This is a genomic window from Parazoarcus communis (assembly GCF_003111665.1).
Lineage (GTDB): Bacteria > Pseudomonadota > Gammaproteobacteria > Burkholderiales > Rhodocyclaceae > Parazoarcus > Parazoarcus communis_B.
The window spans coordinates 3,024,784-3,140,126 of the sequence record NZ_CP022188.1 but is presented as its reverse complement, the minus strand read 5'-3'; the positions used below and the strand labels follow the sequence as shown (position 1 = coordinate 3,140,126).

Sequence of the window (115,343 nt, the reverse complement as noted above, 5' to 3'; positions counted from 1 at the left end):
ATTGGCGAGGAACGGGATCTTGCCGACCTTGTACGCGACGCCCGCAGCCTTGAGCTGCTGTTCGGTCTTGCCGACCCAGGCAATCTCCGGGCTGGTGTAGATGACCCAGGGCACGGTGTCGAAATTGCAGTGACCGGCCTGACCCGCCATCAGTTCGGCGACCATCACGGCTTCTTCCATTGCCTTGTGTGCCAGCATCGGGCCGCGCACCACATCGCCAACCGCCCATACGCCCGGCAGGTTGGTACGGCAGTGGTCATCGACTTCGATCATGCCGCGCTCGGTGATCTTCAGTTCCACTGCCTCGGCATTGAGGCCGTCGGTATTGGGCACACGACCGACAGACACGATCAGACGATCGGCTTCGAGCTTCTGATCCGCGCCGTCCTTGTCCTTGTAGGAAATGACGACGCCCTTCTTGCCAACCTTGACCTCACCGATCTGGACGCCGAAGTTGAACTTCAGGCCCTGCTTGGTGAAGACCTTGAGCGCTTCCTTGGCCACATCCTGGTCGGCTGCGGCAAGGAACTCGGGCATGGCTTCGAGCACCGTCACTTCGGCACCCACACGACGCCACACCGAACCCATTTCGAGACCGATCACGCCGGCGCCGATGACAGCCAGCTTCTTCGGCACAGCGTCGATATCGAGCGCGCCGACGTTGTCGCAGACGATCTTGTTATCCACCGGAACACCCGGGAGATGGCGCGGCGACGAACCGGTCGCAATGATGACCTGCTTGGCCACGACCAGCTCTTCGCCAACCATGACCTGCCAGCCTGCATCGGACTTGCCGACGAAGGAGCCGTGACCGTTGATCAGGGTGACCTTGTTCTTCTTGAACAGGCCCTTGATGCCGCCGGTGAGCTGATCGACGATGGTGCTCTTGCGGGCGACCATTTTCGTGACGTCGATCTTGGGCGTACCCACGTTGATGCCTTGTGCGGCAAAGCTGTGACCGGCTTCTTCGAACAGGTGCGAGGTGTGGAGCAGTGCCTTCGAGGGGATGCAGCCCACGTTCAGACAGGTACCGCCAAGACGCGGCTCGCCCTTGGGGTCGGCATAGGGGTTCGACTCGCAGCAGGCGGTCTTGAAACCCAGTTGAGCAGCGCGGATGGCCGCTACGTAACCGCCGGGACCACCGCCGATGACGAGTACATCGTATTCATGTGCCATGAAAATCTCCCTTGCAGAATCGAAAAGGGGCACACCCGCGCACGGCGAAAACGGCCGGTTCGAATGTGCCCCTGAAGCGTGTTGTTGTTATACGTCGAGGATCAGGCGGGCCGGATCTTCCATCGCTTCCTTCATCGCCACCAGGCCCAGAACGGCCTCGCGACCATCGATGATACGGTGGTCGTAGGACATGGCCAGGTAGTTGATCGGACGCACCACAACCTGACCGTTCTCGACCACGGCACGATCCTTGGTGGCGTGGATGCCGAGGATGGCGGACTGCGGCGGGTTGATGATCGGGGTCGACATCATCGAACCGAACACACCACCGTTGGAGATCGAGAACGTGCCACCGGTCAGCTCTTCAAGCGACAGCTTGCCGTCCTTGGCCTTCTGGCCGAACTCGGCAATTTTCTTCTCGATGTCGGCAACTGACATCGACTCGACGTTACGCAGGATCGGCACAACCAGGCCACGCGGCGAACCAACAGCGATACCGATGTCGATGTAGCCGTGATAGACGATGTCGTTGCCATCGACCGAAGCGTTCAGGATCGGGTACTTCTTCAGCGCAGCCACCGCGGCCTTGACGAAGAAGCCCATGAAGCCCAGACGCACGCCGTGCGCCTTTTCGAACTTCTCGCCGTACTGCTTGCGCAGGGCCATCACCGGCGCCATGTTCACTTCGTTGAACGTGGTCAGAATGGCATTCTCGTTCTTCGACTGCAGCAGGCGCTCGGCGATACGGGCACGCAGACGCGTCATCGGCACGCGCTCTTCGGCACGGTCGCCAGTCGCCACAACAGCCGGGGCGACTGCAGCCGCAGCGGCAGCCTTGGGCTGAGCACCAACGGCGTCTTCCTTGGTCACACGACCACCACGGCCGGTACCGGACACGTCGGCTGCAGACACACCCTTCTCGTCGAGGATCTTGCGTGCGGCCGGGCTCGCAGCGCCGGCAGCGCTCGAGGTCGCAGCGGCGGGCGGCGGCGTGACGGCCTGAACCGACGCGCTTGCGGCCGGCGCAGCGCCAGCCGATGCCTTGGCTTCAGTGTCGATCTGTGCAATCAGGTCACCAGAGGCAACGGTATCACCGTCACCCTTGATGATCTTGACCAGCACGCCGTCGGCAGGTGCCGGCGTTTCGAGCACGACCTTGTCGGTCTCGATATCGATCAGGTTTTCGTCACGCGAAACCGCTTCGCCTTCCTTCTTGTGCCAGGTCACCAGCGTGGCTTCGGAAACGGACTCGGACAGTTGAGGTACTTTGACTTCGATCAGCATGTGGTTTTCTCCCCTTTGTGCTTATACGTTGGGTGACTGAGGCGTGGCGTCGTGAATCGGGCCAAAGGCGTTCTCAATCACTTCTTTCTGTTGCTGGTTATGTTTGGCGTAGTAACCCACTGCAGGCGATGCGGCAGCCGGACGGCTGACCAGCAGCAGCTTGCGCTTGGTGCCGAGCACGTTGACCAGGTGCTGACGCGAGGCCAGCCAGTACCATGCACCCTGGTTACGCGGCTCTTCCTGAACCCACACCACTTCCTTGGCGTTCGGGAACTGATTGATCGCCTTGCCGAACTCTTCAGCCGGGAAGGGATACAACTGCTCCAGACGCACCAGTGCGGTATCGGTGATGTTGTGTTCGCGACGGTAGGCAAGCAGCTCGTAGTAGATCTTGCCCTGGCAGATCACCACACGCTTCACCTTCTTCGGCTCGAGCTTTTCGACTTCGGGAATCACGGTCTGGAAGTGGCCGGTGGCCAGTTCTTCCATCGAAGAGATCGCTTCCTTGTGACGCAGCAGCGATTTCGGCGTGATGATGATCAGCGGCTTGCGCAGTTTGCGAATCATCTGACGACGCAGCAGATGGAAGATCTGAGCCGGCGTGGTCGGAACGCAGACCTGCCAGTTGTTCTCGGCAGCCATGTTCATGAAGCGCTCGGGGCGTGCAGACGAGTGCTCCGGACCCTGACCTTCGTAACCGTGCGGCAACATCATCACCAGACCGCTCAGGCGGCCCCACTTGGCCTCACCCGAACTGATGAACTGGTCGATCACGACCTGCGCACCGTTCACGAAGTCGCCGAACTGAGCTTCCCAGACCACGAGCTCGTTGGGCTCGGCAGTGGAGTAGCCGTATTCGAAACCCAGCACAGCCTCTTCGGACAGTACGGAGTCGAAACACTGGAAGCCGGCCTGGCCTTCCTGGATATGAGCCAGCGGCGCATAGGTGCCTTCATCCCAGCGCTCGCGCAGCTGGTCGTGGAGCACCGCATGACGGTGGAAGAAGGTGCTGCGGCCGACGTCTTCACCGGAAATACGAACGGCGAAGCCCTGTGCCAGCAGACTGGCGTAAGCGAGGTTCTCGCCCATGCCCCAGTCCAGCGGCAACTCGCCACGGCCCATTGCTGCGCGATCCTGGATGATCTTCTTGACCCGCGATTGCAGGGTGAACTTTTCCGGAATCGCAGTCAGGCGCTCGGACAGGCGCTTGACTTCCTGCACCGGAATCGAGGTATCAGCCTCGTCGGTGTAGGGCTTCTTGAGATAAGGACTCCAATCCACCGAGAACTGACGGTTGTGACCGGACAGCACCGGGTTGTAGAGCAGCTCGCCCTTGTCCAGGTGTTCGCGGTACTCCGCGATCATCTTCTCCGGCTCTTCTGCCGCCAGCGTGCCTTCGGCGATCAGGCGATCAGCGTAGATCTTGCGCGTACCCGGGTGCTGCTGGATCTTGCGATACATCAGCGGCTGAGTGACCATCGGCTCGTCCTGCTCGTTGTGGCCGAGCTTGCGGTAGCACACGATGTCGATGACCACGTCCTTCTTGAACTCCTGACGGAACTCGAGCGCAAGCGCGGTCACGAAGGACACCGCCTCCGGATCATCGCCATTGACGTGGAAAATCGGGGCCTCGACCATCTTGAAGATGTCGGTGCAGTAAAGCGAAGAGCGGTAGTCGCGCGGATCGGACGTAGTGAAGCCGATCTGGTTGTTTACCACCAGGTGAACCGTACCGCCCGTGCCATAGCCGCGGGTCTGGGAGAAGTTCAGCATCTCCTGGTTGACGCCCTGGCCGGCCACGGCCGAGTCGCCATGCACCAGCACGGCCAGCACCTGGTTCTTGTCCTTGTCCTTGCGGCGCACCTGGCGCGCATAGACCGAACCGGCCACCACCGGATTGATGATCTCGAGGTGGGACGGGTTGAAGGCCAGCGTCAGGTGCATCGGGCCGCCCGGCGTCATGACGTCGCTCGAGAAACCCATGTGGTACTTCACGTCACCCGCGGTCAGGTCCGAAGCGGCCTTGCCCTCGAATTCCGAGAACAGCATCGACGGCGACTTGCCCAGGGTGTTGACCAGCACGTTCAGACGACCGCGGTGGGCCATGCCGATCACGGTCTCGGCTACACCAAGGCTGCCGGCAACGCGGATCAGTTCGTCCATTGCGACGATGGTGGATTCACCACCTTCGAGCGAGAAACGCTTCTGGCCGACGTACTTGGTATGCAGATAACGCTCGAGCGTCTCGGCAGCCGTCGTGCGCTCGAGGATACGGCGCTTGGTGTCGGCAGAGAACTTAGGCGTACCGCGCACGCTTTCCAGACGACTCTGGATCCAGCGTTTCTGGGCGATATCCGTGATGTACATGTACTCGGAGCCGATCGATCCGCAGTAGGTCTGGCGCACTGCTTCGAGGATCTCGCGCAGCGTGGCGCGCTCGGTCGAGAAGCCGTGGAAGGAGCCTACGTTGAAGCTGCGCGAAAGATCCGCTTCGGTAAAGCCGTAGAAGGACGGCTCAAGTTCGGCAATCTGCGGACGCTCTGTGCGCTTGAGCGGATCGAGGTTCGCCCAGCGGTTGCCGAGGAAGCGGTAGGCGTTGATCAGCTGCAGCACTGCTACCTGCAGTTTGTCCTCGCCGCCTTCGGACATGACCGTGCGCACGGGGCCACGCTTGGCCATCTGTTCGAACGCGGCGATGATCGGTCCATGCGCAACGTCGCGCACTGCGGCACCGGCCTGCGCCTGGAGCTTGTCGAAATAGTCGCGCCACGTATCCGACACGGATGCCGGATCAGCCAGATAATTCTCGTAGAGTTCTTCAATGAACGGCGCGTTTGAGCCGAACAAATGAGATGTATTTTGAAGCTGCTTCATGATGAAAGCCACCTGTTGTGTTCTGAGACCCTGCTTTCTGAAATTGGGGTGAACCAGACCGAAAGCGCCGCACGATGAAAAAACGGGACGGCCGCATGCGAAGCGACCATCCCGTAGCGGCTAGCGCCGATCCCGTCTCCCTCCCCTCTCCATCGTCTCTTACGGACGCTGACCGATCGGCGTTACGTCGCGGCGTGCCGCGCCAACATACAGCTGGCGAGGACGGCCGATCTTGTACTCCGGGTCGGTGATCATTTCTTCCCACTGGGTGATCCAGCCCACCGTGCGCGCAAGCGCGAAGATGCAGGTGAACATTGAGGTCGGGATGCCCAGTGCCTTCTGCACGATGCCCGAGTAGAAGTCCACGTTCGGGTAGAGCTTCTTCTCGACGAAGTACGGATCTTCCAGTGCGATCTTTTCGAGCTGCATGGCCAGCTTGAACAGGCGGTCGTTCTCGAGGCCGAGTTCCTTCAGCACTTCGTTGCACACCTTGCGCATCAGCGTGGCGCGCGGATCGAAGTTCTTGTACACACGGTGACCGAAGCCCATCAGCTTGAAGCTGTCGTTCTTGTCCTTGGCGCGTGCGATGTACTCATCAACGCGCGAGACGTCGCCGATTTCTTCCAGCATGTTGAGGCAGGCTTCGTTCGCACCGCCGTGTGCCGGGCCCCACAGGCAGGCAATACCTGCCGAGATGCACGCAAACGGGTTGGCACCGGACGAGCCGGCCAGACGCACGGTCGAGGTCGAAGCGTTCTGCTCGTGATCGGCGTGCAGCGTGAAGATCACGTCGAGCGCACGCACCAGCACCGGGTTCGGCTTGTACTCTTCGCACGGGGTACCGAACATCATGTGCATGAAGTTCGCCGTGTAGCTGAGGTCGTTACGCGGGTACATGAACGGCTGCCCGGTGTTGTACTTGTACGCCATGGCGACGATGGTCGGCAGCTTGGCGATCAGGCGGTTGATCGACACGTTGCGGTGCTCGACGTCCGAGAAGTCCATCGCGTCGTGGTAGAACGCAGACAGCGCGCCAACCACGCCGACCATGATGGCCATCGGGTGGGCATCACGGCGGAAGCCGTTGAAGAAGCGGGTCAGCTGATCGTGAACCATGGTGTGGTTCTTGATCGTGGTTTCGAACTCCGTCTTCTGCGCGGCGTTCGGAAGCTCACCATTCTTGAGCAGATAAGCTACCTCAAGAAAGTTGCACTCGTCCGCCAACTGCTCGATCGGGTAGCCGCGGTACAGCAGTTCGCCCTTGTCACCGTCGATGAAGGTGATCTTGGACTTGCAGCTCGCGGTGGAGAGGAAACCGGAGTCGTAGGTAAACAGGCCGGTTTTTGCGCCCAGCGTGCGAATGTCGATAACGTCCTGACCATGGGTCCCGGTCATCACCGAAAAATCGACAGTCTTGCCATCGACGGTTAGGGTTGCAGTGCGTTCAGTGCTCATAGTTCGTCCCTTTTCCTTGCCCGTTTAACTTCCAACTCCCTTATTCATCCCCGACCGGTGTCGTCATCGCTGACTGAGCAACCCGATCATCTCTTTCCAGCGTTCCACTTCGCATGGCTTGCTACCATTGACCATCCCCCAGATATCATAGTCGTCAGCTCGCAACAGATCTTCCAGATCGGCCAGCTGATCATCCGAGAGCTGATCAAAATCCCGCTCCAGGAAGCGCGTGAACACAAGGTCCAGCTCCAGCAGTGCCCTGCGGCACTGCCAGCGCACACGCCCCCTGTTGATCGTCAGCGCATCAGACCGCACGGCGAACCATCATGTCCTTGATCTTGCCGATGGCCTTCGTCGGATTCAGATTCTTGGGACATACGTCGACGCAGTTCATGATGCTGTGGCAACGGAACAACCGGTACGGATCTTCCAGGTTGTCGAGTCGCGCATTGGCGTCTTGGTCCCGCGTGTCTGCCAGGAAGCGGTAGGCAGCCAGCAGGCCGGCCGGACCAACAAACTTGTCCGGGTTCCACCAGAACGACGGGCACGACGTCGAGCAACAGGCACACAGAATGCACTCGTACAGGCCATTGAGCTCTTCGCGCTCTTCCGGCGTCTGCAGGCGTTCGCGCTCCGGCGTCGGCTCGTTGTTCACCAGGTAGGGCTTGATCGAGTGGTACTGCTTGAAGAACTGGGTCATGTCCACGATCAGATCGCGGATGACCGGCAGACCCGGCAGCGGGCGCAGCGTGATCGGCTGCTGCAGGCTGTCGACGTCGGTCAGGCAGGCCAGCCCGTTCTTGCCGTTGATGTTCATCGCGTCGGAACCGCACACGCCTTCGCGGCAGGAACGACGGAAAGACATCGAATCGTCCTTCGCGCGCAGACGCACCAGCGCGTCGAGCAGCTTCTTGTCAGACGGCTCGAGCTCTACGGTGATGTCCTGCATGTAGGGCTTTTCGTCACGATCCGGATCGTACCGATAGATCTTGAATGAAACGCTACGTTTGCTCATATCGAATATTCTCCCGAGCCGTTAGTAGGTACGCTTGGCAAGCTCAATCGCCTTGACGTCGTCCGACATCGGCTTGAGGTTCACCGGCTTGTAGTCGAGACGATTGCCTTCGCTGTACCACAGCGTGTGCTTCAGCCAGTTCTCGTCGTCACGACCGTTGGGGTTCTCTGCCGTATCCGGAGCATCGTCACGGACGTGCGCACCACGCGATTCCTTGCGCGCTTCGGCCGACACGATGGTTGCGCGGGCAACTTCGATCAGGTTGTCGAGTTCCAGTGCTTCCATGCGGGCGATGTTCCACACCTTGGACTTGTCTGCAATTTCGGTCCGCTTGGCGCGCTCGGCCACCTCGGCCATCTTCGCCACACCTTCCTTGAGCAGATTGTCGAAGCGGAACACGCCGGCATGCTTCTGCATGGTACGACGCATTTCCAGGCCAACGTCGAACACGCTCTCGCCACCGGTCTGGTTTTCCAGACGGGCCAGACGGGCAAGCGAAACGTCAGCAGCATCCGCGGGCAGCGGCTTGAGGCTGAGGTTGCCGGACTGGAAGTCCTCGACCACGGTCTCGCCAGCCGACTTGCCGAAGACCAGGAGATCGAGCAGCGAGTTGGTACCCAGACGGTTTGCACCATGCACCGAAGCACAGGCACATTCGCCGGCAGCGTAGAAACCGACGATCGGCGTGTTGGGATTGCCATCCTTCGGCACCACGACCTGCCCCTTGTAGTTGGTCGGAATACCGCCCATCTGATAGTGACAGGTCGGCACAACCGGAATCGGCGCCTTGATCGGGTCGACACCGGCGAACTGGATCGCGATCTCACGAATGCCAGGCAGGCGCTTCATGATGTTCTCGGGTGCCAGGTGGGTGATGTCGAGCAGGACGTGATCCTTGTCAGGACCGCAACCACGACCTTCGTTGATTTCGGTGGTCATTGCGCGCGAAACCACGTCACGCGAAGCCAGATCCTTCAGGTTGGGCGCATAGCGCTCCATGAAGCGCTCGCCGGAAGCATTGCGCAGAATGCCGCCTTCGCCACGCACGCCTTCGGTAATCAGCACGCCCGCGCCGGCCACGCCGGTCGGGTGAAACTGCCAGAATTCCATGTCTTCGAGCGGGACGCCAGCGCGCGCCGCCATGCCGACACCGTCACCGGTGTTGATGAAGGCATTGGTCGAAGAGTGGTAGATACGACCGGCACCACCCGTGGCGAAAATCGTCGCCTTGGAGTGGAAAATCGTGACTTCGCCGGTTTCCATCTCCATCGCCGTCACGCCGAGCACGTCGCCGTTCTCGTTGCGGATCAGGTCGAGCGCCATCCATTCGACGAAGAACTGGGTGTTCGCACGCACGTTGCGCTGATACAGCGCATGCAGCATGGCATGACCGGTACGGTCGGCAGCAGCACAGGAGCGCATCACCGGCGCCTGGCCGTAGTTCATCGAGTGACCACCGAACGGGCGCTGATAGATCTTGCCGTTGTCGGTGCGGTCGAAAGGCATGCCGTAGTGCTCGAGCTCGATGACGACCTCGTTGGCCTTCTTGCACATGAATTCGATGGCATCCTGGTCACCCAGCCAGTCCGACCCCTTGACGGTGTCGTACATGTGCCAGTGCCAGTTGTCTTCGGTCGAATTGCCGAGCGATGCAGCAACACCGCCCTGTGCAGCCACTGTATGGGAGCGGGTCGGAAAAACCTTGCTCAGAACAGCCGTCTTCATGCCGGCTTCGGAAAGTTGCAGGGCTGCCCGCAGACCGGCACCGCCGGCGCCGACAATGACCGCATCAAAGGTACGCTTCGCGACGTTCACGCTTACAGCCTCCAAAGAATCTGGGCTGCCCAGCCGGCATAGCCGACGAGCAGAAAGAGAGTAACCAGGTGCAGAGCAAGACGCACACCGGTCGGCTTGACATAGTCCATCCAGATGTCACGAACGCCGATCCATGCGTGATAGAACACCGAGAGGAAGAACAGGAAGCTCAGGAACTTGAACAGTCCGCCCGAGAACATCCCGGACCAGGCTTCGTAGCTCAACTCGGGCAGCATGAGCGCCGAGAATGCAAAGATGACGGTATAGATCGCCATATAGACGGCGGTACCGCGTTGCGCAATCCAGTCCTTCAGACCGTAGTGCGCGCCTACGACTTGACGCTTCACCATAGTGTCACCCCGATGATCACGGTGAGCACGAGGCTCACAATCAGAACAATCCGTGCAGAACTGCGGGCGGCCTGAAGCTCGACACCCTTGTGCATATCCAGCAGGAGAAAGCGGATGCCTGCACAGAAATGATGCAGGTAGGCCCACAGCAGACCCAGAAGCAACAGTTTGGCAAGCGGATGCGACACCACTGCCGAGAACACTTCAAACGACTCTGCCGAACCCAGGCTGCGATCGAGCAGATAAAGCAGGAAGGGCAACATCAGAAACAAGCCTGCCCCGCTGACCCGATGAAGGATCGATACGAAACCCGGCAACGGCAGCCGGATTTCATTGATGGCCAAATGCTTCGGCCTCTGTTTGCGCACTGTCACTTCTGACATGAAGACTCCCCTCAACATGCGCGGCGAAAATCCGCCGCAGACTCCCAAAAGCTTGAGATTATAGCGATGAAACACCCGTCATTGCGGCGTTTGACCTCATCAATTCAGCTCATTCAGATAGTAATGCTCCGCCGTCGAGTACAAACCACGACGCCATTCCACCGGCTTATCGCCGTACGTGTAGGTCACCCGCTCGACCGACAGCAAAGGGGTACCTTCTGCAACTTTCAATGCTTCGCTGGTGGAGCGATCGGCCGCGACCGCCCTGATACGCTCCTGAGCCCGGATCATGCGAGAGCCAAAACGGCTCTCAAGCAGCGAGTAGAGCGAACCATGCCAATCCTGAAGCGTTTCGAAACTCAAGCCCTGAAACAGTTCGCCCGGCAAATAAATCTCGTCAACCACCACAGGTTTGTTCGCAAACTTGAGCAGTCGGCGCAGAATGATGATTGGCGCACCGAGTTCGATCGCGAGCATGCGGGATGCTTCCTGACCGGCCTTTGCACGCCAGCAATCGAGCGGCACGCTTTTAGGATGGGAAAGATCACCATCGATGGGCACCAGTCGCAAAAACCGGAACAAGGCTCGCGGGTCGTTGTGGGAGGCAACATAGGTACCCTTGCCCTGCTTTCGCACCAGGAGGTTATCGCCGGCAATCTCGTCGATCGCCTTGCGCACCGTACCTTGGGACACACCGAAGCGTGCGGCAAGTTCCTGTTCGCTGGGAATCGCCTGCCCGGGACGCCATTCCCCCGCCTCAAGCGCCTGAAGAATCAGGGTCTTGATCTGGCGGTAAAGAGGGCTGAATGTGGGGGATTCCTGAGCCATCCGTGTATTTCAGCACAAAATTTTTCAGGAGTCTATGGGTCATCATATGTCTTATATAAGATAAAAGACACGATTTGACAGCGCACTCAGATGATCCTAAGATTTCCGCGCCTCGAAATTGCCGCCAGAGCGACGCACATTGATGCGTATTCCCGCCACCGGGGGTTGCGTCGAGAGCACGAACAATTCACCCAGACCGTCTTGTTTTGAGGGAGTACACACATGAGCAAAGCCCCCGTACGCGTTGCAGTCACCGGCGCCGCCGGCCAGATCGGCTACAGCCTGCTGTTCCGCATCGCCAGTGGCGAAATGCTGGGCAAGGACCAACCCGTCATCCTGCAACTGCTCGATCTGCCCCAGGCCCAGAAGGCGGTCAAGGGTGTGATGATGGAACTGGAAGACTGCGCTTTCCCGCTGCTCGCCGGCATGATTGCCACTGACGACCCCAACGTCGCCTTCAAGGACGCCAAGGTTGCCCTGCTCGTGGGTGCCCGCCCCCGCGGCCCCGGCATGGAGCGCAAGGACCTGCTGACCGAAAACGCCAAGATCTTCACCGTTCAAGGCGCAGCGATCGGCCAGTACGCCGACCCCGACTGCAAGGTGCTGGTTGTCGGCAACCCGTGCAACACCAACGCATACATCGCCAAGGAAGTGGCCCAGAAGTTCGGTCGCGTTCCGGCCAAGAACTTCACCGGCATGCTGCGTCTGGACCACAACCGCGCACTGTCGCAACTGGCCTCCAAGTCCGGTCGTGACGTAGCCAGCCTGAAGAGCCTGGTCGTCTGGGGCAACCACTCGCCCACCATGTACGCCGACTATCGCTTTGTCACCTCCAATGGCGACAACGTGAAGGGCATGATCAACGACGAAGCATGGAACCGCGATGTGTTCCTGCCCACCGTCGGCAAGCGCGGCGCTGCCATCATCGAAGCACGTGGCCTGTCCTCCGCTGCTTCGGCCGCCAACGCTGCCATCGACCACATCCACGACTGGGTGCTCGGTTCGAACGGCGAATGGGTCACCATGGGCATTCCGTCCGACGGCTCCTACGGCATCCCGGAAGGCATCATCTACGGCTTCCCGGTCACGACCGAAAACGGCGAGTACAAGATCGTCCAGGGCCTTGAGATCGACGCATTCTCGCGCGAGCGCATGACCCACACGCTGAACGAGCTGCTCGAAGAGCGCGAAGGCGTGAAGGATCTGCTCGGCTGAGCATTTGCGAACAACTGCCGGGCGCGAGTCCCGGCAGATCGCTCAAAGGCGCGCACCTCGGGGTTGCGCGCCTTTTTCGTTTACCACCCTGCTGCTATGCTTGCGCCCGGTTCTCAAGGGAAACGCTCATGACAGCAAGTTGCACCACTCACCCGCGCGACATCCTCTTCGCCGGCGAAAAACCGTTCCCCAACCTGCCTGCTGTTGACCACTACGCCGGATCCGAAAAGATGATCGGCAAGGCAATGGCACTGCAGCATCAGCTCGGCCCGATCTTCGACATTACCGGCGACTGCGAAGACGGTGCTCGCGCCGGCGCTGAAGCCGAGCACGCGGAAATGGTCGCCAACCTGGTGACGAGCAAGGACAATCGCTTCGGACGCGTCGGCGCGCGCATCCACGACATCACCCACGCACACTGGCAGCGCGACCTCGAGATCCTGGTCGGGCGGTCAGGAAAGCAACTTGCGTTCATCACCCTGCCCAAAGTGCGCTCCGCCGCGGATACCGCAGCCCAGATCGCCGAACTGCGGCGCATCGAACAGCGCGCCGGCCTGACACAGGCATTGCCGGTACACGTCCTGATCGAAACCCACGGCGCCTTGCGCGAAGCATGGGAGATTGCAGCGCTCGACGGCGTCGAATCGATTGATTTCGGGCTGATGGATTTCGTTTCCGGTCACCACGGCGCCATTCCAGGGTCGGCAATGAAGAGCCCCGGCCAGTTTGAACACCCTCTGGTCGTGCGTGCAAAGACGGAAATCTCGGCTGCAGCACTGGCAAACGGCGTGGTGCCGTCACACAACGTTACAACAGAGCTCAAGGACCTTGCGGTCATTCGCGCGGACGCGACGCGCGCGCGCAAGGAATTTGGCTATCTGCGCATGTGGAGCATCCACCCCAACCAGATTCAGCCGATTGTCGAAGCCATGCGACCGGACTTTTCCGAGGTGGAAGAAGCTGGTGAAATCCTGACCGGCGCCCAAAATGCATCGTGGGGGCCCATTCAGCACAACGGCCGCCTGCACGACCGCGCATCCTACCGCTACTACTGGGAGTTGCTGCAACGCGCGCGCAGTACCGGCATGCCGCTTTCGGAAGAAATCGCTGAACGCTTTTTCAAGCCCTGAGCAATGCGCCTTGCCGCGCCTGTTCGACGCGACAAGGCCATTTAGCCAGTTACATCAGGCAAACATCACGCCTTGTCTGTCGGCGGAGCGGCCGGTTTGCGCACACGGCGCGGCGCCGGCTTGGCCTTGACTTCGCCAGTCGTCACGCCCGCGGCCACAGGCGCTGGCGCGGGCTTGGCTGAGGCAGTTTTCGCTGCGGTAGTTTTCGCTGCGGTAGTTTTCGCTGCGGTAGTTTTCGCTGCGGTAGTTTTCGCTGCGGTAGTTTTCGCTGCGGTGGTCTTCGCTGCGGTGGTCTTCGCTGCGGTGGTCTTCGCTGCGGTGGTCTTCGCTGCGGTGGTCTTCGCTGCGGTGGTCTTCGCTGCCGTGGTCTTCGCTGCCGTGGTCTTCGCTGCCGTGGTCTTCGCTGCCGTGGTCTTCGCTGCCGTGGTCTTCGCTGCCGTGGTCTTCGCTGCCGTGGTCTCCGCTGCGGCGGTCTTCGCCGCAGCAGCAGGCTTCCTCGCCGCGCCCGGTGCCGCCGGCTTTGCGCGCGTGGAGCGCGATGACGCTGCCTTGGGCGCCTCAACCGGTGCGGCAGGCTTCGGGCTCACCACCTCGGCATCCACAACATTCGATGTACGCGCAACGAGATCCAGCACGCGCGCCGGACCTTTCTCGCGAACCGGCTCGACCTTGACTTCCTCGGCCTCCGTGCTGGTTCCTGCCGCAGCACCGAACAGCGGAAGCGCAGCCCGCATCATCAGGCGCATCGCGGTCTCCGCCCCGTGAACATCCAGCGGCATCACGCTGCTCTCGCCGCGCGGCAACCACGGCAGAAAGAAATCGATCGCTGGCGGCTGGCCTCTGCGCTCGGCTGCCAGTGCAGGCAACCACACGTTCGGCACCGAACCCACCGTTTTCAACCACTGCTGCCATTGACTGCCCATCAACTGGGACCAGCCTTGCCAGGCCGTCCACGGCTGTGAGCAGGCTGAAAGCCATGCAGACGAAAGGGCCGCAAAAGTGGCCGAGGGTGTGGTGTAAGCCGTTTTCATGGCAAGTCTCCGGACGGTAAAAATTGGGGCGTTGACGAAGGATACTCCTGCAACGCGCCGCCGGCTGCGCCTGTCACCTCATCCAGCACATTCAGAAACCCGCGCAGCAATGGGCTCGGCTCACCGTCCTGGTGCGCAACTGCCACCGGAAAAAAGGCGCCGTCACCCGCAATCGGGAGGTAGCGTACGCGTGGAATGCGCACACACTCCAGCGGCGCAGGCAGCAGCGCAAGACCAAGACCCGCCGCAACGAGGCCGATCTGCGTCGTAGCCTCGCGTGCAAGCTGGACCACCCGTGGCTCGAAGCCTGCCGCCCTGCACAAGCCTCGCAAAATCATGGGCAAACCGGTGCCCGCGTCCGTCGGAAAGGTAATGAAATCCTCATCCCGGAGGTCGGCAAAGTGCACTGCAGCCGCCCCCGCCAGTGGATGCGCCGCGTTGATGACAATACGCAGAGGGTCGCGCCCGATCTCCCGCACGGCGATACCGCCCTGCCCGCTCGGTGCACCGGTACGGACCAATCCGATATCGAGGCTGCCGCGGGCAATTGCGTCGAACTGCTCGGCAGAGAACATCTCTCGCAACTGCAGATGAACGCCGGGGTAGCGGCGCCGATAGGCATAGAGCACGTCAGGCAGGGTATTTGTATAGGGCAAGGACGACGTAAACCCGATTCTCAACTCCCCTGCCTCACCGCTTGCCACCCTGCGCATCTCCTCCGACGCCTCGACCGCGGCGGAAAGAATGCTCCTGGCACGCACGAGGAAACGTGCACCGGCCTGGGTCAGCATGACTTTGCGCCGGGTCCGCTCGAACAGAAGAACCCCGAGCTCGGCCTCCAGGTCGCGAATCTGCATCGACAAGGGCGGCTGGCCGATATGCAGACGCTCAGCCGCCCGGGTGAAGCTCAGCTCCTCGGCAACCGCAACGAAGTAACGTAGATGGCGCAGCTCCATTGATATCTTCTGTATATGAATAAGACTGCTCGAATATATTGGACTGGCGAAGTGGGCACAACCTAAGATCGGCCATCGAACAACACCTCAACCGGACAGATCAGACGTGCCACCCCCACCAACCACAGAGAAGCTCGAAGCCGGTTCCGAAGCGTTCAAGCGTGCAAACCAGGCAATGTTCGTCGGCGGCTTTGCGACCTTCGCCATGCTCTATGCCACCCAGCCGCTGCTCCCCCTGCTGACCAGCGAGTTCGGCATCAGCCCGGCAAGCGCCAGTCTCAGCGTTTCTGCTGGCACCGCAGCACTCGCGCTGATGCTGATTCCGGCAAGCGTCCTCGCCGACCGGAGCGGGCGCGAAAAGGTGATGAAGATTTCGCTGGCCCTGGCTGCGCTGATTGCGCTCGCGTGCGCAGCGGTCAATGACTTCAGCCAGCTGCTGATCCTGAGGGCACTGCTCGGCGCCAGCCTTGCAGGATTGCCTGCCGCAGCCATGGCCTACATCGGCGAAGAGGTGTCACCGCGCGCGCAGGGCAAGGCAATGGGTCTGTACATCGCAGGCAATGCGCTAGGCGGCATGAGCGGAAGGGTACTGTCTGCATTGCTGACCGACCTTGGCAGCTGGCGCATCGCGCTGCTCACGCTCGGGCTCCTCGGCATCGTATCCGCCGCCGTGTTCTGGTACCGGCTGCCACCCTCGCGCCATTTCCAGGCGCGCGCAGCCTCGATCTCGCGCATCATCGACGACGCCCGTCACATCAGCCGCGACGCGGGCCTGCCATGGCTGTTTCTCACCGCCCTGCTCGCGATGGGCGTGTTCATTGGCGTGTATAACTATCTCGGCTTCAGGCTGCTCGAAGCACCCTTTAATCTCGGCCAGACCGCAATCGGCGCAATTTTTCTGCTCTACGTTGTCGGATCATGGGCATCGGCCTTTGCCGGACAGCTCACGGATCGCTTCGGACGCCGCAAGGTACAGTGGGTCGTGGTGATGATCATGATCAGCGGACTCCTGCTCACGCTCAGCGACGCACTCGCCCTGCTCATCGCCGGCGTCGCCATTTTCACCTTCGGCTTCTTCGCCACCCATTCGATTTCGAGCGGCTGGGTCGCCCGCCGGGGCCAGGAGCGCCGCGGACTCGCCACCGCCATCTACCTCACTTTCTACTACCTCGGCGCAAGCCTCATCGGCAGCCTGTCCGGCTTCGCCTGGAGTCTCGGGCGCTGGAACGGGATCGCAGCAGTTCTCGGGCTCTGCCTGCTGCTCCTGCTCGCCATCGTTCTGCGCTTGAAGAAACTGCCGGCAGATCCCGCCTGAGCACGCTATCGCGCGACTTCGCACGACACACCGCCATGCAAACAGATCCCCCTTCTAACCAACCAGGACAATCAGCCGCTTAGCCTGTCTAGAACGGAACATGCAGCTTCAGAAGCACGGCATGGGAACTGGAGTTGTCGGAGAACTGCCCGGTGTAGCCCAAACGCAGGCTCGCGCCTTCGCGCTTTATCACGTCCATCCCCATCGACAGATCTACAAAGGTTCTGTCACCCTCAGTTTCGATCGTGAACGGCGCTACGCTGGCGGGAGCTCCCTGCAGTCGGGCCGTCACTCGGCGCTTGTTGTCTGTCAGATAGCGCGTGACGCCGATCCGTGCATAAGGCCGAATCAGGGTGCCGGTGTCGCGCCGGACCTCACTACCAAACTCGATCGCCGGCTGCAGAGTGACCAAGGTCTCGTCGTCACCGTCGACCGTCAGGTTCGCACCGCCCGCCCCTTTCTCTTTGAAGCCCTTGCGGTGCACCTGAGTAACCCCAAGGTCCACGAGCGGACGGACGTAGCGATTCGGCTCCTGCTCAAAATCGTGGCTGATCCGGCCGTGAATCGAAGCGAAGTAGATATCCTGCTTGCTGCTGGCAGAGACCCCTGGCGTCGGCAGGCTTACGTCGCGACGAGTGTCGTACCAGCCGTAGCCAGCGCTGACAGACCCGGACACCATGGTGGCATCGTAGCGCCGCTTGAGAATGAGACCGCCCTCGACCTGTTTGCCACCAATATTGGTCAGGGATGCGTCAAGATCAGATTGCTGAAACGACAGACCGTAGCCAACATGGGTGTCGGCAGCAAGCTCCTGCTGCACTCCACCTGCTATCGAAAAAATATCAAGCCGATACCCGGGGCTCCTGCGGGTATCGTCCCGGCTGCGAGTAGCACCATCCACCCTTAGCCAACGGCACTCCCCTTCCCTCACGAAGCGGTGATCGCCATCCTGTTGCCGACAACTGTGCATGGCATCATTGAACGCCACACTCGCAGCCGCTGTTTCGGTGGTCAGGGTAGCCAAGGATTCCGGAATCAACTGCTGATAAGCGGCATTGAGGCTCAAAGCATCCGGCAGGTCCACCAGTGCCGCCGCGATTGGTGCGAAGCTCTCCGACCCGCCGGCACGCTGAATGGCGCTAACATGCTCCGCCACATGGAGGGCATTGCTACTGAACGCCCCCACTGGCCCCGGGGTGAAATCAACCTCGTAAGGAAGCGTAATGCCGTTGGCCGTAACCCGTGGACTGCCGTAGCTGACGATAGCCGAGGCCGGCGCATCGAACAGCAACCCAGCGTCAGCCAGACCACCGGCCGCACTGATAAATGCACTTTCACGACTCCCGGGAAGTGCTCGGCCACTCTGCATCGGCCGCACTTTCAACTCACCGGCCAACAGCGCCGTGCCGCTAATGTCCAGACGGTCGCCAGCCCCGCCCGACAGATCGATATCGATGACCATCGTACCGTCAGCCGCCTGCCGAAAACTTGACGTCAGTGCGGTCGCCTGAGCCTTGCCGATACCACCAGGTGACAGGGTGCCGGAACTATTCAGCCCTGTCCCTGCACCCAAATCAACGACCTCGCCGGACTCGAATACAGCGCCATGATGGTTGGTGAATCGATTGACACCACCGCCAAGCATGACGCTACCGCTGACGGTACCGTAGTTGTCAACGGCCTCGTTCTGATCGCCGCCAACGATGGCATTGCCACTCAGAGCCGAAATCATTCCGCGGTTCAGCAAGGTGTTGTCCTTGCCGTCAAGGAACTTCACACCAGCGCCTTCACCCGAGCCACCGCGCACGCCACCACTGTCGATCTTGATGGCGACATTTCCTGCGCCGGCTTCACCACGGGACTGGGCGAGAATACCGACTGAATCGACGCCCTGCGTATCGATGTTGCCGCTGAGAGTGACGGTAGTGTCGGCGCTCTTGCCAGCGTAGGTCCCAATAACGAACGTAACGGGTGGTAATCCGGGAATCACTTCAACAAGCTTCGTCAAATCACCCGCCAGGCCAGCAGCACTCTGCGCGAAAATTCCATGCGCATTCTCGCCATGAGTAATAACGTTACCCGAATGCGATACCTCTACCACCCCGGCAGCCCCATACCCGCCGACGCTACCCGCAAACATTCCGTCTACCCCGCCACGGACGCCGCCTCCGCCGCCAACACTCTGAGCAAAGATACCTATGGCGCTGGTGCCGTAGGTCGTGAAATCGCCAGAGCTGAGCACCGTCACCAAACCGCCGTCACCTCCGCTGCCGCCATCGCGACCGAATGCAGCACCAAAACCAATGCTGTCGAGATCCGAAAAGCCGCCGCCAATGCTACCAGCCTGGCCGCCACCGCCGCCGATGCTCTGTGCATAGATACCATAGGCGCCTGCGCCCGAGGTAACGATCCTGCCACCATGAACAATATCCACCTCGCCGCCGTTGCCCGCAGCACCGCCGGCACCGCCGATGGCGATTTCGCCGAGGAGCCCGATTCCAACGTCCGCATCCTCGCCCTGTCCCTTACCTTTGGCATAGGCTTGTGCCTCTCCGCCGCCGCCACCTATGCTTTGCACAAAGATCGCATGTCCTTCAAGGCCTTTTGTGCTGATATCACCCTGGTTATCGACACTTACCTTTTCACCGTCTGCACTGACTCCACCGCTGGCACCAACGGTGACCGACAGGCTATGTGGCACCAGACCGCTCAATTCGCCTTCCTTGTATGCCTCGTGAAGCGTCTTGGCAATCTCCAGCGCACTAAGAACGTCCCCCGCAGCATCCACCCAGTCGCCGACCTTGCCCAAAATGCCATCGACAAGGCTGCCACCGCCACCTCCGACACTCTGTGCCAGTATGCCGCGTGAAAGCTCACCCTCGGTGCTGATCGAGCCGCGATTGACAACGCTTACTTTGCCGCCCTTGTTGCCGTCACCTCCATTACCACCAGCGCTCAATTCGATACCCCAGCTTGTGACCTCGGTATCCTTAAGCGGCAACAGACCTGAGCCAGACAGGCTGATCGCCTCGGCACTGCCACCACTACCGCCACCGCCGCCTATGCTCTGAGCGAAGATACCGTGTGAGATGTCGCCGAACGTCCGGATTGCACTGTCGTTGATGACATCGACGGCTCCACCGATGTTGCCTTTTCCACCTATTCCTCCAAATGCACCCGTGAGCGTCAGAGAGGAGTTTTCATCGCCGAGTGCCAGATCATTGTCAAATTTCAGTACGAGACTGGATCCACCCTGACCACCGCCACCACCGATGCTCTGTGCAACGACGCCGTGCGAACCATTTCCATGAGTCTCGATCTGTCCTGAAAGCGGTAAGGTGACGGTCCCTACGCTTACATTTCCACCCGCGCCTCCCTCGCCGCCATTGCCGCCAACACTGAAAGCGCTGGTGATGCTCCAACTCTTGTCCGAACTCCCGGCGCCGAGCCCCACTGCCGTACTGATGCTTGTCCCGCCAGCGCCGCCCCCACCGCCCACGCTGTTTGCATAGATCCCGTGCGAACCGCTACCCCAGGTTGCAAGCACTCCCTGGCTGGCAACCTCCACCGCACCTGCTGCACCGCCCTTGCCACCGTCACCGCCGACCGACAGCGAGAAACTCTTGGGCACTCCACCGAATGCCCCTGCGCCGGAGAAGGCAAAGCCGCCGTCGCCTCCACCGTCGCTGGTACTCTGCGCCCTGATCCCGTGGGAACTCATGCCGTTTGTAGTGATATCAGCCTGGCTAACGACGGTCACAGTGCCTCCCGACCCGCCATCACCGCCATCTCCACCTACACCAAGCGACACCGAAACGGGGCCACTGATGGAAACTGAGGCCGCGACGGCCAGGCCACCAGACCCACCACCACCTCCGATACTCAGTGCATGAATACCGGATGACCAGTCGCCCGTGGTGGCAATCGCACCCCGTATTGGATCCAGCTTATCGCCGACAGTGACAGTGTCCCCTGCACCACCCTCTGCACCTTTTCCGCCAACGCTCGCTGAAATGCTGTAGCCAGTCGAAGCCGCGACGGAAATACTGTTTCCGCCAGACCCACCTCCTCCGCCAATGCTTTCGGCAGCAATTCCCGGCGCCCCGCTTCCCTGGGTACTGACGGCGCCGTCGGCCAAAACGGCAACCTTTCCGCCCTTGCCGCCCTTCTCACCATCACCACCCCTGGCAAAACTCAAGGCGCCTTTGTCGCCAACAGCAATACTGACTGCAAGGCCACCGTTTCCGCCGCCCCCGCCGATGCTGCTACCCTGGATTCCAGTAGCATTCTCGCCAGCGGTGGAAATCGTGCCGCCCCGGCTGTCGACGGTCACATCACCGCCGTCCCCACCTGCACCACCACTCCCCCCCCAGGCAAAGCTGACGTATGCACCCGCGGAAACCGCAGCGCCGCCATTCCCCCCGCCACCGCCGATACTCTCGGCAAGAACAGCCGTGGAACCGTCTGCGAAGGTGGCGACTCGGCCGCGGTTGTTAACACTAACCGTACCGCCCGCACCACCGCTTCCAGCGCTGCCGCCAAATACGTATAGGCCGAGCGCGCTCCCGCCACCCCCACCACCGGTGCTCTCGTCAAAGCCGCCGACACTTCTCGCAAAAATGCCATAAGAATTATTGCTGTGAGTTTCAATCACGCCAAAATTGTTGACCTGTACAAGGCCTCCATGGCCAGCGTTCTTACCAGCACCACCGCTTCCAACCACCAACCCGCCAATTCCTCCGCCGTCACCTCCCAGCCCGCCCTGGCTCTGCGCCAAGACACCATGAGACGCCTCCCCGCGCGTGGAAACATCGCCGTTGTTGGTGAGGATCACCCAGCCACCGTCACCAGCCGCGCCTCCATCGCCACCTTCTGCCGCGCTCAGGCTGCCGTACCCGCCTCCACCATGACCACCGTCGCCACCTTCACTGAGGCCGTACATGCCGTAGGCATTATTACCAAGCGTGACAATGCTTCCAGCGCTGAGCAACGAGACACCGCCACCAAGCCCCCCACGCCCACCGTTCCCCCCGTTTCCGGTGCCTTCCAAACTGTTCCTGCCGTCGCCTCCATTACCCCCGTTACCGCCCCAACTGTGTCCAAAGATTCCGTTGCCGCTTCCACCAGTACTGGCAATGTCGCCAGCAAAGTCGACCATCACATCTCCACCAGACCCAGCATTTCCCCCTTTTCCACCCTGGCCTGGAAAATACTTAAGCCCAGTTCCTTCTCCACCCTGACCGCCATTTCCGCCGCCGGATTCGATATGAATCCCATGAGCAGCATTCCCTTTGGTTGAGACCTGCCACATCCCGCTACGTACGCGGGTTTCCAAGCCGGCACCAGCCCCGCCCGAATGCCCGCTATCGCCGGTAAACTCAAGAAATCCGGAGTCATCTCCTTTCCGTCCGGTACTCCCCAGACTAAAGAATCTGATGCCAACAACGCCATCAACTGGCGCAACGTCAGCAGTCAGGCTGCGAACCTGCAAGACGGACGGACTGGGAGGCGAGTTGATTGTGATTCCAGCAGAGAGATCGCCATCGCAGATCATTTCTCCTGCCACAGTGCTGCAGTCTGCATGGGCGTTCATTGCTGCCAATGACACCACTGCTCCAGCAGCGCGGGCGGTCGCCCTGAGAAACCGGCTGTCGAACGGAAAACCTGAAAGGCCGATCGTTTTCATATCAACTCCTTCCTGTCCACCGCACGTCTGCCAGTGATTAGCGAACGGAATGCGCCCAGCCAAGCCCACACGGAGAAAACCCACTCGGGCGGCGCGATCACGAACGGCAGCCAGTACATGTAACAGCCATTGCGGCAATTAAAGGAGTGAAGACACGACCGGCGTTACGCGGCGCCACCCATCGGATGCCCTCCCTGTACGGCGCCGTTCTCATTGTTTGTAAGGCACCACGACTCAAGCTGCCACGCAAGTAAGCCTGTTGTTAATACTAGACTCCACCACAGGCGCGAGTAAATTCAAGTTCCCCAGGCCGGGTACCCAGGCGCGATGCTCGACGCGCAGGATTACACGGTCAAAGCGTACGAAGCGGAACTAGTGGGCGTGTGACTGAGGCTATCGGGGAACCCCGTCTCTTTGAGCGACGAGGTGAGCAGCAAGGCTAATCGGTGCCATCCAGACGCAGAAAAGCAAAAAGCCAACCCCGAAGGATTGGCTTTTTGCTTGAATATGTGGCGCGCCCGGAAGGATTCGAACCTCCTACCCCTTGGTTCGTAGCCAAGTACTCTATCCAGATGAGCTACGGGCGCTTTGTACTGCTTTTTACTCACTGCCTTGCAGCAGAGAAGCGACATTTTAGAGCATTTCTAACATTTGTCAACTTCTTTTGCGTTTTTTTGAAAACTTTCGTTTTCACCGGAAGACTTTCGTGCTGTCCGTCCAACGCAGGGCGCGAATTATGCATCTACTGCTACTGGAGTGCAAGCGCCCGAACGAATTTATTTTCATGCCCCATTGCGGCACGGCATTCACCTGCTTGAGATACCCACAGCCTCCCCTCCAGTTGCTATGATCAACGCCCCCTAAGCGGCCCGCCGCAGCAACAGGATAGTGAGAATCTGAATGAGCATTTACGCCTTGGGCGATCGCACGCCCCGCCTGGGTGAAGGCACCTGGATCGCACACAACGCCACGGTAATCGGTTCGGTAGAGACCGGGCAGAATGTGAACATCTGGTACAACGTGGTCATCCGCGGTGACAACGACCCGATCGTGATCGGCGACAACACCAATATTCAGGACGGCTCCGTGCTTCACAATGATGACGGCGTGCCGCTGACAATTGGCGCCAACGTCACGGTTGGACACATGGTGATGCTGCATGGTTGCAGCATCGGCGACGGCAGCCTGATCGGCATCAACGCTGTGGTGCTGAACAACGCAGTCGTCGGCAAGGATTGCATCATCGGCGCCAACGCGCTGATTCCGGAAGGCAAGGTGATTCCGGACCGATCACTGGTCGTGGGTTCGCCCGGCCGCGTGATCCGTGAGCTGAGCGACGCCGATATCGCCGGCCTGCGCGCGAATGCCCGCCACTATGTAGAAAACGCGCAACTCTACAAGGCCGAGCTGCGCCCGCTAGAGCCCTCTGCCGCAGCTTGAGGCGCTTGCGCCGTCGCATCCGCTGCAGGAGATGCTTCGGCGCGCGTCAGCCAGATCACCGCTGAAAGAATGACGGCGCCGCCAAGCAGCTGATTTGCCTGTAACGGCTCCGCCAGAAACACCGCTGCAAGCAGCACGGTAACCACCGGTTCGAGCGTGGACAGGGTCGCTGCGTCCGCAGCGCCCAGGCGACGTATGCCGGCAAAGAGGCTGACCATGGCAACGACGGTCGATACCACGGCGATCGCGCCAACCGCCAGCCAGCCTGAAAGCGTCGCCGGAAAGGGTGTCGGGAACGCCGCGGCAATGCCGCCGAAGACGATTGCGGCGGCAAGCATGACGACCGTTGCGGAAGCGATCGGATCTTCGCGGTCGAGCACCAGACTTCCGATCAGGAAGTAGACGGAATAGATCAGCGCCGCCAGCAAGCCCAGCGCGATACCAAGCGGTTCGCCCGACAAGTGGCCGCCCAGCGTCAACGCGGTCCCGACCAGTGCAAGCAGCACTGCACACATGCGTGCGACGGTCAGGCGCCGCCGCAGCAGCACGGCCCCGAGCACCGTGACAAGAAACGGATACAGATAGAGCAGCAGCGCCACGAGACCGGCTGCAGCGTGATTGAGCGCGGTAAAGAAGCTCAACGACTGCCCCACATAGAACAGCCCGCCCATCGCCGCCAGCACGAGCAGATTGCGCCCCCGTGGCCAGCGCCGGCGAGTAATGAGCATGCTCACAGCCAGGACGCTGCCGGCCAGCAGAAAACGCAGAAACAGCACCGCGACCGGCCCGGCACCGTCTGCGTAGGCATAGCGGGCGAAGACCGCCATGGCGCCAAACGCGGTGGCCGACAGCGCGACAAGCAGGACACCGACGAGACGATCGCGATTCATGGGGGCGGGCACAGAGGAAGGACGCGCAAGCATGCCCACCCCCTCGCCACGGGTCAAGATGGGTGAACAGGAAGCCACGCGCATTTACCGTTGTCATTTACACCTGCATACCCGCTTCGGGGCGACGATGCGGTATACATTGCGCTCCTCCCCTTCTCTTGGAGCCCTCATGCGTACTGCCCGCCCGCTGATTGCAGCCCTCCTCGCCGTGACCGCGCTGACCGCCACGGCTGCCAACAACGACACGCCGCCGCTGCGTACCGTGGATCTATCGGCCGAAGCCAGCCAGGCGGCCACCAACGACCTAGGCATCGCCCAGCTCTATGCCGAGCAGTCCGGCCCCGACGCGGCCGTCGTTGCACGCCAGGTCAATCGCAGTATCGCTGCTGCGCTGGAGACGAGTCGTCGCTACGCTGACATCAAGACCCAGTCGGCAGGCACCTCGACCTGGCCTGTATACGCCAAGGGCGGCGGCAAGATCGAAGCCTGGCGCATGCGCTCGGAGATCCGGCTCGAGAGCCGGAACAGTGCGGCCCTGTCCGAACTGGTCGGCAATCTGCAGCGCGAGCTCGCGGTCTCGCAGATCACGCTGCAGCCGGCGCCGGAAACGCGGCGAAAGGCGGCCGACGAGGCCACCGTCGACGCTTTGCGCAGTTTTGAACAGCGCGCCACGCTGATCGCCAGCACCCTGGGCAAGCGCTACCGGATTCATCGTCTTAATGTGTCGGAGTCTGGATATCGACCGCCTGTTTTCGCCAAGATGCGCGGGGCTGCGATGATGGCCGAAGCCGCCCCGGCGCCGATCGAGGGCGGCGAAAGCGAGGTATCCGTCACGGTAAGCGGCAGTATCGAACTGCTGGACTAGACTGAAGCCCCCAAGGGGGTGGACGCGTCTGCGCTGATCGCCTATCTTTCAACGCATGCCGAATTGCCCCCATACCGCTCACATCAGCGCAGCACGCGGCTCTCAGCCAGCACTTGAAGCCTGCACGTCCGCCCCACCCTCTGTCGGGCGGACGCTTTCGTTCACGCTGGCACTTGTGCTTTCGGTGCTCGCCGGCTGCAGCACCACGCCGACATCCGGGCCGGTCTCATCCCTGCCGCAGTCCGCACCGCAAACGCCCGACCGCGATTACTTCGCACTCGACAACTCGGCGCAGACTCAGGAGCTGGTCCTCTACGCGCTCGGGCTGCTCGACACCGGCTACCGCTTTGGCGGTCGCAATCCCGACGCAGGCCTCGATTGCAGCGGCATGGTGAGCTACATCGTTGAGCAGATCAGTGGCCGCAAGCTCCCGCACAACGCCGCGAGCATTGCCGACCGAACCCGCCCCATCGACCCGGCCGAATTACGGCCCGGTGACCTGGTGTTCTTCAATACGCAGAAGAAGCGCCACTCGCACATGGGCATCTATATCGGCGACGGCAAGTTCGTCCATGCACCGTCGAGTCGTGGCGTGGTGCGGGTCGAGCGGCTCGACAACCGCTACTTTGCCCCGCGCATCGACGGCGCGCGCAGCCTGCTCGAAAGCAGCTGACCGGCAGCAGGGGTTTCCCGTCTTGAATGTCGCTGCACTGAAACCTAAGGTGAATAAGCTGCAGGAACCATAACGGAGGAGACACCAAAATGCCGATGAGAAAGGTGGGAGACGTAATTCGGGGCCAGACCGTCGTGACCGCAGCCAGGACGCTGAGCGTGTTCGAAGCCAGCAAGAAGATGGCGCAGGCACGGGTTGGCGCCATCATGGTCGTGGAGGGCGAACGCCTGACCGGGCTGTTCACCGAGCGCGACGCACTGAACAGAGTGCTGGCGACCGGACTGGACCCGACCCGAACGACGCTGGCCGATGTGATGACCACCACGCTGCAGACCATCGATGCCGAACAGCCACTCGGGCACGCCATGCACCTGATGTTTGAAGGGGGCTTCCGGCACGTCCCGGTGGTAAAGGGCGACCGCCCCATTGGCATGGTTTCGGCGCGTGACGCACTCGGAACCGAAATGATTGCGTTCGAACAGGAGCTTGAGCAGCGGGCATCGATCACCGAACTGCTGTAGCGCCGGCAAGCCCGCGCAAAATTACTGAACCGGCTCCGGCCGGTTCGTTGCTTTCTGGGGGATCTGCACAAAGATCTCACCCTCGCGCGTCAAGCCAAGTTCGTAGCGCGCGCGCTCTTCGATGGCGTCATTGCCCGACTTGAGGTCGCGCACCTCTTCCTCGAGACTGGCATTGCGCTGCTCGAGGCGGTAGTTCTCGTCGCGCTGCGCCTGCAGCTGCCGGTCAACGTCCCACACACGCAGCCACCCACCCTTGCCCAGCCAGAGCGGGTACTGGAGCACGACGACCAATACGGCAAGAATCATTACAGGCCAACGCATGTCGACATCAGGCGCCAAGAAAAACATTCATAGAATAGACAAAAGGCCGGCGGATTATCCGTCGGCCTTTCCTCGGGATCAACGCGGCCGCAGCCGCGTCAGCCGGATCAGCGCAGATTGTAGAACGCGCGCGTACCCGGGTAGCTGGCGGTATCGCCGAGATCTTCCTCGATGCGCAGCAGCTGGTTGTACTTGGAGATGCGGTCCGAACGCGACAGCGAACCGGTCTTGATCTGCATCGCACGCAGGCCGACAGCGATATCGGCGATGGTGGAGTCGTCGGTTTCACCCGAACGGTGCGAGATCACTGCGGTGTAACCCGCCAGCTTTGCCATCTCGACGGCAGCAAAGGTTTCGGTCAGCGTACCGATCTGGTTGATCTTGATCAGGATCGAGTTGGCCACGCCCTGCTCGATACCTTCGGCAAGAATCCGGGTGTTGGTCACGAACAGGTCGTCACCCACGAGCTGGACTTTCTTGCCCAGACGCTCGGTCAGATGCTTCCAGCCAGCCCAGTCACCCTCGGCCATCGCGTCCTCGATCGACACGATCGGGAACTTGTCGCACAGCGTTGCCAGGTAGTCGGTAAAGCCTTCAGCGGTCAGCGACAGGCCTTCGCCCTTGAGCTCGTACTTACCGTCCTTGTAGAACTCCGAGGCAGCGCAGTCGAGCGCGAGCAGCACGTCACGACCCGGCTCGTAGCCGGCGGCGATGATGGCTTCCTGGATCAGGTTGAGCGCTTCTTCGGTGCCGGACACGTTGGGTGCAAAACCACCTTCGTCGCCAACGGTCGTCGGGTAACCCTTCTTGTCGGTGATCTTCTTCAGGTGATGGAAGATCTCGGCGCCACAGCGCAGGGCTTCGCGGAAGCTGGTCATGCTCACCGGCATGATCATGCATTCCTGGATGTCCAGGCTGTTGTTGGCGTGCTCGCCGCCGTTGATGACGTTCATCATCGGCACCGGCATCACCATCGGGCTTGCACCGCCGAAGTAACGGTACAGCGGCAGACCGGCCTCTTCAGCCGCAGCCTTGGCCACCGCCATCGACACTGCCAGCATGGCGTTTGCGCCCAGGCGGCCCTTGTTTTCGGTACCATCGAGCTCGATCAGGGTGCGATCGATGAAGGCCTGCTCTTCGGCGTCGAGGCCGATGATGGCTTCGGCGATCTCGGTATTGACGTTCTCGACCGCGCGCAGCACGCCCTTGCCGAGGTAGCGCGCCTTGTCGCCGTCACGCAGTTCGATGGCCTCACGCGAGCCGGTCGACGCACCGGACGGCACTGCAGCCCGGCCCATGACGCCGGATTCGAGCAGCACGTCGGCTTCGACGGTGGGATTGCCACGGGAGTCCAGAATTTCGCGGGCGATCACATCAACGATTGCACTCATTTTCGTTCCTGTTTCAGTTACGGATTTTGAATCTGTCGTATCCCGACCAGACACATGCGGCGCGAATTAGACACTGCATCCACAAGTCATGTCGACTGCGGCAGCGCGGCATCGCGTCTGCAGACTTCAGAGTGTCTGTTCGAGCAAGGGGCCGGCCTTGACCAGCGCATCGATCTGCTTGAGCGTGGCCAGCAGGGCTTTCATCTTGGGCAGCGGCCATGCATTGGGGCCATCGGACAAGGCTTTTGCCGGATCGGGATGGCTTTCCATGAACAGGCCGGCCACGCCAACCGCAACCGCCGCCCGCGCCAGCACCGGCACGAACTCGCGCTGACCGCCCGACACCGAGCCCTGCCCGCCCGGCAACTGCACCGAGTGAGTAGCATCGAAGACGACCGGGCAACCGGTTTCGCGCATGATCGCCAGCGAACGCATGTCGGAGACGAGATTGTTGTAGCCGAAAGACACACCGCGCTCGCACACCATGATGGTGTCCGCGCCGCCATTGGCTTCGCGCGCCTTGTCGACGACGTTCTTCATGTCGCCCGGCGCCAGAAACTGCCCCTTCTTGATGTTGACCGGCTTACCCGAGGCGGCAACCGCATGGATGAAGTCGGTCTGGCGGCACAGGAAGGCAGGCGTCTGCAGCACATCGACAGCGGCCGCCACGGCGGCGACCTCTTCGATCGCATGCACATCGGTGAGCACCGGCACGCCGAGCTGCTTCTTGACGTCGGCCAGGATCTCCAGCCCCTTGTCCATGCCCATGCCACGATAAGACGTGCCCGAGCTGCGGTTGGCCTTGTCGTAGGAAGACTTGTAGATGAAGGGGATGCCGAGTTCAGCGCAGATCTCCTTCAGCGCCCCGGCGGTCTCGAACGCCATGTCCCGCGATTCGATCACGCACGGCCCGGCGATCAGGAAGAAAGGCTTGTCGATACCGACGTCAAATCCGCAAAGCTGCATGCCGTACTCCTTCAGTTCTTGGAACGCTTGCGCTCGATCGCCGCCTTGACGTAGGCGGTAAACAGCGGGTGTCCCTTGCGCGGGTTGGAGGTGAACTCGGGGTGGAACTGACAGCCCACGAACCACGGATGCACGTCCGCCGGCAGCTCGACCATTTCGCACAGATCGGTGACCGGCGCACGACCGGAAACGATCAGGCCCTTCTCTTCGAGACCGGCGAGCAGCGTGTTATTGACTTCGTAACGGTGACGATGGCGCTCCATGATCTCGCCAGCGCCATAGATCTGGCGTGCCAGGGTACCGTCGCCGAGCTGGCAGACCTGCCCGCCAAGGCGCATCGTGCCGCCGAGGTCTGAATCCGCACTGCGCTTTTCGAGCTTGCCGGTGCGATCCTTCCATTCGGTGATCAGGCCGATCACCGGGAACGCGGTATCGCGCTCGAACTCGGTTGAGTGTGCGCCTTCCATGCCGGCCACGTCACGTGCGAACTCGACCACGGCCAGCTGCATGCCGAGACAGATGCCCAGATACGGCACCTTGTTCTCGCGAGCATAGCGAATGGCTGCAATCTTGCCCTCGGTACCGCGCTTGCCGAAGCCGCCGGGCACCAGGATGGCGTCCATCTTCTCGAGCACAGCGCAACCGTCGCGCTCGATATCCTCGGAGTCGAGGTAGTGGATGTTCACCTTGGACTCGGTGTGCATGCCGGCGTGGTTCAGCGCCTCGATCAGCGACTTGTACGACTCCGTGAGATCGACGTACTTGCCAACGAAGGCCACGTCGACGCTCTGCTTCGGATTCTCGAGCGCGCGGATGAGGTTGTTCCACACGCGCAGATCGGCCGCACGGGCCAGGATGCCGAGCTTGTGGCAGACGATCTCGTCGAGCATCTGCTCGTGCAGCATGCCCGGGATCTTGTAGATCGAATCCGCGTCGAGACACTCGATGACGGCTTCCGGCATCACGTTACAGAACAGCGCGATCTTGCGGCGTTCGTCGGCCGGCACCGGACGGTCGGCACGGCACAGCAGGATGTCGGGCTGGATGCCGATCTCGCGCAGCTCCTTGACCGAGTGCTGCGTCGGCTTGGTCTTGAGCTCGCCCGCCGTCGGGATGTAGGGCAGCAGCGTGAGGTGGATGAAGCAGGCCGCATTGCGCCCTTCCTCGATGCCCATCTGGCGGATGCTCTCGAGGAAAGGCAGCGACTCGATGTCGCCCACGGTGCCGCCCACTTCGACGATCGCCACGTCTGCGCCCTCGGCGCCACGCTTCAGATAGGTCTTGATCTCGTCGGTAATGTGCGGGATGACCTGGACGGTCTTGCCCAGATACTCACCGCGACGCTCCTTCTTGATCACGGACTCGTAGATCTGCCCGGTGGTGAAGTTGTTGCGACGCCCCATCTTGGCGCTGGTAAAGCGCTCGTAGTGGCCGAGATCGAGGTCGGTCTCCGCACCGTCTTCGGTCACGAAGACTTCACCGTGCTGAAACGGGCTCATCGTGCCCGGATCGACGTTGATGTAGGGGTCGAGCTTGAGGTGGGTAACCTTGATGCCGCGGGACTCGAGAATGGCACCAAGTGAAGCCGCTGCGATGCCTTTGCCCAAAGAGGACACGACACCGCCTGTAACGAAGACGTATTTAGTCATGGGAACTGTGCTGCGGGAAAGCGCGATGATAACCGATCACCCTCCCCCGAGTCAGCACCCGGCACTGTGAAAAAACGTTGCGCCATGTCAGCGCACCACCGAAACCGCCACCGCAGTGCGTCAGACGTGTGCTAGCGTGTTGAGTCTGACCCACCCCGAGCCCGCACGGGCCTTGAAAATGCTGCTAAACATCGACCTGGTTTCCGATTTCGTCTGCCCCTGGTGCTATATCGGCAAGGTGCGCCTCTACAAGGCCATTGAAAGCCTGCGCTCCGAGCACCAGACCCTTGATTTTCGTATCAACTGGCTGCCCTACTTTCTGAACCCGAACACGCCCCCCTCGGGCGAGCCTTACCGTGCCTTCCTCGAAGCCAAGTTCGGCAGCGCTGCCGAAGTCGATGCCCTGCATGCACGTGTCGCCGAAGCCGGCGCGCCTGACGGCGTTCAATTCGCCTTCGACCGCATCGCGATCCGCCCGAACACCATGCTTGCCCACCGCCTGACCTACGGGCTGCAGGCACGCGGTGCCCGCCAGGAACGTATCCGTGCGGTGACCGACGGCGTGTTCGAGGCGCACTTCAACCTGGGAAAAAACATCGGTGACGCCGAGGTGCTGGCGGACATCGCCGCCGCCTGCGGCGAGAACCGCGAGAGAACGCTCGCCTATCTCGAGTCGGGCGAGAACCTGACCTCCGTGCGGCGCATGGCCGAGCAGGTACAGAAACAGGGCATCAGCGGGGTTCCCTTCTTCATCATCGACCGCAAGCTGGCACTGTCGGGCGCGCAGTCGTCGACGGCAATCGGCGCAGCCATCCTTCAGGCAATGGGCTGATTCACCCCCCGGACCCGGTACGCGCCCCATAGGCATGCGCCTTGAGCGTATCGAGGTCAACCAGCTCCAGCACCGCCTCGTTGGTCGCCTCAAGCACCACAGGCGGTGCAGCCCCCGCATCCAGCGCCTCGAGCCAGCGCAGAGCACAAAGACACCAGCGATCTCCCGGCTTCAGGCCGGCGAAGCGATACTCGGGCCGTGGCGTCGACAAGTCGTTGCCGGCAGCAGAAGAAAAAGCGAGAAAGTCCGCGGTGACACGAGTGCATACGAGATGCAGGCCACTATCGTCGGGCCCGGTTTCGCAGCAGCCCGTGCGATAAAAGCCCGTCAGCGGCGAGTAACTGCAGGCCAGAAGCGGACCGCCCAGCACGTTGCGTGAAGAAGACATGATCGAGCGTCCTGCACAGATTGCGTAAGCCCCTAATTTCCAACAAACCGGCCCCGCGGGCAAGGCCGATTTGTACCAGACAGGCAAACTGAGTCAAATCACCCCGAATGTGTCGGCCCGCGCGATGTCAATAAGTTGCCATCGGGACAAAATGCACGGCGAAGTGAAATCACCTCACATCGACAAACGGCATTTGCGCAAGAATCACACGAGGCCTGCCACTCGATTTTCGTCCGACGCCCGGCGCTGCAGGCCTGCCCGGAGACGCTGCATGAACGAACCGACTAAAACAAGATTACTGGTCGTTGAAGACGACCCGGTGACCCGCGGTCTGCTGCGCAGCGTGCTGAGCAAACAGGGTTACGACATCGTCGAGGCCGCCGATGGCGCAGCGGGCGTTGCTGCATTCGCCGAGAGCCGGCCGGCGCTGGTGCTGCTCGACGTCATGATGCCGGTCATGGACGGACACGAAGCCTGTCGTCGCATTCGCGAGCTCGACGGTGACGAGGGCACGCCGGTCATCATCCTTACCGCAGCTGAAGATATCGATGCCATCGACACCGCGTTCAACGCCGGTGCCACAGACTTCATCATCAAGCCCATCAGCTGGCCCCTGCTGACCCAGCGCCTGCGCTATGCGCTGCGTGGCGGCCGACTGGCTCGCGAGGTCAGACAGAACCGCCTGCGTCAGTCCTCGGCCACCCGGATTGCGGGCCTGGGCTTCTGGGAATGGGATCCGCGCGACGATGAGCTCGCCTGGTCCGAACGCGCGCCCGAACTGCTCGGCACGAAGGAATGCGCGCCCGAAACCATCGATGCGCTGATCAGGATCATCGCCCCCGAGGACCGCGAGCGCTGCCGCAATGCCTTCGATGCCATCCGCCGCGGCGAAGGCCGCCTCGACATCGAGTTCCGCCTGCAGGCCGACAAGACCGAACGCATCATTCGCGTGATCGGCGAACGCGGCGTCGAGGGCAGTGATTCGAACCGCCTGTTCGGTGCATTCCAGAACATTACCGACAGTCGCCGCGCCGAAGCTCTCGTGGACTATCTTGCGATGCACGACGACCTCACCGGACTCGGGAACCGGCGCCTGTTCAGCCACAAGCTCGAGGCCGAACTCGACGAAGTCCGGGGCAGCCACGACGGCGTGCTGCTGGTGTCGTGGATCGATCTCGCACGCTTCCACCGCCACAACGATGCGCTTGGCGAGGCAGCGGGCAATCGCCTGCTGGTTCAGGTCGCCCAGCGCCTGAAAAAGGTCGAACTTCTGGGCGGCGAAGTGGCACGCGTCGGGGGCGACGAGTTCGCGGTGCTGCTGCGGGGCGCAAGCGAAGACGAGGTGCGCCACCGGCTTGAGCAGATCCTCGAAACGCTTGAGTATCCGATGCATGTGGACGGGCAGGAGGCCTTTCTGTCACTGACCGCCGGCATCGCCCTCTACCCGGTGCACGGCCACGATGTCGAACAGCTGATCAACCTCGCACAGGAGGCCCAGCGCGCGGCCCGTCATCAGGGCAAAACCGTCGAAATGGCCAGCCAGCAGGCTTCGCACAGCGCGCTTGCCGCACTTGATATCGAGCGCGCACTGCGCCGTGCGCTCGAAAAGGATGAGTTTCATCTCGTCTATCAGCCGCAGATGGATCTGCGTGTCGGAAAGATCGTGGGCGCAGAGGCACTGCTGCGCTGGCAACACCCCGAGCGCGGTCTGATGTCGCCGGTGGAATTCATTCCGGTGCTCGAGGAGATCGGCCTGATTTCAGCCGTGGGTCAGTGGGTGCTCAAGGAAGGCTGTCGCCAGGCGCAGCAGTGGGACGAGGCCGGGCTCGGGATTCGAGTCGGCATCAACCTGTCGGCGCGTCAATTTCTCGATCCGGCGCTGTTCGACGTCATCACCGGTGCCTGCGAACATGCGGGCGCCAGCCCCAAACTCATCGAACTCGAAATCACCGAAAGCCTCGCGATGCAGGACCCAGAGCACTCGATCGACCTGTTGCGTCGGCTGCGTGAAACCGGATTCAGGATTGCCATCGACGATTTCGGCATCGGCTACTCCTCGCTCGAGTATCTGCTCCGCTTTCCGCTCGACACCATCAAGATCGACCGCGCCTTCGTCTCCCAGATCACCGACGCGCGTGCCGACCGTGCCATCGTGCGCGCCATCACGGCCATTGCGCAGACGCTCGGGCTGTCCACCATTGCAGAGGGCATCGAGACCCTGCGCCAGTGCGACTTCATCGAAGCGCTCGGCGTCAGCGAGATACAGGGCTACCTGATCGGAAAGCCGATGACGCCCGCCGACTTTGAACACCTCGTACGCACTTTCCAGCGCCCAGCCTGAGCGGCCTGCGAGGGGGCGAGGTCAATCCTCACAGCGTTCTCGAACGAAGGCTTTGAATGCAACAAGGGTTTCCGGCAGCAGCGAGCGGATCTGCTCCATCAGCCGCGCCACAAGCGCGGCGTCGTGCTGAAGCGCGGCCTTCTCAAGCGCTGCGGCAGCCCTTGAAAGGGCCACACCGCCCATGTTGCCCACGCTCCCCTTGATGCTGTGCGCAGCGCTTCGCAACGCAACGAAATCGCCCGCTGCCGACGCCGCGCACACATCATCGAACTGAGCGGGCAATTGCGCGAGCAACTGCGCGGCGATGTCGCAGAGGTCAGCCCCCAGCAATTGATGAAGCTCATCGAGAGCAGGCAGGTCCAGTATCGGCTCAAAACGCGCGTTCTCGTCCATTCCGCCTCCATTGACTTACAGAAGTAAGCACCCCTGCGAACACTCGAAAAAAAAACAGAATCGCGGCAATCACTTGCAGGCTAATGACAGCACGGGATGCAGCCTCGGCCATGCCGAAAAACTCACGCACAATGTCATATTTTCTTGGCGCCAAGCACAAATAACTGCTATTTTTGACGTTGACTCCAGTTATTGGCAATTAACGACTATGGCTTCAGCCGACAATCCTTCAGAGTTCATCAGCACGGCCCAGGCTGCGCGTCAACTCGGCCTGTCGCTGGGGGCTGTCCAACAGATGGTGGAGCACGGCAAACTGGTCGCATGGAAGACCGCCGGAGGTCACCGCCGCATCAGGCAGGACTCGGTCGATGCGCTGCTTTCAAATGCAACGCCCCAGCCTGCAGCGCCAACCCTGGCCGCCCGCCCCCACGGCGAAAACCTGAGCATCATGGTGCTGGAAGACGACCTCCTGCTGCAGACCGTCTACCGCGAAACGATGGCAAAGTGGGGCCTCCCACTCCAGATTCAGATGTTCGGCAACGGGCTCGACGCACTGCTCGAAGTCGGGCGTTGCATGCCGGATCTGCTGATTGCCGACCTGAGGATGAGCGGCCTGGACGGGTTCCAGATGATTCGTCGCCTGCGCGACAATCCGGCGACCCAGGACCTGCCCATTGTGGTCGTTTCGGTGCTGTCACCTGAAGAGATCGCAGCCGAAGGCGGACTGCCAGACGATGTCACCGTGTACGGAAAGCCGGTTCCCTTCCGCGAACTGCACGGCTACGTTCAGGCTCAAATTGCACGCATTCGCCGGCAGCGCAACCTTCGGCCCGGAATCAGCCAGCCGCTCGTCTGATCCCGATGACCGGGATTCCACGCCTGGAACTCACGCACGCATTCGAGCCAATCGCCCATGTCCGCGCGGCCACGAGCCTTGCGCATGAATGAGTGGCTCGCGCGTTTCAGTCTTCGAGCCAAGCTGATCGGCCTCTTCGTCGCGATCAAAGTCATCCCGCTGCTGCTGCTTGCGTGGTTCGCCTGGACCGCCGCACGTGACCTTGGCCAGTCGGTCACCGACGGTGCGGAGAGCATGGCAGACGCGATGCGCGACACCCAGCAGCGCACAGCCCGGACCGCAATCGACGATTCAATCGCAGCCCTGGACGATCGCTCTCGCGAAGCAATCGAAACGCTCACAACCAATACCGCGCGCGTTGTCGCCCGCTTCCTCTACGATCGCGACAAGGATGTCCTGCGCGCAGCCAGCCTGCCGACACAGTCCGACGAATACCGCCGCTTCATCACGACCCATGTGCGCGAATTCGAGGGACACGGACCGTACCGGCCAACGGCGGACGGACGCGCGTGGGAGCCAAGCGAACAGATCACGCGCGCGCCCACGCAAGTCAGAGCGCCGCTCCCCGACAACGCCACGAACTTCCACTATCGTGAACCCGAGATCACCGGGCGCATGCGCACACGCCCCCTGTTCCTGGAGATCACTTTCATCGGCCTCGACGGCAAGGAACAACTGAAGGCCGTCGCAGACACCGCCACCGACCTGCTCACGACCGAACTGCGCGACGTCAGCAGGCGCGAGCACACCTTTCTCCGTGCCGAAACCTACTGGCGTGAACTGCAGGCACTGAAGCCCGGTGAGATCCATGTCTCGGACGTTGTCGGCGAGCAGGTTCGAACAGACTGGATCGGCCCCTACACGCCTGAAGTGGCTGCTCGGAAAGGGCAGGCATTCGCACCGGAGCACTCCGGCTATGCCGGCCTCGAGAACCCGGTCGGAAAACGATTTCGCGGCCTGATCCGGTGGGCGACGCCGGTGGAGCGGGACGGACAGATCATCGGCTATGTCACCCTCGCCCTCGACCATGCGCACCTGATGGCGTTCACCGACTCGCTGCGCCCTACCCCAGAGCGCAGATCAACGATTGCCGACCCGGCATCGGGTAACTACGCCTTCATGTGGGACCACCTGGGCCGCAGCATTTCGCACCCACGTGACTACTTCATCGCCGGCCACGACGCCCTGACCGGCGAGCGGCCCGCGCCATGGCTCGACACCGAGCTCTACGCGCAGTGGGAACAGAGCGGTCTGCCATGGGAAGCATTCGCAGCCGACATTCCCCCCTACCGCGACCAGCGCATCAGCCGCGAACCCCACCCGGAATCCACGGCCACTGGGCTCGTTGCGCTGGACTGCCGCTATCTGAACTTCTCGCCACAGTGTTCGGGCTGGAACGATCTCACTGCGCACGGCGGATCGGGCTCTTTCGTCATCGTTTTCAGCGGCTTGCAGAAGCTCACGACCGCAGCCGCCATCCCCTATTACACGGGGCGTTTCGGCAACTCGCCGCGCGGCTTTGGGTTCATCACCATCGGCGCCAATGTCGAGGACTTCCACCGCGCCGCCACCGCATCCGCCGAACGTATCGGTGCGATGACCGCCGAATCCGACGGCATCATGGCGCTGCAGCGCGACAGCCTGATGAGCGAGATCCGGACCAGTCTGCAGCGCACGGCGGCTGGCCTGTCGCTGTCGACCGCCCTGATGATCGTGGCGGTCGTGCTGATCGCAATCTGGATGGCCAACCTGCTGTCGAGCCGCATCACCCGCGTGGTGGCCGGAATCCGGCGCTTTCGCGAGGGGGATCTTGCACATCGGCTGGACGTTCGAGGACACGACGAGATGGCCCAGCTTGCACAGTCGTTCAACCAGATGGCCGATGCCGTTCAGGCCTCATTCACCCGTCTCGACGAAGCCCGCAAGACTGCAGAGCAGGCAAACAGGATGAAATCCGAATTCATCGCCGGCATGTCGCACGAGCTGCGCACGCCACTCAACGGCATCATCGGATTTGCGGATCTTCTAAGCATCGAACTGCGGGACGACGAGCAGCGCAGCCACGCCGAACTCATCCGCGACAGCGGCCATCAACTGCTCGAGCGCCTTAATGACGTGCTCGACCTGGCGACGATCGAGGCCGGGCGCCTTGAGATGCGGCCCGAACACATCGACTTCTGCGAACTCCTGCGCAGCGTGATCTCGCTGCATGCGATGAGCGCGGCAGCCAAAGGCCTGAGCCTGCATGCCGAACTGCCCCAGCAGTGCTCGATCAAGGCCGACCCGCTGAGGCTGCGTCAGGTGGTGAACAACCTGCTGTCGAACGCCATCAAGTTCACGCCATCTGGCGATGTATGGCTCACCCTCGAAAACACGCCGGACTGGATCACCCTCAGCATCCGCGACAGCGGTATCGGCATCCCTCCTGGCGACCTCGAAAGTATCTTCGAGCCTTTCCAGCGAACGGAAAACTTCCTCACTCGCACACAGTCCGGAACCGGCCTTGGCCTGTCGCTGGCAAAGAAAGTCGTCAGGCTGATGGGCGGACGTATTGAGGCAAGCTCGGAAGAAGGCGTAGGATCATGCTTTCGAACAATCCTTCCAGCGCGCGCAAGCCTGAATACTGACCAGGAAACAGCATGAGCGCCCTCGCCTTCATCGTCGACGACAACACCATCAACAGAAAACTGGCGAGCGCGCTACTCAAGCGCCTTGGGTGGTCGACCGAGGAGTTCGACGGCGCAGAGCCGATGCTGGCGCGCCTCACCACGGTTCGCCCGGTCACCATGCTGCTCGACATTTCCATGCCTGGCGTCAGCGGCCTCAGCGCCTGCGAGCGCATCCGGGGCAATCCAGACTGGTCGGACCTGCATATCGTCGCCTACACCGCGCACGCCATGCCGCACGAACGCGATCGTTTCCTGAATGCGGGCTTCGACGACATCCTGATCAAACCCGTCAACCTCACCACGATGACGCAGGCCGTCGGCAGCGCCGACACCCCGCGTGCCCTTCGAGCCTGAGCGAGCGAACCCACGATGCCCCATCGTTCCAGCAAGTTCAAACACTTCAGCCCCAAGGCCATGCTCGAGGACTTGATGGACAGCCCGGAAGTGGTGCAAAACGTCCTGACCTACTTCATCTCCTGGCAGAACGACGTTGCCAAGGAACTGCGCTCGGCGGCAGACCCGGCTGACACGCATCGCCTGCAGCGGATCGCGCACTCGCTCCGCGGTACGCTGGCGCAGCTTCACGCAGACACCGGCGCGCAACTTGCCAGCGCGCTCGAACTCACCTGCAAGCAGGCCACCTCGGTACCCCCCAGCCTGCCCAACGATCTGCACGACGAACTCGTCGCTGTCGCAAACGAAGCGAGCATCTACCTGCAAGCAAGCAAGCACTAGCCCCGGATCAGAAAGAAGGCAGCGGAGCCTCGGACGAGGCCAGCCTCAGGCAGGCCTCCCGCTCGCGAATAAGCACCGCCAGTACCTCGCCGTCCAGCCGCCCCTCGACCACCATCGAGGTCATGCACAGAATCACCTCGTCCAGCGTAAGTCGCGGACGATACGGCCGATCCTGCAGCAATGCCTGAAAGATGTCGGCGACAGACAGAATTCTGGACTCGAGCTCAATCTGACTGGCGTCACGCTTGAACGGGTAGCCCTCTCCAAGCAGATTTTCGTGGTGTGCACCGGCCCACCGCGGAATAGGCGTCTGCGGAAAAATCTGCATCAGGATGCGGTAAGTGTCGTAGCTGTGACGGGCAATGTAGGCGTGCTCGTCACGGGTCAGCGCACCGGGCTTCTCGATGATGTCCTCAGGCACGCGCAGCTTTCCGACGTCATGCAGCAAACCAGCAATCTCGATCATCACGAGATCGTCACCGCGACGCCCCATGGCCGCTGCGAGGTGGCGGCTGATCGCTGCAACCCGGCGCGAATGATCATCGGTGTAATGGCTCTTGGCGTCGATCACCCGCGCCATCAGCCCCGCCAACTCACGCAGATCCTGCACTGCGACCACGGCCGGCTGCGCCTGTTTGCACCGCGACGACAGCTCTTCGTCGAGATATCCGGGCTCCATCGACAACCAGAACGCCTCAGACGCCGCCGTGCGCGCAAACGCCTCCACCAGCACAGGCGCAAACTGATGCCCCGACAGCGGCTTGAGACGCTCCACGATCTGGTGGCTCTCCCAGATGATGTTGTTGTGCAGGTGGCCGCCGCTCAGATAAGGCGCAAGCAGCACATCCGCGCGATCGACCAGACAGATCAGGTTGGCCTCCAGCGCAGTGTCGGGCGCCAGCCCCTCCACATCGGCCAGCTCGCTCCAGTTGCTGTGGTGGTATCGAACGATGTCCGAAAATCCGGACAGCGCAGGACACGCCTCAAGGTAAGCCGCGCCCCGCACGCAATGCGCCTCGGCGCCGTCCCACTCCAGAGAATCATTGAGACGGCGGTCTTCCCTGACGCGCGACACGCCGTAGTCATGAAGCATGCCGGCATGCAACACGTGCCTGCAGCGCGCCTCTGACCATCCCAGCGTGTGAGCGACGAGAGAAGCCATATGGCCAACACGCTTGCCGTGCTGCATCGCGTCTACACCCACGTAATCAAGTGAGTTTGTCAGGGCCAGAATCGCATCGTGGAGATTCAGCTTAATCATCACGAAGACCTTGTTTTACAGGCATGCCCGGGCAAAGCAGAGCAAAATACCGAGAAATGGGGATTGAGTTACCCTGCATTCTAGCTGCCATTTCACTGAGTGCAGTTCTCATTCTCAACAAAGGGAGTGGACGGACCCGTAGCGACCCCGACGCCTACTGCAGAAAAAGATCCCAGGAACCCTTCCCCTGAGCAACCGAACCCGCTAGAATGCGCGGCTTCCACGGAGAGGTGGATGAGTGGTTTAAGTCGCACGCCTGGAAAGCGTGTTTGGGATAATATCCCAACGCGGGTTCGAATCCCGCCCTCTCCGCCAGTAACACCACTAACCCCATATGGGGCTTGGAGTCTGGGGAAACCGGCCACACCGGTTTCTTCGATGGTGTTACAAGCGGGCGTACATCTATGACGCCAGCAGCATCTTACTTTCAGGAGATGCTGCATGAACTACCTCACGTTTCACCATCAGTCTTACTATTTCCAGCTTCGCGTTCCTCTCGCGCTCCAACCGCAGTACGGCTCGGTCGTGCGCGAAAATCTTCAAACGACAGACCCGGCAGTAGCCAAGGCGATTGCTCTGCGTTTAGCGAGCGAGTGGTTTGGCACTTTCAAGCTGCGCGTGCCAGCGTTAGCGCGGACTTCAAACCGATTACCGTAGATCTTGACGCGAAGGCGCCAGCGCGCGACTGCACAGAGACCTCATTGGTCGAAGCCACTTCGACGCAAACTGCGCCGACATCCAAAAGTCTCAAGACTGATTCAGACTTTTTCGACGCTTGGTTCCGAATCGACCGCGAGCGCGAAGAGGGCACTGTGCGAGAGATGCGAAATGCTATTCGCGATTTCCGTACCGTCACCAAGACGCCCATCGCCGCGCTGACTCGGCTTGATATCAGCAGCTACCGCGACAATCTGCTAAACCGCCGACTTGCTCGAGCCACCGTTGCTAAGCGAGTCGGTTTCATTTCGACCTTGCTGCAAGTTGCCTACGATGCGGGCATGCTTCCCCAGAATGTCGCTCGGGGTCTCAAAATTCCGCGAGCCAAGGTTCCAACCCTTGTGCGACGGAGCTTCACAACTGAAGAGTTGAGACGAGTGTTCTCGTCTGCGGTTTACTCACGTGACTTCCGCCCCATTGCGGGAGCGGGCGAAGCGTGTGTGTGGATGCCGATGGTTGCGCTAGTCACCGTCGATAGCTGACGACAAGGGGATTTTTGACCTCATGCCGTATTCACGCCTGCCTCCAAAGACGCCGCCCCCCCTGCCCGACTCACACCACCTCGGCGACCCGGGTTCACTCCACCCCAAGCGCCTTGAACACGGCATCCACGGGGTCTGAGTAAAAGCTCGTCTGAAACTTCGCGAACAGCTCCCCTGGCACCGTCGCGATGTCGATGACGCTCGACATCGGCAGCAGGATTCGTTTGGCCCCGGCGTCGAACGCGACCTGCATGGTTTCGGCAAGATTTCGGACCTGCACCACCGTTCCCCCAAGGCTCATGTCACCCAGAACAACCATCTGGGTCTGAATGGGCTTTGCCAATGCTGCGGAACACAGGGCGATGAAACTCGCCAAGGTGAGCGCGACGGGGCTGCCTGTGTTCTGCAGCTCCACAAGATGCAGATGGAAGTCGTGCTCGCCCGGTTTTATCGAAGCGCTGATCCGGCTGGCGTTGGCCTTGAAGTAGTCAAACGCAACCCTGACCGCATCCCTTGGCACAGCGCCCGACAGCGACGCTTTACCGCTACCGGCGATGGTCTGGATCTCGATCCGGTAGGTGCCGGGCATTTCAGAGTCGCCCATGCTGATCGTGTGCAGCGTGCCCGGCTGCAGGCGCCCTTCGGCAATCAGCGCGCCGCCCGATTGCTCTGGTACGGTGATGAATCGCTCCTGCCCATCCTCAAGATCGATGTAGCTGAAATGGACGTCATAGAACTCCATGCCGCCGATCTTTTTCAGCTGCTCCTTCACCCGCCTTCGTGTTTCCAGTGCGTATTCGAGGCAGCGCCTCACCGACTCCTTGTCGTACTCACCATGTGGGCAGGTCAGCTTCAGCAAACCCGACACCGTCCGTCGCACCGCAATCGTGTCGCGCTGGTTGAGGTTGTTGCCCAGCTTGAACCACTTGTCGATGGCATCGGCGAAGCTGCGCTTGCGCATCTCGCGCAGGTACTCGGCCAGATAATCGACGATCAAGCCGTACTGATTGGTGAAAAACTCCGGGCGCATCTTCGGAATCTCCCAACCCGGTACATAGGCATGAAAGCGGTCGAAAAAGGCCGAATCGATCATCGCTTCAGGGAAGGGCGCGAGCAGATGCGAGGTTTTCACCAGAGACTCGACGCTCTGATTGATGTTGCCCACAAAGACCATCGATGCACTGGCGTTGATCGACTCCCTGCCCCGGCTGAAAGAGCCCGAAGCCATGTAGTCCTTCATGATCTGAACACCGTCATGGTCCTTGAAGTTGATCCCCGCCACCTCATCAAAGGCCACCGTATCCCACAAACCGACAAGCCCGACCTTGCGCGCACTCATGTTGTAGAACAGGTTCGCAACCGTGGTCTGACCGCCCGACACCAGAATGCTGTTCGGGCTGATCTCCTTGTAGATGTGGCTCTTGCCGGTACCACGGGGTCCGAGCTCGCAGAAATTGTAGTTGTTCTCTACCAGCGGAATCATCCGTGCCAGCAGGTGCCACTTCACTCTCGCCTTGAAGCAGGTCGGCTCCATGCCGGTCGAACGGATCAAGGCATCGATCCACTCATCCTCGGTAAATGCCTTCCGTCCCTCGAACAAGCCGGCAAGATCCATATTGGGCATCTGGATCGGCTTCAGGTCCGTCACCGTAAAAGGAGATCCGCGCTGGTTCTCCTCGAAGTGGTAGTTGAGCGTCACGATGCACCAGATGCCCCCAGCCAGCAGCTTCTCGAACTGGCGTACAAACGCGTCCGACACCTCGGCATTCTTCACCCCGAGGTTTGAAAGCAGCGCCTCGTAGACATCGCGCTTCTCGTTGAGCTTGACCGTCACCTTGTCGATCACCTTGAAGGTGCCCGACTCGCGAATCCTCGACTTGATCTTCTCCGCCTCGTCCGGCCGCACGTAGTTTTCGGCCAGCACACGCTTGACCATCGCCAGACCGTTCTGGATCGTGGCCTCGTCGTCCGATGCGCAATACATGCCCAGCAGGTACTCGAGCACGTACACCGGAACGTTCGCCCCTTCCTTGATCAACTTGGTCAGATCCTTGCGGACCACCTTACCGGTGAAGTGGGTGTTGAGCAGCGTATCGAGACTGCGATTGTCGGTTACTTCAGTGGTCATCAATTTGTCCATTCAGTCGCCACCCCAAGCCTCGCAGCCACCGCAGCCAGCCGCTTGTCCCGCGACCACAAACGCACACCCGGCATCAGGCGCACGGCAGCCAGCAAATGCGCATCCACCCAGCCTATCCCAAGACCAAAAAGATGCTCACGCTCGACAAAGGCACTCACCTCCTCGTCCGTCGCCACTTCGGCCTGTGGTAGATCCCGCAACGCGCCCAGCACAAGCTCGCGCTGTCGCAAGCTGCCCAGACCCACCTCACCAATCACGAAGGGGTGCACCAGCACCGTCCCCGCGTTGAGGTTCTCGACCAGTACTGGCTCGCCCTTGCGCAGATGATCAATCCACACCGACGTGTCGACCAGAATCACGCCGCTGGCTCCGCCTGACGACGCGATACATCTTCCAGCTGAGGTTCCGAGCCCCCCAACAGCGCCAGTCGCCGTGCGCTCTCACGCTCTATCAGCGCCTTCAGCGCTTCACGCACCAACGCAGACTTTTCGGTCAGACCAGTGAAAAACTGAGCGCGCTCGACAAGTGCGTCATCAAGCGCAATGGTTGTACGCATGGCCTCACCTCACATCTGTTGGATACACAGAATATAGCACCGATTGATGCGATTTTTTGTGCATCAAAAGTCGTTGGAGAACGCCAGATCAACCCTGACTGATACGCGAAGAGCCTCTACCTTTGTGCTTGAGTCTCGTGCCGTCAGCCAGTAATCCCGCGTCTTGTCATAGTTGCCGGCAAGCACGGTCAGAAAGACGGACTTCTTGCGCTCGTCCAGCAGCTGTGAAGTGCTGTCAAAAGTCAGCGTCTGTTCGTTGCTGATCGGTCGCTCACCATCACGCAGAGCAACGATCACCGTCCGCGGCAGCACCCGTTCCGACACCGCCTCGGTCTGGATGAACTCGAAACGTTGAGTGTTCGTCACCACCTTGTTCGACGCCCCCAGCAAGCTGAACTCCACCGCGCGCGTTTTCTCCTTATCGGACTCGCTCTCGCGCACGGTGATCACCGGCACCACAATCTCCTGCGGCATCGCACTGCCATGAACGAAGCGCGCGCCACCCGCAAAGTGGAAGCGGCTCGCCCCCTTCGGCACCCAGAAATCCAGGCTCGCTTCGGGCAGGGTTCCAGCGGTCACTGCCGTATTACCGCACCACGCTTTCGACAGCTTGCCGATTCCCTGGCCCAGCAGATAGCGCTTTTTCGCCTTCAGCGTGCCTTCAGGCTGGATGTCCAGCGCCGACTTGTCGGCGGACACCAAGGGCGCTTCCTGATAGATGAAACCATGATCAGCCGTCACCAGCACGGTCGAACCGTTCAGGCTATTGATGATGAAGCCCACGATCTGCGAGATCTGCGCCAGCGCCTCGTCCACCGCCTTGAAGGTCAGCCCTTCAGTGGTCTGCTTGTCGCCCAGCGCGTCGATATGGTCGTGATAAACATAGAGTACCCGCCGGTCGCGCACCAGCGCCCTGCCCTTGTCCTTGCCAAGAGCCAGCAACTCGTCGGACTTGATTGCCAACCCGTCGTAGCGCCCCAACAGTGCGCTGCGCTGCTCCAGGGTCGACACCGGCAGCCCGTCGGCAAGCACGTCCAGATTGCTGTTCGTCTTGTATGCCAGTGACTGATGCGGCAGCAAAGCCGCCATGCCCAGCGCGGTGTAGCTCGGCAGCACGCCCAGTTGCGCTGAAAGCGAGGCTTTGAAACGGCTGCGACTATTCAGATCGAGCACCAGCTCTTCAGCCGCCTCAAACCGGAATGCATCCGAAATCACCACAAAAACGCGCTTGGTGCCCGCGTCAATCAAGGGCGCAACCTGAGTGTCAAAGAAGCGATGCTGGTTGGGCATGCCGGCCACTGTCCAGTTGCTCAGCAAGCCGCTCTCACCCTCGACCACCTTGTCCCACGCCGCGCCCAGTTGCGGCAAGAACCATCCCGTGTAGATGTCCTCGATTCGCGAGCGCAACTCGTGGAGCACCGCCCAGCCCATCGGCTCCACCGCATCAGCCGCAAAATGAAAGTAACGGTAGAGCTGATCGAAGCGAAACAGCTCCCGCTGGTACGCGCTCAAGCCTGCCTCGGCACTGGCAAAGCTGAACCCGTCTTTGAACTGTGCCTTCAGATCAAGAAAGGCTGCGCCGGCCTCCACCGCGTCGTAACACGCAACCAGCGCACTACTCTCCGGTGAGGTCTGGGCCAGCAGTCGATTCGCCCAATGACCGTCGCGGCGCCTTGCGATCAAGGCCTGCATCGCCTCGTCCGTACTGCCCGCACCCGAGAGCACTCGATCCTTCAGATCCTTCAGAATCCGTCGTTCAACCAGCGAGAACGTCATCGACTCGGTCAGCTGCTCTGCCGTCAGCGAATCGAGCACATCGCCCAACCCGATCTCACTTGCCACCGCATCGGACACGCGGTTGTAGGTCTGGTAGGCGCCAATATCCGAGCGCCAGCGTCCGGCAAAAACAGAGGCATTTGCTGCCAACGCCCGATCCGGAAGCACAAAGTGCTTCAGCGGCGCCGGCACCGCACCGGACAAGGTTCGGCAAAAGTCCGTTACCAGAATGCAATAGAGCAAATCGCGCAAGGACGGCTCGCCCTCGCCACCCTCAAGCCTGTAACCCAGCTCACGCCGGGCAAGTGCCCAGAACGCCGCATCCAATTCATTTGCCACGACCTCCTGCCAGGCACGTGGAGCAGTCTCAAAGTCGACAGTGTCGTCCTGCACCATCCCGGTCAATACCTTCAGCAAGATGGTCTGAAAGTCCGACTGTTCGGCCCGCACCAGCACCGCCAGCATCTTGCGATCCAGGGCATCCGCATCGTCACTGGCAACAACGATCCGACGCAGTCGCTCCACCCGCTCCTTCGCCCGCAGGAACTTTGCCCGCGTTTTCAGGTAAGGCCGCAGCGCCTGGGTGGTCAGCCCCAGATCGTCGAGCAGCATCGACGTGGAATCCGCCCGAAACGCCTTGCCCCGCAAGCGCAGGTCTAGCAGCCAGTCCTTGCCGGGCTCGGGTTCGGCAACCGGACTGTAAAGCAGCCAGCGGTCGCGCGGCGCTCGCTCGACATCCAGCTTGATCTGCAGCGCTGGCGTGCGATCCAGCCGAAGGATTCGAACATCGTCCAGTTCGAGCGTATCCACCCAGGTCGAAAACTCCCCCTCGGGGTCGTCCCAGAACAGAACGCGTTGAGTGGCGAATTGGGCTTCAAGTGCTTGAATGATTCTTTGATGGCTCACAGTATCAATTACCAAAAAGTTGCTACAAAACACCAGAGACCAGAACAAGATAGCCCCATCCACGATCCTGCACGGTCTTGGCAACCCTGTTGCCGTTACCGTATGACGTATCGTGCGGATAGCGCAGGACTGCACTTACCGAAACTTGACTCTTAAACCCGCCAGCTGGGGCGCGGTTAGACAGAAAACCGACCTGCCGTTTTCTACCATTCGGACCGCAGTGCATCAGGGATTTTCCTCGCCCGTAGCCTGCCCCCTCAAGCGATATAGCGTCACCCACTCGAACCGTGCGCTCAATGTAGGACTGACATTCGTCAGGATCACGATTCCATCGGGTATCTTCAATGCACGCCCAACTGATGAAGACCTCCTCCGGGGTCCCCGCAAGCATTCTGCTTTCGATGCACCCTCCTCGATAGGCTTGGCAACTCCAGTAAGCATCCTCGCGATCGCCAAAAAACAAGGTCAGAGACTGCTTCGCCCGTGTCATTCCGACGTACGCGAGACGGGTCTCCTCAAGTGCGTCCGCCGGATCGCCTTTGAACTCCGAATGAGAGGGCAACATCCAGACTCTGTCGAACTCAAGCCCCTTGACCTTGTGAATGGTAGAGATAACGGCATCTCCCCCCTCTTGGCCCGAGAAGCCCGCGCGTGCCACTTCTGACGTGTCCAACCGACTGACAAGCTCAATCAAGTCAGACAAGCGTGGGGATACTGTTTCACGACGGCAAATCTGAACCAAAGACTCTGGTGTGACGTCCTCCTTCCGTGGCGACGACACCTCAGGAATAAGCAGCGTCTGATAATCCGCAAGTAAATCTTTGATCAAATTCTCACCAAGAGACAAATCCCCCTGCTGGTCAAAACGCGCGCGGAGTTGATCGAGCCAAAGTCCAACATGCCTCAAATCGGCGCAACGCTGTCTATCCGATGTCTGGACGGTAATACCCGGCCACGCAGGCTTTAATCGTTGATAAGCCAACGCCACTTCGGCGTTCGTTCGTCCTAGCACTGCCAATGTCGTTTGCGTCGATTGGCCATGCAGTTCAGTCAGCTGCTGAACAACCTCGCCGACAGCTTCCTCGAACGAATCGACGCGCTTGCGGGTAAATACGCCTTCGTCGGCGCCTTCTCGAGATCTGAGCGACTGCAACTTAAGTCGGCATGAGTCTCGACTGCCCTTCGAAAAAAAATTGTTCAAAAAAGACTGGCTACGATCAACTATCTTCCTGTCCGATCGAAAGTTGACATGCAAAACGAGCTGATTCTCTGGCTCCGGAGCGAAATTGGTCGCAAAAGACTCGAAGTACTCCTGAGCAAACTCCTTTCTGGGGTCACGGTTCCACCGAAGGATGTCCTGATCATCATCACCGATCACCATAACGCCCGCCAGCTTCTGACTGCCTTCCCACAGTTGCCGGATGATCTCGTAGATGTCCCCATTCACATCCTGAAACTCGTCCACCAGCAGTGCGCGCAAGCTGCCGGCAAGCTTCAGCCTGAAAGCGGAATCCGCCGCGAGTCGCTCGGCCAGCATCGGAAGCAGGGTCTCCCATTGAGAACGGTCTTCGATCTCGAGGTGCTTCAAGGCGAAGCCATGAAAGGTATGTATATTGAGTCGGCGGATGTAGGAACCGTAGCCTAGGCTCGTAAACATCTCCTTGACCCGCGCCCGTATTTCGTGGACCACGGCACGGTTGAACGCCAGAACCTGAATCTGCTCGGGTTTGAGTCCCTGTTCCCTGATCAGATGAATGACACGCCCCAGCAGAACACTTGTCTTGCCAGAACCCGGTCCGGCATTGACCAACAAATGCCGTCCGTAGGGATGGGAAATCGCAAGCCACTGATTCGGTTCCTGGGGCTTGTTTTCATCCACCTCCGGCGGGTCACCCTTGTAACGGCTGAAAAACTTCCCCACAGCCTCGGCACGCAGTGCGGCCCGCTTTCGAGCGAGAAAAGATTCCGCCACCTCAGCCTCGTCATCGATTACCACGTTACCCAACTGCAGCTCGAGAAATGATTCCAACTCCTGGGTCGTCTTCGCCTCGAAGTATTCCCTCAGAAAATCATCGCGCATCTCCGGCATGAGATTCGCAAAAACATCCATGGCGAAGCATCTAAGCTCCGAGAAGCGATTCGCCCTCTTGAGCTCTGCCCACACCTCGGGTCGGTCCTCTTCACGCAATGGCACCTCCGGCTCAGTCAACACCACGACGTAAGCCATGGGCACCATCTGATCGGAGATCCCAAACATGCGCATTGCCGACAGCAAACCCAACCCCTGCCTGAGTCGTGCCTCGCTGTACTTCGAGCCTTTCACGGCGTTTCGCACCACTTCGACCAAACGGGTAACTTCAATTTCCCGCTCGTTTTGTTGAACGTGCTGGTTCAATACAGCATGCAACTTTCCGGTCAGGAGAAGGATGCTCTTGACGATTCTCCGAGCATTCTCGATCTTGCTTGGTGGGAGGTACACCCGGGTTTCCAATCGCCCCCCTGTCTTCGAGAGCTGCTGTCTCACCTTTGCGCCAGATCCGCGCAACAGATAGGTCAAGCCACTGCGCAAACCGTAGTTAACCTGAACATGTAAATCGGGATCGAGCCCTGTGATCTGCTCACCGCCGAGATCGAGCCCATCATGATCGAGCACCCAATAACCTTTCTCGTCGAGCTTGCCGAAAACGTACTCGACCGCTGAGGCCAGCACACTGAACAGTTGGGTCGCCACCTGAACAGGTTGTTGGCCCAGGCTCCGTGTGGCAAAGCCGATCTTCCGTGTGACGGTGAGCGCCCCCGACTTTTCGAGCTCAGCCACAATGGACAAGGCATCATCGACCTTCGCAATCGAGGTCTCCCGCCACAACTCGCCCAAATTGATCACCGACTGGATGTCGCCGCGAACCATGGGTGGCGATGAAGAAACGGCCGGCGTTGATCGATTCACCTTTGACTGCGGCGTCGGCGCGGGTGCGGGTGCGGCAGGAGAAGGTGTAGGCGTGCTTGTTCCGAAAAGCATGCCGATCATCGATCCCAAGCCTCTCAGAATACTGCGAATCACACCGACATTCTCGGCCTGAGGGCGCATGTAGCTCGTATCGGTGGTGACGCGGGCGGTCGCAACCCTTTCAGGTTTGGGACTCTGGGCGTCACCCCGGTCAGCGAGGCGGACCAGGGCCGCGGCAAGTTCCGAGATTTGCCCCCGCTTGCTATTAGCAGTCCTGCGTAAGGCGTCCAGATGGAGCGTGACTGGCAGGAGGCCAGGCACCGTGTTGAGTATCTCGGTCTTGCCTGCGTGCTCGAGCCAGTGCAGCGCCAATCGAACCCGCGTGCAGGCAGCCCTCAGCTTTGCAGCGGTATCGTGCGTATTGAAACCCGCATCCGGCACCACCGCAATGGCTACGCCCTCCATCTGCTTATGGCGGGCAACAACTTGCTTGTAAAAATCCAGCACTTCTGGGAGATCGATCTGGCCGCGTGCGCGCTGTCCATGCAGGGCATCGAAGTCTTCGGGGGAGTGGAGCAGCACGGCACGCAGCTTCTGGAGTTTGGCGCTAACCCGCATCTCCTCGTTGCGCCCGATTCGCCCTACCTCCTGCAGGTAGTCCTCGAGATAGGTGGGTGGCGACAGGTGAATGGCCCAGTGGATATGCGGAATATCCATCCCCATGCCAAAGGCCTTAGTGGCTACGAGTACATCGATCCTCTCGCGTTTGAACTTCTCATAGACATCGTTTCGGGCATCGGCATCAAGCCCGGCATGAAAGAAATCTACGGCCTCGACGCCGTCGCGTCGGATCAGTAACGCCAACTCCTCCGCATGGTCACGGCGCGAGACAAAGACGATCACGCTGCTGTGCTGGCCGGTCTTCTTCCGGTTTGCACGGGCCTCGGCCAGAGTGGCAAGAATGATCGCCAGGCGCGGCGAAATGTCCCAGTCCTTTGTCTTCTGCGCAGTGACACGCCCCTGGACGGACAGCGGTTCAACCCCGATATGCGCCCTCAATGGATGAAAAAACTCGCCGGGTTTCGCCACAAAAGGCAGGTAGGGTTCCTCGTCACACCCTTCCGACAGGATGCGTTCAAGGTCTGTCCGGTTGGGAGCCGTCACGGTTGCGGAAAGCAGCAGAAAGGGGGTCCGGTCAGCGCCTTCGCCTGGTTGGCGATAGCGTTCGCACAAGGTCGTCAGCGCATGGAAGTAGTCCGGGCGAAATTCATAGCCCCACTGGCTGACGCAGTGCGCCTCATCCACCACCAGATACTCGAATCCGCCGTCGGCTTCCGCACGATGGTTCAAGGCATCCATGAACCTCGCGCTGCGCAGTCGCTCGGGTGCAACGTACAAAAGCACGATGCGGTGATCGAGCACGCCCTGAAACACATCATCGACTTCGTGGCGCGGTCGATCGGCGGTCAGGTAATCCGCCGAGTCGCCAAAACCCTTTGCGCGCAAGCCCTCGACCTGGTCGCTCATGAGTGCGCGCAGTGGCGAGATCACAAGCGTCAGGCGACGGGTTCGCAGCCCCATGCAAAGCGCCGGCACCTGAAACAGCACCGACTTGCCTTCACCGGTCGGCAACGTAACCAGCACATCGGACTTGCGGTTACACACCGCCTCCATGACGGGGCGTTGGGTATTCGCACGGAAGCCCGGAATGAAGCCTTTTTCGCCCGGCTTGACAGGTTTCCCGCGCTCAACATTCCAGTGTTTAACCAGGAAACTTTCCATCGAGGCGTAATCATCCGGTGCTGGTTCGCGCTCGATACAAAAACACGACAACGCGCTTTGCAAGCTGTGTCTGACCTCATCGCTCACTGGCTCGAAAACCTGCTCCATGTGCGCAAAGACAGTCTTCAAGGCGTATTCGTGTCGCGAAAGCCTGGGATCGATGATGAGCAAATCGGCAGCTTGATCAAAACGATATGCCTTGACCCAGTCGGTCAAATAGCGGTTTACAAGCTCAACGGCTTTCGCAGCGACTTGAGAGGTGGAGATACCTGCCGCGTGGGCGGTGGTTGCTTCCTTCAGCGCCGGGGCAGGCTCATCATGAGCCTTCAACGCCTGAACCGAGGCGGATAGAAGCTCCGCTCCCGCTACTCCCGCGTGGTCACCGTCCTCGTCACCACTGTCGTCGCCTCCCTCATCACCGATGTCGTCCCCCTCATCGAACAGCAGTGCAGGAGATGACAACTGTGCTTCCCCTTCCCCTGGTTCAGTCTGGTCGCCTTCCACGTTGGCACCGGTATGCGCCATCGCAAACCATTCATGCAAGGGCAACGCCTCAACCACCGCCGTCAAACGCACCTTCGCCGAGCTTGCCGCCTCCACCCATGCAGGCCAGTTCTCCAGGTGATCGACCAACATCCATCCCTGCTTCACTGCGCGGCGCAGACGTTCGGAACGACTATGAACTCGTAAGCCGTCATGCCCCGTGCGCGCCGACACTTCGGTCAGGCCCACTTCGGCCATCGCCACCTCTAGCGTATCGATCAACTCGGGTGCCAGTGAACTCGTCACCAACAACAGCTCAACCGTGCCCTCCTGACTCCGTCTTCCAGCCACCTCCGTACACGCGGATAGAACCTGCAACCAGTAAGTTTGTTGATCCTCAGCACCCGGATACAGCAATGCGCCTTCACGTTTCAACATCTTCGCGGCCACGCCTTGCTCGAGCCGGGCGGGCCTCAACACGGCCAATTCCTTGCTGGCCAGAGACACTGTCGAGAACACCTGCCAGTCACGCTTGAACCGAGCCAGATACCATGACGCGGCGTCAAACCAGGCCCAGCGCCGCTCAACATCGCTCGCGGTATTTAGCGAAAAAAGCCGTCCGACTCGATTGTCAATCCGCTTCATATTGGAGGTATCGCCAGTCGGGCTTTTCATGACCGCCTGTTGAAAACTGATCGGCAGCTTGGATTGCGCTATCCGCTCCACGGAGCAGACTTGCTCGGATGCCGGTTCATCGAGCCATACGATTCGGCCGGCATCGACCTCGACCAGCCATCGCGCCGAGGCGGGCTGTTCGATCACAGATAACCAGTTCGCTCGCACCCTGCCCGGTCGCAGAGACTGAAGCAGCGGTTGCGCCAAGCCGTCCTGCTTTGTCAGCCACAGGGGCAACATTCCCGGGCGGACAGCAATCTCCGCCTCACGCATCCACCTCAGCGTAGCAATCAGCGCAATGGTTTCCGGCTGATTCTTGTAAGCATCATCCAGCGCCTCAAGCAGCGCATCGACATCGATCTCCAGTAGTGCATCCGCCGGGCTTTCGTCCTCCGCCATCACGACGCTCACACGACTACACCAATCGAGTTTGCGCAGCTCGCCGCCAGAAACCACAAGACACTGCTGCGGGCCGACCCGGATACGCGCCTCGGGGAGCCAGTCCGGGCCTGTACGACCAGCCAACGTCTTAGGCGTGGCGGCTGCCACGGCTTGAACCAACTCACCGCCATCGGTCACCGTCTGTCGCAACACGCGCAGCGCGACCTCGCGGTCACAACGTCTCAACTGACTTTCAAACAGGGTAAAGGCCGCTTGGGCATCTTCATCCGGTCGATGCGAGCTTCCGAGCGCAAAGCTTTGGGACCATGGTGCCTGTACAAACTGAATCAACATGCTGTCCCACAGCAAGGGATCCCGTCGCGTAGGCAGGCGGTCGCGCAGAATTGGCCAATCCCAACGCAGCACATTGTGCCCAACCACCAGCAAGCACTCATCCAGTGCCTCGTCCAGTGCCTCGAGCGCGCTATCAAGCGTCGAACCTTTAGTCGCTTTCAGATCGAAAAGCTTGCGCTGACCTTTGAAGTAAAAACCAAGCGACCAGATCTCATCGCCGTCTGTTTCAAGATCCAGAGCCAGCGTTCGATCGCAGAGCGCCCGAGATGCGACCTCGGGGTTTGTCGCACGCACGGACAGGTCTGCGATCACGGCCGGTGACCACGAGCCGTCGGCAATCAATTCACCAATGGCGCGATCAGGCAGCGCCTCCAGCCAAAGATCCATCTGCGTGGGGTCCGATCTGATCCGTTCCAGAATCGGTAGCGCAGCCATTCCCCCGCTATTGATGACCTGTTTAAGCCAGGCGCAATCATCAGCGTCAGGAGCCCATCCACTGTTGATCAGCAGCACCGCAACGGCGCCATTGGACCCACTGTGACGAATTCGCCATCGCGCCTTATCTTCCTGACCATTGGAGCATGAGAGCCCCCAAGCAACCAACTTGGAGACCAGCGCTGACTCGCTGACCAACGGCAACCACTCCGGTCGCGGTAATCCGAGATGCTTGAGCACCCGCAGGCCGAAACCACGCAGGGCAAAATTGGGCGGCATAGAACCGCCTGTGGTCCACTCCTCAGCAAACGCATAGGGAGACGCCTCAAGATTTCGCTGCAAACCACATTGGCTTAGCGCTTCATCGGACGCTTCGTTCAGAAGACCACAGAGTTCGACGAAGAGCAGTTCATCAACCAAATAGGCTTCGGTCTTTGGAGCCTTCGCACTTTTATCCCATTGGTTCAGATACCAATGCGCTGCTGCAATTCCTAACAGCTCGGAGAGATTTCTTTCCTTGAGCCAGCCAGATCGAATCGCGTCAAATTCAGTTTGCGTGTGGGGTGGAGTCGAGTCCGGCCATTGCAGATCATCAACAAAACACCACTGAATGATCTCGAGCTGCCCGTTTCTAGGCGAGCTTCCGAGTAAATAGATCACTGCACGCCCAACATCGGACTCAGCAAGTTTCAGTTTCCGGTCGAAGAGATGCCCTGAAAAATGGAAGAACCGATCCTTGTCACGAAATCTGACAAATCCAAAGCCTTTATCGGGGCTGCAACGACAAATCTCGCCATGATTCGGCAGGCGCATTAACGCTTGATCTATCTCGCTTCGCTTTTCTGTCTGTCGATGTCCTTGCTTCTCTGTGCGTTTATCACGCGGAATGCTCAATGCGTTTTTCGTACTCTTGTTTCCTGGCCGTCTTTCGCCACCCGACTTCGGCTCAGACGACGGAACCGCATCCCGCACGGCACGGAGCTGGTCATGAAAGTCCTTCACTGTCCAGCCTCATCGTCCTCTGCCAGCTCAGCCTCGATCTGCTCCACCGTCGGCAGATAGCGCGCAATGTCATCGGGCAGTTGCAGTTTGTACTCCGCCACGCCAATCGGCTGCGTCATGCCGCGCAGGGCGTATTCGGCCACCACGCGGTGCTGCTGCTTGCACAGCAAGAGCCCAAGCGTCGGCTTGTCCTCGGCGCTCTTGATGCGCTCGTCTACCAAGGTGATGTAGAAATTCAGCTGTCCCGCGTGCTCGGGCTTGAAGTCGCCCGCCTTCAGCTCGACCACCAGAAAACGGTGCAGGCGGTAGTTGTAGAACAGCAGGTCGATGTAGAAGTCCTGCCCATCGACCTCCACGTTCATCTGCCGCCCCGCAAAGGCAAAGCCCTCGCCCAGCTCCATCAGCAGCTTGGTAATGTGGCGGGTCATGGCCGCTTCGATATCCCGTTCGTGCGCCTCCTTGGACACGCCCAGGAAATCGAAGAGGTAGGGGTCCTTGAGCGTTTGCTGCGCAAGTTCCGAATCGGGCGACGGCAGTCGTTGCCCGAAGTTGGTCACGGCGTTGCCCGTGCGCTGGTGCAAGGCCGTCGAGATGTGGTGCCACATCACGTTACGCGACCAGCCGTGCTCAATGGCCTTGGCGAGATACCACTCCCGCTCCGGGCGGGTTTTGAGCTTGTCGAGCAGGGTCACCTGGTGATACCACGGCAATTGTGCAAGCACCTCTTGCACAAATTCGGGTTCGGGCCATGCCTCGGCGAAGCTGCGCATGTACAGCAGGTTTCGACGGGAAAACCCCTTCATGCTGGGGAAGGCAGCCGTCAGATCCTTAGCCAGCTGGTCAATGACCTTGGCGCCCCACCCCTGAGCCTGCTGACGTTCCAGAATGTCGCGGCCGATGTTCCAGTAAAGCAGGACGAGCTCGCGATTGACGGCAAGGGTGGCGCGTTGCTGGGCGGACTGGATGCGCTGCTTGAGGGCAACTAGCCATTTTCCATACTCTTGGGGTGAAATTACCATTTCAGACACGATTACTCCCCCTACTGGAACTTGGCAGAATGCTTTTGGCAATACGTCCGAACCGCATCCACCCATTTCTTGTACCAGTACCACTGCTTCACTACTTGAGCACCAAAAGCATGCTTAGGATTTTTTGCATCACTCGCCTTCCATAGTTGAGTATGGGCATGGAGATTGAAACCAGGGAATCCTTGGTCTTGCATTATTTTCACAATTTGAGCCGGAAGAAATTTATCTCGCTCGGTTTCCTTGATCACCGCGTACTGTGCATTCACAGCATTTGCCAACTCACTGTCCGCCTTGACGAACTCGATCACCTGATCGGCCTGCCCCTTGTTGTTTGCGGTCTTGGGAACGAATAGAACGCGATAGGCAAAACGGGGGCTGTTGAACTCCTCTTCGCTTAGGTTCCCGTCAAACCCTTCGATGAACGATTCGATATGCTTTGGCAGTTCACCGTGCTCTGCAAGCATCTCGACATGGGCTTCAGTTAGTGAGGCAAATTGGAGGCTGAACGACAGATGCTTGTCGATGCCATGCTGATCGCCAAAGAGCTTCTTGATGTACTCGTTGTAATTGAGGCAGCACGCCTGAAAGCGTGCGCTCAGTAGGTTGTCGATGCGGGTCGTCATTTGGTGCTCAATCTCGTGACGAAGAGTAATCAGAAACCGCAAATTGTTTGCGCTGTCCTTATCAATAGGCGACTGAGCAAAATTCAGACACCGCTCCAACTCCCAGTATTTATGAGCTCCTTTTGCCGTCGTCTGAAACTTCTTGCGCCCGTTAGCGAGAGTATCGTAGTGGCGATACTCGATTTTCTTGCCTCGATAATGCGCGTGAAGCATGTAGGTCCACGCGATGACCATCATGACGATGTAAATTTCCGATTTGAAGGTGATCGCTGGATTGTTGAAAATCTGAACGGCAGCCAAGGCCGCCTCCCTAGACTTCTTCACGAGTTCCAGCTTGACCGACTTCAACAGCCGTTTGCGAGGCGCAGGCATCAGACCGTCCCTCTGAACTCGAACTTCAGATCACTCATCGCTCGCCCCACCCGTCACCGCCTTCACCTCCGCCAGCAAATCGCCGAACTTGCCGTAGTTCACTTTCACCCCGTCATCCAGGTCGAGCTTGATGCGCATGTCGGCGTGGTGGCGCAGCTTTTCGTCGTAGGCGAGGAGTTCGACGTGTTTTTTGCGCAGCTTCTCGATCTGCTTGCTCAGCTTGTTGCGTGCGGCGGTGCTGCTTGCGGCGGCGGCGTCTTTTTCCAGCATCTCGATGCGCGACTGGATCTTGCCGGTGAGGGGCACGACGTACTCGGCGCGCATGCGGGCGAGCGTGCCTTCGTGGTAGCGGTGCAGGTAGACCAGGGCCTGGAAGGCGCCCTGTTTGCCGCTGGAGAACATCCAGTAGATGGGGCGCTTCTTGTAGGTCTGCAGGTGGTCCTTGAAGAACTTGTCGGCGAGGTAGCGGCGGATGGTGTCGTCCGGCGGCTCGCCGCCCTTGCGGCCCAGATTGTCGGCGAGGAAGGCCATGTTCTGCTCCAGCGAGGCTGCACCCCACACCTCGCGCAGAAACTCGCGCACGCGGTTGGCGGCGTCGTCTTCAAACCAGAGTTCGTCGGTGACCGGCACAATGCCGTCGGCGTCGGCCGGGAAGCGGGTGTAGCGGGTGGGGTCGAAGCCTTCGTTGCCGCTGTGGGCGTAGATCAGGCCGGGCGCGTCCAGGCTATAGCGGCCCATCATGCAGCCGATGGCGTAGGAGACCAGCTCCTCCATGCTGTCCTGACGGAAGCGGGTCCATTGCTCCTCTTCGGTGAGATTGCCACCGTAGCGATAGGCGGGGTTCACCGTGAGGGTGATCTGCTCGATCGGGACCTCGGGGGTGATCTCGTCCGCCAGGCCATAGGCGTCGATGAAGAGGCGGTTGTTCTCCTCTTCGAGGCGCTTCATCTCGGCGATGGTTTCGCGGTTGTGGATGATCCAGGCCTTAAAGCTGGATTCGAGGGTGGGGATGGGGTCGGTGGAGGCCGTCAGGAGGGGGAGGGTTTCAAAGTCCCAGGAGCGTTCGTAGGCATCCCAGTCACGCCTTGAAAACTCAACAATCTTCGAAGCTAAGACCTTTACATGCTCAAGAGGAAATGTCGCCTTCCATGGAAGCGCAGCGATGTTGCCGGGCTTGCAGTTCACGGTCGGATTAATTATCCGCGAAAGAAACGTCGCGATTGGCGTACATAAAAACGCTAGTACGACCAAGGTTTCCGATTCCGCATATACAGCTGGGCCTGCCGTTTCTGAAATCGAACCCGGAGGAGACCATCTAACCGCAAGAGACGTTGAACTAATCGCCGTCCAAGTAGCTGACTCACGGAAATAAAATTCTTGGTTCTTTGGCTTGGAGTTGCTCGGAAGACAAAGCCCTCTCGCAAGCCGGTCCAGCTTGTCCTTCTTAATGTCTCTTCCGTCGCTCTCCCAAATAATAAGAAATTCGTTATTTCCGTACCAACGCCGGAACGTTCCGCCCTTGTTACATGGGAACCAACGGCGAGCACTGCGTACTGCATCCTGCGGCGTTGCTGCCCCAAGTCCGATCTCGAGCAGCGGAACCTCGTGCCAACGCCTTAAGAACCGCTCGTTGTTACCGGTCGTCATTCCATCTCTTGAGGGAAATAAGTCGCCTAGCGAGGGATTAGTTGCAAACGCATCGCGCACACGGTCACCCACCCAGTATGCAATTGGACTTCCGCAAATCTTCTTGAATTCGATTTGGGGAGTTTCTGAGAAACGCCCCTCCCCCTTAGAAAGTAGGTTTTTCTTCGCTTCCTCACCACCATCAAGCAAGCGAAAAAATGCAGGCTTATAACCTCGAAGTGCGCAATTCCTTAGCACACACGACGTCGTCTGAACAATCGCGCCCGAGATGCTTCCGAAAGCTTGTGCACCAAGATGAGCCATAGTAACAATCGTCCTCTGCAACAATAATCGCTCCCGAAGCAGCTCATACGAGGACAAAAACATCCAACTCTGCATCGTTATCATGGCGTTATGGCCGGTATGTCTCGCAAACGAGAACCCACGCTCGATGAAACAGGCGAATAGGTCACTTTTTGCATCAGGGTAATTGCACTTCGCGAATACTCGTAGCTCCGAATTCATCCCCTTGCTCCCCATATACGGCGGATTTGCCACCACCGCGTCGTACTGCGTCGCCAACAGCTCGGCCTGATGCACCAGCGGCACCAACCGCTCAAGCGCCTCCGCCACAAACAGATCCTGGCTACTCGCCTCGCTCAACTGCTTCAACGCCGGCAGCTTCTTCGCCAGCCCCTCCGGCACCTGAATCAACGACCCAAACGTCGTCGCGTGCTCGAACAGCCGCTTCAACTCGGTGAGGACCTCCGCCTTCAGCCCATAGTCTGCAAGCGCCACCCCCGTCGCCAGCGCCTCCGCATTGAAGCCCGCGCTATCCACCAGCGCCATCACATTGAGCTTCACCCCGCGCTCGAACAACCGCCGATCATCCGCCCGCCCCTTCATAAACAGCGCAAAGCCGGTGAGCTGCGCCGCGCGCTCGTCGATGTCGAGGCCGAACAGGTTCTTCTCGAGGATCAACTGCGGCACGTCGCGCTGACGATAGCCGCGCTCCAGGTAGATGGCCTTGAACAGCTCATAGGCCTCAACCAGGATGTGGCCGGAACCGCAGGCGGGGTCGATCAGGGTCAGCGCTTCGGGGTCGAGGCTGGCGGCGGTGATGGCGGCAAGCTGGGCCTTGACCTCGTCGGTCTGCTCGGCGGGCTCGATGTAGTACTCCATCTGCGCCTTGAGCGGTGATGCCGGATAGGTCGCCAGCCACTGCGCACCCAGCGAGTTCTGCACCATGTACTTCACGATCCAGTTGGGCGTGAACAGCTGGGTGGCCGCCGGGATGTCTTCGGACTTCACCACCTTGCCGATGACCTGGTCTTTTTTCTCCGAGATGTAGAACTGGTAAAGCCAGCCGATGATCTCGATATCCGCCCAGTCGGCTTCCGGGATGGCGTCGACAAGGTTGCGGGTGAGCGAATCGCTGCGAATGAGGTTGTCGGGCAGCAGCAGCTCGGATTCGTCGTCGATGCGCTCGAAGAGAAAGGGCATGGCGGTAGAGAGCGCGTTGCACTGGGCGACGAGCAGCAGGCGGTAGAGCTCGCCGTCCTTGTTGCCGGCGAGCTTTAGATCGGCGACGAGGCCGGCGTCGAGCCCCGGCAGGCTGCCGTTTGCGGCAAGCTCGGTGGCGTGGGCAAGGATGTCCGGCAGGCCGCCGGCGGTGACGCTGGAGAGCACGCGGTGGCCGTGACCGAGGTAGTCGTGCAGCTCCATGTAACGCAGCGCAGCGAAGCGGTTGAACCAGGTGTAGGCCACCGCCTCCATGGTGTGCGCAAAGCCCTCGGACTGGATGCGGCGGACGAGGCGCTCACGCTGGCCGGCGAGCTTTGCGGGCCATTCGCGCCCGGCGATGATGAGCACATCGCCACGGCGCTCGCCCGGCAACACCTCGAGCCTGCCCTGCGTCTCGGCGATGCCGAGCTGGTTGGCGCGCTGGGTGACGGCAGCGATGAAATCCTTGCGGGCCTGCGGGGCGTAGCTTTTGAGTTTGGCGGTGTTCATGAGGTTGTGGTGAGTCGCTTCAGGTTGTGGCATCGCAGAGCCGGTGAGAGTACAGACACATCAACGCCGGTCTGAGGAATCAAAATTGGGATGTTTCTGGCCGGCAAGGGGGGCGGACGCAAGGGCGATCTGTCACGCCTTGTCCACGACGTGGTGCGCGCGGCCACCTGGGCCGCACCCGCATGCTGACGCCGACTGCGTTCTGCGCTGAAGTGCTGAAGGTTTGAATCCTTCACGATGGCTGCCCCTTACTGCAGCCGGGCGCGCTGCCCGGCCTGGATGACCTTGAGCAGTTCGGCCTTGAGGCGGGCGAGGTAGGCGTCTACATCCTGCTCCGTTTCCAGATAGGTCTTGCTGGTGCAGTCGGCTGCGCGCACGACTTGTGTCGGCTTGGGCGCGACCACCGGCGGGCTGGTGGTGAGCGTGCTGGTTGTCGTAGTGGTCGTAGTGTTCGTGCTGGCAGCCGCGCCGCCGCCCTTCTCGCCCAGCGTGTTGGGGCCGGGCTTGGGGGTTGCGGCCTCGATCATTGCCATGGCGGCATCGAGCGCGTCGCCGGCCTGGTCCTGGCAATAGAAGATCATCGGGATGCTGGCAAGGCCGGCAACCTTGGTCTTGAGCTCTTGCAGCTTGAGCAGGGCGCGGTTGCGCAACAGGTCACTGGCGTGGGCGGCGTCGAGCGCGCGGCCAACCTCGGCGATCTTGGCGTCGATGGACAGCAGCGCGTGTTCGCGCTTGCTCTGGGCGAGCGATTCGTTGACCGCCTCGACGGTGGCGATGAGCGGCTCGATCTGGCTGACCACGCCCCAGGGCGCAGGGTTGTCGCGAATGGCGTCGAGGCTGATCAAGGCGACAGCGGCCTTGGTGTCCTTGTCGAGCGCATCGCGGTTGTCGGCAAAGCGGTCGAGCGCATCGAGCAGGCGGCGCCAGGTGGCGACCTGTGTTTTGTAGAAGCTGGTGACATCGTGGATGTCGTCGGCAAGGTCGAGCCAGTCATCCTTGGCCTTGACCATCGCGTCGACGAACTCGAAGCTGTCGGCCACCGCCAGCTGCTTTGCGATCCGGCTCACGGCCGTGTCGATGAGGGCCTTGCCGGGGTGGTATTTGGTGGCAGCCACATGCGCATAGCCCTTGAGCTCGGTCTGCCAGGCGGCGAGATTTTCGCGGGTGGTGGTTACGAGGCCGTCTTCGTCGTCCGGTGGCAGGCTGGAGAACAGGTCCTGGTGCAGCTTGCGTGCCTTCTTGAGGCTGTCGGCGTCGGCGACTTTGCGCTTGAGGATGGAAACCTGCTTGAAGCGGACGGCCTTGGTAAGGGGCTCGATGGCCGCGTGCGGGTCGAGATCGGCGCTGTTCATCACCAGCTTGATTTCGCCTGCCATGAAGAGGCGCGCGACCAGCAGCACGATTTCCCATTCCGGCTTCCAGCCCCAGGGGATGCCGGCAAAGCGGTTGACCACTTCGTCCAGCATCACGCGGCTGTGGCTGGCCTTGATCTGCAGGTATTCGCGCAGTTCGGTCAGTGCGAGCGGGTTGCCTTCCTCCCCGCCGAGGGCGAGCTTGCGCTGGCTGACGTCGTCGGCTTGCAGCACCGCCCTGATCTCGGTTTGCGGGTCGGTGTTGCGGTGCTTGAGGTAGCCGAGTTTGGTGTAGGTGTTGGTAATGAGGTAGTTGCCGAGCTCGTCGAGCAGGCTGGTGGGGTTGGTCGACTTGAGCTCGACGCGCTGGCCGAGCGCGTGAAAGTCGCCCTGCACCAGCATGGTGGAGAGCTGCTCGCGCAGGCGGGTGCGACGCTCGCGGTTTTCGTCCTTGCGGTTGAGCAGGATGGTGCGTAGCGACGGCGTGGCGTTGCTGGCCTTGGGGCTGTCGATGTACTTCTCGATCTGGCGGTAGAGAGTGAGCTCAAGATCGAAACGCTCGCCCTCGGCCAGCCTGACCACGGCCCGCCCCTCGCCTTCGGAGCTGCGCAACACCGCACGCGCATCGCTCAGCCCTTCCCAGTCGTCACCGAGCGGGGTGATGACTTCGACGCTGAGTTCGTGGCTGGCGTTTTTATAGGGCGCACCGTCGAGCAGGCGGTTGATGTCGTAGTCGCCTTTGGTGTCGCGGTGGCGAATGCGGGTGGTGCCCTGCAGGAGGTCGTCGAACAGCAACTCGCCCAGCAGGCGGGATTTCTCGGCCGAGGACACCTCGACATTGCTGATTTCGCGGGCGACGTCGCGCTCTTCGTTGGTGAGGAAGAACCACAGGTCGCCGTTGCGGCTGACCAGGCGTTGTTGCTCAAGGCGGGCGAGGCTTTCCTGGATCTGGCGTTTGAGGGCGAGCTTGTCGGTGTCGATGCGGTCGACGCACAGGGTGGCGAGGTTGTCGACGTTGGGTTTGACGATGTCGCCGATGTAGCGGATGAGAAAGAGCGCCTTCAGTAGCAGCACGTCGAAGGCCTCGAGCGCACCGTTTTGCGGTGCCTCGTCGATGGAGCGCTTGGCAACGGTGTCGATGAAGCTTTCGATCGACGGATAGAAGTCGTACAGCGGAATCAGCAGGCCGACATCGCGCCCCTTGTTGCGCACGGTGGCCGACTGGAAGGCATCGAGCAGTGAGCGCTCGCCGCGCGAGAGGTGCTTGCCGGTGGCGCCGACCTTGCGGATGGATTCGAAGATCTTCTGCAGCAGGGTGAACTGGTAGGGCGCATAGGGATAGACGCCGACAAACTCTGCAGCGTCCTTGTAGCCACGCAGATTGACCGAATTGCCGACAAAGGCGAGCTGGTTGTTGATGATGTCGCCGGACTTCTCGAAGGTGTCGCGCAAGACCTTGTGTGCGGCTTCGGTTTTTGACAGCAGGCGCTCGCCGATGACCTCGTCGGTGTTGGAGCTGGCGAGCGAGAGCCGGGTGTGAAAGCGCCCCTGAATTTTGGAGAAGTCCTGCGACTTGGCCTTGTTGGCCTCGCCCAGCGCGGCGTCGATGTCTTCCTGGCTGGTCACGATGACCCATGCCCTGCCCTGCGTGGCCGTGCCGAGCTGTTCGGTAATGGTTTGCAGGGTGAGCATCAGCTGGGTGTTGTCACCGATGAACTGGCCGACTTCGTCCACCAGAAAGATGATGCGGTGGCCGGTGGGTCGGGTGTCGAGGTAGTCGCGCACGAGGCGGGCGAAGGATTCGATGTTGATCTTGTAGTCGTCGCGGGCGCGGTCGAACCACTGGCCGGCGGAATCCTCGCTTTGCTTGAGCGCGACCGACAGCGCATGCACGACCTCGTCGCGCAGAAAGTCGACCGCATCACGCTCGTCTTCCCAGCTGGAACCGTTTTTCTCGGCAAACGCGACCTTGAAGGTTTCGTAGGCGCCCTTCTCGACCAGGTAGCGTTCCATGTGCGCGATGTGGGGTGCATCGCCACTGAAGCCGAGCTTTTCGTTAAAGACGCGCAGGAAGACCTTGAGGATGACGTCGCGCTCGTCTTTGCTGTCGGCCTTGGCGTCGATGTTGAACAGAATGACGTCCGCACTGCAGCGCGCAGCACGCTGGATGTCGGCAAGCAGCATCGCATCCTTGATCTTGTGCTCGTCGAAGAAAGCCACCGCGCGCTTCCTGTCGCCCGTTGTCGGGTGGGTTGCTTCGAAGTTTTCGAGCAAGTAGGACAGGATCTTGATGAAGTGCGACTTGCCCGAACCAAAGAAGCCCGACACCCATGCGCCCATGCGCGCAGCAAGCACCGGATCGCTGGGGTTGTCGAACGACGCGAGGTAGACATCGAAGAAGCGACGAAAGTACTCGGTGAGCTGGCGGGTGACGACGTATTCGTCGAGCTCCTGCCAGATGCTCTCTTCGTCTTTCTGGTCGGCCTTGATCACACCATTGATGGGACGGTCGATGGGTTTGGTGAACAGCTCCCTGATCTGCATTGTTATTGTCCTGATCTCAAGGCACGAGCCTGAAAGCCCGGTAGTAGTGTTTGTCGGTCAGCTTGTTGAACAGGCGCAGCGAGTAGCCGTCGTAACGCCCGGGGAAGAACATCAGCAGCGGCGTGTCGTTCATCAGGGGATGAAGCGCGCTGAGCAATGTGTGGCTGCGGACCAGCGGGTAGGCCGCGCCGACCCCGGTGAAGATCATCAGATCCACATCGTCGGGCTTGTGTAGCGACACGATGCGCTGCGCCAGCTTCTCTTGGTCGAGCACGCCCTTGAGGGCGTCGAACACTTTGTCGTCGCCCTTCTCCGCCTGCATCCTGATGACCTTGTCGAGCAGCTTTCTTGACTCGAGCAAGTCGATGACGAGCTCGAACAGGTTCACGCAGGCGTAGCGCAGCGGCGGTTGATGCTTCTTGAGCGCAGGCTCGATGACGGAGGCGAGGTGCTCGCGCATGGCGAGCTCCTTCTCGGGCGGGTACTCGAAGATCCAGAAGCCGATCTCGTTGCCAAGGCCACGGTTGTGCAGAAAGTCGTCGGAGGTGATGCGCGGCAGAATCTGATTGAGGCGTTGCTCAAAGGTCTGGTGGATGTCAGTCATCAATGCGTAAGCTCCATGGCGGCGAGCACGCTCAGCTCGGCGCGGGACTTGAGGTAACGGATCAGCTCGGGATGCAGGAGCGGCGACAGCAGACGCAGGCTGCGAGTGGATTCGAGATAACGCCCTTCTGCCAGCATGCGCAGGACGACCTCGAGCAGCTTCGCCCGGGTACTCTCGGCCCAGCCCGCAACGGCTGCATCGCGCTTGGCACAGTCGGCCAAAAAGGCATCCCAGTCACCCGGCAACAGGGTGTTCTCAAGCCGGCGCAGGTGGCCTGCCACCACGTCGCGCATGAAGTCGCCCAGCAGGCGGCTGTGCTTGATCGAAGCGGCCAGCAGAATCTGCAGCGCAAGCTCCTGCTCGCCCTCGGCAACGAACTGCCAGGCCGTTTCGTCCAGGGTTTCAAGGCGGTTACGGATCAGCCGCGCCTGCCGGCGGGCCGTGGCAGGCGACTTCTTTTGCAGGATGTTTTCGTTTTTGAGCGTGTCGTACCAGCGCGCCTCATCGGGATGCGTGAGCATGAAGCGCGCAATGCGGCGGCTTTCGGGCAGCATCAGCGAGCCGGCGGAGATCTGTGCGTTGTAGAGACTCATAAGCGGTATTGTCAGGCAAGCGCGCCGGACTGTTGATAGCCGGGTGCAAGTGCGGCGCTCTCGACCCCGTCGAGCACACCGGGGTTACGCAACCAAAGATGATGCGAAGCGGCGTCGAGGCAATGTGTTGCCGAACAATCGACACCCCAGCGCAGCAAGGCATATCCGGCAAGCGCCGCGCGCAGCGTCAACTTGAGTACGCCATGCTGCATCGAATAATCGCCATGAATCGCCTCCGGATGCGCCAGTCCGGGGTGAGGCACGAGCTCGAGATCGAGCATTCGGCCCCACTGCACATCGGCCGCCAGCTGCTCTTGGCTGCCAGCGCGCTCTGGCAGTGCGGTGGCTTTGGCGATGCGGGTCAGCACGAAGTCGGCGAAGCGCCCACGGCTTCGGTCGAAGGCGCGCAGATGCCAGCGCAAACCGTTGTCGGCCAGCGCCAGCGGAACGATGACTCGCCTGGACGCACCGGACGACAGCGATAGATAGCTCACCTTAACGGGCCGACCACTGTGAATGGCGCGGGTCAGCTCGGCAAGCACCGAGAAATCCGGGCGAACAAGCTCGCTCGCACCTTCGCACGGCACCGCGCGCTGCGTACCTTGCCCCTGCCCGTCACCAAACCCGTGTCGCAACCAGCTGAGCACACGCTCTGCCGAGAAACCGAACACCGGCTGAAAACCGCCCGCCGGGACGTACGTCTTGGCGCTGGTGTCGTATTCGAGATTGCCCGGTGCCAGCGCCCGATATGCGTTGAGGTCTCGCGTCGCCGCAGCGGGCTTGATCCCGAAGCGGTTTTCAAGATCACCGCGCCGCAAGTCACCCACGAAGTACACCCGCATTTCGAGATAGGCAAGGCGCTCAAGCTGCGAATGGGAGGGGGCAATCATCGGTACGCCAATGCCGTAGAAGGATACTTGGGGGATAGTACCAGCCGGGCAAACAGCATGGGCATCATTTTGATGCATACTATGCGACATAATACACGGCACGCATAGGGTGGTATGCGCTGTAATCCAAGTCACGAAAGGCATTCAGCACAATCACCAAAAACTAACACCTAACAGGGTGTTGAAAATCTCGGGTTCACCTTCGGTTTCCAGTCCCCTGGGAAAAATCGACTTTGAAAATCGCCCGCTTTCCCCGTGATCATGCCGATTCAAGCTGACTTTTCCGTCGATTGTGCTACCGCAAATCAGCAGCGCTCCTGTCGCCGCAAAGACATGGTTTTTCGACTACAACGTTTCCCATCCGCAGGGCGCCAGGGCGCCCGCGAATTACGGCGCCAGCAGATTGCCCAATCTCGTCAGGTTATAAGCCGAGAAATTGAGCAACGCATGCGCACGGATTCGATCCAGCCCACGCGCCATCGCATGGCGCAGCGTGCCGATATCCTTCGCCCAGCCAAAGGCCTCTTCGATCATCTTGCGTCGGCGCAGGCTGACCGCGTAACCGGGGGACGACTTCACCTCATTGGGCACGGCGCTGCCCTTGACCTTGGCCGCGACATGCGGGGCAATGCCCAGCGGCTCGAGCGCGGCGATGAACTCGGCGGTGTCGTACCCCCGGTCGGCCGCCAGCGTCGGCTTGTGCGCCGAATTGCCGGGCTTGATGCTGCGCCTGGCCATCACCAACGCCGCCTCACGCTCAGCGGTTCCGGTGGCGGTCGTAGTGTGGACATCGACGATCAGACCGTGACGATTCTCGGCCAACGCATGCGTGGTGTAGCTCAGGTACGCCACGCCGCCGCCCTTGCTGGCGAGCAGGGCCTGCGGGTCGGTGCGCGAGACGTGCGTCTTGTTCGAGCGCTTCTTGCCGCGAAAGTCCACCTCGGGGTTGCGTCCCTGATCCGGTCCGGGCGGCTCGTCGGAGCCGTCCCGGGCCATCATGCTCTTGTGCGAGGCCCACGCCCGCAACAGCGAGCCGTCGACACTGAAATGCTCGTCCGACACCAGCTCGGCCCATTCGGCGATCGCCACCACGCCACCGAAGAACTCGCGCATCACGCTCTCCTTGAGGAGCCGCTCGCGATTGGCGCTGAACGTCGAGTGATCCCAGACCGGCTCGTCCAGCGTCATGCCGACGAACCACCGGAACATCATGTTGAAATCGATATGCTCGACCAGCGCACGCTCCGAGCGAATCGAAAACAGACATTGCAACAGCGACGCCCGCAACAAGCGTTCCGGTGCAATCGACGGGCGGCCACCATCGGCATACAACGCATCGAATTGCGGCGACATCGTGCGCAGAACCATATCGGCCAGCGTTTTGATCCGGCGCAACGGATGATCCCGGTCAATGCGGTCTTCGATATTGACGTAGCTGAACAGGGCGTTCTGTTTATGGTCGATGCCGCGCATGAGAATAATCAGTTTCTTAATGCAGATGTAATTATATCAGCCTCACAACCCGCATGGATGCTGGAAAACCTATTAAATCAACATCCTGCTAAGTACTAGCGTTAGTTTTTACCCTGTTTTAAGGCCGCGCCCGAGGCAAGCTGCCCCTCAACTTACGCCGCGGCAGAAAGACCATTAATGCCGTCGTGAGAGCAAAGGGTTCAACGGGCACGCCGTAGCCCCCCCCAAAAGAAATCGCCAAGCGATCTGGATTTGCTGCATCTTCGATTGTCATAATCGAAGCACAATGCAGTATCCGATGAACCAAAGCAATCCGTGTGGAGAAGCTGAATGAGCGGCCTTGAACCGAACATCATTAACCTGATTACAGACAACCTGCGAGATCGCTACGACAGCGGGTTTCCTGTTCTCAAGGAGCTCATCCAGAACGCAAACGACGCAAAGGCGACACGGTTCAGCTTTGGTCATCATCCGGGATTTGAAGGCCAGTCGTCTCACCCTTTGCTGATTCAGCCTGCCCTTTGGTTCTTCAACGACGGTCATTTCAAGGAAGAGGACAAGGACGCGATTCGGAGCTTCGGTATCAATAGCAAGGCTGGAGACGCCTCGACGATCGGCAAGTTTGGTCTCGGAATGAAAAGCGTGTTCCACCTCGCCGAGGCATTCTTATATCTAGGAATGCCAAGCCGTGAAACACTCATCCGCGAGATCATCAATCCGTGGGACAACAAGCGGCCGAATCACCTTCATAGCGAATGGAACCAGGTTGAGGAGGCTGACTGGCAACTGCTCGAGGGCCTCGCACGTTCGCAGCAAACATTGGAACAGGGCGACACCGGCTTCTTTCTCTGGCTCCCGCTCCGAACTCGCGCGTTACTGGGCAGCACGGGGCCGATCATTCAATGCTATCCAGGCGACGCTGACAGCGGCGAGTTGGGCTTCCTGCAAAAGAACGATCTCCCTGCTCTACTGGCTGCGGTGCTCGCGATGCTACCCAGCCTTGCCCGAACCACCTACGAACACCCCGAGCGCGGCTTCGATCTACAACTAAAGACATCTCCCGATGGGGGACGGCTCGCACTTCTGGGCGGCGAAGCTGCAAACATCGAGGCACGCTACCGGATTGAGGGAGCCAACGCACCCTTGCACGTTGCGGCAAAGCATTTCCCTGCCGCAGAGATGGACGCGTACTTTTTTCGCCTGAAAGACCAGAAGGTTTGGCCCAAATCGTATTTTCGCAACCCTGAGACCGGGTTGGAGGAGCTCGCGCCTGACAAGTCAAGTCCCGAAGGGGCGGTTGTCATTTCTCACATGGACGGAGATGTGGGAGAGCTCACGGTAGATTGGGCTGTATTTCTCCCTCTCGAAGAGCACTCAATTTCGATCCCGATACCGGCCTCGTCGCGCCGGTACCGAATCACCCTCCACGGACAATTCTTCGTTGATGCGGGCCGCAAAGGTATCTTTGGGTTCGAAGCCCTTTTCAGTCAATCAGACGATTCTCGAAACGTCTTCGATGAGTCTTCGCTAAGGCGAACCTGGAACAGGTCCTTGGTCGACCGCGTGGTCTTGCCCATGCTGCTACCGGCGCTGAAATTTTATTGCGAGGCATGGGCAGTCAAAGACGAGCAGATTCGTCAACTAACGGGGGCCCTTGAATCGTGGTTGGGGCGCGTGGATCTCGGGGGGAAAGCGCAGAGTTTAAGACGTACCGTTGCCAACGGAGGGTCGTGGATCAGAATCCTCCGCCCGCAGGGGGCAGTGTGGCGATTGCAGGAAGATGAAGTCACGCTCCTGCCCATTCCGGCCCCCCCAGAATCTGACAAGGGGCGCCCGTGGGACGTTTTCCCGAAACTCGCTGAGCTTGGGGTCCCTTTCGATGCAGATGCACCGTCAATCACCGAGAGGCTGACGCAGTGGGATGAGAACGCAACTCTTGAAGCGATACGTTCTCTCGACGTCGTCAAACTATTCACAAAAGGCGGGCTTGATTACCTCTCGAAGTGGCTCGGGATGTCTTCAACGCAGCAGCTACCCTACTTAAACACGCCTTCGTGCAAATCAGCACTGGTTGCAAAACTTCGTGAAGGCCTGATCCGCTCCGGGCTGGCAGGCGCCAGACGGCTCGGCAAAAGTCTTTCTAGCGTATTTTCCAGCCTGACCGACCGATGTGTGGCAGTTGGCACACGCGATGCGAGTGCCGCCTCGTCCGTTTCAGAGGCGTGCTTTCAAGCCCTTTGGGAGATCGACTCGGAGCAGCTCCTCATCCCGAAGGACTTGTTCGACCAGAATGTGGGGGCGCCACCCGATCAATCGTCGCTAGTTGAATGGCTTGCTGCACTTCAACCCCTCATGGAACGTGATGAACACGCGGTTTCCGCCATGTGGGCAGCCAGCATGCTTCTCGACGGCCTTAGAGATGCTGGCGAGCGTCAGCTCTTTCTTTCCCGAAATAGGGATCTACGCGTCATTCAGGCCATGGACGTAAAAACCGGCCGCGATCAGTCCCTTTCTTGGCGCCGCATAAACGATTTGTGGAACCAAAAAGCGCTTTTTGCAATGGGAACTTCGACTGGCGGCACCCCAGAATCATTGAGGCTGTTAGCTGATGCCCTTCCGGAGCAACCGATCTTTCAACTGAAGCGCGAATATACCGAGGCTGTATTCGGCACCGGGCATCGACTTCCATCTGCGGAGCGGCATCTGGAAATTCTAGTTTGCGTCTTCACATCGAACTCCCGGCTGGGCAGTCTTGAGGCGAGGAGGAGGCTCATCGACGCGCTGAGCCTCCCCACAACCGCTTCCAACGATGAAGGACAGTTTGCCCAGGCAAGATTGGGTATGCGCTACCTGCTTCATGGAAATGCAGCGCAACGGCCGTCCAACGCCGAACTCTGGATCCGGAACAAGGGAACATCGCCGGTATGGCAAAAACTCTGGACCATGGTCGAGTCGGCAGCACCTTGGCAGATTATCAATGAATCGTTGAGCGAGAATCTGAAGGCGGCTGACTATGCGAGGCTTGGCATCAATAGCATCGATCGCCTCGAGGTCGTCAAACGGCTCTCGTCTGCTAACTGCCAAGATATCGATGCCAATGACCTCACCGAGGAAGAACGGAATGAAGTCTTGCAGGCGGTCACCGACGAGGAAGCCTGGCGGCGTCTGCCCCTGCACCGAATCGTGGCTGAAACGGAATACTTTGGTTGCATAGAAAGTGACGTATATCGCGCGGGAGAGCTAGAACTACCGCCAGCGCTCAAAACAAAGGTGCGGCTGATCTGCTTATCAGCAGATCCAGTCGTTCAGCATCATCAGCGAGAGTGGGTTAAACAGCTATCCGCGGAAGCTGTCGTATCTTTGACACTCTCATCCGACGATCGCGGTAAATACTGGTCGTTGATTCTGGATGGGATGAGCGCACAGAGCAGCGGCTTCATGAACATCGATACCCAGTTGCGCAATAGAGGTTGGCTACCTCTGGCGGGTGGGAACGTCGTTGCTCCTGCCAACGTGATCCATATCGTTGGACAGGAAGACGAACTCGAGCGCCTTGCCTCTAAGACCGGCTACAGATTCGCGACCAAAAAAATGCTATTAGAGGAAGTTCGGCGACACCCTGCGTACCATGTCTTGGCCGAAAGACTGATTCCTTCAGGTAGCCGAGCGTTTGAGACGCTTCTGCGCGCCCTTGAGTTCGCTCCCTCGTACGCTATCGGAAGCCTTCCAGTCGAAACAATTCCGCTTATTGAACGCGCACTGCCGGCCCTCATCCGTATTCAGACCCTGCCTGGCTGGAAGCTGCTGTCGGAAGCCGCAAGACTACTTCAGGTCCCGGTGTGGGACCGACTGACGGAACACCGGACGCAAGCGCAGCTTTCCATTAACGCGCTCGTCGAAGTCCTGAATGAACTGGCTCGGCAGGCAGGCCCCTCGGACCAGGCGGCAACACAGGCCCACCTACTTTACCTGCACTGCCTTGCCAAACACCCCGAATGCGATAAAACAGTCGTAGCCAAACTTCTACTTCGGGCCAAAGATTCATCCTGGAAGCATGCACATGAACTCTGCGCCGATGCGACCGGAATTGATGAATCGTATTTGATTGATGATGACGAACGACAAGCCCTGAGCGATTTCATCTATTGCGCCGGATCGGACTTGGCGGACACTGCTGTCGCTCATCCAACCCAGATACCCAACCATAACGCAGTGCCTGGCAACGCACCAAAGCTGGCCTCAGAATACTTCAAAGGCTGGGAGGTCCTGACGAAAGGGTCTGCAGTGGGGTCTCTCCTGGCAACTCTTGGCCCAAGCTTCGAGCCCTTGTCACAACATTATCTTGGAACGGCTCACTCGATAGAACATATCAGACGCAAGCTGTGCGGCGGCTCGCTGAATCCTGCTACGCAACAAGGATCAAACACCCTCGCGGAGTCAGTTGAATCAAAAACGCTAATAGTTCTTCTGTCGATCGTTGAAAATGACATCGTTCAGGTGCCGAACCTACTTGGCACGCCCGTCAGCTTTCCGCTCAAACGCAACCCACAGATGTTGGTCGTCGGCGCACCATACCGGGTAAAAGTACATGAACATAGTGCATTCCTCCTGCAACTCTCACCTTCGTCAAACTTCATCAAACTCGATGGCTCCCAGCTGAGCGAGGTCCTAAAGCGTACAACTCAATATTTAATCCGTACCATTCATAAGGCAAGGCACGATTTTGTTGATGAGTTGTGGCGAGAGCTCAATCAGAGTGATCAGCTTGAGCTTGCCATCGCAAAAAGGAAGATTCTCGACAGCCTCCCTTTCTATCTTGAGCAGCTTGGTGCGCATCGAGAGCCTCCAATCAAGGCGAAGCTGGAACGTGCTGATGAGGAACACACCAAATATTTCTCCGCAATTCACCACAAAGCGCCATCCAATGAGATCGCGAAGGCTCAAGCGCGCTATCAGAGTCGCCTTGAGGATGTTGCTCGCTGCCTGACGGACGTCCCTGCAGCCCAAGCGCTCGTGCTTTCGCGAGTAAAGTCAAAACTTAGGGAATATCAATACGAGCCGGACGCAGTACTTTTCGAACTATTCCAGAACGCCGACGATGCAGCAGTTGAGTTGGCACGATGTGAAGCCAACGGGTCGAATCACTTCGTGATACCCGAACAAGCACGCCGATTTGTGGCCCAGGCGGACAGATCAGCAGTAAGAATCATGCACTGGGGTCGCTTGATAAACTACCGCGGGCCGCATGGGTTAGCCGGCAGATGGCACGGCTTCGCTGATGACCTTAAGAAAATGCTCATACTGTCCGCATCGGACAAACCGGACGATGAAAGTGTCACCGGACGATTTGGACTCGGCTTCAAGAGCGTTTTCCTCGTCTGCGATCGCCCTCGCATTGTCAGCGGCGACTTGCGCTTAGAGATTCATGGAGGAATCCTCCCCGACCCATGGACTGATAGCGAAGGAGCCACCCAGATCCTGTCTGAACACACAGACGACCTTCAACACAGAGGTACGTTGATCGAGCTTGAGATGCCTCAGGCCTCTCAGGAAACAGTGCTCGGCCGGTTTGAGCAGCACAGTGGACTGTTGTCAGTCTTTTCTAGAGCGATCAGGCATATACGGCTCCAGACTCCAGGTTCGTCGAGAGTCGCATCCTGGATGCCACACGAAATTTCGTCGGACATTGAGATCGGCGAGACTTATTTACCCACGTCGCCAGACCACCAGACACGCCTGTTGATCGTCCGATCATCCACAGGTGACGTCGCAATCAGGCTGACCCCATCGGGATGTGAGCCGGTGGACAAAGGCGTGCCGCCAATCTGGGTCACAGCCCCGACACGCGAAACTGACCGGATTGGATTCATCATTAATGGTGCGTTCAAGATCGATCCCGGACGAGGAAGGCTTGCCGGAAACAAAACCAAGAATATCGCGTTACTAAAATCGCTTGGAGACGCGTTTGGATGCAGTCTTGCCAAACTCAGCATCGAGGAACGCATTCCAGAGACGTGGAAAGCTCATCAACGAAAGCTTGGCCTCGTAGAAGAGAAAACCCCGGCCGAGTTTTGGGGTGGGCTATGGAAACTACTGGGAGAACGAACTATCACAAAGGCAAGCAGCGACCTCGCTGGAATGGTTGGCGAGTTCGTTGGTAGTGCTTTCGATGCTTGGGTCAAATCCGGCGGGGAAATTCCCAACGGTCTTCCCGGCACTTACGCTACCTTTGTACAATCAGGTAATGTCGATGGAGTGATTCAAGTTGACGATAGCTGGGCCAGACAAGGCATTCTGGAGAAGCTCCAGCGCCTGACGCTAGTTCAGAACGACGAATCAGACCTGATTAGCACTTCTGTTGCTGCGCTGCTGAGAAAGGCCGGCTTGGTGGCGCGGATCCGAACTGTCGACATAAACGCTCTGATTAAAGGTCACTGCAAGCAAGAGGAGTGCTCCCCGAATGCTGCGGCAGCACTCGAGGCTTTGATTTGTGAACTCGAGTCAAACGGTATTGCAGTGGAGATCGACCCGCAACTGACGTCGAAACTGCGTTTTCTGACAACAAGTCAGCTTTGGGCGACTGCTCAAGAACTTCTATGCCATGCAACCGGAGCAGACTACGAGGATGAGCGTCTTCGTCTGGAGTTTGCACCTAAAGCAAATCGACTTGACCACTCGTATGACAAAGGTGCGGTCAGCTTTTTCATCCGGTGCAGAGGCCGGCTGCAAGCTCCCTCAACAACACTTGCCGAGTGGATTCTTCACGCAGACATGCAGGAGCATAGGCTCGCGGGGCTACGCTATCTTGCACTCGGTCAGCTTGGCCGAGACGTTGCCGAACGCGTTCGCAACAAGTCTTGGCTTAACGGCATTACCTTTCAGGATCCACTGCTGGGTAAGCTACCTCATGAGGACCGCTTGCCAGTCTGGCGTGCGCTGGCACCAGATCAGTTTCTTCAAGGAAGCACTGCTCCGCAGTTTTTTCCCGCCGCCCCGCCTCCGCCTTATTACCGAGGCGAGAAGGCACTTGAAGCGATTTACACTTGGTGGAAAACAGAGGGTGCGCCTTACAGGCAAAAGCATCTCGATTCACTATTTCCGGGCGGTGCGCTTGAGGGCCTCGCTTTCACCGACGGGGAAGTAAATCGAACCGCCTGGATGACCCTCTTCGCGATTGGCGTCTTCCAGCGCCTTGGACGAGTTAAGGCCAGTCAGAGCCGCGGTTTCATCGAATACATGCAAAAGAGGCGTTGGTGGGATGTTATCTGCGAGAGGCATCCCGAGGAACACGGTGACTCTTGGCTCGGAATCTTGAAGGGCTTTGCCGAAGGAGGTGATAGCGGACAGCATTACGACTATTGGTTAGACACCTTTCCACGGCTCTACCAACTAGCGTATTGGCTTGACCAATATGTCGCTCTATTCGAGGGTATACGCTTTCGAAGCCCAATGCAGCTCGATTCAGAGATGTTTCTCAAACCGGTCACCGATGCAAGCCTCCAAGGCGCCGGTTGGTCGGCCCCCGCTATTGATCGAACGATGAAAATGGGCGCTCATATTGTTGTTCGCGAACTGCTGAGGAACAAGGTCATAAAGAATCCCGCAGCGCATCGTTTAGCTTATATGCCTGCGGCTCGGATCTTGAGACTGTTTGAGGCGATCGGCGTCCCGCTTCCTCCAGATTGCAGAGGACCAGCCATCTGGGATGCACTCGTGCGTTCGCTTGGACCGGAAGAGGCCACCTTTTGTGGGGACTTCGATATTCCTCTACTCGTTCTTGCCGAAGACGAAAATCTGCTTTACGGGATCTGTAATGCAGTCATCGAGGACGACGATGACGAGTTCAACATGACCGGGATTTCAGCATGATGCAAAGGCAGGTTTTACACCCTACCCTCGGCGTGGGGACGGTCCTGATGGACAACGGCCTCACATTGGTTATCCGCTTTGTTCATGGAATTGAGGAGGTGCCTGTAAGCAGTATCGAAGACCGGTTAAGCCCTGAAGATGCACTGACAAGTGGTGAGTTCAGCTCAGGAACTGAAACGATTTCGCGCATACAGGCGTCAGCCATTACATCCTTAAACGATTCATGGGGCGTCTTTTCTAGGTCCCGTATTTCGCTCCTGCCGCACCAACTCTGGGTGTGCCACCGTGCATTGCGTAAGTGGCCCGTACGTCTGATGATCGCGGATGATGTCGGACTCGGAAAAACGGTCGAGGCCGGCCTGATTCTGTGGCCATTGATCTCCCGCGGAACCGCAAGACGCATACTAATTTTGACTCCAGCCTCGCTCGTTGAGCAATGGCAATATCGAATGCGGCAGATGTTCGATATTCGGCTATCGATCTATCAACCGGATCTTGATAGTGGAAAGCGCGACTTCTGGAATATCCATCAACAGGTCGTCGCATCCCTACCAACGCTGCGACTGGACCGGAACGATCGCCATGAGCGCCTGCTGGATGCACCCGCTTGGGATATGGTGATTGTCGATGAAGCTCACCACCTGCACGCAGATGAGGCAACAGGCAAGACGCTAGGCTTTCAGCTGATCGAAAAGATGCAGAAGATGGGGAAGATAACCTCTTGTGTGCTTTTTACGGCTACTCCACATCGGGGCAAAGACTTTGGATTTTGGTCACTGATGAGCCTGGTTGATGATGATACGTTCGGCCCAAGCAAACCCAGGACGTCGATGCTCAGCAAGTTGCCGAATAGGCTGATTCGAAACTGCAAACAGAAGGTCGTTGACATGCAGGGGGCCCCACTGTTTCAGCCAATCCTGCAGTTTCCCGAAACCTTTGAATACTCGCCGGAAGAGACCCAGTTTTACGAGACGATGACTGCCTTCATCTCATCAGGCAAGGCCTATGCTTCGACGCTGAGTTCGCAGGGGCGCGGTCAAGTCATGCTCGTGCTGATCGCCCTCCAGAAGCTCGCATCCAGTTCGGTCGCCGCTGTTCGCGGGGCGCTCCGCACCCGATTAGCTCGAATTCAGGATCGTGCGTCGAACTTGAGGATGGAAGCCGACGAGTTTGTCAGGGAGGATGACGGCACCGACGACAATGACATCCTGAAGCGCTGGATCCTCGACGACCAAAAGAACAGCCTCAAGCTCATGGAGGACGAGATTCTTCACCTGAACCGACTTATTGAGGCAGCCGAGCATGTAGTCGTTGAAAGTCGCATACAGCGAGTCATAGAGATCATTGAAGAAAGATTTGCCGATGAGTCCGTACTGCTGTTCACAGAGTATAAGGCCACTCAAGCCCTGGTGCTGAGCGCCCTGATGAAACGTTTCGGCGAGAAGAGCGTTGGCTTCATCAACGGCGACGGAAGACTTCGCGAGGTTCTCTTTCCCGACGGAAAGATTAACTCTTTAAGCATGGCGCGCGACTTAACAGGGGACGCATTCAACTCCGGGGCGATTCGCTTCTTGGTTTCAACAGAGGCGGGAGGCGAAGGCATCGACCTACAAGTCCGATGCCACTCATTGATTCACGTCGATTTGCCCTGGAACCCGATGCGTTTGCATCAGCGGGTAGGGCGCGTCAATCGGTTCGGCCAACGGCATCAGGTGCAGGTCGCGTCCCTGCGTAATCCTGACACCGTCGAATCGCTCATCTGGAGCAAGCTGGAAGAGAAGTTGAACAACATCATGCGGGCGCTTGGCGCAGCAATGGACGAGCCCGAAGACCTGCTCCAACTCGTACTGGGCATGACCGAGCAGAAAGTTTTCGACGAACTTTTTCAGGAGGCAAAGGATGCGCCCCGAGAGGGATTCGACAAATGGTTCGATCAGAAGACTCAAAACTTCGGGGGAGCAGAAGCGATCGACACCGTAATATCACTCCTCGGACATGCTGATGGTTTTGATCTGAGCGGGCTGAAGAACGTCCCTACTGCAGATCTTCCAGACCTCGAACCGTTCTTCCTTTCGATGCTCAAGCAGAACGGCAGGCGCCCGGAGGTCACATCCGAGGGGCTCACATTCCTGACCCCAGACGCTTGGCGAAACTCTCCTGCGATACTTCGGAAGTATGAGCGATCAGTATTTCGCCGAGACGTTGAAGGCAAAGACGCACAAGCTCGCATCCTTGGAGTTGGTCATCCAGTCATCGATCAAGCCTTGCGCCAAGCAAAAGGTTTCCCTGCCAAGGTAGCACTCGTTCCTGCACTGAACAATGTACTCGCCGTGTTCGAGGTTTTCGATCGAGTAACAACCGGACAAGGACAAGTCAAACGGGTTCTGATCGGCGTCGAGGACAGCCCGTTAAAGCCTGCGCTGCTGAACGATTCCGAGGTGCTCAGTTTCCTGAATTCCCTTGAGGCCCGATCGACAGACAGTGCAGTTCAGCCAACCGAAAGTGCTGCAATCGATCAAGCCCATCACTTTATTCAAATCGGCTTAGACCTTGTTCGCTCCCACATTGCCGCAATGAAGCTCCCGTTCGACGCACCTGAAGTGGAATGCTTGGCGGTTTTGGTTCCTGCCGCGCCCTAATTATCGTGTTTTTCTCCATATCCTCATACCTTGGCATTGGCGGTGACTGCACGCACACTGCTCGCGGCCTCTGCGTCAAGAACCCTTGACCCATCACAATAACAACGCACCGTCCGCCCCGCCAAAACTCACGTCACCCCAAGAGCGCTCGCTCTAGCGCAGAATCTGCCTGGGCGGACAACACCAGCTCAACCGCCAAATGCGCCCGCGTCATTCCCACGAACAGCTTCCGTCTAACTGGGTCGTCTAGCGTTTCGAAGTCGAACTCGGTAAGCACGATGCCATCGGCGCTTTGGCCCTTAAAGCGATAGATTGATTCCAGCAGCAGGTCGCCGTCGGTATGGATCGGCTCTCCATCCACTGAGTACTGCCCCGTGAATCGGCGAACGGTGAAGTCTCCGAGCTGGTTCTTCTTGAGGATCGACGAGTTAGCATGTCCTCGGCCAGTGAGTACGGCGATGTTCTCAACTGCGACACCTCGGCTGATCAGGGACTGCACTGCTTGGGCGGTCTGATGCACAAGTTCGCGCTCACTGTTATAGCGACGAAACTCTGGTAGCTCACCGGCAAAGGGGCTTCGTGAATCTATAGGACGATTCGCCAAACCCAGTGCGTTGATGACATTCACGATCATCGTCGGACAACGGAAATTGTCGCTGCAGGTCAGCGTCACGGCACCGTTCAGATCAAAGTCGTCGCGCTTGTAGAGTCGCTGCGCTTCGTCCTCGAGGAAGTAGAACCGTCCATCGTCGTTTAGTTGCGCGAGCACGCCGGCCACCCAGGCCGGCTCGAAGTCCTGGCCTTCGTCAATCACGATGAGGTCGTAGCGCAAGGCGCTCACACCGGCATCGCGGCAGTAGACCTCGGCAACGACATCAAAGATACCCGTGGCACTGAAATCTGGCTCGCCCACTGCACGCCGGTAATGCGCAACGCACAGCTCATGGAAACTCGTGACCTTCGCCCGGGCCGGAGCAATGCGTCCGATGTGATCTGCAAGCGTCCGGTTGAAGCACACGTAGAGCGCCCTTTTCCCCTCCGTTGCAGCATCCTCCAGCAGGCGCAGCGCCAGTTGCGTCTTACCGGAGCCAGCCGTCGCTTGAATGCGAATCACACCCGACGGGGCTTCGATACGCGGTACCCAAGTTGCGAGACCATCGGACAACTGTCGGCTGGTCTTGCGCAACTGATCACCCAACACCCTGAGATCGGGCGACACCTTGAACTCGTTTGCGAGAAAGCGCCGTACCGCTTCCACATCACTTTTGCACGACGTAGTCGGTATCAACTCGCGAACACGGCGACCCAGCGTGTCGTACTCGCCCGCGCCAATGATGCGCTCCCGGGGCGTCGAGATGATATGGGTATCGTCGACGTTGTAGTCGGGCAGGACAAGGCAATGGTCGACGTGGGAATCGAGCTTTGCCGCGCTAAGTCGGTTTCGCATCGCTGCATACTGCACCTGGGACTGCTTTGTGATGTCCCGCTCGTGTCCGTCGTAGAGCTTGTAAAGCTGCCCATCCCGCAGAATGGCGTCACCTGCTTTGACCTCGATCAGCAACATGTTCCCTGAGGGGCCAAGGACAACAACGTCGATCTCGCCATAGACATCACTGCCGTGATGAATCGTGTGCCAGTTAACGCTGTGAAATATTTCATAGCCATCCGGCAAGGACAACTGAAGACGCTCCAGCACGTCCAATTCGCGGTAAAGGCCCGCATCGTGCCGCACAGACATCAGACAAGGGGATAGCTTGGCCGCCATGGTTTGAGGGCTCGTTCATGAAGAAGCCATCCAATTGTCGCACAACGATGGCATGTTACCCCCCGTGCAATGGCGCTGTTCAGGCGCAACGAACGCCAGAGTTCGCTCTACACATCCACATCAGTGGAAGCTGCCATGTTTCGCCCCTCCTCGACATCCCAGAATGTTGTGCTCCCAGATTACGCGCTCCCGGCTTTACAGACGTCACATCCGTATGTCGTCGAGTATGCGTGGCTGGCTGCCGAGGCCAGAGGCGCGGTGGGTAGCGCCCTTAACCAGCGGCCTTCTTTCCTGCCTGAGAAGCCGCCCCGTTAAGCCAGGGATATCGATGTGGATCCTCCGCAAGCAGCACGCGCCGCATAGCTTCGCGTCCTGCTGAATCGAGTTGTCCGTAGATGCTTCGAAGTTCCGAGTCGATGCCATGCTCTGGTGCGCCTCTCTTTCTGGCCTTCTCATACCAGTCCTGGCCTTCGTTGAATTTGCGTTGCTCCATATACACCGCACCAAGCAACGTACAGGGACGGTAGTCCTGGGGCATCAGTACATGAGCCTTCTCTCCCATTTCAATCGCTTTTATTCGCTCCCCGAGGTCGCGCAACACGCCGCCGTGAGTCGTGTGCAGGGCGGATCGCACTTTCGGATGTTTCAGTCGTTCAGGGGAAATGCTGCCGATTAGCTCCAGCGCGGCTTTCGGCTGTTCACACTTACGAAAGTGCCCGCATGCGTTGATTGCGCTCCATGGATCCTGGGTGCGTCGGTACTGACTGGCGTGGAACACCGCTTCGAGTCGGTGATATTCCTGTCGAATCGGTGGCGTGAAATATTTTCTGGCAGTCGTGCTGAGCCACACCAAGTCTTCCTTTGAGAGCCGCGTGCCTGTATCGATCTGTTCCAGGAGTTCGGTCATACGCAGCTCCAACGACGGATCCCGTAACCCTATCTTGTACTTTTCGAACAGAGCCCTCGTTTTCATCATCGCGATGTACGCGGGATCACTCTCGCGTGCAAGGCGGGCTGCCTCAAGAGCGTCGTTTCTTGCTTTGATTGCAATTGCCTCAGCCTCGACAACCTTGGCCACCTTGACGTAAATATCAAAGGTCAGCTGGCCATACGCGAGTCTATACAAGTCGTCTGGTACTGTTTGCTTCAAACAAGCAAGCTCATCAGCAGTGAGCAAACGTCCCATGTAGAGCGCCTTCAACAGTTCGCTCACGGGCGATGACATCGCAGAAGCAATGTGTGAAACATGAAAATACTGCGCGAGCTCAAGGGATGTTGGCTCGATACCTTGCTGGATGGCGACACGAGCTTGGTATGCCGCGGCAGCAAGCTCGCAGTTTCGCGCGCGCTGTTCTTTCCATACAGCCTGGCGCTCCCTTTGCGCCTTGAGCACGGCTTCCGTCTCCTCCCGCTCGCGCTTTCGACGAAGAGCGCGCTCAGCCTCCCTGTCCAGTTCCTTGGTCACTTTAGGGGATCCACGATTGGGCCTGCGGGGTACATATTGAGCCTCCCGTGCTTTCTTTTCGATTTCTTTCGCGTGATTCGCAGCTTTCGCTGCCTGAGCCTTGCTCAAATACGCAGCATCAAGTCCTTCAACGTAAGCGTCATAGGTCGTTTCTCCGCAAGCATGCCGATACAAGCCAGGCAAGTTCTGTTGCTTCAAGAAACCCAGTGAGTTGGATGTCAGTTTCTTTCCCTGATGCATCTGAAGAAGGATGCCGCTCAAGCGCGAGAAAGGAATCGTTGCAGTCTCGATATGGCTGACATAGTAAAAATCGGCGATGAAAGCCGTTGACTCACTCATGTGAAAGCAACCCTCGTTCAGTTGCAGCGCGACTCAACCACACCGCCTCGTGCTCCAGCGCCCTGCCCTGACGGTTCATCGCAGCACAAAGCTCAAGTACTTCGCGCGGGGCATCGAGCGCCTTTAAACGGTCTACTGCCGTGACGAACTGATGCTGCGTATCGCGCCACACCGCATCGCTGCCATAACGCGCCAGGAGCAACTCCCATTGAGGCATCAGCCAGAATGCACAGGGGGCGCTGCAGCGCTCAAGGAGCCTTGCGTAGTTCTGCAGTCCGGTGCCGTCGTAATCGGGAAACAAAACGACCTCCTGAGCACGCGATTTCACTGAGAGCCATTCGAGCACCCGGTCTGGAATGTGACCGGCGTAATACATCAGGCTGACCTGCGCATTCGGTGCGAGCCAGTCTGTTCGATCAAAGAGTGCCTGGTTTTCCACCAGCCAAAGGGGGCGGTCGGAGTACCAATCATCCGTGGCGCGCGTGGCAAGTGCACCAACCCCGGCCACCTGTGTCACCGACGAGAGATCAAAGACATCACCTGCACCGTTACACCAGCTCACACCGGCGCCGACCGCCTTCAGGAGCAGGTAGTGCATATCGTGGGCAGGCTTGAGCGCCTTGCTATCACGGTGCGTGGCCACATTTGCAGCGCGTCGGGGCAGGCCTTCGGGCAGGTTCTCGGGGATATCGGGGCGCATGGTGCGAAGGTGCGCCTCCAGCGCCGATCGATCGACGACCTGATAAACAGAGCCCCGTCCCTTCGGCGCCTGCGCAACGAAGTTCGTGCGCCGCGCGAACTCGTCCAGGACTCTGCGCTGTTCGGGAGAAAACACACTGGCGCTTGCCTCATCACCTTTGGCAAGAAGCTTGGACAGTGCCGCAGCCAGGCCCCTGCTCATGGCGCGACTGCGTCCTGTTCGCAGGGCTCGATGATCTGCCAGTTCTGTTTGCTGATGATGTTGTGCCCTCCCCGGCTGGTGATGGGTACGCAGTAGCGTGCAGTAATGAGTGGCGCCGGTGACGCGAAGATCAACGCAAAACCAAAATCCTCTGCGGTATCGATCAGGCTGCGCTGATTGCGCTGATCCAGCGCGGAGGCTTCGTCGAGATAGCACACGGCCTGGACGTCGTGACGCTCATCCCGCATCTGATGCAAGAGCGCAAGCCCGGTGACCAGCTTCGCCATCAGCACAGTGCCGTTCGATGCTGCGCTGTCGATATCCGTAAAGGACTCCGGCTTGCGCCCCAGCTTGCCAACGACGAATTCGAGCCTGAAGAAATGCTCGACCCGCAAACAGCCGCGCGCAGCGCCCTCTTCGATCAGCAGCGTCTTGGCGCGATTGAGAGCTGCGTCATCCAGCACGCTGTGATGGTTGAAGAGCTCGAAGGTCTCGCCACTCTCTGCGTGTTCCGCAGTGCTGATGAGTTGTTCGATTGCTTCCACTAACAGCGTCTCATCCACCGGCTCGATCTTGAACACCGCCAGATCGGAGAGCTGACGTCGACTGACCAGCCGGTTGAAGTCACGCATGGCGCTTTTGAAACGCCGCAGCCCGTCACGCAACTGCCTAAGGCACGCGGTCACGTTCACGACCGCCGTACGAGCCTTGCGCTCCAGCGCCTCGGCTTCCTGAACGAGGTGGTTTGCAAATCCGACGATATGCTGAATTTCGATCTCGGGAGAATCGGAGAACTGGTACTTGGTGAGCCCCCCTGCATGAAGCGTCGCCACGTGTCCGTGAATGCGCTCTTCCAGCTGCATCAGGTTGCGACAGTCTTGTTGATAGGCCTGAAGCGCCTCGGCGAGGTCTGACAATGCGACATCACTGTTTCCAATCCAAACCTGGTGTGGCATTTCCGCGAGACTGTCGAACATCGGGTCATCGTCCCCACGACGATTACGCAGATTGATGACCAGCCGATGCTGCCCCTCCAACTGTGAAATCTGCCCCTGGATGCGCTTTTGTTCGGAACGCATCCTTGCTACCTCGTCCTTGGCGCTGTCGAGCAGTTGCTTCGCCTCGTCCAGGCGCAGATTCAGCGCAGCAATCTCCTCCTCCCGAGCAGACCGCGTTTCACGCAACCCAAGGAGCTCATCAAAGGCTGCAAGCTCGAGTTGTATCTGTCCGACCTCGCGCTCCAGCTCGGCCTTGCGCGCTTTGGCCGCATCAAGGGCAAGCGCGGCCGTCAGCTCCTGTTCGAGCTGAGGCGCGCGCATCTCCAACTCACGCAAATCTTCCTGAATTTCCTGATTGGAGCGCTGCTCGTGCTGATGTTCCAGCGAGGCGAGATCGAGGGTGAGTCCCGGCAACAAGAGTTGCGTGTCACCGCCTGCACGCAGCCAGTCGCGCAGCAGCGTCGGCGTCAGCTCGCAGGCCTTTGACGGGAGCAGCATCACGGATTTCGCCAGCACGCGATTGAGCCGCTCGAGCTCCTCGCCCTCAAGTTCTGCATGCAGGCGCAAATAGAGATTGTCTGCCAGGGTGGCAAGCTCATCCGCGAGGCGTTGACGTTGCTTGGCAACGCTCTCGATCTCTCTGCGGATCGTCGCAGCTCCCCGACTGGCTGCTCGCACTACGAGCGCGGCCTGCGAGTCGTACTGTCCGCGAGCTTCGACCAAACGCTCCTCAAGCACGCGCCGCTCCGGGATCAGATCAAACTTGTTAGCCAGCTCGTTCATCCGCGCGGTCTGCTGCTGCAATCGGCGGAGCACTTCGGAATCCTGCGTCTGCCTTCTGACCAGATTGCGGTCACGCTCCTGCAGGTCGGCTTCGAGTCTCTCGACCTGAGCCAACTGCGAGCGCAAGGACTCGAGCTCGCTGCGCTGATATGCATCCCAATCGACCAGGAGGGCGTCAATGATTGGCCGAAAGTGCAGAACCTTTCCTCGGAGAACGCTGCGCTCGGCGTGACACTGTTCAAGCTGCGTAATCAGGGGACGCTGGCGCAGGGCAGCATCGTACTGCGCACGCTCGGCATTCACGTCGGCAAACGCCTTATCCCATTCCGCCTTGAAGTCGATACTCGCATCGGACAAGTCGTGCCTGAAGATCTCGAGCAAATAGGCTTTTACCTCTGTCGAGGTGAGCCGATCGAGGCGCAGCGTGCGCGTGAGGACCTTCTGGAAAACAGCCGCGTTGCTGGGCTGCTCGAGCTTGAAGACCGTGAAGTCAGGCTCATGGTCCGGTCGTCGCCCCCTGCGCCCACCATAGAGCACGTCGGCGAATTCACTCGAACTGTATGAAAACACCAGCCGTCCAAGCTGTGCCATGTGGCCGGCCAACTGCGGCTGCGCTACCGTCGTGCCATCGGGGAGTCGAAAATCATCAAGCGCCAACTCCCCTCTGTACGCAAAGTACTCGTAATCATGGCTCACGCCCTTGCCGACGCAACCCAACACAACGGTCCCGCTCTTTGGCAGCGAAACCTCAAGCAAGATGTAGGCGCTGTTGCTGGGAAAATAGAACCGCCGACTGGTATCGACATCATGTGCGCCAAAATCCATGCGCCGCTTGTCGATGATGAGCAGAAACTGCAGGGCGTTGATTACACTCGTCTTGCCGGTGTTGTTCGGCGCAATCAATGAGACCGCTGCATCCAGCGGCAATTCGGCGCGCTGGTAACCGGCACTGTTGAGCAAGGCGAGGCGCTGAAAGCCGTATCGAATCACAACTCGGCCTCCTCAACCTCATCATCACCGGGCTCATCCGGCGCCTTCCGAGCCAACTCCTCGAACCGGTCCAGGTAACGGAACACGGCGGGCAGCAGGCGCCATCCGCCTTGGTCTGCAGTCGCAAAGCCGTAGTTCGACGCTGCACGCATCACCTGTGCAAGCGACTCGACGTCGGCGAGGTTCTCTGCCTTGAGGAGCATCTCGTTCTTCTCGATCAAGGCATCAAAAAGGCCTTGGTCGATGACCCAGTCGGTGAACTTCGCAAGATGAACGCCTGCGTCCGCCTTGAACTCGAAAATGAGCATCAAAAGCAAAGCGAGTTGCCGCGTTGTCTTCGAGACGTTCTGCGAGCTTTCTTCAACGTGAAACCATGCAAACCCCCTGCCATCGATCTTCAGCGCATAGCCAAGGGCGGCAAAGAGCGCTTCATATTGGGCCTGCTCTCGTTCGAGCTCAGCCCAAAGGCTGTGGTTGCCAACGCGATTGAGATGCTTGCCCGCGTTGAACTGCGCAAACAGATCGGCCAGCGATGGCAGACGGTTCAGGTCGATTGTGACGGTGGTATTCATGCTGGATCGTTTGAGGCCAGGATTCGATGCGGATGGAGCCTCACCCGCACGGTGTTGAGCGTTTGTGAGACAGGGCTTTCCGGCTGATCAGCTCGCCACTGAGGCTGCTGCACGATCTCATGGTAAAGCCGCAAGGTTGTGGCATCGTTCCACTGCGGATACTGGCGATGTAGCCATTCCAGCAGATTGTCGATGGGAGCGTCGCGGCGCAAGGCAGCCAACAGCGAACCCTCATCAACGAGATCGAACAGGGGCTCTTTACTGCCCCCATCCTCTTCTGGAAACGCAACCGTGTCCGGTACATAGTTGAGGGCCTCGCTCATCAGCGTGAGCACTTCGTTTCCGACCGTGACTCGGCGTTGCATGTCGCGCTGCCAAAGAGGCAAGGTGGCGCTTCGCAAGGTACGACGCAGGCCACGTTTGCGCACCTGGCCCAGCAAGTGACTAATCGCCGCAGACAATGCGTTGTGTTGCCGAAGCTCCTCACGCAGTGGCAAAAGCGTGTCGCTGCACTGTTTGAGCACTTCACGGCCGAGCCGGCGCAACTCCTTTGCCTGAAACGCCACCTGCCGCATGGCCAGCCGATGTGTGTAGAGCGCGCCGCGCACCTCCAGGGTATCGACCGCAACGTCGAGCGCCTGCTCAGCATTCTCAAGATGACGATAAAAAGTACCGCTCGGGCCACTGTCCATCATTTCGGCCATGGGCTCGACATAGCTGTCATAGGCTTCGAGCACCTCCGCATAGCGTCGTGAAAGAGGCAGATTGGCATCCGCCGATTTCGCCCGTTCGGCCAACTCGAGTATCGCGTGTCGGTCCTGATCGAGCTGCTGGCTGATCTGGCGGAACAGTTCTGAGAGCTTTTGCGCTCCACCGCGCATCGAATCCGACTGATTGGACGACACCCCGTCAGCAAGGCGTGCCGTCGCATCCTTGATGGCATCGACTCGAGCGCGCAGCACCTCCGACAAGCCAAGGTCATGCTCGCGCGTCAAACCACGCACAAACTCAAGAACCAACGGATGGAGCTCCAGCGCATTGCCGCGCGGCAATAGTCGCAACAGGTCTGAGCTCACCATCTGCCGCAGCACCTCATCACGCTGGGCGGAATCGAGCGCAGGATTTGCACGCGCGATAACCGACAGGAGCTGTTGAGAATCGAACGCCGGAAAATCCCTTGTCAGGGGAACCAGCGACTCGACGACATCCCAGTGGGTGTACAGCGAATACGTAAGGGTGCGGGGTGAAGCCATGAATGCGCCAGCTCAAGGGAGGCCGTCATTCTATCGTTTGTGCATACTCCATGGTCGTGTCGAAGAATGACTTCATCCTCATCACCCCTGATAAAGCATCTCGATCAGTCTCACGAACTGGCGCCCCATATGCCAGCTTCGAGCCATTTCATCGGCCGTCAGGGGCCCTATGAATCGCTGCCAACCGCTACCTCCAGGTGACGATCCTAGTCGCCGAACACGCCCCCCACCCCCGTAATCTCGCCAAGAACAACTTGCAGCACCGCTATGCTTATGCGATCCCTACTGTGCTGCTGGTGTTACATTGCGGTGTTACAAAATCGAAGAATATTTGTTTAAAATGCTGTTTTTAAAGTGTTTATTTTTAAACCCGAGGCATCCCGCCCTCTCCGCCAGTTTCCACACTGACATTGATTGCCCCGTCAGCACTGAAACTCTGGATAGTCAGCCTGGCTGATACACCCCACGCAGTTACCACGCGCCCCGCCTGTCCTGGACTGAGTGGGGATTTTCGTTTTTGGGGTCGGGCTATCGTCACCCACGGCACCCTTAGCTTCTCAGGGGATCAGGGAGCGGACGCTACTGCCCTTGGATCTCACCGCAAGATTGCCTGAGGTCTCTTGGCGTGGGCTGGCCGCATAATCGCCCAGCCCCCGGTCGGCCCTGGTATCGGATGACCTCCATGGTCATCACTGTGTTCACGGCGAAACCCGCGTGTTCAGGTGGCTTCCTCAGATTGAATCGCCGCCTGTTTGAACTGACCCTATGAAGTTCGTCTAAGCTTCGGGCCTCAGTTCAAAGTCGGTGCGAACCAGCCCGCTTGCTGATGGAATACTGGGTGCGTGTGCCCAGCGATTGGTTCAGAACAAGGAATTCACCGTGTCGACCCGTAAGAAACTCAAGGAACTGGTTGCCGCCAAGCGCGGCGTCATTGTGCCGGGCGCGTTCAATGCGCTGTCGGCCCGCGTCATTGCCGATCTTGGCTACGAGGCCATCTACATTACCGGCGCCGGTGTCACCAACATGTGGTACGGCATGCCCGATCAGGGTTTCATGGGCCTCGCCGAGATAGCCGACCACACGGCGCGCATCCGCGATGCCGTCGAACTGCCGCTCATCGTTGATGCCGACACCGGCTTCGGCAATGCACTCAACGTCTACCACACGGTGCGCACGCTGGAGCGTGCCGGGGCCGACTGCATTCAGCTCGAAGACCAGGTGGCGCCCAAGCGCTGCGGTCACTTCAACGGCAAGGATGTGATCTCGACCGAGGAAGCGGTGAGCAAGATCAAGGCTGCAGTCGACGCCCGCCGCGACGAAAATCTGCTGATCATGGCGCGCACCGACGCCGCTGCCGTGCATGGTTTCGAGGCCGCCGTCGAGCGCGCGCAGAAATTCGCCGAGGCCGGTGCCGACATCCTCTTCGTCGAAGCAGTGACGACAGCGGAGGAGATTCGCGCCTTGCCGCAACGCCTGTCCACACCGCAACTGATGAACATGGTGATCGGCGGCAAGACGCCGATCTTCAGCGCAACCGAACTCGGCGAACTGGGTTTCGGCATCGTGCTCTATGCCAATGCCGCGCTGCAGGGTGCCGTGATCGGCATGCAGAAGGCGCTGACCGTGCTGCGCGACGAGAAACAGCTCCTCGAATCCAGCGGCCTTGTCACGCCATTTTCCGAACGTCAGCGCCTGGTCGGAAAACCCGAATGGGATGCCCTCGACAAACGGTACAGCTGATTGATTCCGGCCGCTTTGGTGCGGCCGGTTCTCCCCTGTTCCACCACTCCATCCGGGTGCAATGGCGAAGAAGCGGCGTACCCCCTTCGTTGCACCAGGCGGCGCGCAACGACGGGGGCAGACTCAAGTCAGACTTGAATCCGCCCCATAAAGCTCAAGCCAGTAACTGCTGGACCTCGGCTGCAGTAGCAACCTTGCCCTCAATTACGATCTCTCCATCGATCGCCAGTGCCGGGGTGCGCATGATGCCCGCATCGATGATGGCATTGGTATCGGTCACCTTCTCGACCTCGTATTCAAGGCCTTTCGCATTTGCCGCTTCTTCTGCATTTGCCGTCAGCTGTTTGCATTTGGCACAGCCGCTGCCGTAGACCGTGAATTTCATTTTCTTTCCTCACTGTTGCCATAGATCTGGTTGAAGGAATCAGGACCAGTTGCCATAAACGAAGCCGGTGATGGTCGCCATCACCACGACCAACGCACAATAGACTGCTGTTTTCTCCGTACCAAGAATGGTGCGGATCACCAGCATGTTCGGCAAGGACAGCGCGGGCCCTGCCAGCAGGAGCGCCAGCGCCGGCCCTTTGCCCATACCCGCCCCCATCAGTGCGTCAACGATAGGGACTTCGGTCAGGGTCGAAAAGTACATCAGCGCGCCCAGGACCGAGGCGATGATGGTGGAGCTCAGTGTGTTGTCGCCCACAGCCGCCGCGACCCATTCCGAGGGAATGATGCCCTCGTGACCGGGACGGCCCAGCGCGAAGCCCGCAACGAAAACCCCACCCAGCAGCAGCGGCAGAATCTGCTTGGCGAAATCCCAGCTCTGTATCGACCACTCGCGATCCTGCTCGCGCAGTGCCGAAATGATCATCAGGCCCGCAATACCGATGGCAAAGGGCAGCTCTGGTGCGCTCGGCACGATCACAGCCGCAATCACAACTGCAGCAGTGAGCATCAGCAACTGATTGACAGGCCAGTGCCAGCGCCAGATCAGCAGGCCCGCCAGGGCCGCGGAGAGCAGTGCCGTAATCTGCCACTTCCATGCGTAAATCTGCATCCAGGTTTCGCTGTCGGCAGCAGCCCAGTTGGCAAAGACCAGCACCCCGACCATCAGTGCGAAAAAGACCGCAATCACACTCATGGGCTTGTCTGTGTCATCGCCACCAAATCCGCGACTGTTCTTGACCGTTCGCTGCGCCTCTTCCTTGCGATAGATCAGGTGCATGATCGTGCCAATGACCAGTGCAAACAGGATGGCCCCGACCGCACGGGCAATCCCCATCTCGGCCCCCAGCACCTTGGCGGTGACGACGACAGCCATGATATTGATGGCAGGTCCTGAATAAAGGAATGCAATCGCCGCCCCCAGCCCCGCGCCGCGCTTGTAGATGCCACCGAACAAGGGCAGGACCGTGCACGAACAGACCGCAAGCAGCGTGCCCGAAACCGATGCCACGCCAAAGGCCACGGGCTTTGACGCCTCGGGCCCCAGGTAACGCATGACGGCCCCCTGGCTGATATACGCCGACATTGCACCGGCAATCAGGAAGGCAGGCAGCAAACACAGAATGACGTGCTCTCTGGCGTACCAGTTGGTCAGGCGAACGGCCTCGAGGACGGCATTGTCGAAGCGGGTCGTTCCGGCGGGAACAAAGTAAATCAGCAGAAAAACCGCCAGCATGAAGAAAAGCAGGTTGCCTTCACGAGTATTGCTGGCGTACAGCTCGCGCAATCGCGTGGTCATCTCAAACTCCTTGACTGGACCATCCGTTGAAGCATCTCACTTATGGAGACGAACACACTCGCAAAAGGATGCAGAAAAATTTGGGGTCGGGCTGCCAGACCGCACTGCCCGATCATCAGACACGCTTCCATCTGCACGACGGGAGGATCCTCATCATGCTGGCGTCACGCCTGGGCCAGGATCAATGAACGGTTCCTGCGCAGCAAAGGCGACCCGTCTGACCTTGCAAACAGCACTGAACAACCGGACCTTGAGATTCCCCGCATTGCATAAAGCATAACCCTTCAGAGTCGGCTGCGTGCACATCCCTTGTTCGTGCCAGCGGCGCCGGACAGCGTCGGCTGTCGAAGGAATGCGTTGAAAAGCATGGGATGACATCTGCAGGGGGTGACCGACGTGTCGGGTCCGGGTGTGTCGCGCAGCGCCCACCTTTGATTGCCGCGCCCGACACCTTCGAGCGCGACCGAGCCCCCTCCCCTACGCGCCGAAGCCGCGCAAGAGCACCGCAGGCGACAGACGAAGTTGCCGCATGAGGTGATGCGCACCCAGGCTCAGGGCGACAGTGCTGACCACAGCAGCCACCAGGCCCCCGATCCACCAGCCGAGCGCAGTGTCGAGTTGCAGTCGGTAGTGCAGCAACAGCCCCGCCAACGCACTGCCGACGGCGGTCGCAAACACCGTGGTCACGAGCGCCAGCAGCAGGTACTCCAGATGCAGCGCAGCACGGATCGCGCCGACGCGGGCGCCCAAGGTATGCAGCAGGGTCGCCAGGTAGATCTGCCGTACACGGCTCGCCGCAACCACGCTGACCAGCACCAGCAGGCTTGCCAGCAAGGTGACCCCGCCGACCGCGCTCAGGGCCGCGGCGGCACGGGTGAGGATGGCGCGCGCCTCGTCGAGCAGCATCGCGGTGCGCACCGTAACGACGTTCGGCTGCGCTGCGGCAATCCGGTTCTGGGCGGCGACCGCCTCGCCCGCGTCCATGTAGGCCATGCCCACGTAACGCGTGATGAAGGGGTCCAGCACGCCGTCGGAGAAGATCGCCTCCAGCCACAGGCGCGACTGGAAGCGCTTCTGCGCATAGATCGCGGCCAGCTTCGCGCTCACGCGCTCGCCCATGATGTCGAATTGCAGCGTGTCGCCGACCTTTAGCCCGAGCTGGTCGGCCTCGCGGTCCTCCATGGCGACCAGAGCGGGTCCGCGATAGTCGTTCGGCCACCAGTTGCCGCGCGTGACGACGACCTGGTCGAAGTTGTTCTGCAGCGTACTCATCTTCTGCTCGTCGCTGGCTTCGAGGCGGCGCCGGGCGTCCGTGCTGTCGCGCAGCGCCTCGTCGCCGACGCCGGCCAGACGACCCAGCACCAGCGGGGCGAGGTCGAGCTGACTCAGACTGGGCGAGGCCTCGACGAGCGCGCGGAACTCGTCCTTCTGTGCCGCGCCGATGTCGTAGAACACCAGCGCCGGGGCCCGCTCGGGCACGGTCTCCTCGATGGTCAGCAGCAAGGCATGGACGACCAGCGTGGAGGCCACGAGCAAGGTCAGCGCCGACCCCAGCGACAGCAGCGTGGGGCGAAGCGGAGAGTCCGGCCGGTACAGGCCGGACAGCGCGATGCGCAACGTAAAGCGGCCAGCCAGCGCCGGATGCCCGGCCAGGCGCCGTGCGAGCGTGCGCAGCAGACGCACCCCGCCCTCGAGCAGCGCCAGGACCAGCAACAGCGCAGCGATGAAGGCGACGCCGAGCAAGGGGTCGGGCATCGCCACCAGCAGCAGCGCGGCGGCGACCAGCGCACAGCCTGCCGTCAGCCACCATGCGCGCGCAGGCGTGTGGGTGACCACGCCGAGTACGCCGCGAAAGAGCGCAGCCGGATTCACCGTGAGCGCGCGCCCAAGCGCGGGCAAGGCGAACAACAGCGCGATGACCACACCGAACAGCACGGCCATCAGCGACGGACCGATGAGCATGGTCCAGTCATCGGCCAGCGGCAGGCGCTCGGCCACCACGCCGGTGCCGACAAGCGCCAGGACGCCGCCAAGCAGAGCCCCGACCACGGCAGAGGCGCCCCCCAGAATCAGGACCTGCAGCAGATAGACCGCCGCGAGCCGGCCATCGCGCAGGCCGAGCGCACGCAGCGTGGCCAGGGTGCCGAGCTTGCCCTGCAGGTAGGCCTGCACGCTGTTGAACACGCCCAGCCCACCAATGAACAGCGCGCTGAAGCCGATCAGCAGCACGCCCGAACCAATCTGACCGAGAACTTCGCCCAGGCGCGCATTGCGCTCGATGAAGGTGCGCACTTCAGCCTCACTGTCAGGGAAGGCGTCGAGAAAAGCGATCCGCCACGCATCCGGCACCTCGTCCGTGCGCACACGGTAGCGATAGGCGGGCCTGCTTCCAGGCTGCAGCAGACCGGTGGCATCCAGGGCTGCGGCCGAGATCAGCACCGGCGGCCCGCTCCAGTCCGCACGCAGACTGCGGTCGGGCTGGCGCACGATCAGGGCGCGCACGTCCAGGCTCGCATTGCCGAGCTCGATCCGGTCTCCCGGCGCCAGGCCAAGCCGGTCCGCCAGCACACGGTCGAGCACCACGCCGTGGTGCCCGTCGCGTTCAGCAGTCGCCTCCTCCAGCGAACGCTCGGGCGCGAAGCGCAGCGTGCCGTACAAGGGGTAGGCATCATCGACGCTCTGCAGCTCGACGAGTTGGGCGTCGCCATTCCCGGTGATCAGCATGGTGCGGAATTCGATCAGGCGCGAGACCGCCCCGCGCGCCCGCATCCATTCGAGCATGTCGTCGTCGAGTGGGGCGCGCACACGCACCTCGAGGTCCCCCCCAAACAGCGCCCGCGTGTCGGCAAGAAGGCTCTCGCTGACCTGCCGGTACAGGCCGCCGCTGGCCGCAATCAAGGCCACGCCCAGGCTCAGGCAGGCGCAGAACACCCACAGCGTGCGCCCGCCGCCGCGCAGATCACGCCAGGCAAGACTAAGCAGGCTGCGCATCGCCGGTCTCCGGGGCCGCGCTGCCCTCGCTGAGGCGGCCGCCGGAAAGTCGCAGCAGGCGGTCGCAACGGGCGGCAAAGCCCATGTCGTGGGTTACCAGCACCAGCGTGGTGTTGGTTTCGGCGTTCAGATTGAGGAGCAGCTCGCCAATGTCCGCCCCGGTGCGGCCATCGAGATTGCCCGTCGGCTCGTCTGCCAGCACCAGCTTGGGTTCATGCACCAGGGCGCGGGCGATGGCCACCCGCTGCTGCTCGCCACCGGAGAGCTGTCCCGGGTAGTGGTCCAGCCGCTCACCCAGGCCGACCTTGTCGAGCATCGCCCGCGCACGCTCGCGTGCGTCGCGCCGCCCGGCGATCTCCAGCGGCAGGGCGGCGTTTTCGAGCGCCGTGAGGCTGGGCACCAGATGGAAGGACTGGAACACGATACCCAGGTGATCCCGGCGCAGGTCGGCGAGCTGATCGCGATCGAGACCGTCGAGCGATCGACCGTCGAAAACCACCGAGCCCGAAGCCGGTCGCTCCAACCCGGCGAGCAGGAGCAGCAACGACGTCTTGCCGGTGCCGGACGGACCTGCGATCGCGACCCGCTCACCGGCACGGATGTGCAGATCGACATCGCGAAGAATGTCGATGCGCGTGCTGCCCAGCGCGTAGTGCATGCTGAGCCGGTTCAGACGAATCATGAGGCGACCCTTGTTGCCGTTGAAGTGGGATGACTCCGGGGCGCCAAGGAAGTTCGGCAGCGCAGCAAAACCTGCGCGAGCGCGGCAGCGGCAGCAACGATCAGAACTTCAGGCCGAAAACGAAGCCGCCCAGCAGAACGAAGAGCCCGAAAGACGCAGCGATGGCCACCAGGTTCAGCAGGAAGCCCGCCCGCACCATATCGCTCAGCTTCATTTTCTCGTAGGAGAACACGATCGCATTGGGCGGTGTGGCAACCGGCATCATGAAGGCCATCGACGCCGCCAGCGCAACCGGAACGGTGAGGATCCGGGGATCGAGCCCGAGCCCCACCGCCACCGCGCCGAGGATCGGGAGGAAGGTCGCCGTAGACGCGGTATTGGAGGTGATCTCAGTCAGATACACGATGGCCACGGTTACCAGCAGGACGAGCATGATCGTGCTGATCTCGACCCCCGCCACCGCACCGCCGATCCACTTTGCCAGCCCGGTGGAGCCGAATCCGCTGGCCAGGGCCAGTCCGCCGCCGAACAGCAGCAGGACGCCCCAGGGCACGTTTCGCGCCGCCTCCCAGTCGAGCGCAAACTCGCCGCGCGCGCGCGAAATCGGCACCGCAAAGAGCAGCAGCGCGGCGGTGAGCGCGATGATCGTGTCGTCCAAGGGCAGGCCGGTCAGCTTTGCCAGCGGGCCGCGGAGTATCCAGCTGGCCGCCGCGCCCAGGAAGACAATGCCTACGAGCTTTTCGCCGCGCGACATGCTGCCCAGCGCAGCGAGTTCCCTCTCGACCACGCTTCCGGGGTCATCGATGGCGATACGGTGAGCGGGAAACAGCAGACGGGTCAGGATGAGCCACGCAAACGGCAACATCACCGCCACGACTGGCACACCAATCAGCATCCAGCTGAAGAAGCTGATCTCGATCTTGTACGTGTTCTGCAGAAAGCTCGCCAGCAGCGCGTTGGGGGGCGTGCCGATCAGCGTGCCCACCCCGCCGATGGAGGCGCTGTAGGCGATGGCGAGCATCAGCGCGACGCCGAAGTTGCGGACCATGGCCTCATCGTCGGTCTTGCGGGCGACGAAATCGATCACCGAGAGGCCCACTGCATACATCATGATGGTGGTCGCGGTATTCGAGATCCACATCGAAAGAAACGCCGTCGCGATCATGAAGCCCAGGATGATTCGCGAAGGCGACGAGCCGACCACGCCGACGATCCTCAGCGCGATCCTGCGGTGCAGACCCACCCGCTGCATCCCCGCGGCGAGCAGGAAGCCGCCCAGGAACAGGTAAATCAGGGGGTGTCCGTAATTGGCTGCCACCGGGCCGATCTTGTCGATGCCAAGCAGTGGCATCAGCACGATGGGGAGCAGCGCAGTCGCCGGGATCGGTACCGACTCGCTGAGCCACCAGATCACCATCCACACCGCCATCGCCACCAGGCGCCATGCCTCGGTCGGCATGCCTTCGGGCTCCGGCGCGAGCAGCAGCAGGATGGCGACGATCGGCCCGGCCAGCAGGCCCGCCAGGCGCAGTCCGTTCAGCGGATGGTTCGAAACCGGCGGACGCTCCTTGTACTCGGGGTTGCGCTGATCTCCCGGTGCGAGGACGTCCTCGTCATGGGCGTGAACGCCCGGCTTCTCGGTGGCCATTTCGATTTCTCCTTTCTGTGCGATCTTCGATTCTCTCGAATCGCATGCCCCGCAGCGAAACAGGGTGTGTCGACTGCAGACAAGGCAAGAGCGGCGATCACGAAAACAGTGGGTCTTTCATGTTAGCCCGATACGCGCCGATCGGCCTCTCCGTTGTGCCGATCCTCGGCGGCTTCTGCATTCGACGGGAGTCGGCCATGATGAAAACCCCGCCCCCTTTTGGGGTGACCGCGCCCGCGTCGCCCCGCGGCTCACAGGCTCCCGCCAAGCTCAGGAACGGGGCGCACCACCAATGGCGTCCCGATTTTCACGCAGACGGGTGTCATGTACCCACAACGAATGTCAGAATTCGTCTTCGCAAACAGCGGAGCATGGCGTGAATCACCTTTCCTCGACGCCCGGTATCGACAACAGCCCAGCGCACGCCTTTCCGGCCGCGCTCTTGGCCGCGCTGCGTGAGGCAAAACACGTCGTCGTCCTCTCCGGTGCGGGCGTTTCCGCGGAGAGTGGTGTCCCCACTTTTCGCGATGCGATGACGGGGCTCTGGTCCAGATTCGATCCCGCAGAACTCGCCACGCCCGAAGCGTTCGAGCGCGACCCTGAGCTGGTGTGGGGCTGGTACGAATGGCGGCGGATGCGCGCACTGCAGGCACAGCCGAATCCCGCACACCTGGCGATTGCCGGGATGTCGGATCATCTGCCGCAACTCACCCTGGTGACGCAGAACGTGGATGACCTGCACGAGCGCGCGGGCAGCGACACGGTGATTCACCTGCACGGCAGCCTTCATCAGCCCCGCTGCGCCACATGTGGTCGATCGCATGCATTTCCCGACGAAATGCCGAACGAACCCGAAGGCGGACGGCGCCTTCCGCCACCGCGCTGCACCCGCTGTCGCGGGCTGATCAGGCCTGGCGTGGTCTGGTTTGGCGAGTCGCTGCCCGAGGGCGCTTTCTATCAGGCCCAAGAGGCCGCAGAGAATTGCGACCTGTTGATCAGCGTCGGGACATCGTCACTCGTCTACCCCGCCGCCGGCCTGCCCCACCTAGCCAAGGCGCATGGGTCACAGCTCGTCCAGATCAATCCCCAGCCGACGAATCTCGATGGACACGCAACATGGAACATCGTCGGCGCTGCCGGCAAGATCCTGCCGGCGCTTGTCGCTGCCGCATGGGAGATGGACACGCTCGCGGCGCCAACCCAGCGGCCTGCCCGCCAGCGCTGACGATTCACAATGACAGAATCACGATGACGACCTCACCATGACGAACTCACGATGACGGCTGCGCTACTGAACAGGCTCGGACACGGGCTTCGCGCCAGCATGCGGATGCGATTCGACGCCGCTGCATTCGGACTGGGTGCGAGCAGCGTGGGGGCGCTATCCGCTCCGCTGACCCGATTGCTCTCCGATGAGTCCGGCACCTTCGCATGGCTTGTCGATCTCATTGCCCACTGGCAATGGCTGTATGTCGTCGCGGGAGGCGTTTGTGCGGCCATCCTGCTGCGAAGGCGACCGGCCGTGCTCGTATTGCTGGCGAGCGGACTGATCGGCATCGGATGGTCTGGCGCGACCACACGCGCCGACAGCGCAACGCCCGGCTCAGGTCCGGCCCTGACGATTGCCACCGCAAACCTCGAGCTCGGACAGGCCAGTCTCGATGACCTGGCTCACTGGATCGGCGGCCTCGGCGCCGACCTGGTCGTGCTGCAGGAGGTCAGCAAGGAGGCCGCGCGGCGGATCGCTCAATGGCAGGACTATCCGCACCAGCTGGTCACGGCGGACGAGGGTCCGTTCGGGCTCGCCATCCTCTCCCGAACCCCGCTGACGGGCAGCGAGGCGCTGGAATCCCTGCAGCAACCGCTGCGCTATCGCAGCTTCATCTCCTGGCAGGGCCATCGCATCGGGATTTCGGCCATCCATCCCATGCCGCCCATCAATCCGACCTACCATCAGCGGCGCGTGGAGATGCTGACAGAAGAAGCCCAGTGGTCGCAGCTTGTCTCAGCCCCGAGCATTGTCGCGGGCGATCTCAATTCAACGCCGTGGTCCTCTGCATTGGCTTCGGTCGCACCCGCCGGGCTGCTGCGTGCAACAGGGCTGCGGCCAACATGGCCTGCAATACTCCCGGTGATACCGATCGACCACATCCTGATCAACGATGCCTGGCAGGTCGTCGAGTCTGGCGTCGGTCCAAACATCGGGTCGGACCACCGGCCGGCATTCGCCGTGCTGAGCCTCAAGGCGCAGGCAATACACGCGGAATAGCGTGATCTACGCACACGCGGCCGCCTTGGGCTGACTCAATTCCCGACTCAGCCCCTGACGCAGACCAGCAGGCCTCCACCGTCACCGCGACGCTCATGTTGCCCATAAAGAGGTAGAGTCGCGGCTTCCGCATCTCCAACAGTGTTTCCTGATGAAGAAGAATCTCTGGCTGCTGGCCATCGCCCAGGGCCTGTTCCTGACCAACAACGTGGTCTTCATTGCCATTAACGGCCTGGTTGGCCTGACGCTGGCACCGCTGGCGTGGATGGCGACACTGCCGGTGATGGGCTATGTGGTTGGTGCTGCGCTGTCGACCGGGCTGGTCGCGCGCAGCCAGCGGCGCTGGGGGCGCAAGGCATCGTTCCAGCTCGGACTGGTGGTGGCCCTGTTCACCGTGCTGCTGTGCGCCGTGGCCTTGTACATGCGCAGTTTCTGGCTGCTGGTGGCGGGAACGGTGATTGCCGGCTATTACAGCGCCAATGGCCAGCTCTACCGCTTTGCCGCCGCCGAACTGGCGCCGCCGTCGTTTCGCGAGAAAGCCGTGTCGCTCGTGCTGGCAGGCGGGCTGATCGGTGCGGTGGCCGGGCCCAATCTGGCCAGTCAGACACGTGAAACCATGGACACGCCTTTTCTCGGCTCCTACCTCGCACTGGCGGTTGTCGCGGTGATCTCCATGGCGGTGATGTCCCGAATCCGGTTTCCGGCAGAGCCGGTGAAGGTCGCCGGCAGCGACCAGGGGCGTCCGCTGCGCGAGATCATCCGCCAGCCGGTGTTCATCGTATCGACGATCGGCGCAGCGCTCGGATATGGGGTGATGAACCTGCTGATGGCGGCGACGCCGCTGGCCATGGACGTGTGCGGCATGCCGTTCTCGGATGCGGCACTGGTGCTGGAATGGCACGTCATCGGCATGTTCGCGCCCGGCTTTTTCACCGGCCACCTGATCAAGCGCTTTGGCGTGCTGCAGATCATGGGGGTGGGCGTGCTGCTCAATGCAGCGTGTATCGCCGTCGCACTGTCCGGCCAGGATCTGCATCAGTTCCTCATCGGCCTGTTCATGCTCGGCGTGGGATGGAACTTTCTGTTTACCGGCAGCACAACCCTGGCAATGCAGGCCTACCGCCCCGAGGAGAAAGACCGGGCACAGGCCGCGATCAACTTTGCCGTGTTCGCAACGATGGCGCTGACCTCCTTCGCCTCGGGCGCGCTGGTCACCACGCAGGGCTGGACCCTGCTGAACGTCGGCTCGCTGATTCCGGTGGCACTGACCGGCGCGGCCCTGGTGTGGCTGGCCCTGCGCCAGCGCAGCGAGGCACGACAGCCTGCATGAGCATGTCGCGCCGATACCGCGCGATGGCAGCCGGTTGATGCGAACGCGCTGACCCCCCCGCAACGCCCGCGCACCCGGGCTTGCGAGATGTTACCTGTCGCAAGTGCGTCGCACCCGGCACTCACCTGCCTGCCGCTTTGTAGTAGCCTTGCCCCTTTTTCGCCAGTCTGGCGTCGGTTTCCGGTATGACGCAAGCGTTGCCGCGTACAAGTTTCACTCGCTCAGGGCTGGTTCGTGCGCTTGCGGACCTGGCCGCAGAGGACGTTCCGGAGTCCCGGCAGTCCTTCGCCGAACGAGTCGGCCAGTGGCTGGACTTCAAGGACGCGCTTCCCCTGTACTCGGTGCTCAATCCGGGAACATCGGGGGCCGCGGTGCAAGGGTCGGCCACGGCGTCGCCTGAGTATGCAGCGCTGCGGGAGGAGTTCGACCGCGTACGCGCCGCGCTGGCAGATTCGATTGTCGCCGATGGCGTGTTCAGGCCGGGCAAGGCTCGCATAGAATTGCCGACCCCGGTGCCAAATGCACCGGTGGAAAGCGCGGCCGAGTTTTCGCCCTACAGGCGCTACTACCTCGCGCACCAGCGCGACATGCAGGCAGGCATTGCTCCTTTGCGCACCAGCGCGCGGGCGGCACTGTCGCGCCACTCGCCCGCGCTCCAGCACCTTGCCGCACTGGATGCGGTGCTCGACCAGGCGCTGGCGACGCGCGAACGCACCCTGCTGTCGACAGTGACCTCCCTGCTGGCAAAGCGCTTCGAGCACTTGTACGCGGCCCATCAGGCGGCACAAGTCGAAGCGCAGGCGGAGGACGACCCCTCGCGCTGGATGGAACCCGGCGGGTGGCTTGCGGTGTTCTGCAGGGAAATGCAGACCGTACTGCTGGCAGAACTGGACACTCGACTGCAGCCGGTTGCCGGCCTGATCGAGGCACTCCATAACGAAGTAACGGGATAGCAATGAATAGAACCATCTGCGTGGCGGCCTTTGTCGTGGGCCTGCTCGCCGTGTCCTGGGTCGGCGCCGGTTACATCGGCTCCAGTCCCCTGGCGCTGACCATGACGGCCCTGATCGGTGTTGTCTACGCGATTGGCGCCCTGGAGCTGTTTCGCTTCCATCGCGCCACGACCGCGCTGACACAGGCATTGAACGCCATACCCGGGGACCTCTCGCATCCCGATGAATGGATCGGCCGCCTGCCTGCCGCCCTGCGCAATCCGGTGCGCCTGCGCATCGAAGGCGAGCGCGCCGGCATGCCCGGCCCGGCCATCGCCCCCTATCTGGTGGGTCTGCTCGTCCTGCTGGGCATGCTCGGCACCTTTCTCGGCATGGTGGTCACCCTCAATGGCGCGGTGATCGCACTCGAAAGCACGACCGACCTGCACACCATCCGCAGCGCCCTCGCCGCGCCGGTCAAGGGGCTCGGCATCGCGTTCGGCACCTCGGTTGCCGGTGTCGCGGCGTCGGCCATGCTGGGCCTGATCTCCGCGCTGTGCCGGCGCGCGCGCCTGAACGCGGCGCAACTACTCGACACCCGAATTGCCACCGTCCTGCGCGGTTTCTCCCTCACCCACCAGCGTCAGGAAACCTTCAAGGCCATGCAACGCCAGGCCGAGGTTCTGCCTGAACTTGTAGACAAGCTGCAGGCGATGATGACGCAGATGGAGCGCAACAGCAGCGCGTCGAACGAACGTCTGCTCGCCGTGCAGACCCGCTTCCACAGCGAGACCAAGGGCATGTACACGGACCTGGCCGCATCGGTCGATACCTCGCTCAAGCACAGCCTGACCGAGAGCGCCCGGCTTGCAGGCGAGACCATCCAGCCGGTCGTCACCGCAACGATGGACGGCATCGCGCGCGAAACGAGCGCGCTGCAGGAACGCGTGGCCGAAGCGGTCAGGACGCAGCTGGAGGGCATTTCAGCGCGTTTCGACACCACGGTGAGCACCGTGACCGATACCTGGACGGCGGCACTGGCCCAGCATGAACGCAGCAGCGAGCGCTTCAGCGCCAGCCTGCAACAGGCGCTGACAGCCTATACCGACACCTTCGCCCAGCGCTCGGGCGCCATGCTCGAATCGGTGGAACAGGCCCACACCGGGCTGCGCAGCGAGCTCGCCACCACGACGGCCGCGATGGCACAGGAAACAGGCGCCCTGCACGCCCGACTGGCCGCCGCAGTCGAGACCCAGCTCGACGGACTCTCGAGCCGGTTCGACGCCACCGTGGCGACCGTGGCCGACACCTGGACGACGGCACTCTCGCGCCATGAAGACGCCAGCGAGAAGCTCACTGCAACGATGCACACCGCGCTGGAGGCCTTCGCCGACACCTTCGCCAGTCGCTCGGCCACCCTGCTCGCCTCACTCGGCGAAAGCGCCTCGGCACTGCAGGCGGATCTGGCCGCAAAAGACGATGCCCGGCTGGCAGCTCAGACGCGCGCGATGGAGGCCATGACGGCCGCGCTGCAGCAGGAATGGCGGCAGGCAGGCGAGCGGACGCTTGCCCAGCAGGAACAGATCTGCAACACCCTGGGCGAAACCGCGCGCGACATCAGCGCCGAAGCAAAAGCGCAGGCGACCGGCACCATCGATGAAGTCGCGCGCCTGATGCACACCGCGGCGGAAGCCCCGCGCGTCGCCGCCGAAGTCATCGGCGAACTGCGACAGGAACTCTCCGCCAGCATGGCGCGCGACAACGCGCTGCTGGCCGAACGCAGCCGCATCATGGAAACCCTGGGCGGCCTGCTTGACGCCATCAACCACGCCTCCACCGAACAGCGCACCGCGATCGACGCCCTGGTGGGCACGTCCGCCGCCATGCTGGAGCGCGTCGGCGCCCGGCTCACCGAAAGCATCGAGACGGAGTCCGCGAAGATGGGCGAGGTGGCCAGCCAGATCACCGGCGGTGCGGTCGAGGTCGCAAGCCTGAGCGAAGCCTTCGGGCTCGCCGTCCAGCTGTTCAGCGAATCCAACGACAAGCTGATGACGACGCTGCAGCGCATCGAGGGCTCGCTCAACAAGTCCGTGGTCCGAAGCGACGAGCAGCTTGCCTATTATGTCGCCCAGGCGCGGGAGATCATCGACCTGAGCATCATGTCGCAGAAGCAGATCGTCGACGACCTGCAACAGCTGTCCGGCAAGCAGCCCTCGCTCGCAGGAGAGGGCTGACGATGGACGATATCGACGCCGGCATCGAGCAGTCCGCGCCGGTCTGGGCCGTCTTCGGCGACCTGATGTCGGGCCTGCTGGGTGCCTTCGTGCTGATCCTGGTCGGGGTGCTCGGCGTGCAGCTCGAGCTGATGAGCAGCCTGGAAACCGAAGTGCAGAAACGCCAGATCGAAGAGCAGCGCCGCGAAGCGCTGGAACAAGCGCTGGCCGTCCCGCTGGCTGCCGGCCGGGTCACCCTCAACAACGGACGCATCGGCATCAGCGGCAGTGTGCTGTTTGCGCTGAACTCCGATGAACTGCAGCCGGAAGGACGCCAGCTGCTCAAGAGTCTCGCTCCCCCGCTTGCGGCCTACCTCGGTGTCCGCGACGAAATGCTGATGGTGAGCGGCTTCACCGACGACCAACCGGTGCGCGAGAGCAATCGCCAGTTTGCAGATAACCTCGAGCTCTCGGCCCAGCGCGCGTTGACGGTGACGCGCGCGCTGATCGACGAGGGCCTTCCGTCCTCGGCAATCTTCGCCGCGGCCTTCGGCCCGGAGCAGCCGGTTGCCTCCAACGCCGACCCCGAGGGCCGCTCACAGAACCGGCGGGTGGAGATGGCGCCGGTGCCGAAGTCGGCTAAAGCGCGCACCACAGGGAGCACCGCGCCCAATGGGTGACGCCGGGCAATCCGGTACCGCGGCAGGCAAGCTGCCAGGTCACATCGCCCCCGACGCGATGATCGACGCCTTGCGTGCGCGCGGCGCGGAGGGCTTCGACCCCGTCGGCTGGCGCTTCATCGAGGCCATGGCGCGACGGATGGCAGACCATCGCGGCGCCCCCCGTCGCATCCTTGAGCGCAGGCTGACGGAGATTGTGTCCGCATTCGGCGAACGCTTCGAGCGTGCCAGCCTGTCGGCGCAGGACGCCCTCACCCGTGGCATGGAGGCGTTTCCGCAGGACGCCGATGCATTGCAACAGCACGCCGACACCGGCGACTTCGCGGGCCTGCATCGTGCGCTCGCAAGCCTGCAGACAACGGACATCGCGGGGCCGCTGACAGCCCTCCTCGACCATATCGGTGCGCAAGCTGCAGGCGGGCAGACCAGCGACCTCGTGCCTGGCAACCCGGCAGCGACCAACGCGCAAGGCGAACTGAAGTCGATGCGCTACTTCCGCAGCACCTGGTCGAAACTCAGCGTCGACAAGCAGCTGTCGCACTCGCTGGCGCAGGCGCCCGAGAACGCCGGCCCGCTGAACTCGCATTTCCTCGTGCTGCAGTCGCTCACCCTGATGCGCGACATCGCACCGGACTACCTCAAACAGTTCATGTCCTACGTCGACGCCCTGCTCTGGCTGGATCAGGCAGACAGCAGCCGCAACCCGGCGCCCAAGGGCCCTGCCCGCGGCGAACGCGAGAAGAAGCGCAAACCTGCCCGCGGCAAGCCAGCCTGAAACAGCGCGCGCTGACGCCCTACTTGAGATTGCCCGACAGGAACTGACGCAGGCGTTCGCTGCGCGTGTTGTCGAACACCTCGGACGGCGGGCCGTACTCTTCGGCGAGCCCCTGATGCAGGAACATCACCTTGCTCGAAACCTCGCGCGCAAACCCCATTTCGTGGGTCACCACCACCATCGTGCGACCTTCTTCGGCAAGGCCGCGCATGACCTTCAGCACCTCGCCCACGAGTTCGGGATCGAGCGCCGAGGTGGGCTCGTCGAACAGCAGCACGGCGGGCTCCATGGCCAGTGCACGGGCAATCGCCACGCGTTGCTGCTGACCGCCCGACAGATGGGCCGGATAGCTGTCCCTGAAGCGGGCAATACCGACCTTCTCCAGATAGGCTTCGGCGCGCTCGCGCGCTTCGGCCCGGGTGAGGCCGAGGACATGCACCGGGGCTTCGGTGACATTCTCGAGCACCGTCATGTGCGCCCACAGGTTGAAATGCTGGAACACCATCGCCAGCCGCGTGCGCAGGCGCTGCAGCTGTCTGGCGTCAGCCACCTTGAGGTGACCGTTGCGGTCGGGCACCAGACGGATCTCCTCGCCGCCGACGGTGATGCGCCCGGCGTCAGGCTGTTCGAGGAAGTTGATGCAGCGCAGGAAGGTGCTCTTGCCCGAGCCGGAGGAGCCGATGATGCTCACGACATCGCCCGCCTCGGTGTCGAGCGATACGCCCTTGAGCACCTCGTGGTCGCCGTAACGCTTGTGAAGGTCTTCGACCGAAAGCTGGGTCATGAAATGCGTCCTGAATAAAGGCGTCGATCAGGCCTTGACCGACCCGGCCTTGCGCGGCTGCAGATGACCCAGCCAGCGCCGCTCGGCAAGCCGGAACAGGCCGACGAGGGCGAAGGTCACGCACATGTAGACCACGCCGGCGAAGATGAAGGCCTCGAAGGGGGCGAAGTGCTGCGAATAGGCGTTACGCGCCGCGCCGGTGAGGTCGACCAGGGTGATGGTGGAAGCGATGGCCGTGCCGTGCAGCATGAAGATGGCCTCGTTGCTGTAGGCCGGTATCGCCCGGCGCAAGGCGCCCGGAACGAGAATGCGGCGAATCATCGTCAGCCGGCTCATGCCGCAGGCCTGTGCCGCCTCGATCTCGCCGTGCGGGGTGGCACGCAGCGCACCCGCGAGAATCTCGGTGGTGTAGGCACAGGTGTTGAGCGTGAATGTCACCAGCGCGCAACCATAGGGCTCGCGGAATATCAGCCAGAAGGCGTTCCCCTCGGCCCAGCGCGCCTGAACCCATTCGAACTGGCCGAGGCCGTAGTAGATCAGCAGGAGCTGCACCAGCATCGGCGTGCCGCGGAAGAAATAGCTGTAGGCCCACACCAGGCGGGAAACGACAGACGGACCCGAGGTGCGCAATACCGCCAGCGGGATGGCCAGCAGCAGGCCGGCCACAAGCGAGAGCACCGTGAGTTGCAGCGTGAGCCACAGGCCCGCACCGTACTCCGGCAGATTCTCCGTGATGACAGCCCATTCGATCATGCCGCCACCCGCCTCACGCCAACGCTGTAACGCCGTTCGAGCGAACGGAAGAGCACGCCCGAGGCCGCTGTCATCGCCAGGTAGAAGACACACACCACCGCATAGAACAGGAAGGGTTGCTGCGTGCTGCGGCCAGCCTGATCGGCGAGCCAGGTGAGATCCGAGAGGCCGATGATCGACACCAGCGCGGTGCTCTTCTGCATGACCTGCCAGTTGTTGCCGAGGCCGGGCAGCGCGTGGCGCAGCATCTGCGGAAACAGGATGCGCCTGAACACCTGCCAGCGGCTCATCCCGTACGCGTAGCCGGCCTCGAGCTGACCCGCCGGCACCGCAAGAAAGGCACCGCGAAAGGTCTCGGTGAAATAGGCGCCGAAGATGAAGCCGAGGGTGGCTACCCCGGCTGCAAACGGGTTGACGTCAACGTAGTCCCAGCCCAGCCAGTCGGTAATCTGGTTGATCCCGATCTGCCCGCCATAGAACACCAGCAACATCATCACCAGATCGGGAATGCCCCGCACCACCGTCGTGTACAGCACGGCCGGCGCGCGCAGCATCCTGATCCGGGACAGCTTGGCAGACGCCCCCGCAAGCCCGAGCACCAGCGCCAGCACGAGCGACAGCACGGCAACCTGCAGTGTGAGCCAGGCACCGTCGAGCAGCGAGGAAGAGTAGCCGTGCAGCATCAATGAAGTCGGGACAAGGACGCCTTACTCGCCATAGATGTCGTGCGGGAAATACTTCTTGCGGATCTCTTCGTAGGTGCCGTTGGCCCGGATCGCCTTCAGCGCCGTGTTGAGCTTGTCGCGCAGATCGGAATCGCGCTTGCGGATGGCAATGCCAACGCCTTCGCCGATGACCGCCTTCTCTTCGGCGTTACGCCCGAAGACCTGGCTGCCGGCGAAATCGTATTCCGCCCCGGCGGGTTTGGTGAGGAAGCCGCCGTCGGCCTCCAGCGCGTCCACCCAAGTCGCGTCGATGCGTCCCGCGCCGAGGTCGAGGTAGACCTCTTCCTGCTTGGCATAGCGCACCAGGTCCACGCCGTGGTCGGCCCAGAAGCGACCGGCGAAATTGTCGGCGACGGTGCCGCGCTGCACACCGATGCGCTTACCCTTGAGGCTGTCCAGATCCGGTTTCAGGGCCGAGCCCTTCTTCGCCACCAGCGCGAGCGGTGTGGCGTAATACTTGTCGGTGAAATCGACCTTCTTCTTGCGCTCCGCGGTGATCGACATCGAGGCCGAGATCGCATCGAACTTTCGGCTCATGAGCGCGGGGATCATGCCGTCCCACTCCTGCTTCACCCAGGTGCATTTTGCCTTCATCTCGGCGCACAGCGCGTTGGCGATGTCGACGTCGAAGCCTTGTACGGAGCCGTCCGGCGCAGTGGTGTTGAACGGAGGGTAGGCGCCCTCGGTGGCGAAGCGGATCTGGTCCCAGTCCTTGGCCATCACGGTGTGGCTGGCCAGCAGCAGAGCCGCCAGCAGCAAGCTTCTCTTCATCACGTCACTCTCCTGTTTGGGGCGCCGGCTCGATGCGCATAGGACACTGCGCGACCTGCGGCGCAATGCCCGCATGATCGCAGGATCGTGCCCCGAGCTCAACGATAGACCACCAGGAGGAAGATATTCTGCGCACAGACGGGCAACATCGAAACAGTTTCCCCTGTTCGTCCGCTGACGGAAATAATCTGCCGCCCCGCACCATCGGACAGGACAATCAGACCCTTGATGTCAGTCCCCCGACTTAAGGCGCTGCGCCAAGGCATCGGCGAGCGCGTCGGCTGCGGGCGGGTGGAAGCGGAAGAACAGCTCAGGCTCGACCAGTTCGAGCTCCATCAGACGGAAACCACCGTCACCCGCACGCACGAAATCGACCCGCGCATAGAGTGGCAGACTCGGACACGCGGCGATTGCGGCCTCGGCAAAGGCACGCTCTTCGGCACGCGGTTGATGCGCATGCACGGTGCCGCCGTGATCGTCCTGAACCCTGAAATCTCCGGCTGCGGCCGTCTTGCGGATGGCGTGGGTGGTGCGTCCCTCGATCACGATCAGCGACAGCTCGCCCTCGCCCAGCACGGCAGGCTCAAAGCGCTGCACCATCATCGCTTCAGCAGCCAGGCATCGTGCAAACACCGCTTCATGTGCCTCCAGGGTATCGCGACCGACACGATAGGTCAGCCGCGCCGCACCCGACACCACGGGCTTGAACACGACCTCGTCCCAGCCTTCTGCGTCCATGATCGCCGCAAGCGTGTGCTGCTCGCCGACATCCGCATAGCGGGTCGGGACCACGCTCACGCCTGCACGGGACAGGTCTCGCAGATAGCGCTTGTCCAGATTCCAGCGCACCAGCTCCGCGGGGTTCAGGAGCCTGGTTTGCGTCGCGGCGGCGTCGAGCCACGGCGAAAACTCGGCAAAGCGGTGAAAGTAGTCCCACGTGCTGCGAAACAGCGCGGCGCGGGTGTCGCGCCAGCAAAAGGCGGGATCGGACCAGCTCACGCGCCCGACCGTCAGTCCGCGTGCGGCGAGCGCCTGCGCGACAAGCCCGTCCTCGGTCGCGATCTGCGCCTCATACCATTCGGATGTATCGAGCTTGAGATAGCGGTCCTCGGTGAGGATCACCACGTCCAGTGCGTGATTGTTCATTTCGTCGGAAAGGCTCATGTGGCGTCGTTTGCGCGGATTGTATCGCAGCAGCACAGCGCCGCCGCCGGCCAGCCCTGCGCGGAAACAGCCGGCTCCATGAATTGTCGCTCGCCTTCTGATCACGCTCTGGCCCGGGCAAGCCCGTCATGCATGAAACATGGTTGCCGATGCCCCACAATACCGCACCGACCACGAAAGCCCCCGGAGCCCCATGAGCAGATTGCCTGCGCGAATCGTGTGCCTGAGCACAGAGACGGTAGAAGTCCTGTACGCCCTCGGCGAAGCCGACCGCATCGTCGGCATTTCCGGCTACACCGTCATCCCGCCCCAGGCACGAAAGGAGAAACCCAAGGTATTTGCCTTCACCAGCGGTGACCTCGAACGGATTCTGGCGGTCTCACCAGACCTCGTGCTGTGCTTTTCCGATCTGCAGGCGGACATCGCGAGTGCGCTGGTCAGGGCGGGCGTGCCGGTGCATGTATTCAACCAGCGCAGCGTCGATGACATTCTCGCAATGATCGAAACCGTGGGCCGGCTGGTGGGTGCAACAGGCCGGGCCAGCGCACTGGTTGAAGAGCTCGAGGGGCTGATCGAGAGCACCCGCAAACGGGCCGCCGCCAACGCGCGACGCCCGCGGGTGTACTTCGAGGAATGGGACGACCCGGCCATTTCCGGCATTCGCTGGGTATCAGAGCTGATCGACATTGCCGGCGGGGATGATGTATTTGGCGAACTGGCTGCCTGCCCCGCCGCTCGGGACCGCATTCTCGCCGATCCGATGGAGGCGGCCCGCAGGGCACCCGACATCATCATCGGCTCATGGTGCGGGAAGCGCTTTCGCCCGGAGAAAGTCGCGGCCCGCCCTGGCTGGGCGAACGTGCCTGCCGTGCGCAACGGACGGATTCACGAGATAAAATCCGCAGTCATTCTGTCTCCCGGGCCGGTTGCGATCCGCGAAGGCCTGCCCGCCCTGGCGCAGTGCATCGCCGAGTGGTCGAAAGCCGCACCGTGAGTCGGAGGCTGACGCCAAGAACGGCGCCTTCCGATGCCAACCCCGCAAAGCACGCCACAATGACGGCCGGGAAATGCGGCGAAACAGAAACGACCGCCCGCGCGCTGCGGCATGATCGCAGACACGCCCCGTCCGGGCGACCCCACCGGTCGTGATGGCTTTGCAGGACAGTGGTTATCCGAACGAGACAAAGGCATAATCGTCGCGAACCGCCAACCGCAAATCGATTTACCCCCGCTATCCGACACCATACGGATCAACTGAATGACGCAAGCAGGGCAGCCCGCCGCGCAACCGAATACGGACGATCGAGCTTCGACTGCCCGCAGCCACGGGAAGGCGGGAGGCGCTCACGCGCCAACCCCGTCCGAGATTGCACGGGAAGCCCTGTTGCGACTGGCGACGCAAAAGATCCCGCCGACGCCTGACAACTTCCGCGAACTGTACTTTCAGATCGCCGGCACCGCGGCTGAGGATGCCTTTCCGGCAAGAACACTGAAAGCCATTGCAGAAGCCCTGCCGCGATCCACGCCGCAGGCCTTGCGCCTTGCCCGGGTCTTCGAAAAAGCCGTCGCCAGCGGGCAGTGGTCCGTCCTGCGCCAGTCGATGCTCACCATCAGCGGAATGCAGGCGAGCGAGCCCAAGCCATGGACACCGCTGATCCGGGATCTCGTCCGCGAACTTGAGCGGCATCACCAGAACATCACCCCGGGTCGCAAGCGCGACTCGCTCGAACATGTGCTGGCTGCCTGTGCCGACCCCGACCAGCTTCACCTGCGGCTTCACGCCCTTGTGCGGAGCTGGAACGAACAGACCGGCAGCGAACAGCATGCTGCCATGCCACCCAGGGATAACGCGCCTGCGGCCTCCGCAGACGTACTCGGGCCGCTGCTCGCCAAGCTCCTGACGGGTTGCATTGCCCCGCTCGCAAACGACGAGGAACTCGCTTCCGAAGCCAACGCCATCGCCGCCCAGGTCGTGGCGCCGAAAAGCCCCGAACAGGTCGCCGAGCTTGCAGCGCGCCTCGACCGCCTGATTGCCCGAGCCGCGTGGAGCGGTGATGAACAGCGGGAAATACGCGAGGCGCTGCTCAATCTGCTCAGGCTGATCGTCGACAACGTCCGCGAACTGATCGTCGACGACAGCTGGCTGCACGGGCAACTGACCTTGATTGCGGACACTTTCGAGCAGCCCCTGGACCTGCGACTGCTCGACGAGGTCGAGCGCAGGCTGCGCAAGGTCATCGACAAGCAAAGCCAGCTGAAACACCAGCTGACTGACGCGCAGCAAAAGCTCAAGTCGATGCTGGCCGGCTTCATCGACCAGTTGTCGGCCTTCTCCACGTCCACCGAGCACTATGAGGTTGTGCTGACCGAAAGCGCGCGCCGAATCAGCGAAGCGCACGACATCAAGGAGCTTTCGGACGTCGTCGAGGAAGTGCTGCGCGAAACGCAGACCACGCAACAGTCCGCACACCGCTCGGGCGAAGAGCTCTCGCGCCTGCGCGAACAGGTCGAGTCGGCAAATCAGCAGATCGTCCAGCTGCAGCGCGAACTCGACGAAACCAGCGAGCTTGTCCGCCACGATCCGCTGACCGGCGCACTCAACCGCAAGGGCCTGGATGAAGCCCTCGAGCGCGAAATTGCACGCATGCGCCGTTCCGGCACGTCGCTGAGTATTGCACTGCTGGACGTCGACAACTTCAAGCAGATCAATGACGCACACGGCCATGTGGTGGGCGACAATGCGCTCCGACACCTCGCCCGCGTAGTGAAGGAAACGCTGCGCCCTCAGGATTCGATTGCGCGCTATGGCGGCGAGGAGTTTCTCATCCTGCTGCCGGAAACGGAGCCTGATCAGGCCCAGATCATCCTCGTTCGACTCCAGCGCGAGCTCACGCGCCGCTATTTCCTCGCGCAGCATCAGCATCTGCTGATCACCTTCAGCGCCGGCATCGCCTGTCTTGGCGACACCGAAGACCCCATGAATGCGATCGAACGCGCCGACAAGGCCATGTATGCCGCAAAACGTGCGGGCAAGAACCGGGTCGTGAACTCGGCCTGATACGCGCTCACTCCGCACCTCACTTCAGAGCCATATGGCAGAACCCACAAACCCCTCCGAGATTGCGCGCGAGACACTGCGCCAGCTCGCGATGCGACGCACCCCGCCGACGCCGGAGAACTACCTGCGCCTGTATCACGAGATCGCCGGCACCAAGCCTGCCGCCGCACCGGTTCCCGAGCGCTTCGTGCGCCGTATCGCCCAGCAGCTGCCGCGCGACACGGCAGAGCGACAGCGCCTCGCGCGACAGCTCGACCAGGCACTGAACGAAACCGACACAGGCGCTGCCGAGCGCGCGCTTGACCAGTATCTGGCATGCCTGAGTGCGGAGAAGCCGCAGGCATGGAATGAGCTCATCGCCACTTTGCTGCGCCAATGGGAGGGCAGACAGCTCGGATGGACCTCGGCCCGCAAACGCGAATCGCTCGAACGCGTGCTCGGTGCGAGTGATCCCAATACGTTGCACACACGCCTTCAGGCGCTGTTGCGGGCATGGGGCCAGGCACCGGTCGATCCCGAACGTCCCGCGCCCGGCGAAACTCCCGAGCTGCCCGAACAGACGCCGCAGGCATCGACGGCATCGACGCCCTCCTCGTCCGACACGCTGGTCACCGCGGACGCCGATGCCACCGAGCTCATCCGCGCCCTGCGCGAACTCCTCGCATTGACCATGGAATCGGTGCTGCCAGCTTTTCTCACCGACCATCCCGAACTGATCAGCGACGCCAGGCTCATCGCGAACGCGACCCGAAGCGCCACCGATACGCACGCGCTTGCCGTCGTCGGCAAACAGCTGCGCAAGTTCGCGCATCGCCTCGAAATGACGGCTGCGGACGATTCCGAGATCCGTGCCGGCTTGCTCGATCTGCTCAAGCTCCTGCTGGAGAACATCGACGAACTGGTCATCGACGACCAGTGGCTCGGCGGTCAGATCGAGATGCTGCGCGACATTGTCGACAAACCCGCGACTCCCCGCCTGATCGACGACGCGAGCCGGCGTCTGAAGGAAGTGATCTACAAGCAGAGCCAGCTCAAGCACAACCTCTCGCAAGCTCAGCTCATGCTCAAGGAGATGCTTGCCGGATTCGTGGATCAGCTTGCCAGCTTCGCCGAGTCGACCGGGAGCTACCACGACCGCATGGGAAGCTGCGCACGGAAGATCGCCGCCGCACGCGACATCTCCGAGATTGGCCACCTGCTCGACGAGGTCATGACCGAAACCCGTAGCATCCAGATTCAGGCCGAACGCTCGCGTGATGATCTTTCAGCCGCCAGGCAGCGTGCCCTTGATGCAGAGAAGCGGATCGACAGCCTGCACAAGGAACTGGAAGAAGCCAGCCACCTGGTGCGCCACGACCAGCTCACCGGCAGCCTCAACCGGCGCGGACTGGAAGAAGTCTTCATTCGTGAGGCGGCACGGGCACAACGGCACGACATCCCGCTGTGCGTCGCGCTGCTCGACATCGACAACTTCAAGAAGCTCAACGACACGCTCGGCCACCAGACGGGTGACGATGCCCTCGTGCATCTGTCGCGAGTGGTGCGCGACAACCTCCGTCCGCAGGACACGCTCGCCCGCTATGGTGGCGAGGAGTTCGTCATCATCCTCCCCGAGACCACTCTTGAGCAGGCCGATCAGACACTGGTGCGCCTGCAGCGCGAGCTCACCCGGGTATTCTTCATGTCCGGCGAACAGCGGGTCGTCATTACGTTCAGTGCCGGCGTGACGCCACGTGCACACGACGAAACGATCGATGTCGTGCTGGCGCGCGCCGATGCGGCCATGTACGAAGCCAAGCAGAGTGGCAAGAACCGTGTCGTGCGCTCCGGGCTTCCGCAGGAAGCAGGCAATGCGACCTTGTCGTAAGCCGTGTTTGCCGCCAGTGCCCAAGGGTCGACTACAATACCCTCGGTCAATAACCGCTGCGCACCCATGACAGGCAAATTTCCGCTGCAACCGCTGCTCGACCTCGCCAACACCCGCATGGACGACGCTGCGCGTCGCCTTGGTGAGTTGATCGCATCCGAGCGCAGTGGCCAGCAGAAACTCGAGATGCTTGAGAACTATCGCGCCGAGTACCGGGAGCGCTTTGTCGATGCAGCCCGCGCCGGCATCGGGCCTGACGAGTTGCGCAATTACACCGCCTTCATCAACCGCATCGACGACGCCATCGCTGCGCAGCACGTGGTTGTCGAACAATCGCGGAATCACACCAGTCAGGGCCAGAAGGTCTGGATGGCCCAACGAAACAAGGTGCGAGCCTTTGACACCCTCTCCCAGCGTCACCAGGACCAGCAGTCGCGCCACGAGTCGCGCCAGGAGCAACGCGCCAGCGACGAACACGCTGCACGGCAGCACCTCGAGCGCGACGGCGACTGAGCGCGAGGACTGGCACGCTGTTTGCTCTTACCAAGCGTGACACACGCTGAAGAGGGCAAGACCATGGCATCCCAGATTGCATCGAGTTCGCAGACCTTTCCCTTCCTGTCGACAGCGGGAAGCAAGGCGAACAGTAGCGCCTATTCCCGAGACGCCACTTCGTCGGGCTTCTCCGACGTGCTGCGCGGACAGCTCCGGAGCAAGGACGCCAGCCCCCGCCACGAGGCAACATCGAGCACGGAACGCAGTCAGGACGCGCAGTCCCGGCCCGAATCCAGGTCCGACTCCGCATCCGAAGCCGAGAAAGCGCCGGAGCGCGCGCGCGAGTCGCGAGAGCCGGAGCGCGCCGACACGGCGCGCAGTGAGCCGGCCGAACGGGACACCGCTCCTGCAGACTCGCAGGCCGGAAACGAAGCGAAGACAGAGGCGCCGGCGACTTCCGAAGCGGCAAATGAACCCACGGAGGCGGCAATGGCGATTGCCGGTCTGCCGGCAGCGATTGCCGCCCTGCTGCCTGGCGCCAGGGAGCGCACGGCCACGGCTGCGATTGCCGCCGACGGATCAAACAAGGCCGGTCTCGCCGCAAATATCGCCCTGGCGGGTGACACCCAGGGAAAATCACTTCAGAATTCCGCCGATTCGCTCCCGAAGCCTGCGCTGAACTTTGCTCAG

82 protein-coding genes and 2 tRNA genes (2 of these 84 only partly in view) are annotated in these 115,343 nt (G+C 60.8%); 33 read left to right on the top strand and 51 right to left on the bottom strand.

Annotated features, from left to right (window positions below; translation table 11 throughout):
- From lpdA to CEW87_RS14255, 10 genes are all read right to left on the bottom strand, one after another.
- Nucleotides 1-1,176 carry the 5' portion of a dihydrolipoyl dehydrogenase gene (gene lpdA / locus CEW87_RS14300; protein WP_108974002.1) on the bottom strand. 249 nt of this gene lie to the left of the window's left edge, so the window shows 1,176 of its 1,425 coding nt (coding positions 1-1,176); the start codon lies at nt 1,174-1,176; the stop codon falls past the left edge of the window.
- Nucleotides 1,177-1,263: 87 nt separating this feature from the next.
- Nucleotides 1,264-2,460 carry a 2-oxoglutarate dehydrogenase complex dihydrolipoyllysine-residue succinyltransferase gene (gene odhB, locus CEW87_RS14295; protein WP_108974000.1) on the bottom strand — a complete coding sequence of 399 codons (1,197 nt, stop codon included), beginning with the start codon at nt 2,458-2,460 and terminating at the stop codon, nt 1,264-1,266.
- Nucleotides 2,461-2,481: 21 nt separating this feature from the next.
- The gene (locus CEW87_RS14290; protein WP_420094114.1) at nt 2,482-5,334 is read right to left on the bottom strand and encodes a 2-oxoglutarate dehydrogenase E1 component; all 2,853 of its coding nucleotides are present in this window, start codon (nt 5,332-5,334) and stop codon (nt 2,482-2,484) included.
- 159 nt (nt 5,335-5,493) lie between these two features.
- Nucleotides 5,494-6,789: a citrate synthase gene (gene gltA, locus CEW87_RS14285; protein WP_108947746.1), complete on the bottom strand. Its 1,296-nt coding sequence runs from the start codon at nt 6,787-6,789 to the stop codon at nt 5,494-5,496.
- A 63-nt stretch (nt 6,790-6,852) separates the two neighbouring features.
- Nucleotides 6,853-7,089: a succinate dehydrogenase assembly factor 2 gene (locus tag CEW87_RS14280; RefSeq protein WP_108951121.1), complete on the bottom strand. Its 237-nt coding sequence runs from the start codon at nt 7,087-7,089 to the stop codon at nt 6,853-6,855.
- Between the two features lie 4 nt (nt 7,090-7,093).
- Nucleotides 7,094-7,804: a succinate dehydrogenase iron-sulfur subunit gene (locus CEW87_RS14275; RefSeq protein WP_108973996.1), complete on the bottom strand. Its 711-nt coding sequence runs from the start codon at nt 7,802-7,804 to the stop codon at nt 7,094-7,096.
- Nucleotides 7,805-7,825: 21 nt separating this feature from the next.
- Nucleotides 7,826-9,619 (bottom strand): succinate dehydrogenase flavoprotein subunit, encoded by a 1,794-nt coding sequence (sdhA, locus tag CEW87_RS14270; protein ID WP_108973994.1) that lies wholly within the window; start codon nt 9,617-9,619, stop codon nt 7,826-7,828.
- A 2-nt stretch (nt 9,620-9,621) separates the two neighbouring features.
- Nucleotides 9,622-9,969 carry a succinate dehydrogenase, hydrophobic membrane anchor protein gene (sdhD, locus tag CEW87_RS14265; protein ID WP_108973992.1) on the bottom strand — a complete coding sequence of 116 codons (348 nt, stop codon included), beginning with the start codon at nt 9,967-9,969 and terminating at the stop codon, nt 9,622-9,624.
- Complete coding sequence (sdhC, locus tag CEW87_RS14260; protein WP_108947742.1) at nt 9,963-10,352, bottom strand: succinate dehydrogenase, cytochrome b556 subunit; 390 nt, start codon at nt 10,350-10,352, stop codon at nt 9,963-9,965. Before sdhC ends, sdhD begins: the two co-directional genes overlap by 7 nt.
- A 99-nt stretch (nt 10,353-10,451) precedes the next feature.
- Complete coding sequence (locus CEW87_RS14255; protein WP_108947741.1) at nt 10,452-11,180, bottom strand: GntR family transcriptional regulator; 729 nt, start codon at nt 11,178-11,180, stop codon at nt 10,452-10,454.
- A gap of 222 nt (nt 11,181-11,402) precedes the next feature.
- Between CEW87_RS14255 and CEW87_RS14250 the strand changes: the two genes are divergently transcribed.
- Together CEW87_RS14250 and CEW87_RS14245 are read left to right on the top strand one after the other, a co-directional pair.
- Nucleotides 11,403-12,395, top strand: a complete 993-nt coding sequence (locus CEW87_RS14250; RefSeq protein ID WP_108973990.1) for a malate dehydrogenase — start codon at nt 11,403-11,405, stop codon at nt 12,393-12,395.
- A 128-nt stretch (nt 12,396-12,523) separates the two neighbouring features.
- Nucleotides 12,524-13,525, top strand: a complete 1,002-nt coding sequence (locus CEW87_RS14245; RefSeq protein WP_108973988.1) for an HpcH/HpaI aldolase/citrate lyase family protein — start codon at nt 12,524-12,526, stop codon at nt 13,523-13,525.
- Between the two features lie 65 nt (nt 13,526-13,590).
- Here CEW87_RS14245 and CEW87_RS22445 read toward each other — a convergent pair whose 3' ends face one another.
- Together CEW87_RS22445 and CEW87_RS14230 are read right to left on the bottom strand one after the other, a co-directional pair.
- On the bottom strand, nt 13,591-14,556 hold the full coding sequence (locus tag CEW87_RS22445; protein ID WP_159098168.1) for a hypothetical protein: 966 nt from the start codon (nt 14,554-14,556) through the stop codon (nt 13,591-13,593).
- On the bottom strand, nt 14,553-15,512 hold the full coding sequence (locus tag CEW87_RS14230; protein ID WP_108973986.1) for a LysR substrate-binding domain-containing protein: 960 nt from the start codon (nt 15,510-15,512) through the stop codon (nt 14,553-14,555). Before CEW87_RS14230 ends, CEW87_RS22445 begins: the two co-directional genes overlap by 4 nt.
- Before the next feature lie 175 nt (nt 15,513-15,687).
- Here CEW87_RS14230 and CEW87_RS14225 point away from each other — a divergent pair, with 175 nt between their 5' ends.
- Nucleotides 15,688-16,827 carry an MFS transporter gene (locus CEW87_RS14225; RefSeq protein WP_108973984.1) on the top strand — a complete coding sequence of 380 codons (1,140 nt, stop codon included), beginning with the start codon at nt 15,688-15,690 and terminating at the stop codon, nt 16,825-16,827.
- Nucleotides 16,828-16,915: 88 nt separating this feature from the next.
- On the opposite strand, the gene CEW87_RS22890 is transcribed toward CEW87_RS14225, so the two are convergent.
- Nucleotides 16,916-21,025 (bottom strand): autotransporter outer membrane beta-barrel domain-containing protein, encoded by a 4,110-nt coding sequence (locus CEW87_RS22890; protein ID WP_159098167.1) that lies wholly within the window; start codon nt 21,023-21,025, stop codon nt 16,916-16,918.
- Between the two features lie 441 nt (nt 21,026-21,466).
- Between CEW87_RS22890 and CEW87_RS22440 the strand changes: the two genes are divergently transcribed.
- Complete coding sequence (locus CEW87_RS22440) at nt 21,467-22,126, top strand: hypothetical protein (RefSeq protein WP_159098166.1); 660 nt, start codon at nt 21,467-21,469, stop codon at nt 22,124-22,126.
- A gap of 897 nt (nt 22,127-23,023) precedes the next feature.
- Here CEW87_RS22440 and CEW87_RS14210 read toward each other — a convergent pair.
- Nucleotides 23,024-23,100 (bottom strand) — tRNA-Arg (locus CEW87_RS14210).
- A gap of 313 nt (nt 23,101-23,413) precedes the next feature.
- On the opposite strand from CEW87_RS14210, the gene CEW87_RS14205 reads away from it, so the two are divergent.
- Complete coding sequence (locus CEW87_RS14205; protein WP_108973979.1) at nt 23,414-23,953, top strand: gamma carbonic anhydrase family protein; 540 nt, start codon at nt 23,414-23,416, stop codon at nt 23,951-23,953.
- Here CEW87_RS14205 and CEW87_RS14200 read toward each other — a convergent pair.
- Nucleotides 23,908-24,843, bottom strand: a complete 936-nt coding sequence (locus tag CEW87_RS14200) for a DMT family transporter (RefSeq protein WP_108973977.1) — start codon at nt 24,841-24,843, stop codon at nt 23,908-23,910. The two genes, CEW87_RS14205 and CEW87_RS14200, sit on opposite strands and share 46 nt — an antisense overlap.
- Before the next feature lie 169 nt (nt 24,844-25,012).
- Here CEW87_RS14200 and CEW87_RS14195 point away from each other — a divergent pair, with 169 nt between their 5' ends.
- The 3 genes from CEW87_RS14195 to CEW87_RS14185 all read left to right on the top strand — a co-directional run bounded on the left by CEW87_RS14195 (nt 25,013) and on the right by CEW87_RS14185 (nt 26,902).
- Nucleotides 25,013-25,708: an SIMPL domain-containing protein gene (locus CEW87_RS14195; protein WP_108973975.1), complete on the top strand. Its 696-nt coding sequence runs from the start codon at nt 25,013-25,015 to the stop codon at nt 25,706-25,708.
- Between the two features lie 55 nt (nt 25,709-25,763).
- Nucleotides 25,764-26,381: a C40 family peptidase gene (locus CEW87_RS14190; protein ID WP_108973973.1), complete on the top strand. Its 618-nt coding sequence runs from the start codon at nt 25,764-25,766 to the stop codon at nt 26,379-26,381.
- Between the two features lie 89 nt (nt 26,382-26,470).
- On the top strand, nt 26,471-26,902 hold the full coding sequence (locus CEW87_RS14185) for a cyclic nucleotide-binding/CBS domain-containing protein (RefSeq protein WP_108973971.1): 432 nt from the start codon (nt 26,471-26,473) through the stop codon (nt 26,900-26,902).
- Between the two features lie 21 nt (nt 26,903-26,923).
- Here the strand turns inward: CEW87_RS14185 and ftsB are convergent, their stop codons facing one another.
- From ftsB to CEW87_RS14165, 4 genes are all read right to left on the bottom strand, one after another.
- On the bottom strand, nt 26,924-27,223 hold the full coding sequence (gene ftsB / locus CEW87_RS14180) for a cell division protein FtsB (protein WP_108951120.1): 300 nt from the start codon (nt 27,221-27,223) through the stop codon (nt 26,924-26,926).
- A 107-nt stretch (nt 27,224-27,330) separates the two neighbouring features.
- Entirely contained in the window at nt 27,331-28,614 is a 1,284-nt protein-coding gene (eno, locus tag CEW87_RS14175) for a phosphopyruvate hydratase (protein WP_108973969.1), read from the bottom strand.
- Between the two features lie 126 nt (nt 28,615-28,740).
- Complete coding sequence (gene kdsA / locus CEW87_RS14170) at nt 28,741-29,580, bottom strand: 3-deoxy-8-phosphooctulonate synthase (RefSeq protein WP_108973967.1); 840 nt, start codon at nt 29,578-29,580, stop codon at nt 28,741-28,743.
- An 11-nt stretch (nt 29,581-29,591) separates the two neighbouring features.
- Nucleotides 29,592-31,229 carry a CTP synthase gene (locus CEW87_RS14165; protein WP_108973965.1) on the bottom strand — a complete coding sequence of 546 codons (1,638 nt, stop codon included), beginning with the start codon at nt 31,227-31,229 and terminating at the stop codon, nt 29,592-29,594.
- 136 nt (nt 31,230-31,365) lie between these two features.
- Between CEW87_RS14165 and CEW87_RS14160 the strand changes: the two genes are divergently transcribed.
- Nucleotides 31,366-32,061, top strand: coding sequence for a DsbA family oxidoreductase (locus CEW87_RS14160; protein ID WP_332871681.1), 696 nt, complete (start codon nt 31,366-31,368; stop codon nt 32,059-32,061).
- 1 nt (nt 32,062) lies between these two features.
- Here CEW87_RS14160 and CEW87_RS14155 read toward each other — a convergent pair whose 3' ends face one another.
- Nucleotides 32,063-32,449 carry a DUF2237 family protein gene (locus tag CEW87_RS14155; RefSeq protein ID WP_108973961.1) on the bottom strand — a complete coding sequence of 129 codons (387 nt, stop codon included), beginning with the start codon at nt 32,447-32,449 and terminating at the stop codon, nt 32,063-32,065.
- Nucleotides 32,450-32,720: 271 nt separating this feature from the next.
- On the opposite strand from CEW87_RS14155, the gene CEW87_RS14150 reads away from it, so the two are divergent.
- Nucleotides 32,721-34,790 carry a putative bifunctional diguanylate cyclase/phosphodiesterase gene (locus CEW87_RS14150; RefSeq protein ID WP_159098165.1) on the top strand — a complete coding sequence of 690 codons (2,070 nt, stop codon included), beginning with the start codon at nt 32,721-32,723 and terminating at the stop codon, nt 34,788-34,790.
- 21 nt (nt 34,791-34,811) lie between these two features.
- On the opposite strand, the gene CEW87_RS14145 is transcribed toward CEW87_RS14150, so the two are convergent.
- Entirely contained in the window at nt 34,812-35,183 is a 372-nt protein-coding gene (locus tag CEW87_RS14145; RefSeq protein ID WP_108973957.1) for an Hpt domain-containing protein, read from the bottom strand.
- Nucleotides 35,184-35,256: 73 nt separating this feature from the next.
- Between CEW87_RS14145 and CEW87_RS14140 the strand changes: the two genes are divergently transcribed.
- From CEW87_RS14140 to CEW87_RS14125, 4 genes are all read left to right on the top strand, one after another.
- Nucleotides 35,257-36,039, top strand: coding sequence for a response regulator (locus tag CEW87_RS14140; RefSeq protein WP_332871680.1), 783 nt, complete (start codon nt 35,257-35,259; stop codon nt 36,037-36,039).
- 84 nt (nt 36,040-36,123) lie between these two features.
- Complete coding sequence (locus tag CEW87_RS14135; protein ID WP_234421539.1) at nt 36,124-38,682, top strand: sensor histidine kinase; 2,559 nt, start codon at nt 36,124-36,126, stop codon at nt 38,680-38,682.
- Complete coding sequence (locus tag CEW87_RS14130) at nt 38,679-39,062, top strand: response regulator (protein WP_108973951.1); 384 nt, start codon at nt 38,679-38,681, stop codon at nt 39,060-39,062. The genes CEW87_RS14135 and CEW87_RS14130 overlap by 4 nt, the downstream gene beginning before the upstream one ends.
- Nucleotides 39,063-39,077: 15 nt before the next feature.
- Nucleotides 39,078-39,443 (top strand): Hpt domain-containing protein, encoded by a 366-nt coding sequence (locus CEW87_RS14125; RefSeq protein WP_108973949.1) that lies wholly within the window; start codon nt 39,078-39,080, stop codon nt 39,441-39,443.
- Nucleotides 39,444-39,450: 7 nt separating this feature from the next.
- Here the strand turns inward: CEW87_RS14125 and CEW87_RS14120 are convergent, their stop codons facing one another.
- Nucleotides 39,451-40,704, bottom strand: coding sequence for an HD-GYP domain-containing protein (locus tag CEW87_RS14120; protein ID WP_108973947.1), 1,254 nt, complete (start codon nt 40,702-40,704; stop codon nt 39,451-39,453).
- 224 nt (nt 40,705-40,928) lie between these two features.
- Here CEW87_RS14120 and CEW87_RS14115 point away from each other — a divergent pair.
- From CEW87_RS14115 to CEW87_RS14110, 3 genes are all read left to right on the top strand, one after another.
- Nucleotides 40,929-41,019 (top strand) — tRNA-Ser (locus CEW87_RS14115).
- A 126-nt stretch (nt 41,020-41,145) separates the two neighbouring features.
- The gene (locus CEW87_RS22435; protein WP_159098164.1) at nt 41,146-41,361 is read left to right on the top strand and encodes a DUF6538 domain-containing protein; all 216 of its coding nucleotides are present in this window, start codon (nt 41,146-41,148) and stop codon (nt 41,359-41,361) included.
- Nucleotides 41,362-41,405: 44 nt separating this feature from the next.
- Nucleotides 41,406-41,903 (top strand): phage integrase SAM-like domain-containing protein, encoded by a 498-nt coding sequence (locus CEW87_RS14110; protein ID WP_159098163.1) that lies wholly within the window; start codon nt 41,406-41,408, stop codon nt 41,901-41,903.
- A 94-nt stretch (nt 41,904-41,997) separates the two neighbouring features.
- Here the strand turns inward: CEW87_RS14110 and brxL are convergent, their stop codons facing one another.
- The 8 genes from brxL to pglX form a co-directional block, all read right to left on the bottom strand.
- Complete coding sequence (gene brxL / locus CEW87_RS14105) at nt 41,998-44,031, bottom strand: protease Lon-related BREX system protein BrxL (protein WP_108973943.1); 2,034 nt, start codon at nt 44,029-44,031, stop codon at nt 41,998-42,000.
- Nucleotides 44,031-44,402, bottom strand: a complete 372-nt coding sequence (locus CEW87_RS14100) for a type II toxin-antitoxin system VapC family toxin (RefSeq protein ID WP_108973941.1) — start codon at nt 44,400-44,402, stop codon at nt 44,031-44,033. Before CEW87_RS14100 ends, brxL begins: the two co-directional genes overlap by 1 nt.
- Entirely contained in the window at nt 44,399-44,599 is a 201-nt protein-coding gene (locus tag CEW87_RS14095; RefSeq protein WP_108973939.1) for a type II toxin-antitoxin system VapB family antitoxin, read from the bottom strand. The genes CEW87_RS14100 and CEW87_RS14095 overlap by 4 nt, the downstream gene beginning before the upstream one ends.
- A 63-nt stretch (nt 44,600-44,662) precedes the next feature.
- Nucleotides 44,663-47,281, bottom strand: a complete 2,619-nt coding sequence (gene pglZ, locus CEW87_RS14090) for a BREX-1 system phosphatase PglZ type A (RefSeq protein ID WP_108973937.1) — start codon at nt 47,279-47,281, stop codon at nt 44,663-44,665.
- A gap of 22 nt (nt 47,282-47,303) precedes the next feature.
- Nucleotides 47,304-55,232, bottom strand: a complete 7,929-nt coding sequence (locus CEW87_RS14085) for a UvrD-helicase domain-containing protein (RefSeq protein ID WP_159098162.1) — start codon at nt 55,230-55,232, stop codon at nt 47,304-47,306.
- Nucleotides 55,233-55,336: 104 nt separating this feature from the next.
- Nucleotides 55,337-56,359, bottom strand: a complete 1,023-nt coding sequence (locus tag CEW87_RS14080; RefSeq protein ID WP_108973933.1) for a PDDEXK nuclease domain-containing protein — start codon at nt 56,357-56,359, stop codon at nt 55,337-55,339.
- Nucleotides 56,360-56,379: 20 nt separating this feature from the next.
- Nucleotides 56,380-57,363: a DUF3644 domain-containing protein gene (locus tag CEW87_RS14075; RefSeq protein WP_108973931.1), complete on the bottom strand. Its 984-nt coding sequence runs from the start codon at nt 57,361-57,363 to the stop codon at nt 56,380-56,382.
- A gap of 30 nt (nt 57,364-57,393) precedes the next feature.
- Nucleotides 57,394-61,002: a BREX-1 system adenine-specific DNA-methyltransferase PglX gene (gene pglX / locus CEW87_RS14070; RefSeq protein WP_108973929.1), complete on the bottom strand. Its 3,609-nt coding sequence runs from the start codon at nt 61,000-61,002 to the stop codon at nt 57,394-57,396.
- Between the two features lie 90 nt (nt 61,003-61,092).
- On the opposite strand from pglX, the gene CEW87_RS23040 reads away from it, so the two are divergent.
- Nucleotides 61,093-61,191 (top strand): ribbon-helix-helix domain-containing protein, encoded by a 99-nt coding sequence (locus CEW87_RS23040; RefSeq protein ID WP_108973927.1) that lies wholly within the window; start codon nt 61,093-61,095, stop codon nt 61,189-61,191.
- 59 nt (nt 61,192-61,250) lie between these two features.
- Here CEW87_RS23040 and brxC read toward each other — a convergent pair whose 3' ends face one another.
- From brxC to CEW87_RS14040, 5 genes are all read right to left on the bottom strand, one after another.
- On the bottom strand, nt 61,251-64,898 hold the full coding sequence (gene brxC / locus CEW87_RS14060; RefSeq protein ID WP_108973925.1) for a BREX system P-loop protein BrxC: 3,648 nt from the start codon (nt 64,896-64,898) through the stop codon (nt 61,251-61,253).
- Nucleotides 64,899-64,914: 16 nt separating this feature from the next.
- Complete coding sequence (locus CEW87_RS14055) at nt 64,915-65,502, bottom strand: DUF1788 domain-containing protein (RefSeq protein WP_108973923.1); 588 nt, start codon at nt 65,500-65,502, stop codon at nt 64,915-64,917.
- Nucleotides 65,502-66,095: a DUF1819 family protein gene (locus CEW87_RS14050; RefSeq protein WP_108973921.1), complete on the bottom strand. Its 594-nt coding sequence runs from the start codon at nt 66,093-66,095 to the stop codon at nt 65,502-65,504. The genes CEW87_RS14055 and CEW87_RS14050 overlap by 1 nt, the downstream gene beginning before the upstream one ends.
- Nucleotides 66,096-66,106: 11 nt before the next feature.
- Nucleotides 66,107-66,985: a helix-turn-helix transcriptional regulator gene (locus CEW87_RS14045; protein WP_108973919.1), complete on the bottom strand. Its 879-nt coding sequence runs from the start codon at nt 66,983-66,985 to the stop codon at nt 66,107-66,109.
- Nucleotides 66,986-67,372: 387 nt separating this feature from the next.
- Nucleotides 67,373-68,458 (bottom strand): IS5 family transposase, encoded by a 1,086-nt coding sequence (locus tag CEW87_RS14040; protein ID WP_075146924.1) that lies wholly within the window; start codon nt 68,456-68,458, stop codon nt 67,373-67,375.
- Nucleotides 68,459-68,788: 330 nt separating this feature from the next.
- Here CEW87_RS14040 and CEW87_RS14035 point away from each other — a divergent pair, with 330 nt between their 5' ends.
- Together CEW87_RS14035 and CEW87_RS14030 are read left to right on the top strand one after the other, a co-directional pair.
- On the top strand, nt 68,789-76,327 hold the full coding sequence (locus CEW87_RS14035; protein WP_108973917.1) for a sacsin N-terminal ATP-binding-like domain-containing protein: 7,539 nt from the start codon (nt 68,789-68,791) through the stop codon (nt 76,325-76,327).
- 47 nt (nt 76,328-76,374) lie between these two features.
- Entirely contained in the window at nt 76,375-78,966 is a 2,592-nt protein-coding gene (locus tag CEW87_RS14030; RefSeq protein ID WP_108977235.1) for a DEAD/DEAH box helicase, read from the top strand.
- A 133-nt stretch (nt 78,967-79,099) separates the two neighbouring features.
- Here the strand turns inward: CEW87_RS14030 and CEW87_RS14025 are convergent, their stop codons facing one another.
- The 6 genes from CEW87_RS14025 to CEW87_RS14000 all read right to left on the bottom strand — a co-directional run bounded on the left by CEW87_RS14025 (nt 79,100) and on the right by CEW87_RS14000 (nt 88,032).
- Nucleotides 79,100-80,731 (bottom strand): nuclease-related domain-containing DEAD/DEAH box helicase, encoded by a 1,632-nt coding sequence (locus CEW87_RS14025; protein WP_108973915.1) that lies wholly within the window; start codon nt 80,729-80,731, stop codon nt 79,100-79,102.
- Between the two features lie 271 nt (nt 80,732-81,002).
- Complete coding sequence (locus CEW87_RS14020) at nt 81,003-82,535, bottom strand: hypothetical protein (protein ID WP_108973913.1); 1,533 nt, start codon at nt 82,533-82,535, stop codon at nt 81,003-81,005.
- The gene (locus tag CEW87_RS14015; protein WP_108973911.1) at nt 82,528-83,436 is read right to left on the bottom strand and encodes a DUF7281 domain-containing protein; all 909 of its coding nucleotides are present in this window, start codon (nt 83,434-83,436) and stop codon (nt 82,528-82,530) included. Before CEW87_RS14015 ends, CEW87_RS14020 begins: the two co-directional genes overlap by 8 nt.
- Nucleotides 83,433-86,042, bottom strand: a complete 2,610-nt coding sequence (locus CEW87_RS14010) for a hypothetical protein (protein ID WP_199917024.1) — start codon at nt 86,040-86,042, stop codon at nt 83,433-83,435. Before CEW87_RS14010 ends, CEW87_RS14015 begins: the two co-directional genes overlap by 4 nt.
- A gap of 161 nt (nt 86,043-86,203) precedes the next feature.
- Nucleotides 86,204-86,779, bottom strand: a complete 576-nt coding sequence (locus CEW87_RS14005; protein WP_108973909.1) for a condensin complex protein MksE — start codon at nt 86,777-86,779, stop codon at nt 86,204-86,206.
- Complete coding sequence (locus CEW87_RS14000) at nt 86,776-88,032, bottom strand: hypothetical protein (protein ID WP_108973907.1); 1,257 nt, start codon at nt 88,030-88,032, stop codon at nt 86,776-86,778. Before CEW87_RS14000 ends, CEW87_RS14005 begins: the two co-directional genes overlap by 4 nt.
- 879 nt (nt 88,033-88,911) lie before the next feature.
- On the opposite strand from CEW87_RS14000, the gene CEW87_RS13995 reads away from it, so the two are divergent.
- A complete protein-coding gene (locus CEW87_RS13995; protein WP_108977231.1) occupies nt 88,912-89,772 on the top strand; it encodes an isocitrate lyase/PEP mutase family protein in 861 nt (286 codons plus the stop codon).
- Between the two features lie 154 nt (nt 89,773-89,926).
- Here the strand turns inward: CEW87_RS13995 and CEW87_RS13990 are convergent, their stop codons facing one another.
- The 5 genes from CEW87_RS13990 to CEW87_RS13970 form a co-directional block, all read right to left on the bottom strand.
- Nucleotides 89,927-90,157: a thioredoxin family protein gene (locus CEW87_RS13990; RefSeq protein ID WP_108973905.1), complete on the bottom strand. Its 231-nt coding sequence runs from the start codon at nt 90,155-90,157 to the stop codon at nt 89,927-89,929.
- 39 nt (nt 90,158-90,196) lie between these two features.
- A complete protein-coding gene (locus CEW87_RS13985; RefSeq protein WP_108973903.1) occupies nt 90,197-91,516 on the bottom strand; it encodes a permease in 1,320 nt (439 codons plus the stop codon).
- Between the two features lie 477 nt (nt 91,517-91,993).
- Nucleotides 91,994-94,507 carry an ABC transporter permease gene (locus tag CEW87_RS13980; RefSeq protein WP_108973901.1) on the bottom strand — a complete coding sequence of 838 codons (2,514 nt, stop codon included), beginning with the start codon at nt 94,505-94,507 and terminating at the stop codon, nt 91,994-91,996.
- Complete coding sequence (locus CEW87_RS13975; protein ID WP_108973899.1) at nt 94,491-95,189, bottom strand: ABC transporter ATP-binding protein; 699 nt, start codon at nt 95,187-95,189, stop codon at nt 94,491-94,493. Before CEW87_RS13975 ends, CEW87_RS13980 begins: the two co-directional genes overlap by 17 nt.
- A gap of 100 nt (nt 95,190-95,289) precedes the next feature.
- Nucleotides 95,290-96,837, bottom strand: a complete 1,548-nt coding sequence (locus CEW87_RS13970; RefSeq protein ID WP_108973897.1) for an SLC13 family permease — start codon at nt 96,835-96,837, stop codon at nt 95,290-95,292.
- 376 nt (nt 96,838-97,213) lie between these two features.
- Between CEW87_RS13970 and CEW87_RS13965 the strand changes: the two genes are divergently transcribed.
- From CEW87_RS13965 to CEW87_RS13935, 7 genes are all read left to right on the top strand, one after another.
- Complete coding sequence (locus tag CEW87_RS13965) at nt 97,214-98,062, top strand: SIR2 family NAD-dependent protein deacylase (RefSeq protein WP_269807780.1); 849 nt, start codon at nt 97,214-97,216, stop codon at nt 98,060-98,062.
- 51 nt (nt 98,063-98,113) lie between these two features.
- A complete protein-coding gene (locus tag CEW87_RS13960; RefSeq protein WP_108973893.1) occupies nt 98,114-99,106 on the top strand; it encodes an endonuclease/exonuclease/phosphatase family protein in 993 nt (330 codons plus the stop codon).
- A 151-nt stretch (nt 99,107-99,257) separates the two neighbouring features.
- On the top strand, nt 99,258-100,436 hold the full coding sequence (locus CEW87_RS13955; protein WP_108973891.1) for an MFS transporter: 1,179 nt from the start codon (nt 99,258-99,260) through the stop codon (nt 100,434-100,436).
- Nucleotides 100,437-100,621: 185 nt separating this feature from the next.
- Nucleotides 100,622-101,389: a DUF3348 domain-containing protein gene (locus CEW87_RS13950; RefSeq protein WP_108973889.1), complete on the top strand. Its 768-nt coding sequence runs from the start codon at nt 100,622-100,624 to the stop codon at nt 101,387-101,389.
- A gap of 2 nt (nt 101,390-101,391) precedes the next feature.
- Nucleotides 101,392-103,602, top strand: coding sequence for a DUF802 domain-containing protein (locus tag CEW87_RS13945; RefSeq protein WP_108973887.1), 2,211 nt, complete (start codon nt 101,392-101,394; stop codon nt 103,600-103,602).
- Between the two features lie 2 nt (nt 103,603-103,604).
- Nucleotides 103,605-104,261: an OmpA family protein gene (locus CEW87_RS13940; RefSeq protein WP_108973885.1), complete on the top strand. Its 657-nt coding sequence runs from the start codon at nt 103,605-103,607 to the stop codon at nt 104,259-104,261.
- Complete coding sequence (locus CEW87_RS13935; RefSeq protein WP_108973883.1) at nt 104,254-105,036, top strand: DUF2894 domain-containing protein; 783 nt, start codon at nt 104,254-104,256, stop codon at nt 105,034-105,036. The genes CEW87_RS13940 and CEW87_RS13935 overlap by 8 nt, the downstream gene beginning before the upstream one ends.
- 19 nt (nt 105,037-105,055) lie before the next feature.
- Here CEW87_RS13935 and CEW87_RS13930 read toward each other — a convergent pair whose 3' ends face one another.
- The 5 genes from CEW87_RS13930 to CEW87_RS13910 form a co-directional block, all read right to left on the bottom strand.
- Nucleotides 105,056-105,820, bottom strand: coding sequence for an ABC transporter ATP-binding protein (locus CEW87_RS13930; protein ID WP_108973881.1), 765 nt, complete (start codon nt 105,818-105,820; stop codon nt 105,056-105,058).
- A gap of 27 nt (nt 105,821-105,847) precedes the next feature.
- Complete coding sequence (locus CEW87_RS13925) at nt 105,848-106,573, bottom strand: ABC transporter permease (RefSeq protein WP_108973879.1); 726 nt, start codon at nt 106,571-106,573, stop codon at nt 105,848-105,850.
- Entirely contained in the window at nt 106,570-107,256 is a 687-nt protein-coding gene (locus tag CEW87_RS13920) for an ABC transporter permease (RefSeq protein ID WP_108973877.1), read from the bottom strand. Before CEW87_RS13920 ends, CEW87_RS13925 begins: the two co-directional genes overlap by 4 nt.
- A 24-nt stretch (nt 107,257-107,280) precedes the next feature.
- Nucleotides 107,281-108,069, bottom strand: coding sequence for an ABC transporter substrate-binding protein (locus CEW87_RS13915; RefSeq protein WP_108973875.1), 789 nt, complete (start codon nt 108,067-108,069; stop codon nt 107,281-107,283).
- A 231-nt stretch (nt 108,070-108,300) separates the two neighbouring features.
- Complete coding sequence (locus tag CEW87_RS13910) at nt 108,301-109,233, bottom strand: ATP-grasp domain-containing protein (RefSeq protein ID WP_234421538.1); 933 nt, start codon at nt 109,231-109,233, stop codon at nt 108,301-108,303.
- 193 nt (nt 109,234-109,426) lie between these two features.
- Here CEW87_RS13910 and CEW87_RS13905 point away from each other — a divergent pair, with 193 nt between their 5' ends.
- The 5 genes from CEW87_RS13905 to CEW87_RS13885 all read left to right on the top strand — a co-directional run.
- Complete coding sequence (locus tag CEW87_RS13905) at nt 109,427-110,227, top strand: ABC transporter substrate-binding protein (RefSeq protein WP_108973871.1); 801 nt, start codon at nt 109,427-109,429, stop codon at nt 110,225-110,227.
- 264 nt (nt 110,228-110,491) lie between these two features.
- Complete coding sequence (locus CEW87_RS13900) at nt 110,492-112,291, top strand: sensor domain-containing diguanylate cyclase (RefSeq protein ID WP_108973869.1); 1,800 nt, start codon at nt 110,492-110,494, stop codon at nt 112,289-112,291.
- A 34-nt stretch (nt 112,292-112,325) separates the two neighbouring features.
- Nucleotides 112,326-114,158, top strand: coding sequence for a GGDEF domain-containing protein (locus CEW87_RS13895; protein WP_108973867.1), 1,833 nt, complete (start codon nt 112,326-112,328; stop codon nt 114,156-114,158).
- A gap of 66 nt (nt 114,159-114,224) precedes the next feature.
- Nucleotides 114,225-114,671 (top strand): flagellar export protein FliJ, encoded by a 447-nt coding sequence (fliJ, locus tag CEW87_RS13890; RefSeq protein WP_108973865.1) that lies wholly within the window; start codon nt 114,225-114,227, stop codon nt 114,669-114,671.
- Between the two features lie 63 nt (nt 114,672-114,734).
- A protein-coding gene (locus CEW87_RS13885) for a flagellar hook-length control protein FliK (RefSeq protein ID WP_199917023.1) crosses the window boundary here: on the top strand, nt 114,735-115,343 show its beginning. It continues 609 nt past the right edge of the window; only the first 609 of its 1,218 coding nucleotides appear in the window; it begins with the start codon at nt 114,735-114,737; the stop codon falls past the right edge of the window.

What these genes read in the sequence shown, in the direction of transcription:
- CEW87_RS13940 (WP_108973885.1), top strand. Translation starts at nt 103,605, where the DNA reads ATGGACGATATCGACGCCGGCATCGAGCAGTCCGCGCCGGTCTGGGCC.
- CEW87_RS14010 (WP_199917024.1), bottom strand. Translation starts at nt 86,042, where the DNA reads ATGGATTTTGGCGCACATGATGTCGATACCAGTCGGCGGTTCTATTTT.
- CEW87_RS14290 (WP_420094114.1), bottom strand. Translation starts at nt 5,334, where the DNA reads ATGAAGCAGCTTCAAAATACATCTCATTTGTTCGGCTCAAACGCGCCG.
- CEW87_RS14015 (WP_108973911.1), bottom strand. Translation starts at nt 83,436, where the DNA reads ATGAGCAGGGGCCTGGCTGCGGCACTGTCCAAGCTTCTTGCCAAAGGT.
- CEW87_RS14205 (WP_108973979.1), top strand. Translation starts at nt 23,414, where the DNA reads ATGAGCATTTACGCCTTGGGCGATCGCACGCCCCGCCTGGGTGAAGGC.
- CEW87_RS13925 (WP_108973879.1), bottom strand. Translation starts at nt 106,573, where the DNA reads ATGATCGAATGGGCTGTCATCACGGAGAATCTGCCGGAGTACGGTGCG.
- CEW87_RS23040 (WP_108973927.1), top strand. Translation starts at nt 61,093, where the DNA reads ATGTTTCTGGCCGGCAAGGGGGGCGGACGCAAGGGCGATCTGTCACGC.
- CEW87_RS14040 (WP_075146924.1), bottom strand. Translation starts at nt 68,458, where the DNA reads ATGCGCGGCATCGACCATAAACAGAACGCCCTGTTCAGCTACGTCAAT.
- CEW87_RS14145 (WP_108973957.1), bottom strand. Translation starts at nt 35,183, where the DNA reads ATGGACGAGAACGCGCGTTTTGAGCCGATACTGGACCTGCCTGCTCTC.
- pglX (WP_108973929.1), bottom strand. Translation starts at nt 61,002, where the DNA reads ATGAACACCGCCAAACTCAAAAGCTACGCCCCGCAGGCCCGCAAGGAT.
- CEW87_RS14165 (WP_108973965.1), bottom strand. Translation starts at nt 31,229, where the DNA reads ATGACTAAATACGTCTTCGTTACAGGCGGTGTCGTGTCCTCTTTGGGC.
- CEW87_RS14120 (WP_108973947.1), bottom strand. Translation starts at nt 40,704, where the DNA reads ATGATTAAGCTGAATCTCCACGATGCGATTCTGGCCCTGACAAACTCA.
- CEW87_RS14155 (WP_108973961.1), bottom strand. Translation starts at nt 32,449, where the DNA reads ATGTCTTCTTCACGCAACGTGCTGGGCGGTCCGCTTCTGGCCTGCAGT.
- gltA (WP_108947746.1), bottom strand. Translation starts at nt 6,789, where the DNA reads ATGAGCACTGAACGCACTGCAACCCTAACCGTCGATGGCAAGACTGTC.
- eno (WP_108973969.1), bottom strand. Translation starts at nt 28,614, where the DNA reads ATGAGTGCAATCGTTGATGTGATCGCCCGCGAAATTCTGGACTCCCGT.
- CEW87_RS14225 (WP_108973984.1), top strand. Translation starts at nt 15,688, where the DNA reads ATGTTCGTCGGCGGCTTTGCGACCTTCGCCATGCTCTATGCCACCCAG.
- CEW87_RS13930 (WP_108973881.1), bottom strand. Translation starts at nt 105,820, where the DNA reads ATGACCCAGCTTTCGGTCGAAGACCTTCACAAGCGTTACGGCGACCAC.
- CEW87_RS13950 (WP_108973889.1), top strand. Translation starts at nt 100,622, where the DNA reads ATGACGCAAGCGTTGCCGCGTACAAGTTTCACTCGCTCAGGGCTGGTT.
- CEW87_RS14025 (WP_108973915.1), bottom strand. Translation starts at nt 80,731, where the DNA reads ATGGCGGCCAAGCTATCCCCTTGTCTGATGTCTGTGCGGCACGATGCG.
- CEW87_RS22445 (WP_159098168.1), bottom strand. Translation starts at nt 14,556, where the DNA reads ATGAAAACGGCTTACACCACACCCTCGGCCACTTTTGCGGCCCTTTCG.
- sdhC (WP_108947742.1), bottom strand. Translation starts at nt 10,352, where the DNA reads ATGTCAGAAGTGACAGTGCGCAAACAGAGGCCGAAGCATTTGGCCATC.
- fliJ (WP_108973865.1), top strand. Translation starts at nt 114,225, where the DNA reads ATGACAGGCAAATTTCCGCTGCAACCGCTGCTCGACCTCGCCAACACC.
- CEW87_RS14150 (WP_159098165.1), top strand. Translation starts at nt 32,721, where the DNA reads ATGAACGAACCGACTAAAACAAGATTACTGGTCGTTGAAGACGACCCG.
- CEW87_RS14190 (WP_108973973.1), top strand. Translation starts at nt 25,764, where the DNA reads ATGCCGAATTGCCCCCATACCGCTCACATCAGCGCAGCACGCGGCTCT.
- CEW87_RS13970 (WP_108973897.1), bottom strand. Translation starts at nt 96,837, where the DNA reads ATGGCCACCGAGAAGCCGGGCGTTCACGCCCATGACGAGGACGTCCTC.
- brxC (WP_108973925.1), bottom strand. Translation starts at nt 64,898, where the DNA reads ATGCAGATCAGGGAGCTGTTCACCAAACCCATCGACCGTCCCATCAAT.
- CEW87_RS14095 (WP_108973939.1), bottom strand. Translation starts at nt 44,599, where the DNA reads ATGCGTACAACCATTGCGCTTGATGACGCACTTGTCGAGCGCGCTCAG.
- CEW87_RS13955 (WP_108973891.1), top strand. Translation starts at nt 99,258, where the DNA reads ATGAAGAAGAATCTCTGGCTGCTGGCCATCGCCCAGGGCCTGTTCCTG.
- CEW87_RS14045 (WP_108973919.1), bottom strand. Translation starts at nt 66,985, where the DNA reads ATGATTGCCCCCTCCCATTCGCAGCTTGAGCGCCTTGCCTATCTCGAA.
- CEW87_RS13910 (WP_234421538.1), bottom strand. Translation starts at nt 109,233, where the DNA reads ATGAGCCTTTCCGACGAAATGAACAATCACGCACTGGACGTGGTGATC.
- CEW87_RS22435 (WP_159098164.1), top strand. Translation starts at nt 41,146, where the DNA reads ATGAACTACCTCACGTTTCACCATCAGTCTTACTATTTCCAGCTTCGC.
- CEW87_RS13990 (WP_108973905.1), bottom strand. Translation starts at nt 90,157, where the DNA reads ATGAAATTCACGGTCTACGGCAGCGGCTGTGCCAAATGCAAACAGCTG.
- CEW87_RS14255 (WP_108947741.1), bottom strand. Translation starts at nt 11,180, where the DNA reads ATGGCTCAGGAATCCCCCACATTCAGCCCTCTTTACCGCCAGATCAAG.
- CEW87_RS14005 (WP_108973909.1), bottom strand. Translation starts at nt 86,779, where the DNA reads ATGAATACCACCGTCACAATCGACCTGAACCGTCTGCCATCGCTGGCC.
- CEW87_RS13980 (WP_108973901.1), bottom strand. Translation starts at nt 94,507, where the DNA reads ATGCGCAGCCTGCTTAGTCTTGCCTGGCGTGATCTGCGCGGCGGCGGG.
- CEW87_RS13960 (WP_108973893.1), top strand. Translation starts at nt 98,114, where the DNA reads ATGACGGCTGCGCTACTGAACAGGCTCGGACACGGGCTTCGCGCCAGC.
- CEW87_RS14250 (WP_108973990.1), top strand. Translation starts at nt 11,403, where the DNA reads ATGAGCAAAGCCCCCGTACGCGTTGCAGTCACCGGCGCCGCCGGCCAG.
- CEW87_RS14230 (WP_108973986.1), bottom strand. Translation starts at nt 15,512, where the DNA reads ATGGAGCTGCGCCATCTACGTTACTTCGTTGCGGTTGCCGAGGAGCTG.
- CEW87_RS13920 (WP_108973877.1), bottom strand. Translation starts at nt 107,256, where the DNA reads ATGCTGCACGGCTACTCTTCCTCGCTGCTCGACGGTGCCTGGCTCACA.
- CEW87_RS13975 (WP_108973899.1), bottom strand. Translation starts at nt 95,189, where the DNA reads ATGATTCGTCTGAACCGGCTCAGCATGCACTACGCGCTGGGCAGCACG.
- CEW87_RS14075 (WP_108973931.1), bottom strand. Translation starts at nt 57,363, where the DNA reads ATGCCTGCGCCTCGCAAACGGCTGTTGAAGTCGGTCAAGCTGGAACTC.
- CEW87_RS13915 (WP_108973875.1), bottom strand. Translation starts at nt 108,069, where the DNA reads ATGAAGAGAAGCTTGCTGCTGGCGGCTCTGCTGCTGGCCAGCCACACC.
- sdhD (WP_108973992.1), bottom strand. Translation starts at nt 9,969, where the DNA reads ATGGTGAAGCGTCAAGTCGTAGGCGCGCACTACGGTCTGAAGGACTGG.
- CEW87_RS14020 (WP_108973913.1), bottom strand. Translation starts at nt 82,535, where the DNA reads ATGAGTGAGTCAACGGCTTTCATCGCCGATTTTTACTATGTCAGCCAT.
- CEW87_RS14000 (WP_108973907.1), bottom strand. Translation starts at nt 88,032, where the DNA reads ATGGCTTCACCCCGCACCCTTACGTATTCGCTGTACACCCACTGGGAT.
- odhB (WP_108974000.1), bottom strand. Translation starts at nt 2,460, where the DNA reads ATGCTGATCGAAGTCAAAGTACCTCAACTGTCCGAGTCCGTTTCCGAA.
- CEW87_RS14185 (WP_108973971.1), top strand. Translation starts at nt 26,471, where the DNA reads ATGCCGATGAGAAAGGTGGGAGACGTAATTCGGGGCCAGACCGTCGTG.
- CEW87_RS14050 (WP_108973921.1), bottom strand. Translation starts at nt 66,095, where the DNA reads ATGAGTCTCTACAACGCACAGATCTCCGCCGGCTCGCTGATGCTGCCC.
- CEW87_RS13900 (WP_108973869.1), top strand. Translation starts at nt 110,492, where the DNA reads ATGACGCAAGCAGGGCAGCCCGCCGCGCAACCGAATACGGACGATCGA.
- CEW87_RS14080 (WP_108973933.1), bottom strand. Translation starts at nt 56,359, where the DNA reads ATGGTAATTTCACCCCAAGAGTATGGAAAATGGCTAGTTGCCCTCAAG.
- kdsA (WP_108973967.1), bottom strand. Translation starts at nt 29,580, where the DNA reads ATGCAGCTTTGCGGATTTGACGTCGGTATCGACAAGCCTTTCTTCCTG.
- CEW87_RS14275 (WP_108973996.1), bottom strand. Translation starts at nt 7,804, where the DNA reads ATGAGCAAACGTAGCGTTTCATTCAAGATCTATCGGTACGATCCGGAT.
- CEW87_RS14035 (WP_108973917.1), top strand. Translation starts at nt 68,789, where the DNA reads ATGAGCGGCCTTGAACCGAACATCATTAACCTGATTACAGACAACCTG.
- ftsB (WP_108951120.1), bottom strand. Translation starts at nt 27,223, where the DNA reads ATGCGTTGGCCTGTAATGATTCTTGCCGTATTGGTCGTCGTGCTCCAG.
- CEW87_RS14195 (WP_108973975.1), top strand. Translation starts at nt 25,013, where the DNA reads ATGCGTACTGCCCGCCCGCTGATTGCAGCCCTCCTCGCCGTGACCGCG.
- CEW87_RS14030 (WP_108977235.1), top strand. Translation starts at nt 76,375, where the DNA reads ATGGACAACGGCCTCACATTGGTTATCCGCTTTGTTCATGGAATTGAG.
- brxL (WP_108973943.1), bottom strand. Translation starts at nt 44,031, where the DNA reads ATGACCACTGAAGTAACCGACAATCGCAGTCTCGATACGCTGCTCAAC.
- CEW87_RS13935 (WP_108973883.1), top strand. Translation starts at nt 104,254, where the DNA reads ATGGGTGACGCCGGGCAATCCGGTACCGCGGCAGGCAAGCTGCCAGGT.
- CEW87_RS14200 (WP_108973977.1), bottom strand. Translation starts at nt 24,843, where the DNA reads ATGAATCGCGATCGTCTCGTCGGTGTCCTGCTTGTCGCGCTGTCGGCC.
- CEW87_RS14135 (WP_234421539.1), top strand. Translation starts at nt 36,124, where the DNA reads ATGAATGAGTGGCTCGCGCGTTTCAGTCTTCGAGCCAAGCTGATCGGC.
- CEW87_RS13985 (WP_108973903.1), bottom strand. Translation starts at nt 91,516, where the DNA reads ATGACCACGCGATTGCGCGAGCTGTACGCCAGCAATACTCGTGAAGGC.
- CEW87_RS13905 (WP_108973871.1), top strand. Translation starts at nt 109,427, where the DNA reads ATGAGCAGATTGCCTGCGCGAATCGTGTGCCTGAGCACAGAGACGGTA.
- CEW87_RS14055 (WP_108973923.1), bottom strand. Translation starts at nt 65,502, where the DNA reads ATGACTGACATCCACCAGACCTTTGAGCAACGCCTCAATCAGATTCTG.
- CEW87_RS14125 (WP_108973949.1), top strand. Translation starts at nt 39,078, where the DNA reads ATGCCCCATCGTTCCAGCAAGTTCAAACACTTCAGCCCCAAGGCCATG.
- CEW87_RS14130 (WP_108973951.1), top strand. Translation starts at nt 38,679, where the DNA reads ATGAGCGCCCTCGCCTTCATCGTCGACGACAACACCATCAACAGAAAA.
- CEW87_RS13945 (WP_108973887.1), top strand. Translation starts at nt 101,392, where the DNA reads ATGAATAGAACCATCTGCGTGGCGGCCTTTGTCGTGGGCCTGCTCGCC.
- CEW87_RS13895 (WP_108973867.1), top strand. Translation starts at nt 112,326, where the DNA reads ATGGCAGAACCCACAAACCCCTCCGAGATTGCGCGCGAGACACTGCGC.
- CEW87_RS14245 (WP_108973988.1), top strand. Translation starts at nt 12,524, where the DNA reads ATGACAGCAAGTTGCACCACTCACCCGCGCGACATCCTCTTCGCCGGC.